Below are 81,460 nucleotides of genomic sequence, written 5' to 3'. Positions count from 1 at the left end.
CCGACAGCCCGCCCTGCAGGCGGCTCTGGATTTCTTCAACGGCCCGGTTGACGGTCATCGTCACCCAGCTGTTCAGGTCGATCTGTTCGACCATCGTGCCTTCGTGGTGCTGGCTGGCGTTCAGGCCCCGGTCGGCGATGTACCAGAACGGGGTCCCCGTCTTCAGTGCCCCCACACCCTCGCCCACGCTCTTGCTCGTCCAGAACTTGGCGTTGGCTTCCTTGCTTTGGCCGTACAGCTTCTGCTGTTCGATCAGCTTCATCACCATGATGTACCAGGTCGACGCCGACATGATCAGCATGATCACCAGCACCGCCCGCGCCACCAGGTCGCCCTGTGCCCACAGTGCCGACAACCCGTACGGGTTGTTCACTTCTTCGGTGTGCGCCGCTTCGGCCAGTGCCGGGTTCTCCGCCGGCGCGCTCGGCAGGGCGTCGGCCGCGCCTGCGTCGGCCGTGGCGGCCGGTGGCGGCGTCGGCGCCTGTGCAAACGCCAGGTTGGACATCACCAGCAGCATCGCACCGGCGAGCACCTGCATCGACTGTTTCAAGACGTACATCGGTTTCTCCTTACCAATACCTGGGGATGCCTGTCGGCTCAGTTCTGTTTGCGGAACGTGTATTTCAGCTCGGCCCACGCCGGCGCCGGCTTGCCTGCAACTTCACCTGGCGTGAACCTGCAGCGCGAGAGCGCCTGCTGAGCGGCCTTGTCGAGACGGTCGTAACCGCTCGAGCGGGAAATCTTGCTGGCGCTCACCTTGCCGTCGACACCGACGAGCAGTTGCAGCAGCACGGTGCCGGTTTCGCCGAGGCGCTCCGAGATCGCCGGGTAATCCGGTTCACGGCAGCCACTCGCCCTGACCACGGGTGGCTTGCTGACACTCGGCGGCGCCTTTGCCACCGGAGCGCGGCTCTGCGCGGTGATCGCATGCGCCGACGGCGCGGTCTGGATGTTGATTTCCGGCGGCGGCACGAACGGCGGCGGTACGTCCAGCGTCGGCGGCGGCGGTGGTGGCGGCGGCTCGTCCGGTGGCTTGATCTCTTCGATCAGCTTGGTCTCGATCGGCGCCGGCAGGATCTCGATCATCTTGTGCGCCAGACCCGCTGCCAGTGCCCAGATCAGCAGCGCGTGGAACGCCACCACGGCGCCGATGCCCATCATGCGCCGGCGCGGATCCTGCCCCTGTTGTCCAAACTCCATTCTCAAACCCTCGCCACTCGGGGAAGTGCTCGATGCCGATTCGATATCCGGCAGGCAATGACAAAATCGGCGGGGAGCGGACCCTCGGCTGGGCCGACGGCCCGCTCCCGCATCCTTACGGCGTACCTTCGGTTTCCGGCGATGCCGGCATCGTGTCGGCGGCAGCTGCCGGATCAGGCGGCGTCGCAGCGTCCGCAGCCGGCGGTGCGGTCATCTCGTCGGCAGGCGCCGACCCGTCTTCGGCCGGCACGGCAGTCGAGTCGTCAGCCGCCGCCGGGCCCTGCGCGTCATCGGGCATCGGCTGCTGATCAGCCGGCGCGGCGTCGCTCGACGCCGGCACCGCGGCTGTGGCCGCGCTCGCCGCGTTGGTGATCTTCAGCTCGACACGACGATTGAGCTCGCGGCCCTCATCGGTATCGTTGTCGGCGACCGGCTGCGTTTCGCCGTAGCCGACCGCCGTCATGCGATCTGCGGCGATGCCGCGCTCGATGAGATACGCCATCACCGACTGCGCACGCGCCTCGGACAGCTTCTGGTTGTAGTCGTCGCTGCCCTTCGAGTCCGTGTGCCCACCGACCTCGACGCGAATGTCGGGCGCGGCGGTCAGTGCATCGGAAACACCGTCCAGCAGCGTCTTCGCGTTTACCGTCAGCGTCGCCTTGTTGAACTCGAAGTTCACGCCGCGCAACACGATGGTGTCGCCCACCGCACAGCCCGACAGGTCGACCCGCTGACCGGCTTCCGGCGGCTTGCACGGCGGGGGCAGCGGACAGCCGACGGCGTTGACCTGGGTGCCGGCCGGCGTGTCCGGGCACTGGTCGCCCGGGTCCATCACCCCGTCGCCATCGGTATCGACCGGCGCCGCCGGCGCCACCATCTGCGTGTCTTCCGCAGGCTTCTCTGGTTTCGGCTGCTTCTTGCGCGTCGGCAGCTGCAGGCCGATGTTCAGGACGATGTCCTTGAACGTGCCAGGGGCATCGATATCGGTCTGGAAATCATTTTCCCGCTCAAGGAAGCGATCGCCGAGCTGGAACAACACTTCGGCGCGCAGCGCCCAGTCGTAGCTGTCGCCGTGCAACGGAAACATGTAGCCGAGTCCGCCCGAAACATCGACGGTGTAGAAGTCCTTGTGCTTGCTGGTTTCGAGCAGGTCCGGCGAGTAGCCGTGCGGGTACTTGAAGAAGCGCGTCATGCCGGTACCGAAGACGCCGTACGCCATCGGCACGGAATCGAACGGAAAGACGAGCAGCTTGATCTTGGCGCTCTGTCGCTGGATGCCGGACTCGACGGTGTCGCCGAATCCGGTTTCGAGCGCGTAGTGCCGGGCCCAGTCGCGATAACCGATCAGCACCGCGCCGCCCAGATTGTTCGACAGCACGTCGTCCTTGAGCGACCGCTGATAGGTCCCCATCACCGACACGTAACCGCCGTCGAGCAACGGCGACAGTGCCTTGCGCTCGTCTTCGACCGACTGCGGCGTATCCTCCGCCGGCCCCATCGACGGCGCGCTGCCACCGCCACCACCACCACCACCACCACCGTACTGCGCCAGCGCGGTGCCCGGCATGAGCGTGGCGGACGCCACGAACCCCACTACCCATAGTCCAATAATCTTTTTCATGAGATCGCCCCTCGCGTGATGTTCTGATGACTTGATACGTGACGCCGTTCCCTTGCTGTCGGCGGTCTTCATCAGAAACTCCAGTCAACACGCATCGACAGCGTGCGACGGGGCCCGAGGGTTGCCATCGCACCCCAGTCGAGGAGCAATTCACCCGCGGTGTAGAACTTGTCGGTGAGGTTGTCGCCCGCCAGCGTCACACGAACCTTCCGCGGTTCGTATAGATAGCTGACGTGCGCGCCGAGCGTTGCGTAGCGCGGTTGCGAGAACAGCGGGTTCTCCGATGCTTCGTAGAAGAAACCGTCGTTGTAGTAGCCGCTGACCGTCGCTTCCAGCGGTCCATTCCATATCTGCCAGGTCTTCGACAGCGCAGCCGAGGCGGTGTACTTCGGTACGCGGGTGATGCGATTGCCCGTGTAATCCTGGCCGCCCGGCAGGAATAGGCCGGTACCGTCCTGATGTCCCTGCGCGTCGGTGTACTTGGTGTACTTCGCGTCGATGTAGGCACCGTTCAGCGTGAACACCAGCGCATCGAACGTCGACGGGAACAGCTCGGAGGTCATGTCGAACTCGACACCCTGCGACCGTGCGCTGCCGGCCGTGGAGATCGAAAGCGCACCGCCGTTGAGCAACGAGATCGCCTGCGTCTGCAGGTTGTTGATATCGTAACGCCAGACCGCGGTGGTGAAGCGGGTCGTACCCTGGAACAGCGTCGTCTTCAAGCCGATCTCGTACGCCGTCATTTCTTCCGGCGGCGTGTAAGCAGGCCGCAGATAGAATGCGAACGCGTTGTAGGAGTGCGCTTTCACCGCCTGCTGATACGAGGCATAGAGCAGCGTGCCATCGTCGAACATGTAGTCGAGAGCAACCTTCGGCTTCCAGCCCTTGGTGACGGCCGACAACGGCAAGGCCTGGCCCTTGTCCTGGGTATCGGAGGCATCGCGCGCCGACGTCCAGTTGAAGACGATCGGGTCGGCGACATTCGCGATGCGAAGCGCGGTCGACGATTCCAGAACACCGCGACGTTCATGCTGATAGCGCTCACCGAGCGTCAGCGACAACTGATCGGTGAACTTGATGACGGCCTGCAGGTAATACGACCACGACTCGGTCCGCGTCATGCCGATATTGCGCAGTGCGTAGGACGGCGTGTACCCGGATATCGTGTTCAGCAGACTGCCGAGACCGACGCTGTCGAGCGCCTGGAACAGATCCGTGTTCTGGATACCAAGTCCGATCGCGTTCAGATTGTTGACGTTGACGCCACCCACCGTGACTTCGACCGGATCGAAACCCTGGGTGTTGCGGAAATAGAACATGCCGGTGGTCAGCGTCAGCCAGTCGGAGAACGGCGTGCCGTTGTTCGACAGCAGCTGGACCTCGCCTTCCTGAATCTTGGCGTAGTGGCGATGCACAATGAACGACGCGCCCGGCAGTTCGGTGCCGTCGTAGTCGTAGTTGTACGGATTGCTCTCGACCTGATCGCTGCCGAGAATCTTCATGTCGAACCACGGCGCGTTGTAGATGCCGGTGGTATTGGCAACGAAGGTCTGCAGATGACCATAGATCGGCAGATCGGGATGAATTTCGTAGTTGCGGGCGTCCGCCACCACATCACGTCCACCAGGCGTTCCCGGGGCGCCGGGGATCACCGCCGCCGTCAGCTCGCCCAGCAAGGTGCGCGTGATCGGCGCCGCCGCCGTCGAGGTTCCGTCACGCTTGGAACCCTGGATGGTCAGGCGCAGATCTGTGCTTTCGGTAGGCAGCCAGCGGAGCTTGACGCGCGCGCTGAACGACTTGTTGTCCGGAATCGGATTGCCGGCCAGCGTGCTGCTGTCGGTCCAGTACGTGTTGTCGGTGGTGAAATACGATGAGACGTTCGCCGCCAGTGTGTCCGTGAGCGGCAGGTTGGCGAACATGCGGACGCGATTGAGCATGAAGTCTTTCGCCTCCTCGTTGTCGTAGGACAGGTCGACGCTGCGGCTCTTGAAATCCGGTTCCTTGACGATGACGTTGATCGCGCCGCCGTTGGCGTTGCGGCCGAACAGGGTGCCCTGCGGACCCTTCAGGATTTCGACGCGTTCGATGCCGCCGAGATCCTGGGACACCGAAGGAGAGAACGGGTAGTAGACGCCGTCGATATAGGTCGCGACGCTGGGATCGGACGTCAGCCAGGCTTCCGAGCCGATGCCGCGGATATAGACACTGGTGAAGTCGCCGGCCTGTTTTCCGTAGTCGAGCGCCGGCGTGATCTTCATCAGATCGGTGGTGGTGGTCACGCCTCGCGCATCGAGAGCTGCGGGCGAAAACGCCTGCACCGACAGCGGCACCGACATCAGCTTTTCTTCGCGCTTCTGCGCCGTCACGATCACTTCTTCGATCATGCGCGATCCAGCCTTCTCGGCGGGGAGCGGCTGGGTTGCGGCCGAAGCATCGGTCGAAGCCGCTGCGTCAGTCGGCGCGGGTGTGTCGGCTTGCGTGTCAGCGGCACTCTGACTCGCAGCGTCCGGCAGCGATTGCGCTGCCGTGTCGTCCGCCGGCGCCGCGGCATCGTCCGATGCGGGCTCGAAAGCAGGCGCGCTGTCGCCACCCGTGGTCGGCGTGGCGTCCTCGGCAGACGGCGCCTGGGCTCTAGCCAGTGGGCCTGAAAGCGCCAATCCGAGCGCCACCGCCAATCCCATTACATTTCTCATCCCGCTACTCCTCTCAGATATCCGTTGTTTCGACGCGCCTTTGCGCCGATGCCCCGCCGCTCAACATGGATCCCGCCGTTACCTGAAAGCGGACAGGCGTCTCCGCCCGGTCCGCCAACCAGCGTTCTGTTACGTCCGCAAGGAACTTCCGGTTGTCACGCGCAGGCCGTTGCGTGCTGCGCCGCAGCACATGCAGTTGCGAGAACCGCTGCTCCTGTCTTGTGACACTTCGACTTCTCCTCCGCATCGGCTGCTTGCCGAATTGCGTTTTATGTGTCGGCTCATTCCGGAGGCCTGCACTGCGTTCCGGCTGCAGTGCAAGTCCTCTGTGTTGCCGACATGTCAATTAACTCGTACAGTGCATCTACTGTATCATGTCGTTTCGACACTATCCTACCGTGACACATATGAAAGTCAACAGCTCAAGGGAAAATATTGTCCTCACGCAGATGGAGATCTCGCCGTTCTGCGACAAGGTCCGTCGAACGCTGCACTACAAGGGTCTTGCGTACAGCACGCGCGAGGTCAAGCTCATCGAACTCAGCTTTCTGAAGCGCCTCGCGCCGACCGGCAAGGTGCCGATTCTCGACTACGGCAGCGAGCGGCTCTGGGATTCCACCGATATCTGTCTGGCGCTCGAAGCGCGCCATCCGGCGCCGGCGCTGCTGCCCGAAGATCCCCGCGATCGCGCGGATGCCCTGTTGCTGGAAGACTGGGCCGACGAGACGCTCTACTTTTTCGAGATGACGATGCGATTCGTCTGGCCGGACGATCAGGGGCGCTGGAGCCGGGAGCTCGCCCGCTTCGACATCCCCGTCGTACGTTCGCTGGCGCCCATGCTGGTTCCGCGGCTGACGAAGACCATCGTCGGCCATCAAGGCACCGGCCGCAAGACACGCGAGCAGATCCTGCTCGAACTGGACCGGCTGTTTGGCGCGCTTGCACTGCGCATCTCGAAGACCGGTTTCTGTGTCGGCTCGGCACTCAGCCTCGCCGACATTTCGGTGGCCTCGCAGATTCACTGCATTCAGGGTTCGTCGCAAGGCGCGCGCAGCGTAGACGCTCATCCGGAGCTCGCCGACTGGAAGCGCCGCATCGACGCCGCGACGCTGCCCTGAGCCCGGCCGTACAAGAACGGCGGCACGGATTCACAACGGTGCCCGACAGATAAAAGGAGAAGACATGAACGCTTCAATGAAGGAAGGCCGCGGTCCAGCCGAGCAATACGGCCTGCCCTTGCAGCAACTGCTGGACCGGCAGCGCGCCGCATTCATGGCAGAACTGCCCGTCACCGCCGCCACCCGAATCGATCGGCTGCGGCGTCTGGGCGAACTGCTGATCGCGGGGCGCGACGCCCTGTGTGACGCGATGCAAACCGATTTCGGAACACGATCGCGACACGTCTCGCTGCTGACCGACATCGTGTTTTCGCTGCGCAACATCAATCACGCTCGCAAGCACGTCGAAACCTGGATGAAGCGCAGCCGCCGCCCGCTCGACTTCCCGCTGCGCCTGCTCGGCTCGGACGCGTGGGTCGAGTTCCAGCCCAAGGGCGTCGTCGGCATTCTCTCGCCGTGGAACTTCCCCGTGTACCTGACCTTGACGCCGCTTGCCGGCGTCCTCGCGGCCGGCAATCGCGCCATGATCAAGCCGAGCGAGCTGACGCCGGCAACCTCCACCTGCATGGCCGCACTGATCAGTCAGCATTTCGACGAGACTGAGGTGGCGGTGACGCTCGGCGACGCCACCGTGGGTGCCGCATTCTCGAGCCTGCCGTTCGACCATCTGGTTTTCACCGGCGGCGGCGCAGTCGGCCGTCACGTCATGCTGGCAGCGGCCGACAAGCTGGTCCCCGTGACGCTGGAACTCGGCGGCAAATCGCCGGTGATCGTCGGGCGCAGCGCCGACATCGAGGCAGCGGCGGAGCGCATCGTGCTCGGCAAGCTGCTCAACGCCGGCCAGATCTGCCTGGCGCCCGACTACGTTCTGGTTGCAAGGGAGCTCGAAGAACCGCTCGTGCAGGCGATGCTCGCACAGGCGCGGCGCCTTTATCCGTGCTACGCCGGCAATCCGGACTACGTGGCGATCGTCAATGCACGTCATCACGCGCGCCTGCAGTCCTATCTCGACGATGCACGCAAGCGTGGCGCGAGCATCGTCAGTGCCGACGTCGACGGCACCGAGGGCCAGGCCAATCCGGCGACACGCATCATGCCGTTCACCATCGTCCGCAATGCACCGCACGACAGCGCCATTCTCGGAAACGAGATCTTCGGCCCGCTGCTGCCGGTCATTCCGTTCGAGCGTATCGAGGATGCGGTACGTCACATCAATGATCGTGATCGACCGCTTGGCCTGTACTACTTCGGTCGCGACAACTCGGAGCAGCAGATCGTGCTGTCACGGACCATCGCCGGTGGCGTGACCCTCAACGACGTCATCTTTCACGTCATGCAGGAGGACCTGCCACTCGGAGGCATCGGCGGATCGGGAATGGGCCGCTACCACGGCCGCGAAGGCTTTCTCGAATTCAGCCACCCCAAAGCGGTCTACAAGCAGACGCGCTTCGACATCGCGGCGCTGCTGGGTTCGAAGCCGCCATACGGCAAGAAACTCGACGCCTATATCCGCAAGGAACTGAAGCTCTAGATGCGGCGGAGTGCCGAGTCCGTCCGGACACCCGCCCCACGCCGTTTCGTCATCCGCAAGCATCCGCGGAACCCCCGCCGTCAGGTACCGATCGAGGAGATCAACATGCACTACAACTTTGGCATCAAGTGGCTCAAGGCATTTCGTGAAAGCTCGGAGGCCGTCTGCAAGCTCTATGGTCCCGGCAATGACTTCGTCTTCGAAGACGTGATGCTCGATCAGCACAACATCGACAACCAGGACGACCTGCACCGCCTGTTCGCCCCATACGCCAACAAGGACCGCAGCAATGGCGTCGGCATCCACAACTTCCGTATCCGTTCCTACATCGGTGACCGGAACTTCGGGCTGCTGCGATGGGAATGGCAGCCGGAAGACGCCGGCGTATTTCTCGGCCTCGACGTGGCCGGCAAGCCTTTCGGAACGCAGGGACATACTTTCCACATCTACAGGGACGGGATGATCAAACGCGAGTCCTCGTGGTGGGACGCCGCCGCGATCCTGCGCGCGGTCGGGCCGGTGAGCCCGACCAAGATTCCGACCGGCGCATACCAGCTGACCGGGTCGACACGCTCCGGCGACGTCAAGCTCAGCGGCGCGCGGGCCGGAACGCTCGCCTTCGCGCAGGACTGGTGCAATGCGCTCGCGCGTGACACCGACGTGCTGCGCGGACTTTACGCCGAGTACTTCACGCAGGAATGGGCGATGGTCGACGACCACGAAAAGGACACGATCACCGACACGCAGATGATGAAGGGCTGGCTGGGCGGGATCGCCGGCGGCAAGAACGGCACCTACACCTTCAAGGCTACCGAGTATCTCGGCGACGAACGCTGCGGCCTGATCCTGTGGGACGTGACGATCGAAGGTGCCAGCACTTACCGCGGCCTGCCGACCAAGGGCAAAACCCTGCAGACCATCGGTTCGACCTTCCAGCAGTACGACAGCGACGGAAAGATCGTGCTCGAGACCACGCGCTTCGAAGACAACCGCGTGTTCGTCGCCCTGGGCCTGCCGATCGTGCGACCACACTACTGGCGGGCGGATTTCGACCCGGCAAGCCTCGCAGCCTGAAAACGAAAGGGCCGTCCATTGGCGGCCCTTTCCACATTTACCTGGCAGGCGGCACGACGACCGCTCAATTCACGGCGCGCTCGCGTCCTTGCCAATGCGGCTTGCGCAACTCCGTCTTCAGGATCTTGCCGGCGCCGGAAGTCGGAAAAGTCTCGTGAATCTCCAGGCCACGCGGCAGCTTGTAGCCGGCGATCAATGCGCGACAGTGCGCCTGCAGCGAGTCCAGCGCCAGCTCGGCGCCGGGCTTGAGAATGACGGCGGCGTGCACCAGCTCTCCCCATTCCGCGTGCGGCACACCGAACACCGCGCAGCTCAGCACGGCCGGATGGCTGCCAATCGCGTTTTCGACTTCCGCCGAATAAACGTTCTCGCCACCGCAGATGATCATGTCCTTGAGGCGGTCGACGATGAACAGATAGCCGCCGTCGTCCATGTAGCCCATGTCGCCCGAGTGCATCCAGCCGTTGCGCAACGCTGCGGCACTGGCGTCCTGCTTGTTGAGATACCCTTTCATCAGGTTGGGACCGCGAAAGGTGATCTCGCCAACCTCGCCGCGTGACAGCTCGCGATCGTCAGCATCGACCACGCGCACCTGCATGTGGTACGCCGCCCTGCCCGCCGAACGCACGCGGCCGCTGCCGCGGTTTTCCGGAAGATGCATGCTCGGCGGCAGCACGGTCATGACGGCGGACATCTCCGTCATGCCATAGACCTGCGTGAACTCGACGCCGGGCAGAGCCAGCATGGCGCGATCCAGCAGTGCCTCGGACACCGGCGCCGCTCCGTACATCACGCGCCGCACGCTTCCGACGTCAGCGTCGCGAATCGCCGGACAGTCGACCAGAGCCTGCAGCATGGTCGGCACCAGCAGCAGGTCCGTGATGCGGTGCCGTGCGATCGCCTGCAGCGCCAGTTCCGGACGGAACATCGGCATCGCGACATGTCGGCCGCCGCGCAGCAGGACACCGGCGATCAGCATCATGTCGCCGAGATGGAACATCGGTGCCGCGTGCAGGCCGATGACGCCTTCCGGGAACGATCCTTCGGCCATCAGCGAAAGCGCCGAACTGCAGATATTGAGATGCGAAAGCATCACGCCCTTGGGTGCGCCCGTCGTTCCGCCGGTGTAGAAGACGCCGAACAGTTCGTCGCCGCCGACTTCCGCATCGTCGATCGGCGCCACACCCGGAAGCGCAGCCTCCACATCGCGCATTCCGGTCGGGCACTCGCCATCGCCGATAAACAGCAATTCACGCAGCGAAGGGGTCTGCGCCTTGATGGCCGCTCCTTGCGAAGCGAATTGGTCGTCCACGAACAGTGCAACCGCCGCCGAATCCTTCAACGAGTAGATCACTTCAGCCGCGCTCCAGCGGAAGTTGACCGGATTGGCAACCGCACCAAGCCATGACGACGCCAGAAAAAATTCGATGTATCGGTCGCTGTTGAGGGCCTGAATCGCGATCACGTCGCCGCGGCGCACGCCAAGCTGCGACAACAGCCCGGCGATTCTGGCGACTCGATCGCGCAGGTCAGAGAAGCGGTGCTGCCGCTCGCCGCATATCGTCGCGATCTCGTCCGGCTTCTGCTGCACCGCGCGGTGCAGACCTTGGGTAAATTGCATGCAGCCCTCCGGGCCGTGGAAGCGGTCCTCGCCGTGACTAGGCCGCGGCAACGCGCAAATGCTTGGGGCCACGCAGATAGAACGAGTCGTTCCACTGCAGGCTCGAAAAGTCGCACGCGATCTGCGGCATGCGGCGCAACAGAATGCGCAGCGCCACGGTCGCCTCGTGACGCCCGAGCGCCTGGCCGACACAGAAGTGGATGCCGTGCCCGAACGCCATGTGCTGACTGATGTCGCCGCGCGTCACGTCGAACTGATCCGCCCGTTCGAAAACCGCCTCGTCGCGGTTCGCGCTCGCGTAAACCGGCATCACGATGGTGTCCTTCGGCAGACTGACGCCGTTGATGACCACGTCCTCGGTGGCACGCCGGAACAGCATCTGAATGGGCGAAATGAAGCGCAGCACTTCCTCGACCAGGGCCGGCGTCAGCGACGGATCCTGCAGCACCAGCTTGCGCTGATCCGGATGCTGAGTGAGCAGCAGGATGGCGTTGCCCAGCGTGCTGGTCGTTGTCTCGTTGCCGGCGATCAGCAGCAGAACGCACATCGCCATCACTTCATCCGGCGTCAGAACCGCACCTTCTTCCTGGCGAACCAGCGCGGAGATGATGTCGCTGCCCGGATTGCGCCGAGCTGCGGCGATGCGGTCGATGAAGTACGCACGGAATTCCCGGGCGTCCTGCTGGATCGCCGCGCGCTCTTCCGTGGAGATCGTCTGATTGACGCCCACCGTCACCTGATTCGACCAGCGCCTGAAAGTCGGCCCCATGCTGGCGTCGATGCCCATGACGTCGGCGATCACGGTCACCGGCAACGGGGATGCGAGCGCGTCCATCAGGTCGAAGCCATCCTTGGGACTGGTCTCGTCGAGCAGCTCGTTGATCATCTTCTCGATCGATGCCGCGATGGAGTCGACGAACTTCTTCGAGAACGCCGTGGCGACAAGCTTGCGAAGTCGCGAATGCTCCGGCGGATCGGAGGACAGCAGGTACGGGGCTCCGGGCGCCGGGTTGAACTCGCCGAAGGCAATCTGGATCAGCGGATCCGACGAGAACAGCTGGTGGTTCTTGAGGACGTGCTTGACGTCCTCGTGTCGTGTCACGGCCCAGGTATTGACGGTCGGACAGAACGAAACCGGATCGTTCACCCGCATATCGGCATAGAAGGGATAGGGGTTCTCGCGAACTTCCGGCGAAAGGGGATCGAACGTCATGATCTTCTCAGTTGAAGAATGGAAGTGCGGCAAGCGCTGGGCAGCCGCCGGAAGTTGGAATGCGCGCCGGGCACCATCGCGCCGCCGCACCGTTGATCGCTGTCACGGACTCTCCTCCACTGCATCGTGCAGTTTCTTTATTGTGTCGCTTCGACACAGTGTAGGCGCACTATTGTTCACGGTCAATAAGGTTGTTGGTATACTCGGCACACAGCGCAAGCAGGGACGGCAGGCGCGACCAAATTCGAAAATCCAGTCGTGGGCGCCCGAGCCGCACAAAGAGACAAGGACCGATGGCCAAAAGTCGTGTCAGCAAACCGAGACAGACAAGGGCAGCGCTGTACGCCGAGTTCCTCGATTTCTTCTACCAGGTGCACTACCGGCTGGGCATGACGCTCGAAGCTGCAATGTGCGACGGCATCGTTTCTCGCACCCAGGCCGCCGTGCTGTGGCTGGTGGAGTCGGAAATCGGCGAAGGCGGCAAGATTCGCCGCAAAGACGTCGAACGCCGGCTCCGCGACTGGTTTGAAACCAGCAATTCGAACGTCTCCAAGCTGCTTCGCGATCTCGCCAAACCGCCGCACCGGTTCATCGTCCAGGAAGAGAATCCGGAATCCGGGCGCGAGAAGCTGATCGCCCTGACCCCCGAAGGAAAGGCCTTTGTCCGCTCGATGAAGGATCGCGGCGGCGAATACTTCGAGGTCGGGCTTGCCCACATGAGCATGGAGCGCATGGTCGAAGGCGCGCGTTTCTTCGAAGATCTGTTCAGCCAGCCGTTACCGCAGCTGCCGCAGCCCAGCGGCGGCGTCGTCCGCCGCAGCGGTTCGGCAATTCGCCGCAAGCGGAGTTAGCCCCTCCGCGATTCGCGGTCAGGCCTGCTCGATGCGCGGGTGCTGCAGCTCCGGCGTAGCGGGCCAACGCCTCCAGCCACTGCCGGCGCCCCGAAACAAGGCCCGCTCCCGTAGCAAGCGCGCTTTCGGTTTCGCGAAGCGGCTCTGCCCGGCCGCGATCGGAATCATGAATCCCTGCGCCCGGGTGGCTCAGGCCTTGCGCCGGCGCTCCGCATCGGCCGGCGATGCCTGCCGGTGCGGGGAAATCCGGCGCTGCTTCAATCCCCCTCGGAGCGGCCTTCTCGCCAAGTAATTGAATGCAGATGCTGCGCGTCCTTTGCGACGCGCGGGGAATCGATCGCAGGCCGGCTGAACGGTTGTGGCCCATTCGTCGAGAGATGTCCCCATCGACGGCAGTTTCGCATTTCAGTGAGCCCGCCGGCGGAACCCCGATCCGCAGCAATTCCGGCCAACGACTCGTCTCCGTCGTCGGCGTATTGTTGTTCTAGTTGATTGTGTCGAAATAGTATCGTTTAATCCAAAGGACGTTCCGCCTGAAGACCGCAGCGCGATCTTCAGGTGGTCCGGCTCTGATCCGTGATTTCCGATGCTGAGTCTGATCGGCGCAAACCGCAGCGCCTTTCTGGGTTCGAGCCATGCCAGCCACGCGATGCAACGAAGAGGACGATCTGCCGTGCACGACAACAGCTGCTACCTGGGCGGCTCCGGCTCGTCGCTGGTCCTGCTGCACGGCGTCGGCGGCACCTGGCACATATGGCGCCCGGTGATCGGCCTGCTCGAAAGCCATCATCGCGTAATCGCGCCCACCTTGCCGGGCCACGACGGTGCAGCACCATTGCCCGCCGGAACCGGTCCGTCGGTCGCCGTGCTCGCCGACGCACTGCTCGCGCAGCTCGCGGCGCTGGGCGTGAAGCAGGCTCATGTAGCCGGGAATTCGCTTGGCGGCTGGCTTGCGCTCGAACTCGCGCGACGTGGCTTTGCATTGTCGGTAACCGCTTTATCGCCGGCGGGCGCGTGGCAGACGCGCGCCGATTTTCAAACGCTTCGTCGCTCGATCCTGCGCGCCTTCGTGGTCCTGCCATTGTTTTTGCGCCTGTTCGGCTGGCTGCTGCGCTTCGCACGAGCGCGCCGCTGGCTGGGGCGAATGGCAATGCAGCGGGCAGACGAGGTGCCGGCCGATGATTTTAAAAAGTCCCTGATGGCAATGGCGAACACCGCCATATTGCCAACGCTGCTCCGCAATATCGAGCGATGCGGGCCGATCGAACCGTTCGACGTCGGCACGACTCCGGTGCGCGTCGTCTGGTCGGAATGTGACCGAACGATCCCTTTCAAGCGTTACGGACAGCCAATGACGCGGGCCATCTGCGGAGCGCAATTCGCGATCCTGCCGGATGCCGGCCATGTGCCCATGTACGACAAACCGCAGGACGTGGCGGCGCACATCCTCGATGTCGCTGCAACCGCCCCTGCCGCCGCGAACGTCGCGAACGTCGCGACATGATTTCCGAACTTGCGATGTATCACCCGGCACTCGCCGCGACACTGGTGGCGCGCAAGCGCGTCGCCAGAACCGTCGCGGGCACCGAACGGTTTGCCGAACAGATCGCGATTCTGTCGAGCCGCATCGGCCGCAGCGAGAAGGAGGTCATGTCGCAGGCAAGCAGGAACCTGATGGAGATCGTCACGGTTCAGAGCCCCGCGTTCGCGACGATGTTCGACTACGGACTCGGCCCGATGCACACGCGGGCATGGACGGTCGATGCCGACACAGAAGGTCTGGCGCGGCTCAAGGAACTCAATCGGGAACATGCGCTGGTGTTCCTGCCGACCCACCGCTCGTACGCCGATCCCTTCATCCTGTCGAGATTGATGCGCGACACAGGCATGAAGCGCAATCACATTCTCGGCGGCAACAATCTCGGCTTCTGGCCAATGGGCGCGATCGTGCGCCGCTGCGGCGGCATCCTGATCCGGCGCAGCTTCCAGGACGACGAAATCTACAAACTGGTTGTTCGCGAATATCTCGGCTACATCGCACGCGCGAAAGCGAACCTCGAGTGGTACATGGAAGGTGGCCGTTCGCGGACGGGCAAGGTGCGCTCGCCACGCTACGGCCTGTTGAGCTATCTGATCTCGGCGATCGAAAGCGGCGGCGTCGATGACATGCTGTTGGTGCCGGTTTCGAATACCTACGACCAGCTGCACGAAGTCAACTTGATGGCGGCCGAGGAGGCAGGTGCCATCAAGGCCAAGGAAGGATTGGCGTGGCTCGCAGGCTATGCCCGCATGCAGCAGAAGTGGATCGGCAAGTGCTATGTCCGTTTCGGCGAGCCGCTGTCGCTGCGTGACGCCCTGGCACGTGCCGACAGCGAAGGCCCGGGGAAATGGACGGTCGCGAAGATCGCCTTTGAGGTTTTCCAGCGTATCAATCGCGTGACGCCGGTGACGGCGCAGGCGCTGGTGACGATGGCACTGCTGGCCGTGCGTGATCGCGCGCTGACGCTCGGCGATGTCCATGAACTTGTTCATCTGCTGCTCGACTATGCGCGCATTCGCGAGTTGCCGACCTCGCAGCTGGAGCACTTGCACGAGCAAGCGGGCGTCGAGATGACCCTGCAAACGCTCGTCGAAAGCGGCGTCGTCAATCTCTACGGCGCCGGACTGCGGCCGGTGTACAAGATCGAGGCCGGTCAGCATTCGGTGGCGGCGTTCTATCGCAACTCGGCGATCCACTGGTTCGTCAATCGCGCGATCCTCGAAGTGGTGATGGTCGAAACTTCGGAGCACGATGATCCGGATACAACCGAGCGTGGCTGGGAATCGATCTTTGCGCTGCGCGATCTTCTCAAGTTCGAATTTTTCTTCAGCGACAAACCTGCTTTTCGCGAGGAGATGAAGAGCGAAGCCTCGGTGCTGTGTGACGCATTTCGTGAACGCATCGGCTCACAGCAAGGGCGCCGTCGCATGCTTTCGGAAGCACCTTTTCTGGTCGCGCACCGCGTCCTCACGCCGTTCCTCGAAGCGTATTTCATCGTCGCCGACCGACTCGCCGAACAGCCGACCGATCGCAAAGTCGACAAGAAAGCCTTGATCGACGAGTGCGTTGCCGTGGGCCGGCAATACGTACTTGAACAGCGCCTGCACAACCCGGAATGCGTTTCGCGCGAAGTATTCGGCAACGCCTTGGCGCTGGCCGCCAACCGTGGCTTGTTGATGCCCGTCGGCGGTGATCTTGCCGAGCGTCGGCGCGCCTTCAAGGACGAGCTCTGGGACGCCGTTCGCCGCGTGGCAGCCGTCGACGAACTCGATCAGTCCCGCCACGCCATCATCGGCAAGGTTCACGCATGAATCGGGAACTCCGGCAGGCGCTGGCGAAGATCGAAGACGCACCGCGCGGCAAGGCCATCGCCGCGTTCTTCGATTTCGACGGGACGCTGATCGACGGCTACTCGGCAGCGGCGTACTTCACGTCCCGCCTGCGCAGCGGCGAGATGGGCGCACGCGAACTGTTCGATACCCTGCGTCTCGCGCGGCGCGGGCCACTGACGGACGCCGAATTCGCCGATCTCATCGGCAAGGGGGTACGCGACTGGGCCGGCGAGTCCGAGGACGAGATGCGGGCGCTGTGGCAACGTTTGTTCGTCGAGAAAATCGGCAGCCTGATGTTCCCGGAAGCCTGGCATCTGGTTCGCGCGCATCAGCGCTGCGGACACACGGTCGTCATCGCGTCGTCGGCGACGCCGTACCAGATCGAGCCGCTCGCCCGTGAATATGACATCGCTCATGTGCTGGCGACCCGACCGCGCGTTCGCAACGGTCGTTTGACCGGCAGCATCGTCGGCGCGCCGCTGTGGGGCGACGGCAAGGCGGCAGCCGTTCGCAGCTTCGCCGAAAAGCACGACATCGCGCTCGACCAGAGCTTTGCGTACGCCAACGGTGACGAGGATCGCGCGTTCCTCGGCGTCACCGGCAGGCCGGCTGCCATCAATCCGAAGCCGCTGCTGCTGCGGCACGCGCAGGACCAGCACTGGCCGGTGCTGCACTTCGATCCACGCCGCCGCGCACCACCACGCGCCGTCGCCCGCACGGTCGGTGCATACGGTGCGATGGGCCTGACATTCCTCGCCGGGCTCGGGCTTGCCAGGTTTACCGGCAACCAGCGCCGCGCGGTCGATTTCATCGCCGCAACCTCCAGTGATGCGGCGCTTGCCATACTCGGCATCGACGTCGAAGTTCGCGGCGAGGAACATCTATGGGCACACCGCCCCTGCGTGTTCATCGTCAATCATCAGAGCAAGTTCGACATGTATCTGATGATGTATCTGGTGCGGCGCGGCTTCACCGGCGTCGCCAAGGCCGAAGCCGCAAACACGCCGGGCTTCAAGACTTTCCTGAAGATGGCCGACATGGCGTTCGTCGAGCGCGGCCATTCGAACCAGGCAATCGAGGCGCTTTCGCAAGCCGTCGAGCGCCTGCAGCGTGGGTTGTGCGTCGCCATCGCTCCGGAAGGCACGCGTTCGTATTCACCGCGCATCGGCGCCTTCAAGAAAGGTGCGTTCCACATGGCCCATCAGGCCCGTGTACCGGTCGTCCCGGTGGTGTTCCGGAATACCGGCGAAGTCATGGGCCGCAACGATCAGATGATGCGCGCGGGCACCGTGCAGGTTGCCGTGCTGCCACCCGTGCAGGTGGTCCACTGGAAGGTCAAGGATTTCGGCGCGAATGTCGAAGCCGTCCGTCAGGACATGATCGCCACGCTCGAAAACTGGCCGACCTGACGACACGCGTCGCTTCCCACAAATTCTCTCCACGCGTAGCGAACAACATGAGTCAGACAGAAGCCCCGATGCAGCAACTGCGAGCCGACCTTCGGGACTGGGGTGGCCCTGCCGAAATGAGTGCTTTCGATGCGGTGATGTGGCGCGCGGAGGCGGACCCACGCCTGCGCTCGACGGTGACCTCGGTAATGGTGCTCGATCGCACACCGGACTGGGCGCAGCTGATGGCGCGACATCGCTGGCTGGTCGATGCGGCGCCGCGCTTTCGTCAGCGTGTCGTCGTGCCGGCGCTCAACACCGGGCATCCGACCTGGGTCGACGATCCGCATTTCGATCTCGCCTACCACGTCCGCCGCATCGGCATCGCCGAACCAGGTTCCCGGCGTCAGCTGTTCGAGCTGGCACAGACCCTGGCGATGACGCCATTCGATCGGTCGCGACCGCCATGGGAAGCGACGCTCATCGAGGGTCTGGAAAATGGCCGCGCCGCCTATGTACTGAAGCTGCATCATGCGGTGTCCGACGGGCTCGGCATCATCCAGTTGTTGACACGCATGCTGTCTCGCACACGCGACGACACCGAGCGTGCGCAGTCCGAACTTCGTGCCCGTTCGCGTCGAGCTGCGCCGTCCGCACTGTCACTGAGCCTGCGACAGTTGAGGAAGAGATTGCGGACACTGCCGCAGGATGGCGCCGAAGGTCTGTCGACCGCACGGCGACATCTGCGCAGCGCGCTGAACGATCCAGCCACACTGACGAGTTATCTGGCGTCCGCGAAACGTACGCTGGGCGTGCGTCCGGTGCCGGGCTCGCCGATCTTTCGTCGTCGCAGTCTGAGCTGGCACTTCGAGGGCATCGAGATTCCGCTGCCACGTCTCAAGGCTGCGGCCAGACAGGCAGGCGCTTCGCTCAACGATGCCCTGCTGGCTGGCCTGATCGGCGGCTTCCGCCGCTATCACGAAGAGATGGGACTCGAACAGTCGCACATGCCGCTCAGCTTTCCGGTCAGCCTGCGCACCGGCGACGACACGCTCGGTACCAACCGTTTTGCCGGCGTCCAATATGCTGCGCCGCTGCTCGAAACCGATGCCTTGAAGCGCATTCATGCCATACAGGAATTCGTTCGCGGTGTGCGTCAGGAGCCGGCACTGGATCTGCTCGTACGGATGATGCCGGCCATTACGCGCTTGCCGCTGCCGGCGATCACGGCAATGATCGCCGGCTTCACGGTCGCGCAGGATGCGCAGATCAGCAATGTGCCCGGCATCCCGCATCAGGTCTTTCTGGCGGGGGCCGAAGTCGTCGAATTCTGGCCGTTCCCGCCGCTGCCTGGTTGCGGAATGATGATTGCGCTGGTCTCCCACAGCGGGCGTTGCTTCCTCGGCATCAACAGCGATTCCGCAGCTGTCACCGAGCCCGATCTGCTCGCCGAGTGCTTCCGCCTTGGCGTCGAGGAGGTTCTGCTGCTCGCGCCGGCTGCGAAGAAATCTGCAAATGCGCGAAAGCGTACGGCCAAGTCCTGACAGGTGAGTCTCATGCGACACCACGAAGGCCGCTTCACTGGCGCTGGCGAGATCGAGATCTACTGGCAAGCTTGGCAGCCCCCGGCGGGGTTCCCCGTGCGTGCGGTGGTGGTGCTCGCACACGGCATGGGCGAGCACAGCGGGCGCTACGTCGAAGTGGCATCACGGCTCGTCGACATTGGTTGTGCGGTTTACGCGATCGATCATCGTGGACATGGCCGCAGCTGCGGCAGCCGGGGCTTGATCGATCGCGTCGCGAATGCTGTCGCGGACCTCGACCGGTTTGTGCAGCTCGCCGGCACCGAGCAGGGAGTCAGCTCGACCGGGCGACCACTGTTCCTGCTCGGCCACAGCATGGGCGGCGCGCTTTCGCTGGGATATGCGCTCGAACACCCGGACAAACTCGACGGTCTTCTGCTGTCCGGCCCCGCCGTGTCGCTGGATGCGGTGCCGCCCCTGTTCGGGCCGATCAGCAAATGGCTTTCGTGCCTCGCACCGCGACTCGGCACTTTTCCGGTCGACCCGTCGCTGGTCACGCGCGATCCGCGCATGGCCGCCGAATACGTCGCAGATCCGCTGAACCTGCACGGCAAGGTGCCGGTGCGTACGCTGGCCGAGATGATCGGCTTTGTCCAAGCCCTGCCACCGCGACTGCCGGCTCTGGAATTGCCGATGCTGATCATGCACGGCAGCGATGACCAGCTGGCCGGCGTCACCGGCAGCGAGATGGTGATCGACCACGTCGCATCCGCCGACAAGACGCTGAAGATCTACGACGGGCTCTATCACGAAGTATTCAACGAACTGGTTCGTGATCGTGCCCGCGTGTATCGCGACATGACGGATTGGCTGTCGGCGCGATTGCCGGGCATCGCGCGCAAACCGTCAATGCGAAGCTAGGAACAGGCCGACGCCCCGCTGTGCACGCCTCCCGCAACTCTGATTGAACATCGGTCTCTTGAGACAGGCCCACAAGAGCCAAATCTTGCGAATCGAGTTGCCAGCAATCGCTATCGCAGGGAATAAACATCGCAAAAACAAAGCCCCCGGAACCTTGCGATTCCGGGGGCCGGGTCTTGAATCTGGTGGACGGTGAGGGTTTCGAACCCCCGACCCCCGCCGTGTGAAGGCGATGCTCTACCGCTGAGCTAACCGTCCGAGGGGGCGGAATGATAGTCAGCGCCCCGGACAGCGTCAAACGCTGCGGGGACGGGCAATTGAGCCGGGGCGCATTCGTCGCTAGGCTGCGCGTCCGTTCCGCCCTGCCGAGGATTTTCGATGAGCGCCGTGCGCCCGCTGATGCTGGCCATCCAGAACCGTGATCTCGCTGCTGCGCAGTCAGCGCTGGAGCGCGACGCCTCGCAGGCGACCGATCCCCTGCCCGGCGGTCTGTCGCCGCTGCTGTTCGCGCTGTACAACGGCGCGCCGGACATCGCGGCGCTGCTCGCGGGATTCCGGCCGCTCGATCTGTTCGAGGCGGCCGCCTCGGACGATGCCCGCCGCGTCGCCGAACTCGCGCTTGCCGATCCGGCGGCGCTGCAGTCGCACAGCGTCGACGGCTGGACGCCGCTGCACCTGGCGGCCTTTCTCGGCGCAAAGCACACGACGCTGATCTTGATCGGCCTCGGCGCATCGCTCGACGCCAGGTCGACCAATCCGATGGCGAATACGCCGATGCACGCGGCGATCGCCGGCGCCGCCGGCGAAAGCCTCGCGCCCTTGCTGATCGCGCTCGGCGCCGACGTCCATCACGTCGGCGGCACGGACGTGACCGCACTGCATCTGGCGGCATCGCGCGGTTTCGACGGCCTGGTCAAATTGCTGATGGCGCGCGGCGTCGATCGCAATGCGCGTACCGAAGACGGCAAGAGTGCCGCCGAGATCGCCCGCGAGCGTGGTCACCTCGGCACCGCCGCGCTGCTCGAACTCGCGGAGCACTGAGCCGCGCGCCATGGTCGATCCGGCCGCACGCGACGAAGTCTTCATGCGCCACGCGCTGCTGCTCGCAAGACGCGCGCAGCAGGCCGGCGAGGTACCGGTCGGCGCCGTCGTCGTGCAGCACGACCGCATCATCGGCGAAGGCTGGAACCGGCCGATCGCGGACCGCGATCCCAGCGCCCACGCCGAAATGCTGGCGATGCGCGACGCCGCGCGCCGGCTCGGCAACTACCGGCTGACGGGTGCGACCCTGTACGTGACGCTGGAACCCTGCGTGATGTGCGCCGGTGCGATCGTGCACGCGCGCATCGGCCGGCTGGTGTTCGGCGCCAGCGATCCGAAAGCCGGCGCCGTGCACTCGCTGTACGACGTGATCGCGACACCGCGTCTCAATCATCGGCCCGACTGGCAGGGTGGCGTCTGCGGCGAGGCCTGCGGCGAGTTGCTGCGCAGCTTCTTCCGCGAACGCCGCGCAGCGGTGCGCAAGGGCAAAACGTCCCACCCGTAGAAGCGGACCACGCCGGCGAGCCGGGCACGCATGATCCCGCGGCGGGCGGGCGCCGGCGGGATGCGCCGGCGCCTTGATCTGATTTTCCTAGCGCACGACCGTCGCCCGAACGGCCTTTCGTCACCGAATTGACGCCTTGCCGCTCTAGCTTGAGTGGTTTGGCCGGTCTGCGTCAGCGGCCCGGCCCGACCGCTACCGGGGATAGCCGAGATGTCGATCACCGCCGGCAGATGTCTGCCGTTTCGCAGCGATGGAACCGCCATCGTCCTGGCCTTGCTGGCAGCGCTCGCGGCCTGCGGACGCTCGCCTTCGGGCACTGATGGCAGCGCCGGATCGGACCCGTACCACCTCGGCGTCACGCTCGACGGCGACGGCGACGTGCACTCGTCGACAGCCGGCATCGACTGTGGACCAAGCTGCTCGGCATCGTTCGCGCCCGGCAGCAGCGTCACGCTGTTCGCGACCGCCGCCGGTGACGCGCAGTTCGATCACTGGAGCGGCGCCTGCAGCGGCCCGGACGACTGCGTGCTGACGATGGACGGCGACCGGCAGGTGGTCGCGCATTTCGTGGCACCGGCGGCGGCGGCGCCCAGCGGCGTCTGGCTGAAAGGCGATCTGCATGTGCACGACGATCACTCCTCGGACGGCAGCCTGCCGCGCCAGCTGATCAGCCAGGCGGCGCCCGGCAACAACCCGGTCAGCGCACAGATCGGCGAGGCCGAGCGCGTCGGCCTGGATTTCATGGCGCTGACCGATCACCGCACTTACGACCAGCAATACGACCCGCTGTGGCAGTCGTCGAAGCTGATCCTGCTGCCCGGCGAGGAAGCCAACGGCAGTCCGCATGCAACCGTGCAGGGCGCGGTCGACAGCATCGTGCAGGGCGCCAACCCGGACGGCGCGCCGGAGTTCTACAACCTGCAGCAATCGATCTGGGATGCGCACAGTCAGGACGCAGTCTGGGTCACGGCGCATCCGGACGACGGCGAGATGAACGACGACGGTACGCCCAATGCACGCGCCAACGCGCAGGGCATGGATCTGGTCGAGGCCTGGAACCGCGCCAGCAGTCCGGACCGCGAACTGGACTATTGCGAGAACCGCTGGAACGCCGGCTTCCGCTTCGGCATCGCCGGTGCCAGCGACGACCACTTCATCGAGCTGTGGGCGATCGGCGGACCGGGCACACCGAATACCCGCGTCTACGCCGCAGCCGCCAGCGCGCGCGGCATCCTCGACGGCCTGCATCGCGGCCACGTCGGCATCGCGCCGGATGCACTGTCGCCGGTCGTCACGCTCGCAGCGGACGCGGACGGCGATGGCATCTACGAGGCGATCGGTGGCGACGAGCTGACGGTGCCGGCCGGCAGCACCGTGCGTCTGCGCCTGCGCGTGCAGCAGGGCATCGGCGACACCGTCACGTTGTACGCAGCACCCGGCCGCAGCGCCGGACCGCTGCAGCGGTTCACGCCGACCAGGATCGACCAAAGCTTCGACATCGACTACAGCGCGCCCGATACGCCGGGCTGGCTGCGCGCCGAAGTGCGTGGTCCCGGCCTGATCGCCGGCATCGACACCAGCGACCTGACCAGCATCGACGGGCTGACCGCACAGCTGAAGCTGCTCGATCAGCTGCGCGCGATCGACTCGCCGATCTTCATCGGTCCGGAGCTGGCGACGCCGCAAGCCGAGCAGGCCTTGCCGGCCGCACTCGGCGACGCCGACGGCGCGCAATGGGTGGCCGGCGCGCGCGACCGCTACGCCGGCTTCGCCGATGTCGCGATCTCGAACGGCATCGCGCATGTCGTGCTGGAGACCCACGACCACACTGCGAGCCGCATCGTCTATCGCGCGCGCGACGCGAAGGGAAACTGGTACGCCGCGCCGCGCGTGATCAGCGGTGATTCGACGACCGCGCGCTTCGCCCGCGTCGCCGCCAGGGGCGACGATGTCGATGTGGTCTGGCAGGACGAGTCGGCCGGCGAAGCGCCGCATCGTCCGCAGATCGTGCTGCGCCACTCCGGCGACGGCGGCGCCAGCTGGCAGCCGCTGCAGACGATCCGCGCGATCGACGGCCGCGCCGAGCACCCGGCGCTGACGCTCGACGGCGACGGCCGGCCGGTGATCGCCTGGCAGGAGATCACGGCCGGCGAGCCGTTCGATGTCTACGTGCAGATTCTCGGCCGCGATGCGACGCCGCAAGACCTTTCGCGCGACGGCAAGACCATCAGCGCCGGCAATCCGCTCGATGCGCGCAGCCCGCGCGATCCGGCCTCGGTCTGGCCAGCGCTGGCAACCGCGCCTGATGGCCGCATCGCCGTCGCCTGGCAGGACAACCGCGATGATCCGGACCCGCTGTGGACCGGCGCCACCGGCAGCGGCGATGGCAGCGATCCGGACAACTGGCAGATCGAGGTGCGCACGCGCGCCGCCGATGCCGATGCCTGGAGCGCCATGCAAACACTGGGCGCCGCCGATCACGCCGATCGCCATCCGAGCCTTGCGTTCGCCGACGACGGCACCCTGGTCGCCGCATGGGACAGCAAGACCCTGCAGTCGTCCGGCGCCAATCTGTCGATCCAGAGCGCGCGCTCGGCCGACGGCGGCGCGAGCTTCGATGCACCGCTCACGGTCGCACCGCAGCCACAGGCGATGAGCCAGTACCCGCGCCTGGGCGTCGACGCGGACGGCCGCGTCCGCGCCGTCTGGTACGACTCGCGCGCCGCCGACTGGCGCTGGCGGGTGATGAGCTCGCGCCTCGATTCAGGCGGCTGGGGCGCCGATCAACTGCTGCTGTCACCCGGCATCAACACCTGGCCGGCGACCAGCGGCGGCCTGCTCGTCTTCAGCAGCACGCGCAACGCGCAGCGCATCCAGCGCGACCGCACACAACAAATCTTCCTCCTGGATCTCGCCCGATGATGGATCGCCTCAGGCCGTACACCGGCACCGCCCTGCTCCTCGTGCTGCTGACGCTCGCCGCCTGCGGAGGCAGCGGCTCCAGCGCGGACAGCGGCAGCAATGGCGGCAACGGCGGCAGCGGTGATGGAGGCGCGGGCAAACTGCTGGGTCTGCAGCAGAGCGACAGCCAGTTCGTCATCAGCGACGGCGAAACCCGGCTCCTGCTTGATCGCAACGACTGGCATGCGCGCTGGGCACTGGCCGACGGCACGACGCTGGTCGAAGACGCACGCGACAACGGCACACGCTCGCAGACCAATCCGGACTACGCGCAGTACAACGACCGCCAGGACGGCATCGACAAGGCCTATCCGGGCCTGCCGACCGTCAGCTACGCACCCTACGCCTACCTGAGTGCCGATCAATGGCACTACGCCACCGGCGCCAGCGCCGTGCAGCTCGACGGCGATACGGCGACGATCGATGTCGCCACCGACGACGGCCTCGGTGCGACGCTGCGCGTGCAGTTCGCCAGCGACGGATCGCTGCGCATGCACTTCGCGCCAGCCGCCGCCGCCAGTGCGGTGTCGACGGCCTGGGCGAGTCCAAGCAGCGAGCACTATTTCGGCGGCGGCCAGCGTTTTTCCAGTGTCGACCTGCGCCGCACGGCGCTGCCGTTGTGGATCAGCCATGGCAGCGGCGCCAATCGCGAGGGCTCGACCAACGAGATCGCCAGCAGCTTTTTCTGGTGCCCCTGCGGCTGGGGCCTGGCATCGGACTCCGACGCCCGCGGCGAGATCGTGTTCGCCAGGATCAACCAGCGCAGCGATGCCGGTCGCGTGACGATCGAAAACAATGCGCTGGAACTATCCTGGTATCGCGGCACGCCGACGCAGATGCTGGCGGCGCGGACCGCCATCACCGGTCGCCCGCAATGGACGCCGCCGGACTGGATGTGGCGGCCGATGGTCTGGCAGGACAGCGACACCAGCACCGATTCCGTGCGCGCGCTGGTCGACGGCATGCAGAGCCGCGGCATTCCGCTGGGCGCGGTCTGGCTCGACAATCCCTGGGACGCCGGCAAGGGCAGTTTCGACTTCGATCCCGCACGCTTCGCCGATCCGGATGCCCTGATCAAGGAGGTGCACGACAAGGGCGTGCGCTTCATGGTCTGGCTGTCACCGTTCGTCAGCGGCCCGTACTTCGACGAAGCCAGCGCCAGGGGCTGGGTCGTGACCGGCACACGCGCCGACGGCAACGACGCCACCTACTACCCGACGCGCGGCATCGATCCGCATCTCGACTTCACGAACCCGGACGCTGCGGCGTGGTGGGAAGACGGTCTGCGCAGGCTGATCCGTCGCGGCGTCGACGGCGTCAAGGTCGACCGCGGCGAGGAGGACCTGTCGGACGACTCGGTCTGGGCCAACGGTCTGCCGAACCGGCTCAATCACAATGCCTACGTCGATCATTATCAGCATGCGATCTTCGACGCGTTCCAGAGCGAACGCCCGAACGGCGACTTCGCGATCTTCTCGCGTGGCGGCTGGAACGGTTCGGCGCGCTGGAGCGCCCATTGGGAAGCCGACAACACCAGCCTGCTCGGCGATCTGGGGCTGACGCAGGTGCTGCGCGGTCTGCTGTCGATGGCCGCGAGCGGCTTCCCGTTCGTCGGTGGCGACATCGGCGGCTATGCCGGCGTGCGCCAGGACCAGGGCGAATCGGCCGGCGGCATTCCGCTGCTGCCGCCGGACGAGCCGACCTACATCCGCTGGCTCGAACTCGGCGCACTGTCGCCGGTCATGCAGACCGACGTGCCGCCGTGGTGGGTCAGCGACAATGCGGTGCGCGTCTACCGTCGTTACGCGACCCTGCACGATCGCCTCGTGCCGTACATCGCCGCTGCCGCGAAACAGGCGGTCGATGCCGGCCTGCCGATCGTGCGGCCGCTGCCGTTTTCCTGCCCGGATGATGCGCAGGCGGTGGCGACCACGGACGAGTACCTGTTCGGCCCCGATCTGCTGGTCGCGCCGGTCACCAGCCTGGCCTCGGAAACCGGCATCACGACGCGCCGCATCTATCTGCCGGCCGGCCGCTGGCACAATTTCTGGAACGGCAACACGATCGACGGCCCGCGCACGTTCCTGGCGCTCGTGCCGCTCGCGCAGCTGCCGCTGTACGTGCGCGACGGCGCCAATCTGCCGGCCGGGGTCAGCGCCGATCAGCTGCCGTAGGCCGCGCGAATGCCGACGCGATCCCGTATCGTCGACACCCTGAACTGGAGCGAACGATGGCAGACCGGATTCTCGTTTTCTACGGCTCGTATCGGTCGGACCGCATGGGCATCCGGCTCGCGGACTTCATCGTCGCCGGGCTGCAGGCGCGTGGCGCGGACGCCGAACTGATTGACGCCAAGGCCGTCGGTCTGCCGATGCTGGATCGCATGTACAAGGAGCACGCGCCGGGCACCGCCCCTGCGGCAATGGCAACGCTCGCTGGCAAGATCAAGGCAGCCGACGCGTTCGTGTTCGTGACCGGCGAATACAACTGGGGCATGCAGCCCGGCCTGAAGAACCTCACCGATCATTTTCTCGAAGAATGGTTCTGGCGTCCGGCCGCGATCGCGAGCTATTCGGCTGGCCGCTTCTCCGGCGTGCGCTCGGGCACTGCGTGGCACGGCACGTTGTCGGAAATGGGCATGGTGGTGATTTCCAGCACGCTCGCGGTCGGACCGATATCGCAGACGCTCGATGAGAACGCCGCGCCGATCGGCAAGCCCGGCGAATCGCTGCAGAAGGCGTTCGGACGTTTCGCCGACGATCTGTCGTGGTGGACCGAAGCAGCCAAGGCGCAGCGCGCACGCAAGGCGCCACCGTACTGAAGCCGATCAGGCTGCCACGAGTTCGACCAGCCACCACAGGCCGATCAGCATCAGCAGCACGCCGGTCGCAAGCTTCAGGCGAACTTCGGGAATGGCCTTGAGCCGTCCGTGCAGCAACACGGCAAGCGCGCCGACCATGAGTACGGCGAGCAGCATGCCGCTCAGCGCCGCTGGCCAGGCGTGCGCGGCCAGTGCCAGCGGCGCAACGACGATCAGGACCTCCAGCGCTTCGACCGCCGAACTCTTGGCCATGACCAGCAGCACGAACGGCGAAATGCGGTCACTCGCCACGGCGGTCACGCCGATCTTGTCCAGCGGCTGCTCGACCCAGCGCGGGCGTTGCCGCGCGCGCAGTCGCCGCCACGACTTCCAGCTCCAGTAGGCGCCGGTGCCCAGCAACAGCAGCGCGGCCAGCGCGCGCAGCCACGGCAGCGGTACGAACGCGGCGGGCCACGGCGACAGCAGCGCGGTCACGACGATCAGCGACTGGCCGAGCAGCGTGCCGAAGATGGCCTCCCGCCGATACCCGGCTCGTGCCAGCGCATAGGCGATCGCCAGCGTCTCGAAGAACTCGATCGCGGTGCACGACAACGCGGTGATGAAGACCTGCAGCATCGGGATCGGCGTGCGCCACGAAACCCGGGTCGGGCGATGTCATCAGATTGCCGCGTCCGGACCGCGGACGCCATCGGCCGATGCGGGTCGAAGCCCGGCGCGGGATCACGCGGCTCGAGGCGCGTCTCCTGATACAGCCCTCGCGACGCTGGACCCCCACTCCGTGGGCCCTCCACGCTGACGGCCGGGCCATTCGTGACGGTCACGGAACCGACCCGCGTCTCCTGATACAGCCCTCACGACGCTGGATCCCCACTCCGTGGGCCCTCCACGCTGACGGCCGGACCATTCGTGACGGTCACGGAACCGACCCGCGTCTCCTGATACAGCCCTCGCGACGCTGGATCCCCACTCCGTGGGGCCCCTCCACGCTGCTCGGGCTGTTACTCCCACTCGATCGTCGCGGGCGGTTTGCCGGAGACGTCGTAGACCACGCGCGAGACGCCGGCGATTTCATTGACGATGCGGCGCGAACAGACGTCGAGCAGCTCGTACGGCAGATGCGCCCAGTGCGCGGTCATGAAGTCGATGGTCTCGACCGCGCGCAGGGCGATGACCGGTTCGTAACGACGGCCGTCGCCGGTCACGCCGACGCTCTTCACCGGCAGGAACACCGCGAAAGCCTGGCTGGTCTTGTCGTACCAGCCGCTTTTGCGCAGTTCCTCGATGAAGATGTGGTCGGCAAGACGCAGCGTGTCGGCGGCCTGCTTGGTCACTTCGCCAAGAATACGCACGCCCAGACCCGGTCCCGGGAACGGATGGCGGTAGACCATCTCGCGCGGCAGGCCGAGCTCGACACCGATGCGGCGCACTTCGTCCTTGAACAGTTCGCGCAGCGGTTCGACCAGCTTGAGCTTCATGTGCGCCGGCAGGCCGCCGACGTTGTGATGGCTCTTGATGACGTGCGCCTTGCCGGTCTTGCTGCCAGCCGATTCGATCACGTCCGGATAGATCGTGCCCTGCGCAAGGAACTGCACGTTGTCGATCTTCGCGGACTCTTCATCGAAGACATCGACGAACAGCTTGCCGATGACCTTGCGCTTGGCTTCCGGATCGCTGACACCCTGGAGCGCCGACAGGAAACGCTGCTCGGCGTTGACGCGAATGACCTTCACGCCGAGATGGTCGGCGAAGATCTTCATGACCTGATCGCCTTCGTGATGGCGCAGCAGGCCGTGGTCGACGAACACGCAGGTCAGCTGCGGGCCGATCGCCTTGTGCAGCAGCGCGGCGACCACCGATGAATCGACGCCGCCCGACAGGCCGAGCAGGACGTGGCCGTCACCGACCTGTTCGCGCACGCGGGCGATCGCGTCGTCGATGATGCTGTCCGGTTTCCAGGCATCGCCGCAGCCGCAGATCTCGTGCACGAAGCGCGAATAGATGCGCGCGCCCTGCCTGGTGTGCGTGACCTCGGCGTGGAACTGCAGGCCGTAATAGCCGCGCGCTTCATCCGCCATGCCGGCCAGCGGCAGGTCCGGCGTGCTCGCGATGCACTTGAAACCGTCCGGCAATCTGACGACGCGATCGCCGTGGCTCATCCAGACGTCGAGCAGGCCGTGACCTTCGTCGTTGACGCGATCCTCGATGTCGCGCAGCAGCTTCGAGTGACCGCGCGCGCGAATTTCGGCATAGCCGAATTCCTTCTGGTCGTGCGGTTCGACGGCGCCGCCGAAGTGATGCGCCATCACCTGCATGCCGTAGCAGATGCCTAGTACCGGCACGCCCAGTTCCCAGACCGCCGCCGGCACACGCGGCGAGCCGGCTTCCGCCACCGACTCGGGGCTGCCGGACAGGATCACGCCCCTGGGCGCGAATTCGCGGATCAGGTCATCGCTGCTGTCCCAGGGATGCAGCTCGCAGTACACGCCGAGCTCGCGGACGCGACGCGCGATCAGCTGCGTCAGCTGCGAACCGAAATCGAGGATGAGGATCTTGTCGGAATGTATGTTCATGGATCGATGCTACGAAAAAGCCCCGGCGAACCGGGGCATCGTTGCGACTACTCGCCGCGGTAATTCGGCGCTTCCTTGGTGATCGTCACATCGTGCACGTGCGACTCCTTGATGCCGGCACCGGTGATCTTCACGAAGCGGGTCTGCGTGCGCATCTCCTCGATGCTGCGGCAGCCGGTGTAGCCCATGCTGGCGCGCAGGCCGCCGATCATCTGGTGCACGATCGCCGCCATCGGTCCCTTGTATGGCACGCGGCCTTCGATGCCTTCCGGCACCAGCTTCTCGACTTCCATGGTCGTGTCCTGGAAGTAGCGGTCCTTGGAGCCGTTGGCACCGCCCATCGCGCCCATCGAACCCATGCCGCGATACGACTTGTACGAGCGGCCCTGGTAGAGCTCGACTTCGCCCGGCGCTTCTTCGGTGCCGGCCAGCATCGAGCCGACCATCACCGCCGACGCGCCGGCGGCGATCGCCTTGGCGAAGTCGCCGGAGTAGCGCACGCCGCCGTCGGAGATCAGCGGCACGCCGGACTTCTTCAGCGCCTCGGCGACGGCCATGACGGCGCCGATCTGCGGCACGCCGACACCGGCGACGATGCGCGTCGTGCAGATCGAACCCGGACCGATGCCGACCTTGACCGCATCGGCACCGGCCTGGACCAGCGCCAGCGCGGCATCGCCGGTGGCAATGTTGCCGCCGACGATCTGCAGACGATCGCCATACTGTTTCTTGATCGCCGCAACACGATCAATCACGCCTTTGGAATGACCGTGCGCGGTATCGACGACGACCAGATCGACGCCGGCTTCGACCAGCGCGGAGACACGCTCGTCGGTATCGGCGCCGGTGCCGACCGCGGCGCCGACGCGCAGACGCCCCGCCTCATCCTTGCAGGCGCGCGGGAAGTCGGCGGTCTTCTGGATGTCCTTGACGGTGATCATGCCGCGCAGGCTGAACTTGTCGTCGACCACCAGCACCTTCTCGATGCGGTGTTCCTGCAGCTTGGCGATGACTTCTTCACGCGACGCGCCTTCACGCACGGTGACAAGCCTGTCCTTCGGCGTCATCACGCGCGACACCGGCTCGCTGAAGCGGGTTTCGAAACGCACGTCGCGGCTGGTGACGATGCCGACCAGTTTCTTGCCGTCGACCACCGGTACGCCGGAGATGCGGTTGGCGCGCGTCAGCTTGATGACCTCGCCGATCGTCATGGTCGGCGGCACGGTGATCGGATCGGTGATGACGCCCGCTTCGTGCTTCTTGACCGCGCGCACTTCGGCGGCCTGGCGTTCGGCGGTCATGTTCTTGTGGACGATGCCCAGGCCGCCTTCCTGCGCCAGCGCGATCGCCAGCTTGGCTTCGGTGACGGTATCCATTGCCGCCGACATCAGCGGGATGTTGAGGCGGATCGCCCGCGTCAATTGCGAGCCGAGGTCGACCTGCCGCGGCAGGACTTCCGAGTAGGCCGGAAGCAGCAGGACATCGTCGAACGTGAGCGCTTCGGACTGGATACGCGTATTGGCTGGCATGGCAGCTGCGGTCGTCTGGGAAGCGCGCCATTCTAGCCGATTGCGGGGCGGCGCGGAGCCCGACCGGACGCTATGCTGGGCGCCATGCCACGCCCGCCCGCCCCCGAACCCGCCGCTGCCGGCGGCGCCCGCACGATCTACCAGGTTTCGGAGCTGTCCGAGACCCTGCGCAGCCTGGTCGAAGGGGCGCTGCCGCGGATCTGGGTGCAGGGCGAGATTTCGAATTTCTCGCGACCGGCTTCCGGGCACTGGTATTTCACGATCAAGGACGCGCGCGCCCAGCTGCGCTGCGCGATGTTCCGCAACGCCAACCTCTACATCCGTCCGCAGCCGAAAGACGGCGATTCGGTGCTGATTCGCGCGCAGCTCAGTTTCTACACGGCGCGCGGCGAGCTGCAGCTGATCTGCGAACACCTGGAACCGGCCGGCGAGGGCGCGTTGCTGCGCGCCTTCGAGGACCTGAAGCGCAGGCTCGCCGGCGAAGGTCTGTTCGACGAACACCTGAAGCGCGAGCTGCCGCGCCTGCCACGCGCGATCGGCATCATCACGTCCGCCACCGGCGCGGCCATCCACGACATGCTGACGACGCTGGCGCGGCGCTATCCGCTGGCGCCGGTCTATCTGTATCCGGTGCCGGTACAGGGCGCGGACGCACCACCGGCGATTGTCCGCGCACTCACGCAGCTGCCCAAGCGCGCGCCGGTCGAGGTCATCCTGCTGGCGCGCGGCGGCGGCTCGCTCGAAGATCTGTGGGCGTTCAACGACGAACGCGTCGCGCGCGCGATCCGCGCCTGCGCGGTGCCGGTGATCTGCGGCGTCGGCCATGAAGTCGACGTGACGATCGCCGACTTCGCCGCCGACCTGCGTGCACCGACACCGACCGCTGCCGCCGAACAGGTCGCACCGGACATCGGCGACTGGCTGAGCGCGCTTCGCCAACACGAGCAGCGCACGGCGGCGGCGATCGAACGCCGCCTGCAGACCGCCGCGCAGCGTTGCGACGACCAGACGCGCCGGCTCGAAGCCCAGCATCCGGGCCGGCGCTTGCAGGAACGGCGCGCACGGCTGAACGAACTGCAGGCGCGCCTGCGCCAGGCGCAGCTCGGCATCCTGCAGCGCCAGCAGCAGAAACTCGCGCATCGGCAGACGCAACTGCAGGCGCAGGCGCCGACGCAAAGGCTGGCCCGCGATCGCCATCGCCTCGAACAGCTGCAGGCGCGTGCCGGCGAGGCCTTGCGGCGTCGCGTCAATGACGCACGCGCGCGGCTGCTGCGCTGCGAGGCCCCGCTGCAGAGTCTGAATCCGCATGCCGTGCTCGAACGCGGCTACGCGATCGCCCTCGATGCCGACGGTCGCGCGCTGACCGACGCGGCGCGGACGCAGGCCGGCGCGCGTTTGTCGCTGCTGCTCGCCCGCGGCCGCATCGACGCCACCGTCGAGCAGGCGCACGGCCCGCGGAAAGCGGATAATTGACGCCCGATCGTGCTGAACCGGCCGCCGTCGACAGCGGTCTTCAGCAGGCACACATCCGATACCGCCCACGACGCCTGATGCGCGCGACCCGCGCCAGCACCGGCGCTTCGAGAGCAAGAGACTTTCATGGCCTGGCTGCAATTGCGCGTGCACACGCGCCACCCCGAATTCGCCGACGAAATCCTGCAGGCGCACGACGCCGCGGCCGTCAGCTTCATCGACGCGGTCGACGATCCCGTCCTGGAGCCGGCGCCCGGTGAAACCCCGCTGTGGGCGAACACGGTCACGCTCGGCCTGTTCACCGAAGGCCGCGATCTGGCGCCGGTGCAGGCCAGCCTGCGCGAACTGCTGCCGGACGGCGCCGACGCACGCTTTGTCACGGAACTGATCGAAGATCAGGACTGGGTGCGCGTCTGGCTCAAGGACTGCCCGCCACTGCAGTTCGGTGAACGCTTCTGGGTCGTGCCGCGCGAGAAGGTCGGCGAGGTGACGCAGGATGATGCGGTGATCCTGCGTCTCGATCCGGGTCTGGCCTTCGGCACCGGCACGCATCCGACCACCGCGCTGTGCCTGCAGTGGCTGACCGAGCAGGATCTGCGCGGCAAGACCGTGCTCGACTACGGCTGCGGCTCCGGCGTGCTGGCGATCGCCGCGCTGCTGCTCGGCGCCGAGCGGGCGATCTGCGTCGATATCGATCCGCAGGCCTTGCTCGCCACGCGCGACAACGCGACCGAGAACGGCGTCGCCGACCGCATCGTCACCTTGCCCGCCGAACACTTCGTGCCGCTGGCCGCGGATGTCGTCGTCGCCAACATCCTTGCCAATCCGCTGATCGCGCTGGCACCGAAGCTGGCGAGCTCGATCCGGCGCGACGGCCGTCTGGTGCTGGCCGGCCTGCTCGATCGCCAGGCCGACGACGTGCGCGCGGCCTATCAGGACTGGTTCGACTTCGATGCCGATCGGTCCCGCGACGGCTGGACGCGGCTGTCGGCGCGCTGCCGCATGCCGGCACTGATCAACCGTCATCGCGTCGATTCAGGCCTGCTGACCGCCGGTCAGCCGTGGCCGGAACAGTTCGCCGCGCTCAAGCAGGCCGGCGTCGAGGCCGTCATCAATCTGGCGGCGACGACCTCGCCGAACCATCTGGCGGACGAAGCCGTGCGCTGGCATGCGCTCGGCATCGACTACGCCGCGCTGCCGATTCCCTGGGAAACGCCGCTGCGCGAACACGCCGAAGCATTCTTCCGGCTGATGGACGCACAGGCGGGCCGCCACGTGCTGGTGCATTGCGCGCTCAACCTGCGTGCGTCGGCTTTTGTCTATCTGTATCGCGTGTTGCGTCGCGGCGAAAGCCCGGCAGCGGCGCTTGCCGATCTGCACGCGGTGTGGCAACCGGACCCGACCTGGCAGGCGCTGATCGACGAGATGTTGTTGACAGAGAAAATTTAAGCCTAATCGGCTGCATTCCGGCTTTTTCCGACACGGCGACGAGGGTATGATTGCCGCCCCCATTTTCAGGTCAGGCTCGCGGCAACCGGTTCGCGGCTTTGGAGTCTCCTCATGTCATCGCTCCGTTCAACGGACATCAAGCCGCTCGGTCATTCCGTCTCGGAATGCCTCGACGATTTTTTCCAGACGCTGAACGGGCACGCGCCGAAGAACCTCTATGACCTGTTTCTCGAACAGGTCGAACCGCCGTTGCTGAAGACGACCTTGCGCTATTGCCACGGCAACCAGTCGCGCGCTGCGGAAATGCTGGGCCTCAATCGCGCCACGCTGCGCAAGAAGCTCAAGATGCACAAGATCAAGCCCGACGCCGCGAACTGATCGCCGCTTTCAACCCTCAAGACGAATCCGCCGATGACCGACTCTCTCCACACGCCGGTCCGCCGCGCGCTGCTGTCCGTTTCCGACAAGTCCGGGATCGTCGAATTCGCGCGCGAACTCGCGCAGCGCGGCGTCGAACTGCTGTCGACCGGCGGCACCTACAAACTGCTGAAGGACGCCGGCCTCGCCGCCGCCGAAGTCTCGGCCCACACCGGCTTTCCTGAAATCATGGACGGCCGCGTCAAGACCCTGCATCCGAAGATCCACGGCGGCCTGCTGGGCCGGCGCGATGTCGATGCCGAGGTCATGGCGCAGCACGGCATCGCCGCGATCGACCTGCTGGTCGTCAATCTCTATCCGTTCGAGGCGACCGTCGCCAAACCCGGCTGCACGCGCGAGGACGCGATCGAGAATATCGACATCGGCGGCCCGGCGATGCTGCGCGCCGCGGCCAAGAACCACGCCTGGGTCGCGGTGCTGACCGATCCCGCCGACTACGCCACGGTGCTCGCCGAGATCGACGCCGGCGGCACCACGCAGGCGACGCGTTTCCGTCTCGCGACCAAGACCTATGCGCTGACCTCGCGCTACGACGCTGCGGTGTCCGCCTATCTTTCGTCGCTGCACGACGACGGCACGCGTGACAGCTTCGCCCCGGTGCTCGGGCTGCAGTTCGACAAGCTGCAGGACCTGCGCTACGGCGAGAATCCGCATCAGCGCGCAGCGTTCTACGGCGAGCGCGACGCGGAAGCCGGCACGGTGGCGGCGAGCACGCAGCTTCAGGGCAAGGAACTGTCGTACAACAACATCGCCGACGCCGATGCGGCGCTCGAATGCGTGAAGGCATTTGCCAAGCCGGCCTGCGTGATCGTCAAGCACGCCAACCCCTGCGGCGTCGCCGTCAACGAATCCGGCATCCGGGAAGCCTACGAGCGTGCGTTCCGCACCGATCCGACCTCGGCGTTCGGCGGCATCATCGCGTTCAACCGCGAACTCGACGCCGCGACCGCGAAGCTGATCGTCGATCGCCAGTTCGTCGAGGTCATCATCGCACCGCGCATCGGCGACGATGCCCGCGCCGTGGTGGCCGCCAAGCAGAACGTGCGCCTGCTCGAATGCGGCGCGTTCCCCGCCGCACGCCGGCCCGCGTTCGACTACAAGCGGGTCGCCGGCGGCCTGCTGGTGCAGGACGTCGATACCCGCATCGTGCGCGACGACGAGCTCAAGGTCGTCAGCAGGCGCGCGCCGACCGAAGCGGAAATCCATGACCTGGTGTTCGCGTACAAGGTCGCGAAGTTCGTCAAGTCGAACGCCATCGTCTACGCGAAGGACCGCATGACCATCGGCGTCGGCGCCGGCCAGATGAGCCGCGTCTATTCGGCGAAGATCGCCGGCATCAAGGCCGGCGACGAGAAACTCGAAGTGCCCGGCTCGGTGATGGCGTCGGACGCGTTCTTCCCGTTCCGCGATGGCATCGATGCGGCCGCGCAGGCCGGCATCACCGCGGTGATCCAGCCGGGCGGCTCGATGCGCGATGCGGAAGTGATCGCCGCCGCCGACGAAGCCGGCATGGCGATGGTGTTCACCGGCATCCGCCACTTCCGGCACTGAGTTTTCACGCACGACAAAAAGGGACGGCGGCGCGATCCGCCGTCCCTTTTTTGTTCAGCGCGAATCGCTGCCGATCTGGATGTCGCCGCTGAAACTGTGCAGCGCGATCTGGCCCTTGCCGCTGCCGAGCGTCGCCGACAGGCTGTGGGCATCGTCGTCCTGCTGCGGCGCGAAACCGTTGTGCAGATCGCCGCTGAAAGTCTTCATCGTCAGCTTTGCGTCCGGCATCTTCGGCAGATGCAGACCGATGTCGCCGGACAGGGTTTCGGCACTGAGCGTACCGCCGTCATCGAGCCCGAGCTTGAGGTTCAGGTCACCCGACACGCTCTGCAGCTTGACCGCGCTGAAGCTGCCGCCGTCGAGCGACAGATCGCCGGACACGGTGTCGGCGTCTAGGCTGCCACGCACGCCGCTCGCACTCAAATCACCGCTCACCGAATTGAGGCTGGTCTTGTAGGCCGGCGCACGCACCGTCAGATCGCCGCTGACCGTGCTCGCCTTGATCTCGCCGCTGCCGACGGTCAGCAGCACATCGCCGCTGACGCTCCTGGCGTCGATGTTGCCGCTGGTGTCGCTGACGCGGACATCGGCACTGACCGCGTCGATCGCCAGCTGCGTCCGCGCCGGCACGCGCAATTCAAGCTCGGTGTCGTCGACATTCCCGTGCACACGGCTCGGATAACGGACGACGACGCTGAGATTGTTGGCATCGCCGCTGATGTCGAGCTTTTCGACGTCGGCACCGAGCGTGCCGGTGATCGCGACTTCGTTGCGATCCCAGCCACGGACGACGATGCTGCCGGCCATGTTGTTGATCGCCAGCTTGCCACTGGCGGCCAGTGCCCGCGTCTCGTTGATCGATGTGCGCTCGCCGGCCCGGCCCGACGGCGCAGTGCAGAGGCCGGCGAGGACCAGCAGCACGCCGGCGGCGTTGCGGAATGTGTAAGCGGTATCCATGGTTCTTGCTCCGGAAAATCAGGTCGCTTGCGCCAGCAGCATGTGATGCAGCTGATCGCTGCGGCTTTCGGTAGTCAGCAACAGATGACGCAGCGATGAGGAATCGGGGTCCTGTTCGAGTGCACGACGAATCTGCGCCTCGGAATTTCGCGACAGTTGCAGATTGGCCTTGACCAGCGCGCGACTGCCGGCGACCACCCGCAGGTCCGGCGCAGCGAAGGCCTGATCGATGCCGGCAAGCTGCGCATGCGGCGCAGCGTCGCCGGACGGCGGCGCCGGCACCACGGCCAGGCCGACGATCGCCACGACGCAGGCGGCGGCGGCCAGACTCATCCAGCCATTGGCACCGAGGCGTCGGCGACGCGGCGCCAGCCGCGTGGCGATGCCCGGCCACAGATCGCGCGACGGCTGCGCACTGAAATCGAGGTCGCGCAGGCCGGCGATCGGCGCTTCGTCTGCCTCGTGTTGCTCCCGGGTGTCGCGGTTCATGACAGCATTTCCCTCATCAGACGGCGCGCACGATGCAGCTGCGCTTTCGACGTGCCGACCGCAATGCCGGTCAGTTCGGCGATTTCCTCGTGCGCATAGCCTTCCACGTCATACAGCATCAGCACGGTGCGCGCTCCTTTCGGCAATTTTGCCAGCGCGCGTTCCAGATCGAGACGTTCGCCCGCGCGCTGCTGCGGGTGCTCGCCCAGTGCGGCGTCACCGCTACCATCATCGGTGTCGCCGGGCGTTTCGTCGAACGTCACCCAGCGTTTCAGCAATCGGTGTTCGCCGAGCACCAGATTGACCGTCAGGCGATGCAGCCAGGTCGAGAACTGCGCGTCGCCGCGAAAGCTCGCGAGTTTCTCCCAGGCCCGCACGAATGCGTCCTGGGTGTGCTGCTCGGCGCGGGCACGGTCACCGTCGACCAGACGCAGGCACAGACCGAACACGCGACCGACATGGCGGCGATAGAGCTGCTCGAACGCGCGCGTGTCGCCACCGACCGCGAGGGCCACGCAATCGGTATCGCTTGCTTCGCTGCCTGCCTGCTCTAGCCGCTGCACATCACGTCCCTTTGTGGCCCCGGCCAACGGTCGCCGCGGCAGACTAGCATCGCCGCACCGGTCGTCCCGCCCCGCCAGCGCATCCCATGTCATCGCGCTCATCGCATCGTTCCTCTGTTGCCGGAATAGATGCACCGGCACGCAAAAGCGTTTAAAAAGGCCCGTTCTCCCGCTTCATGGATGCCTACGCATGCGCGCACTCGCCGTCGGTCGTTCGGTTCTGGTCAGCACCCTCGCCGGCTGGCGCGGCAGCGTTGCCTTTCGCCCGGCACGCCAGCAACCGGCCGAAATGCTGGAGCTGTACGACATCGAGGCCTGCCCGTACTGCCGTCTGGTCCGTGAAACCCTGACCCGGCTCGACCTCGATGTCTTGATCCGGCCGTGTCCGAAAGGCGGCGAACGATTCCGGCCGCAGGCCCGCGAACTCGGCGGCAAGGCCTTGTTCCCGCTGCTGGTCGATCCGAACACGGGCCGCAAGCTCTACGAATCGGCCGACATCGTCGAATACCTGGCTCAGACCTACGAAGGCCGCGTCGGCAGCGCCCGCGGCCTGAACCGAGCACTCAAGGTCGCCAGCTCGACGCTGGCGAGCGCCGCGCAACTGGGACGCGGACTGATGGTGCGGCCTTCGCGCGCCGCGGCCCAGCCGCTGGAGCTGTACAGCTTCGAAACCAGTCCGTATTCGCGTCTGGTGCGTGAGCGCCTGTGCGAGCTGGAGCTGCCGTACCGGCTGCGCAGCACCGGCAAGGGCGCGCCCAGGGACATCGGTCCGCCGACTGTGCGCGACCGCTGGTTCAAGAGCGAAAAGGCGACGTCGCGCAACCGCGCCGCGCTGCTCGCGCGTGCCGGTCATGTGCAGGTGCCGTATCTGATCGACCCGAACACCGGCACCGAAATGTTCGAGTCGGCGAACATCCTCGCCTATCTCGACGCCACCTACGCCGTCTGATGGCCAGCAGCGGACTGGCCGTGTTCGGCGCGGTGGCCGCCGCCCATGCCCTCGGCGTCATCAGCCCGGGACCGGACTTCGCGATCGTCACGCGCCAGTCGCTCGCGCATGGGCGTGCCGCCGGCCTGTGGACGGCGGCCGGTATCGGCACCGGCATCCTGTTCCATGTCAGCTACAGCCTGTTCGGACTGCGCTGGCTGACGCGGACCCTGCCCTGGGCGCTGTGGGTGATTGCCCTGGTCGGCGCCGGCTTTCTGATCTGGATGGGCGTCAAGGCCTTGCGTGCGCGGCCGCTGCCGGAAGTCGCCAGCGATGCGCCGGCGCCCGTGGCCGGCGACTGGAAGCGCAATTACGGAACCGGACTGGCAACCAACCTGCTGAATCCGAAGGTGACGCTGTTCTTCGTCGCGCTGTTCACGGCCGTCGTCAGCGGCCCGATCTCGGCGACCCTGATGTGGGTGCTCGCGATCTGGCTGCCGCTGGCGACCTTCGCCTGGTTCGCCACCCTGGCCCTGCTGTTGTCGCACGACGGCCTGCGCCGCGCGGTGCGTCGTCAGGCGCACCGCATCGATCACGCGATGGGTCTGGTGCTGATCGGCCTCGGCCTGTTCGTCATCGCCCGCACGCTCGGCGCCTGGTTTTATCGCTGAGTCGCCGCCGGCCGCAACGGTCGTGCGCGAAGCGCGCTCCGGCAATCGATCAGGGCGGGTTCGCGAGCAGCCAGGTCAGGCGCTGCTGCCAGCCTTCCCGCTTGTCAGGCGCCAGACCCGGCGTATCGATCAGGCGCTGCAGCGCAGCCGGCTCCGGCCGGTGCGCATGTCGCAGGTCCCAGTATTCGCGCAGGCTGACCGGATGCGCCGGGCGCTCGATCAACGCCAGCGCATCCCCGGCACGGCAATGCCCCGGCGCCAGCACGCGGTAGTACCAGCCGGCGACGCCCTGCTCGGCGACGAACTTCGTCAGGCCGTCGACGCCGTAACGCGCATCGATCTTCCAGCACGGCGAGCGCGGCTGATTGAGCTGGATGCGCGCCGAGCCAAGCGCGTAGACATCGCCGATGCAGACATCCTCCTCGCGCCATTCGCCGGTCGAGAAATTCTCGCCGATCGAACCGGGCACGAACTGCGCCGCGATCTCCGGAAAGCGTGGCACGAACAGCGCATAGTTCAGCGCCGGAAAATGATGCAGCGCCTTCTCCGGCCCACCGTGCACGCGCCTGTCCGCCTGCGCGTCGCAGACGATGCCCTCGTAGCCGATCTCCACCTCGCCATCGACCGCGCGCTTGAAAATCCCCGTCGGCCGCCCGTCGCCCGGCATCGCCTGCACCGCGCCGGCAAAAATCTGCGTAACGATGGTTTTCATCGCAATAGTCTAGAAGCCATGTAGCCGTCGTTGCGAGCAGGCCCGAGTTCGCGCCGGCCACGCGCAGCTGTGCTGAAGCACAGCGAGCATCGCCGGTGCGAACTCGGGCCGCGCAGCAGACGGATTCATGGCTTCTTCGCGATGGCGCGCCAGAGCATCTCGAACATCGGATTCGCCTGTGCCGTCAGCGATTCCTTCATGCCGCGATGCACGTACATCTGCACGATGCGGGCCAGCGTGCCCATGATGAAATCGAGCACGTATTTCTCGTCGACCTCGTCGGTGATGATGCCCTTCCCGCGGCCCTCGTGGAGCACCTTGAGGAAGGTGCCGAACAGCTCGGGATTGTCGAACTGCTCGTGCTTGCGCCAGGTGTTGACGTAGACCGAACTCATCTGCAGCTGCATCAGCTTGGGATTCTTCTCGTAGAAGTCGAGGCTGACCCAGAACACCTTGCGCAGGCGTTCCTTGTAGTCCTCGATGCCCTGCAGGTGATCGATCATGCGCACCGCGAGCTTGCCCAGCCAGACGTCGAGGCTGGAGAACAGCAGCGCCTCCTTGCTGCCGTAGTACTTGTAAATGGTCTGCAGCGAGACGTTCGCCGCCCGCGCGATCTCGATCAGACCGACGCGGTGGAATTCGCGTTCGGAAAAGACATCGAGCACGGCCTGTTCGATGCGCGCCTTGGTAGCGGCATCGAGCTGGCTGCGATCACTGACCACGGCATCACTTCGGCGCATGAAAATATCCTTCGAGTAAGACCTGTTACTGTCGATTCGAGCGAGGCCATACGCTGACGTATTGACCGGCTCCAGCCTGCTGGATAGAGTGGACATCGACATCGACCGCGGCCGATGTCGCGCGTTCACGTTCGCATCCCGGCTCCCGGAATGCGCGAATGGTAATTTTAATTACCGATACTGGCAACCCCCGGAGCGCCATGACCGACGCCTTCATCTACGACACCGTCCGCACCCCGCGCGGCAAGGGCAAAAAGGACGGCAGCCTGCATCAGGTCACGCCGATCGAACTGATCGCGACCTGCCTGCGTGCCATCGAAACGCGCAATCACCTCGACACCTCGCTGGTCGACGACATCGTGCTCGGTTGCGTCACGCCGATCGGCGAACAGGGCGCGGACATCGCGCGCGTCGCCGCGCTGTACGCCGGATGGGCACAAACCGTCGCCGGCGTCACGCAGTCGCGCTTCTGCGCCTCCGGCCTGGAATCGGTGAACCTCGCGGCGATGAAAGTGATGTCCGGCTTCGAGGATCTGGTCGTCGGTGGCGGCGTCGAAAGCATGTCGCGCTGGGCGATGGGCTCGGATGGCGGCGCCTGGGCGATGGACCCGCGCGTCAACCAGCAGACCGGCTTCGCGCCGCAGGGCATCGGCGCCGATCTGATCGCGACGCTCGAAGGCTTTTCGCGTCGCGATGTCGACGCGTTTGCGGTGCGCTCGCAACAGCGCGCGACGGTCGCGCGCGCAGAGAAGCGCTACGCCAAATCGCTGGTGCCGGTGCGTGACCTCAACGGCATGGTGGTGCTCGATCACGACGAATACATACGCCCCGACACCACGGTCGACAGTCTCGCGACACTGAAACCTTCGTTCGCGCAGATGGGACAGATGGGTTTCGACGCGACGGCGCTGCGCAAATACACGACGATCGAACAGGTCGAGCACGTCCATCACGCCGGCAATTCGTCGGGCATCGTCGATGGCGCCGCGGCCGTGCTGATCGGCAGCAAGAAGATCGGTCGCAAGCTCGGCGTCAAGCCACGCGCCCGCATTCGCGCCGCGGCGGTGATCGGCTCCGAACCGACGATCATGCTGACCGGCATCGCGCCGGCATCGCAGAAGGCGCTGAAGAAGGCCGGCATGAACGCGTCCGACATCGACCTGTTCGAGATCAACGAGGCGTTCGCCGCGGTCGTGCTGCGCGCGATCCGCGATCTGCAGATCGATCCGGACAAGGTCAACGTCAACGGCGGGGCGATCGCCCTCGGCCATCCGCTCGGTGCAACCGGCGCGATGATTCTCGGCACCCTGCTCGACGAGCTGGAACGCCAGGACAAGCAGACCGGTCTGGTTTCGCTGTGCGTCGGTGCCGGCATGGGCATCGCCACGATCATCGAGCGCGTGTGAGGAACGACAACATGGATACGACCCATCACAGCGCCGTGAAATTCGAAAAGGATGCCGACGGCATCGTCACGCTGACCCTCGACATGCCGGGCCGTTCGATGAACGTGCTCAATGACGAACTCAGTGCCCCGCTCGCCGACGCGATTGCGAAGATCGAAGCCGATGCGTCGATCAGGGGCGCGATCCTGACCTCCGGCAAGAAGGAATTTCTGGCCGGCGCCGACATCGACAAAGTGTTCGCGATGACGAACGCCGAAGACGCATTCAAGCTCGCTGAAGATTTCAAAGCCTTCCTGCGCCGCCTTGAAACCTGCGGCCGCCCCGTGGTCGCGGCCCTCAACGGCACCGCGCTCGGTGGCGGTCTCGAACTTGCGCTCGGCTGCCATTACCGCATCGCGATCGACAATCCGAAAGCGCAGTTCGGTCTGCCGGAATCCAAACTCGGTCTGCTGCCGGGCGGCGGCGGTACGCAGCGTCTGCCGCGTCTGATCGGCATTCAGGCGGCGCTGCCACTGATGCTCGAAGGCAAGGCGCTCAAACCGGCGCAAGCAAAACAACAAGGCATCATTCACGAGCTCGCCAGCGACGCCGCCGACATGATGGCGAAGGCGCGCGCGTGGATCGCCGCCAACCCGCAGGCGGCGCAGCCCTGGGACGACAAGAAATTCAAATGGCCGGGCGGCGATTCCAAGAGTCCGGCCAACGTGCAGATGTGGGCGATCGCGCCGTCGATGGCCAGCGCCAAGAGCTGGGGCAATTTCCCGGCGATCGGCAACATCATGTCCTGCGTGTTCGAAGGCGGCCTCGTCGACTTCGACACGGCCTGTCGGCTCGAATCACGCTACTTCGCCAACTGCGTGGTCTCGCAGGTGTCGAAGAACATGATCGGCTCGCTGTGGTTCCAGCTCAATGCGATCAACAAGGGCAAATCACGCCCGGAAGGCTTCGAGCGCAGCAAGGTCACGAAGCTCGGCGTGCTCGGCGCCGGCATGATGGGCGCCGGCATCGCGTACGTGTCGGCCCAGGTCGGCATTGACGTGGTGCTGCTCGATACCACGCAGGACGCCGCCGACAAGGGCAAGGCCTATTCCGCCGGCCTGCTCGACAAGGATCTGAAGAAGGGCCGTACCACCGCCGAGGCGCGCGACGCGCTGCTCGCACGTATCAAGGCGACCACGGCGTATGAAGATCTCGACGGCTGCGATCTGATCATCGAAGCGGTGTTCGAGGATCGCGCCCTCAAGGCCGACGTCACCAGGAAGGCCGAAGCGGTGCTCGCGAAGACCGCGGTCTTCGCATCGAACACTTCAACGCTGCCGATCACCGGCCTCGCACAGGCCAGCGAGCGGCCGAAGCATTTCATCGGCCTGCATTTCTTCTCGCCGGTCGACAAGATGCCGCTGGTCGAAATCATCAAGGGCAGGAAGACCTCGCCGGAAACCCTGGCGCGCGCGTTCGACTACGTGCAGCAGATCCGCAAGACGCCGATCGTCGTCAACGACTCGCGCGGCTTCTACACCTCGCGCGTATTCGCGACCTACGTGATGGAAGGCATCGCGCTGCTGCTCGACGGCGTGCATCCGCGGTCGATCGAAGTCGCCGGTCTGCAGGCCGGCATGCCGGTCGGGCCATTGGCTCTGCAGGATGAAGTCTCGCTGTCACTGTCGTTGCATATCCTCGACCAGACACGCAAGGATTTCGCCGCCGAAGGCAGGCCCTACGTCGGGCATCCGGCCAACGCGGTGATCGAGAAGATGGTTCGTGAACTCGACCGCCCCGGCAAGAAGGCCGGCAAGGGTTTCTACGACTATCCCTCCGGTGCGCACAAGCATCTCTGGGACGGTCTTGCCACGCAGTTTCCTGTCGCAAGCGAACAGCCCGCGCAGAGCGAGCTGATCGACCGCCTGATGTTCGCGCAGGCGATCGAGGCCGCGAAGTGTTTCGAGGAAGGCGTCGTCGAAACCGTTGCCGACACCAACATCGGCTCGATCTTCGGCTGGGGCTTCGCGCCACATCAGGGCGGCGCCCTGCAATTCATCAACGCCCATGGCAGCGCCGCGTTCGTGAAACGCGCAAAGGCACTGGAGAAGCGCTACGGCGCGCGCTTCAAGCCGGGCAAGCTGCTGCTCAGGATGGCCAGGGACAATCAGGCCTTCGTCTAGGAAGCACGGCCGTCGGCGTCATGGCCGCGACTGCGGGTACGACCGGGGCGTGAAGGATGCGCGCCTGCGTCGCGATCGGATTCGCATCAGCGCCGCGCCGGGGTCTGCGCTGCGGCCATGGTGAGGCCGCGACGATCGCGCAACAGTTGACGTTCAAACTTCGGAGAGATTCATGTTCAAGGCACTGATGAAGTGGATGCAGGCCGCCAAGATCCTGCCGCAGATTTCCGACACCGAGCGCCAGGCGCTCGAAGCCGGCTCGGTGTGGATCGACGGCCAGTTCTTTTCCGGCAAGGCGGACTTCGCCAAGGTGCTCGCCGAGCCCTACGGCCAACTGACGGCCGAAGAGCAGGCGTTCATCGACGGCCCGTGCAACGAGCTGCTGGCGATGTTCGATCGCTACGACGTGCAGCGCAGCAAGCGGATCCCCGACGAGGTCTTCGAGTTCGTCAAAAAGAAGGGCTTCATGTCCTTCCTGATTCCGAAGCGTTACGGCGGGCTGGAATTCTCGACGCTGGCAATCTCGACGATCATGGCCAAGCTGTCGGCGTACAACGCCGCGGTCGGCACCCTGGTCGTGATTCCGAATTCGCTGGGCGCGGCCGAGCTGATCAAGCACTACGGCACGCAGGCACAAAAGGATGTGTATCTGCCGAAGCTTGCGCGCGGCGAATACATCCCCTGCTTCGGCCTGACGGAGCCAACCGCCGGCTCGGACGCGGCCAGCATCAAGGCAGAGGGCCTGATGTTCCGCGACGGCGACGGCACGCTCAAGCTCAAGCTCAATTTCCGCAAGCGTTACATCACGCTCGCGCCGATCGCCAATCTGGTGACGCTCGCCTGTCGCGTCCATGACCCCGAAAATCTGCTGGGCAAAGGCGAGGACGTCGGCATCACCTGCGTGATGATTCACGAAGGCACGCCGGGCTTCACGCACGGCGATCATCACGATCCGATCGGCGATCCGTTCTACAACGGCCCGCTGCTCGGCAAGGATGTGATCGTGCCGGTCGACAACATCATCGGCGGTGCCGAATACGCCGGCCAGGGCTGGCGCATGCTGATGGAACAGCTCGCTGGTGGCCGCATGGTATCGCTGCCGGCCGGCGCGGTCGGTGCCGCGCGCGTCGCGTCGGCGATGACCGGTGCGTACTCGGTCGTGCGTCAGCAGTTCGGCATTTCGATCGGCCACATGGAAGGCATCGAAGACAAGGTCGGCAAGATCGCGGCGCTGTCGTACATGATGGAAGGCGCGCGCATCTTCGGTTGCACCGCGGTCGACAACGGCATCCAGCCGCCGGTGGTGTCGTCGGTGATGAAGGCGTACACGACGGACATCAGCCGCCAGCTGATCAGCGACGCGATGGACGTGTTCTCCGGCGCCGGCGTCATGCAGGGGCCGAGCAACATCCTCGGCATGATGTACAAGTCGGCGCCGGTATCGATCACCGTCGAGGGCGCCAACATCATGACGCGCACGCTGATGATCTTCGGCCAGGGCGCGACGCGTTGCCATCCCTACGCGCTCAACGTCGTGCACGCGGTCGAGAACAGCGACGTGCCGAAGTTCCGCAAGAACCTGCTCGGCTGGATCGGTCATTTCATCGCCGGCATCTTCCGCGCCGAAGCTCACTTCCTGACGCGCGGCGCCTTCGTGTCGGTGCCGGACGTCGCGCCGGAAACGCGCGGCTACTACCGGCGTCTGGGATGGTCGGCAGCGCGTTTCGGCGTGCTGACCGATCTGGCGATGTTCGCGATCGGCGGCAAGCTCAAGGCGCGCGGCAAGCTCACCGGCCGCTATGCCGATGCGCTCGCGTGGCAGATCCTCGCGCTCGGTGCGCTGCGCCGCTTCGAGGCCGAGGGCCGCAAGGCCGAAGACCTGCCGCTGGTCCATTACGCCTGCCAGTACGCGCTGGCACAGGTGCAGGAGGCGTTCGTCGGCATCTACCAGAACTTCGACGGCCCGCTCGGTGCGTGGATGAAGACCATCGGCGTGTTCGAGGCACGCGCCAATCCGGTCGGCGCGATGCCGAAAGACGAATTGTCGGTGCGCGCCGCGCGCGTGATCCAGCAGTACGGCGCGCAATACGAACGGCTCGCGAGCAATGTCTTCCTGCCTTCGGCCGACAACAGCGGCACCGGCCGTCTGCTCAAGGCATTCAGGCTGGTCAGCCAGACGCAGGGCTTCCACGATCGCATCGCACAGGCACAACGCAGCCGGCAGCTGCCGCGCGGTCCGGCGCCAGCCGAGATCGCCGACGCCGCGGTGCAGGCCGGGATCGTCAACGCACAGGAAGCCCGGCAACTCCATGAGGCGCATGCGGCGCGGCTGGCGGCGATCGAGGTCGATCAGTTCACTGCCGAACAGTACTTCGCCGACATCAAGCGCGACGGCGGCATCGAGTACCGGATGGCCGTCAACAGCTGACGCGCCGAACGCCAAAGTGCCCGCTTCGTGCAGACGAGGCGGGCTTTTTTGTGCGCGCCGCACAGTGGGGTCCGCGACGGCGCCGCGAGCCGGTCGCAAACCGGAAGCATGCCGGTATTAAACCCTGGGCGGCGGTCACGCATCTCAGAGCCGAGACGCACGGCAATGCCGACGCATCGCCACGTCGCCAGGATCACGGAACGCCCGCCGCTGTGCGGAATCGCCGGGATCGCAAGGCAGCGCCTGACCGGGCTGCAGACCACGAGGGGATACGACATGACAACTGCAAACTGGAAGCAACTGACACTCGGCATCGCAAGCGCCGTCATCGCCCTGCCCCTGATCGGCAACGCCGCGACCGGCGAGCCGGCGGCGAGCGCGACGACGGGCTCGATCGTGCTGGACCCGGGCATCGCGCGAGGCGCCAACGATTGCATCCGTCTCGATGCGCGGCACCGCCCGATGCAGGACTCGATGTCGGACGTCACGCCGATGCTCAGCAATCACTGCGACTACGCCGTCACGGTTTCGTACTGCATTGCCGACGACGGCGCCGAGATTCGCGCCTGCGACCGTGTTGCACAGCGCAGGACGCGCGCAGTGCCGGCGCACGGCAGCATTCGCGTGCCAACCGACGATCAGTTGCTCGCCGGCAAGGACAACGACTGGGGCGTCAACTGGATCGCCTGTCGCGCACTGCCCGGCGGCAGCACGCAATTCAATGCCGACGGCACCGGCGGTCAGTGCCTGTCGGCGGGCGACACGCTGCAGGCGAGCGCCGAATCGTCGAAGTAGCGCGCTGCTTCGGTCGCTCAGGCGGCGTCGTGCAGGATGACGCCGAGCGTGTGACGCTGGCCACGGCGGATTTCGCTGACGCCGTGGCGCAGTTGCGCGCGATACCAGCCGCGCGTGCCCGCGACCGGCCGGTGATGGACGGCGATGATCGCCGCCGCACCGGCCGGCAGTGTCACGACGCGGGCGATCGATTGCGCGCGCGGCCGCTGTTCGACCAGCACCAGTTCACCACCGCTGAAATCCTCGCCCGGCGCATTGAGCTGGACGATGATCTGCAGCGGAAACTGCTGCTCGCCGTAGAGATCGCGATGCAGGCAGTTGTAGTCGCCGGCGGCATAGCGCAGCAACAGCGGCGTCGGTTTGCACTGTCCCGCCGCACGACAGGCCGCGAGAAAGCCTTCGAGATCGGCCGGATAAGACCTGTCGACGCCGAGCTGCGCCGCCCACCGCATCGCCAGCGGTACCAGCTGCGCGTAGAACCCGGCCCGCAGCGCCTGCACGATCGGCGGCAGCGGGTAGTCGAAATACCGGTATTCGCCGCGACCGAAGCCGTGCCGCTGCATGACGACGCGCGAACGGAAACGATCGTCCTGTTCGTGGAGTGCGATCAGCCGCCGACGCTGCGCCTCGTCGAGCAGAACCGGTGTCACCGCGTGACCGCGTGCATCGAGCTGCGCATGCAGCGCGGACCAGTCCAGCTGCGCGATGCCGGCGGCGATCCCGGCGCCACTCATGGCGCCACCGCCCACAGCAGAGTCGCGGCGTGGCCGCGATAGGGGCGCCAGGCTTCGGCCAGCTCACGCAGCTCGCGCGGCGTCGCCACGCCGGCAGCGCGCAGCAGGCCGATGTCGGTGTCGGGAAACGCATCGTCGTTGCGACCGAGACGGATCGCCAGATAGGCACGCGTCCAGGGGCCGAAACCGGGTTGACGCGCGAGACGCGCCTCGAGCCGGGTCCAGGGCTGATCGAGTGCAAGGTCGCCGTCGGCGACGGCGGCAGCGAAACCGCGAATCGCCGCGACCCGCTTGCCGGGCATGCCGAGCTGCTCGAGATCGGCCCGCACGACCGCCGCCGGCGTCAGCTCGCCGCAGCGCGCGATCAGGCGTTTCAGCAAGGTGCGTGCGGCGGCCACCGTCACCTGCTGGCCGATCAGCGTGCGGATGCACAGCTCGAAAGCCGACCAGCAGCCGAGCGGGCGAAAGCCGGGACAGGCGGCGATGCGCGCCGCGAGCGCCGGACTGCGCGCGAGCGCGGCTTCGATCACACGACCATCATGCTGCGGACGGAACAGTTGCACGACGCGCGCTTCGGCCTCGGAGCGCGACAGGCCTGCCGCGACGACGTCGAGCCGCCCGTCCGCCGCGTCGTAGCCGACCTGCAGCCGCAGCGCGCGCTCGCAGCGCGTGTAGCCCGCAGCGTCGATCGTCTCGAAGCCTTCGATCAGCCGCGACTCGAAATAGCCGAGCAGCGCCGGCCACGGAAACGGCTGGCGCACGGCCAGCGCGAAGCGCAGGGTGTCCGCCACCTCAGCGACCGCCGCGCGTCGCGCGTTCCTGATCGATCAGCACGCGTTTGCGCTCCAGTCCCCAGCGATAGCCGGACAGCGCGCCGTCGCCGCGAATCACGCGATGGCAGGGCACCAGCAGTGCGACGTGATTGCGCGCGCAGGCGCTGGCCACCGCACGCACCGCGCTCGGCTTGCCGATCGCCGCGGCCACCTCCGAATACGAACGCACTTCGCCGTAGGGGATCGTCTGCAAATACTTCCAGACTTCGAGCTGGAACGCCGTGCCGCGGGTATGCAGCGGCAGTTCGAGCTGCGGCCGGCGCCCGGCAAGATGCTCGCCGAGGCGCTGCATCCAGTCGTGGAACTGCGGCGCCCGGACCGGCGCCATCGCCGCAATGCGCGCTTGCGGATATTCGCTGCGCAATGCCGCGATCAGGCTCGCGTCGTCATCGCCGAATTGCAGGAAGCAGATGCCGCGGTCACTGGCGCCGATCAGGATCTGTCCCAGCGGCGTCTGCCCGCAGGCGTACGAAATCGCGACGCCCTGCCCGCCGGCCCGGTATTCGGCCGGCGTCATGCCGAGCCGCGTGTCGATCCTTTCGTAGACGCGGCTGCCGGAGCCGTAACCGGCCCCGTAGATCGCGTCGCTCAGCGAGGGCGCGGCGCGCAATTCGCGGCGCAGGGTTTTCAGGCGGCAGGCATCGGCGTACTCGCGCGGGCTGAGCCCGACGATCGCCTTGAAGCGCCGCTGGAAATGAAACGGACTCAGGTGTGCACGCTGCGCGAGGGCGGCGAGCGACAACTTCGCGTCGACATGCGTCTCGATGTAGCGGCAGACCTCGGCGATGCGCGCCGCTTCGGCGCCGGCCGCAGGATCGCGCGGCTTGCAGCGCTTGCAGGGCCGCAGGCCGTCGCGCTCGGCGGACGCCGCATCGCGGTAGAAGCGCAGGTTCCTGCGCAGCGGTTGGCGCGATGCACAGGACGGCCGGCAATAGACGCCGGTGGTCATCACGCCATAGAAGAACCGGCCGTCCATCGCGGCGTCGCGCGTTTGCACGGCCTGCCAGCAGACAGCGTCATCGGGGATCTCGGTATTCATGTCACGCGCTTCCGTTTTCACAGTGTGCGGACGAGCTTAGGCGGCTGCCGACGACGGCCCCATCCGGAGCTTGCGCTCTGATTCCGGCACTCAGAGATCCTGCAGCAGCACGCGCGCCGCATTGCGACCGGGCGCACCGCTGACGCCGCCGCCGGGATGCGCGCCGGCACCGCACAGATACAGCCCGGCGAGCGGCGTGCGGTAGTCGCCCCAGCCCGGCACCGGCCGGAAACCGAACAGCTGATGCAGCGACATCGCGCCGTGAAAGATGTTGCCGCCGGTCAGTGCGAAACGTCGTTCGAGTTCCAGCGGCGACAGCAGCTGGCGATGCAGCACCGAGGCGCGGAAATTCGGCGCATAGTCGTTGATGGCGTCGATGCAACGCTCGGCAAAGGCCTCGCCGTGTTCGTCCCAGCTGCCGTCGGCCAGCCGGTACGGCGCGTACTGCACGAACAGCTGCGCGATGTGATGGCCGGCCGGCGCCAGCGTCGTGTCGACCGAGGTCGGCAGGGTCATCTCGATCACCGGCTGCCGCGACGGTTCGCCGCGACGCGCGTCCTCGTAGGCGCGTTCGATGTACTCCAGCGTCGGACTGATGTGAATGGTGCCGCGATGCTGCGGGCCGACCGTCGCGCCCGGCATGCACCTGAAGTCCGGCAGGTCCGACAGCGCGAGATTGATCTTCATCACCGCACTCGAATAGTCGATGCGCGTCACCGCCGCACGAAACGCCGGCGGCAATGCGGCGGCGTCGAGCAGCTGCAGGAAGGTCACCGCGGGCGTCGCGTTCGAGATGATGGCGTGCGCGGCGATGCGTTCACCGGATGCGAGCCGCACCGCCACCGCCCTGCCGCCCTGCGCCTCGATTTGCGCGACCGGCGCATCGACCCGGATCGAGACCCCGGCCGCCTCGGCGCTGCGACGCAAGGCCGTGCTCAGAGCGCCCATGCCGCCTTCGACATAGCCCCAGACGCCGCGCGCGCCACCGGCGACCCCCATCACGTGATGCAGCAGCACGTAGCCGGTGCCGGCAGCCGACGGCGGCGACATCGCGCCGATGATGGCATCGGTCGCCAGCGTCGCTTTCAGCGCGTCGGATTCGAACCAGCGATCGAGGATCGGCGTCGCCGGCCCGGTCAGCAGCTCGAGCGCGGTCGGCAGATCGTCGCCGAGTTTTTTCAGCGCGCGATGAAAACGCAGCGCGCGCCGCAGATTGCGCAGTTGCTCGAATACGCCGCGCCTGCGGACATGCGCCGGCAGCGGCAACAGCTCCGGCGGAATGTCTTCGAGTGCCGGCTCCAGTGCCTCGGCAATGCGCGTCAGCCAGGCTTCGTAGCGTGGGTAGGCCTCGGCGTCGCGGGTCGAGAACTTCGCGATCTCGCGACGGTTCAGCTCGGCGTCCGGCCCCATCAGCAGCGAGCGTCCGTCGGGCAACGGCGTGAACGACGAGGGATTGCGCGGCAGCACTTTGTAACCATGCCGCGCGAGTTCGAGTTCGCGTTCGATGTCCGGCAACAGCAGCGAGATCAGGTAGGAGGCGGTCGACGCGCGATAACCCGGCGCGATCTCCTCGCTGACGGCGGCGCCGCCGACGATGCCGCGGCGTTCGAGCACCAGCACCTTCCTGCCGGCACGCGCGAGGTAGTTTGCGCAGACCAGGCCATTGTGGCCGGCGCCGACGATGACGGCGTCGTAACGCTCGCTCACGGTGTCGCGGCCCCGGCCGGCGTGTCCGGCATCACGAGGCGGCCGATCGCGGTGTCGCTGAGGCTGCCGAAGTACAGGGTGCCGCCGACCTGACGGACGCTGGTGATCGGACCGTATGGGGTCGGCGCCTGCGCATCGGACGGATCGCCGGCGTACTGCAGGTCGTGAACCAGATGGCCGTCCAGGTCGAACGCCAGCACCCAGCTGTGCAGGGCCGGCTTCGGCTGCAGGAAGGCCGGCAGACGGTAGGCGATCTTGCGCAGCAGCGGCGAATCGGCGATCGCATCGAGCGCCGGCTTGCGCGGTGCGTACAGAGCCTGCCAGACGCGGTCGCCATTGATGCTGAGATTGTCCGGAAAACCCGGCAGATTGTCGGCGAAGACATCCTGCTGACCGGCCTTCACGCCTTTCAGCCAGTAGCGCCAGATCCGGTATTCATTGGTTTCCGAGACCAGCAGATAACTCGCGCCGGGACCGATCGCCACGCCATTCGCGAAATGCAGGCCGTGCATCAGGGTCCTGGTCTCGCCGGTGGCCGGGTCGTAGCGCAGCAGGCGGCCAGTGTCGCCGTGTTCGAGCACATCCGCCATCAGCTGGTCGATGCCGAAGCGCGCCGACGCGTCCGTGAAATACAGATAGGGGTCGACCGGCGACTGCGCGACATCGTCGACGAACTTGAACGGCTGCCCGTCGGCGGACGTGCTGAGCACGACGACGCTGCCGTCGTCCCTGATCTGCAGCAGGCCCTTGCGTGCGTCGGCAACGAACAGTCCCTTGTCGCCGACGCTGATGCCGAGCGGACGGCCGCCGGTATTGGCCAGCAGCACGCCGTTCGCACCGTCGCCGTCGAAGCGCATCACGCGGCCGTCGTCGTAACCGGCATAGATCCGGCCCTGGGCGTCGACGGTGATGCCTTCCGGGCCGCGGCCGAGCTTGTCGGCGAGTCTTTCGATATTGCGCAGCCGATCGTTCCGCGGATAGGCGTCGGCCGACGGCGCCGGCGCGGGCTGCCACAGCACCGGCACGAACGGCACCGGCCAGAACAGCAGATAGCCGGCGATCGCAGCGACCACGAGCAGCGATATCGCAATGCGCTTCATCAAATCCTCTCTTCTGCAAATCGTACATCTTGCGAGCGTGATGGCGGTTTGCCAATGGCGCCGACGCGCGGCTCCCCGTCAACGCGGTGCCGCCGCTACAATGCGGCCAACCGAGGTCGTCCGGCGTCGCCCCCAACGCCGCGCAGCCCTGGCAGCAGCCGTACAGTCCGGGGGGAACTGCTGATCCGCGCAATGCCGCGCCGGACGTCCGCCCGCAGCGATACAGGAACCGCACCACGCCGTCGTCGTGCGCGGCAGGTTCCGGCATCGCATGACGGTACGGCGTGCCGTCATGCCGAATCCCGATAACAAGGAGTTCCGATGTCTCTCAAGAATCCGGTCGAAATGCTGCTGCAGTGGGCCAAGGAGCAGCCGAACAAGGCCTGGCTGTATCAACCGGTCGACGGCATCTGGAAGAAATACAGTTTTGCCGAATGCGAAGCCCAGGTCCGCGGCATGGCCACGGCGCTGCGCAAGCTCGGTCTGCCGGCCGGTTCGCGCATCGCAATCTCCGGCCGCAATACCGCACACTGGTTCCTCGCCGATCTGGCGATCGCGATGGCCGGTTACATCAGTGTCGGCCTGTATCCGAAGCAGTCGGGCGACGCCGTCAAGTTCATCCTGACGCATTCCGACACCAAGGCGATCTTCGTCGGGCCGATGCCGGACGCCGACGAGTTCATGGCCGCGGTACCGGAAGGCACGATCAAGATCGGCTTCCCGTACGAAGGCGTCGGCCAGTGCGATCACAAATGGGACGACCTGGTGCGCGCGTCCGAGCCGTTCGCCGGCTACCAGACGCCCGATCCGTCGTCGATCTACACCCTGATCTACACCTCGGGCACCACCGGCAACCCCAAGGGTGTGATCATCACGATCGGCAACATGCTGTTCGCCGGCGAGGGCATGCTCAAGGCGATGCCGGGCAAGGGCCAGGAGCGCTTCTTCTCGTACCTGCCGCTTGCCCATGCCTTCGAACGCGGCGCGGTCGAACTCGGTTCGATCTACTACGGCGCCGAAGTGTTCTTCCTCGAGAACCTCGAGAAGCTCGCCGAGCAGCTGCCGGAAGTCGCGCCGACGCGCTTCTTCGGCGTCCCGCTGGTCTACGGCCGCTTCCAGGCCGGCATCCTCAAGAAGCTGCCGCAGAAGAAACTCGATCGCCTGCTGAAGATCCCGGTGGTGTCGTCGCTGATCAAGAAGAAGATCAAGAAAGGCATGGGCCTGCAGAACGCCCGCTATCTGTTCGTCGGCGCCGCGCCGATGCCGATCCCGCTGATGAAATGGCTGGCCAGGCTCGACATCGACGTGCTGCAGGGCTACGGCATGACCGAAAACAACATCTACGCCACTGCCAACCTGCCGGGCGCCAACCGCTGGGGTTCGGTGGGCCGTGCACAGCCCGGTGCCGACATGCGCATCGCCGAAGACGGCGAAATCCAGTTCAAGCATGCCGCCGTCACGCAGGGCTACTACCACGACGCCGAAAAGACCGCCGAGCTGTTCACCAGCGACGGCTGGTTGCGCACCGGAGACAAGGGCCGCATCGACGAAGACGGCTATCTGTACATCACTGGCCGCACCAAGGACATCTTCAAGACGCTCAAGGGCAAGTACGTTGCGCCGGCGCCGATCGAAGGCGCGCTGTCGCGCGATACCGACATCGACCAGCTCTGCTTCGTCGGCACCGGCCTCAAGCAGCCGATCATGATCGTCACGCTCAGCGCCGACGGCGCCCGCAAGCCCCGCTCCGAAGTCGAAGCCGGCCTGATCGCCGAAATGAATGCCGTCAACGCCACGCTCGAAAACCACGAAGAGATCGCCAAGATCATCGTCGCCAGGGACGCATGGACGATCGACAACAACATCATGACGCCGACCATGAAGGTCAAGCGCAACGAGGTCGAGAAAAAGTACGGCGAGCTGCTCGAGAAGCACGCGCCCAACGTCAAGGAAAAAGTGGTCTGGGAGTGAGCCCGGGCTTTCAAGGATTGCCAGTGGCAATCCTTGCCGGGCGAACCAATGGGGCTGGGGCCCCATTGTCGAGTGCAGGATTTCAGGAAGCGCCAGTGGCGCTTCCTGCCGCACGAACGAGCGGGGTTGAGGCCCCGCTCCGAGCGCACGATTTCAGCGAATGCCAGCGGACTTCAACGTCCGCGTCGCCATTTCCGGCGCAAGGCCGCTCCACTCAATCCTTCCCCAGCCAGCCGCGCAGCCTGAACCACAGCAGCGGCGGCAGCATGCTCAGCAGCAATGCGGTGAGCGCCGCCGGATAGCCCCAGAGCTTGTCGAGTTCCGGCATGTGCCGGAAGTTCATTCCCCAGACGCCAGCGAGGATGACGGGTGGAATGGTGACGACCGACACCACGGTCAGCAGTTTCATCACCGCGTTCTGCGCGGTGCTGATGAAGCCGAGGATGGCGTCGAGCAGGAACTGCAGTTTCTCGGTCAGCTGGTCGTCGAACTCTTCGAGCGTCTTCAGATCGCTGGCGATCACCTTGAGCCGCGAGCGCGCGGCCTTCGACAGCCAGTCCGGTGCGCGGTTGTCGACGAAACCCAGGGTGCGCGCGAAACCGAGCAGCGACGGCCGGAAGCGTGCGAGCCGACCTTCGAGCCGGCCCACCCGAAGCATCATGTCGTGCAGCTCGTCGGTACGCCGCGCACGCTCGACAAACACTTCGTCCGACAGCGTTGCCAGATCGGCAGCGATCTGCTGCATCCGTGCGGCGATCTCGTTGATCGCGGTTTCGAGCAGCATGGCGAACGCCGAGGCCGGCGTCTGCTCGCGCGCCTGTCGCCACTGGCTGCCGGCGTGTTCGACGATCGACGAGGGCGTATAGGCGAGGCTGATCATGAACCGCTCGTCGAGGGCGATACCAAGCGGTGTGTCCACGGCGCCGGCTTCGTCCGCGAACAAGGTGAGCTGCATGTGCAGGGTGTGCTCGTCGTCGCGATTGCGTTGTGCGAGTCCCAACGCGCTGAGCTGCTCGGGTCTCGGCACGGCGGACCCGGTCATCGCTTCGATGCGTCGCAGCTCGTCGCTGTCCGGCGCCGACAGATCGAACCAGACGGCACCAGCGGGAAAATCCTCGCCGGCATGCCAGACGACGGGCTCGCGATGATCATTGCGGTGGATGCTCAACATGGCTCTGATATCCCTTCGAAGGCGTGATCGGGCACGGCCGCGCAGATCCCGGCCGCTGCCGCGGTATCGCGCATCGCTGCACAATGGCGGCTGAACGACCCGCCCGGCCGGAGGCTGCGATGAAGTACACCCTGCGTGTCGCGACGCCCGACGACGCGCCGACGATCTCCCGCCTGTCGGCGATGTTCGGCTACCGCGACGACGCCGATGCGCATCGCAGACGCCTGCATATCCTGCTCGCAAAGGCCGATCACGCTGTGCTGGTGGCCGTCAGCGATGACGCCGTCACCGGCTGGCTGCACGTGATGCTGCGACATTCGCTGGAAAGCGAAAGCTTCGCGGAAATCGCCGGACTGGTCGTCGACGAGCAGCTGCGCAGCACCGGCATCGGTGCGGCGCTGGTCGCGGCGGCGGAGAACTGGGCACGGCAGCGCGGCCATCACGAAGTGCGCGTGCGCTCCAATCTGAGCCGCGAGCGCGCCCACGCGTTCTATCGCCGTCAGGGCTATGCTGCGACCAAGCACCAGCAGGTGTTCGCCAAGCGGATCTCGTGATCCGCTTGGCGAGCGAGGCGCCCCGGCGCGAGCGGCGCCCGCCCGATGCGGTTTCCGACGGCACGACGCGCCCTGCCCGCAGCGCTCAGTCCAGCTGCTTGCGGAACGCGATCGCGAAGCGGTTCCAGGCATTGATCGCCGAGATCAGCAGCGTCAGATCGACCATCTCTTCCGGTGTGAACTGCGGCTTGACGCGGGCCCAGACCTCGTCCGGCACGTGGCCGTCCGCCACCTGCGTCACCACCTCGGTCCATTCCAGGGCCGCGCGTTCGCGGTCGCTGAACAACGGCGCTTCCTGCCAGACCGCAAGCGTCGCCAGACGCCGATCGGTTTCGCCAGCCTTGCGCGCGTCCGTCGTGTGCATGTCGACGCAGTAGGCACAGCCATTGATCAGCGAGGCGCGCAGACGGACCAGTTCGACGAGCGGCTTTTCGAGCCCGCTGGCCGCGACGTGCGCTTCGAGACCCATCATCGCTTTCATCGCGTTCGGGCTGGCTTTGTAGAAATTGAGGCGAGGTTCCATCGTGCTGCTCCTTGGAAGTTGCCCCATCGGGGCGTGTTTGACGGGAACAGACGATACGGATGTTGCAAATAGACCGTAATCCGGTAATTTTGCAACTCATTGTTCTGAAAATAGGACGATCAGAATGGACCTCAATGATCTGCGCTATTTCGCCCTGATCGTCGAACACGGCGGCTTCAGCGCCGCCGAGCGGCATGCGCACATCAGCAAATCCAAGCTCAGCCGTCGCATCGCGCTGCTCGAGGATCGCCTCGGCACGCGGCTGCTCCGGCGCAGTACGCGCCGTCTCGCACTGACCGAGGCCGGCCGCGCATTCCACGAGCATTGCGCGGCGATGCTGGTCGAGGCCGATGCGGCGAGGCTGGCGGTCGAACAGTTGCGCAGCGAGCCGGCTGGCACCGTGCGCATGACCTGCCCCTCGGCAATGGCGCAGTTCTACGTCACGCGCCTGATCGCCGACTTCATGCGCCAGTATCCGAAGGTGCGCGTCGAACTCGACTCCACCGACCGCGTGATCAACCTGCTTGAAGAGCGCATCGACATCGCGCTGCGCACTGGCGGCGCCGGTCTCGGCGATCCGGGCCTCGTCGCGCGCCGCATCGCGTCCGGGCGCATGGTGCTGGTCGCCAGCCCGGACTACGTCGCCACGCATCGGCCCGGCGACGATCCGGCGCACTTCGCCGCGCAGGCGACGATCAGCGGTCTGCGCGAAGGCCCGGAGCAGAGCTGGTCATTGCTGAGCCGCGACGGCGACAGCTTCCGCCTGGCGCACCGGCCCCGCATGCTGTGCTCGGATTTCACCGTGCAGATGCAGGCCGCGCTCGGCGGTGTCGGGATCGCACTGCTGCCCTTGCGCGTGGTCTGGCCCAGCCTCGAAGACGGTTCGCTGCTGCGCGTCGCCAGGCACTGGAGCTCGGCGGAACGCGACATCCATCTGGTGTTCGCCAGCCGTCGCGAGACCCTGCCCTCGGTGCGCGCGCTGATCGATCATCTCGTCCAGCACGTCCCGAGCGCCCTCAGCGTCGACGACGCCCTGCCGCCGGTCGCGCCTGGCAGGCGCCGCGCGCACCGCTCATGAACCGCGGTCGCGACCGCCGTTCGGTGCAGCGTCCGTCGGCATGATCTCCGGTCCCGCGGCCCCACGCAGCGGCTGCCAGAGCAGGGCCGGCAGGGACTGCGCGTCTGCATCGCGAAACACCGGCAGGCCGAGCTGCATGCCATCGTGGCCGTCCAGCGGCCGGCCGCAGTGGCTGGCGAAAACGCGATCCCAGAGCGTGAGAATCGTGCCGAAGTTGCGATTGCCTTCGTCGATGCGCACGGAGTGATGGACGCGGTGCAGATCGGGCGTCACCAGCAGCATGCGCAGACGGCGATCCCAGCGCTCGGGCAGATGCAGGTTGGAGTGGATGAACAGCGAGTAGATGCCGGTCAGCGTTTCGAAGACCAGCACCGCAAGCGGTGACGCGCCGAGCAGCACGATCGCGGCGAGCTTCCAGGTCCAGGCCGCCAGCAACTCGGCGGGATGAAAACGCAGCGCCGTGGTCACGTCGAATTCCAGGTCGCTGTGATGCACACGATGCAGACGCCACAGCCAGTCCGGCCCGTGCATGCAGCGATGCTGCCAGTACATCGCGGCGTCGAGTGCAATCACCGCGACCACGATCGCGGCCGGCGGCGGCAGCGACAGGATCGCGAGCAAACCGAGCCGATGCGCCTGCGCCCAGGCGGCAACACCGATCGCGGCGATCGGCAGGACACTGAGCAGCAGACCGGCCAGCAAGACCAGCACGACGTTCACCAGCCAGCGCCGGCGACGCTGTGCGACACGTCGCGGCCACAAGGCTTCCAGCGCCATCGCCACGCCGAGCGCGAGCGCCGTCAACAACATGCGCGCCTGCTGCGGATCCTGCTTCAGCGAGTGCCAGAGCGTCGCCATCGCACCATTGAAGGCGCGTCACGGTGAATCCGTCGTGAACGACGCCGCGGCCGCCGCGCTCAGGCAAAGACGATGGTCTTGTTGCCGTCGACGATGACGCGATCCTCGACATGCCAGCGCACGGCGCGCGCGAGCACCTGACGTTCGAGATCGCGACCGAGGCGACGCAGGTCCGGGACTTCGTGGCGGTGCGACACGCGGCCGGTGTCCTGATCGATGATCGGCCCCTGATCGAGATCCGAGGTCACGTAATGCGCGGTCGCGCCGATCAGCTTGACGCCGCGCGTGTACGCCTGCTGGTAGGGATCGGCGCCGACGAACGCCGGCAGGAAGCTGTGATGGATGTTGATGATGCGATGCGGATAGTGCGCGACGAAATCTGCCGAAAGGATTCGCATGTAGCGGGCGAGCACGATGAAGTCGGTGCGGTCGGCGAGCAGCGCCCGCATCCTCGCCTCGGCATCGGCGTGGGTGGCGGCATCGATCGCAACGTGTTCGAAGCGCACGCCGAAACGTTCCACCGACTCGCGCAGATCGGCGTGATTGGAAATCACCACGGGAATGTCGACCCGCAGTTCGCCGCGTTGCCAGCGCCACAGCAGTTCGAGCAGGGCGTGATCATGCTTCGACACCAGCACTGCCATACGCGGCTTGTCGGCGGCGTAGCTGATGCGCCAGTCCATCGTGAAACGGCTGGCGACCGCTTCGCGGAACGCGGTTTCGAGCACGGCACGCGGCACGTCGAGATGCGGCGTCTGGAATTCGAGCCGCAGGAAGAAGCGGCCACCTTCCGGATCGGTCGAATGCTGATCGAGCTCGGTGATGTTGACGCCGTGCTGGAACAGGAACGTGGTCACCGCCGCGACGATGCCGGGCTGGTCCGGACAGGTGATCAGCAGGCGGGCGGTGGTATCGGGTTCGGTCGTCATGGCGGCGCTGGGCCTGCGGCAGCGCCGCGGGAGGCGCGTTTATACCGGAAGCCGGCGCGCTTGGCGACGCGCGCCGGCCGGATTCAGGCCTTGATCAGTGCCTTCAGCCTGGCCGCTTCATCCGGGAACCAGGGACCGTTGGCCTTCAGGGCGTCGGCGACGACGCGTCTGGCGTCGGCGTCGCGATCCAGCGCCTGCAGGGCCTTGACGCGTTGTTCGGCGACCTGCAGACGATTGATGCCGTAGGCCTGTTCGGCGGCCTTCTCGAACTGCGGCAGGGCCTGCGCGGCGTCGCCGCGTGCGAGCAGGCTCTTGCCCCAGCGCGCGGCGTAGACGTAGTCATCCGGCCAGGCGTCGATCAGGCGCGGCATCAGCGCGTCGTAGGCCGCGTAGTTGCCGGTCAGCGCCGCAAGCTGGTCGTTGTAGATGCGCAGGTTGTCGTCGAGATTGCGATCCTTCTTCAGGTCGCCGCCGAGGTCCTTTTCGACGTCGGCGATCGCCCGCTCGAGCAAGGCCTTTTTGGCGGTCTGGTCGCCGAGTGCGTCGTCGATGTCGGCCAGCGAGAGCACCGCGGAACGCTTGTCGGCGCAGGGGCGGTCGCCGAACACGCCGGTCGCCACCAGCTTCTCCGCCGCCGGCTGCTGTGCTGCAATCAGCGCGTGCGCATCAGGCCGCTTCGACGCGAACTCGAAATAACGGTCGAGTTCGTAAGGCCGTTCACACCCGAGATCGCCGGCCAGCACGGTCGCACCGATGCGCAGTACCGCATCGCCATCGTTCTGCTGGCTGGCCTGCAGAAACTGCAGACGCGCGATCGTCAGCGCCGCGGCGGTGTCGTCGTGCAGCGCCTTGCTCGCGTCGGCCGACAGCGTGGTCAGCCACTGCAGGCCACCAGCGGCGTCATAGCGCGCGAGATAGGACTTCAGCACGCTGCGGCCGGCGACGACCGACGTCGGGGCACCGTCCGTGACCGTCGCACGCAGGGCATCGAGTGTTTCGCCGCTGTCGACCAGTTTGTTGATCTGCGGATAGAACTCGGCGCGGGTCTTCTCGCCGAGGATGCGCCCCAGTTCGTCGCCGCCGGCGTTCAGCACCAGATAGCTCGGCAGGAACTTGATGCCGTACTTCTGCATCAGCGCCGCGCCGTCGGGCGAGTCGGCGTCGACTTCGACGACCACGGCCTTCTTCTCGACTGCCGCCCAGTCGGCGCCGGTCAGGATATTGGTTGCCATGAAGTAGCAGGAGTAGCACCAGGGCGCGTGGAAATCGACGATCAGCGGCGACTGATGCGACCTGGCCTGGGCGAGACCTTCGTCGAAGCTCAAGGCCGGTTTCGCCGCCGCCGGTGCAGCCGGTTCCGGTGCCGCGGGCCTGCGATTGCAGGCAGCGAACAGGGGCAGGCTGAGGCAGAGGACAACGGCGAAGCGCGACAATGGCGACATTACGGATCCAGCGGTGGAAGTTCGGGAGCGTCCTTCGGTGGCTGGGAATAGTACGCGATGCGCGCAACGTAGGGCTTGCCGCTCGCCGGATCCGGAACATTGGCGAGCCCGCGGTATTCGAGCAGTTTTTCCTGCTTCGGGTCGTAGGTCACTTCAAGAGGATCGACGAACCAGCGCAGCAGCGAATCGGGTTCGACGCGGAAACGCACTGCCGGCCGACCCTCGAACGTCGTGTCGGCGATGCGTCTGGCGCGGAAGTGGTAGGCGTCGAGATTGCCGGCGACTGCCAGCGTGAAGCTCACGGTCTTGCCGCTCATCAGCTCGGCGAAGTGTGCGCGCAGGAACGAATGGAAGCCGGAGTCCGCCGTCATCGGCATCACGTGATCGATGGTCTTGCGTTCGAGCTTGTCCTTCGTCGAACTGCGCTTTTCCATCATCACGTGATCGGCATCGACCGCCGTGATCGCCTCGTGATAGCCGTCGGTCTTCATGTCGAAGCGATAGACCGGAATGAATGGATCGGCGCTGAAGTCCAGGGTCTTGTCACCGATCAGTCGGCCGTCCGGCGCGTAGTAGCGGATCGTGCCGCCCAGCCAGTGCTCGCCCACGATGTTCTGATGATGGACTTCCGTGTACAGGTAGCGGCCGGTCTTCAGATCGTAGGCATAACCGTAGAACGCAAAGGTCTCCGCCGATGCGACACCGCTCCAGGCCAGGCCTGCGAACATCAGCGCGAAGACAAGAGACTTCATGACGTGCCGCCAGACCGGCGCGGCGAAAAAAGAAAATGCGCGACGCCCCATTCTTCACCTCGCGCATAACCGAACAGCTCCGCGACGGCCATGTAGAACATGCGCCAGCGCTGGAACCAGATTCTGGCGTCCGCATCGCCGTATGCCCTGCGGAACACCGGCATGATCTCGTCGCGCCGGGCGTCCATGCCGGCGAGCCAGTGATTCGAGGTCTTCTCGTAGTGCCGGCCATTGACCCACCACTGCGCTTCGAGCTTCAGATCATCCTGGAAGTGCGCGAACAGATGCTCGCTGGGCATCGTCCCGCCGGTGAAGAAATAGCGGCTCATCCAGTCGCTCTCGTCCTGCGACTCGAAGTGATAGGCCAGCAGCTTGTGCGCGAACACGTGCACGAACAGACGGCCTTCCGGCCTGAGCCAGCGCGCGACCTTGGCAAACAGCAGGGCGTAGTTCTTCATGTGCTCGAACATTTCGATCGACAGCACGCGATCGAAACCGCCCGCAAGCTGCGTTGTCGGCATCTCGAAGTCGACGATGTTGCCGGTCAGGATCGTCAGGTTGCGCAAGCCGCGCTCCGCGGCGCGCGCCATGATGTAGTCGCGCTGGCCATGCGAGTTCGACAGGCCGACGACGCGCGAGTTCGGGTAGCGCTCGGCCAGCCACAGCGACAGCGAACCCCAGCCACAGCCGAGATCGAGCAGGGACTGACCATCGACCAGCCCGGCGCGCACGGCGTACAGGCGGAACATCTGCTCCTCGGCTTCCGCCAGGGTCTCGTGGCCGCCGGGGTACAGGCAGCACGAATATTTGAGGCGCGGGCCGAGATGCAGATGGAAGAATTCGGCCGGCACCTCGTAGTGCTGCTCGTTGGCCGCGCCGGTTTCGATCGCGATCGGGCTGGCGCGCAGCTCGGCAAGAAAGCGGTCGAAACGTTCGGCGCGACGTTCGCCATTGCCGGCCGCCTCGTCGACCAGCCGCCTGGCCATCAGCCTGCGCATGCCGAAACGTGCCGCCACGTCGGGAATCAAACCGCGCTCACACCAATCGATGACACTCATGCAGGGCCGGACTCAGTCTTGAACAGCGGTGGAAGAACGCCTGGCCGGCAGCGGCAACAGCGCGCTGGTGGTGCGCACGTAGTCGGCGTAGCCAGGCTTGCGGCGAATCATCTCGGCTTCGAGCAGCGGCACGCCCGACAGCTTCATCAGCAGGAACGCCATCACCAGCGGCGCAACCAGGCTGAGCCCACCCCAGGCCGCGCCGATCGCCAGCGGCACATAGGCGAGCCAGTGCACGCATTCGAAGAAATAGTTCGGATGGCGCGACCAGCCCCAGAGCCCATCGCGGCAGACCTTGCCGCGGTTGGCCGGATCGGCGCGAAAGGCCTTCATCTGCCGATCGGCAAGGCTTTCGCCGCCGACCGAAACCAGCCAGATCGCGAGGGCCGCGACGAGCGCCGGCACGGACGGCAGGTCATCCCGGTACGCCACCGGCAGGAAAGCCGAGGCCGACAGCGCCAGCGTGAAAATGTTCTGGAACTGGAAGAACCAGAACATGTTGACGTTGGCCCTGCCGCCCCACGCTTCGCGGAATTTCCGGTAGCGGAAGTCCTCCGGTCGGCCGGCGTTGCGCCGCCAGATGTAGCTTCCCAGGCGCAGGCCCCAGAGTCCGCCCATCATCGCGAGCAGGCCACGCAGCGCGGCGGGTGCGTCGCCGGCCAGCGCGTAGACGACGGCGAGCCCGCCCAGCGTCCACGACCAGATCGCATCGACGACGCCGGCATTGCCGCTGCGCCATTGCAGCAGCCAGGCCACCGTTTTGGCGGCGATCACGATCACGACGGTCAGCAGAAAGGCGTCAAGGACATTCATCGTCTGCTCCTATACGCAGCAGCCGCCGATGCGGATGCCAACGGCCCGGAATCCCGTTTCGGCCGGACGGCGCGACCGTGGTCGTGCTCAGCCCAGCAGTTCGAGCAGCTGCCGACTGCTGCCGGCCAGCGCCTCGCGCCACGGCAGACCGACAATCTCGCGCCCGCTCACGCTGTCGGCGAACGGCATGCGCTCGCCGTCACCGATCACGTGACGATAGTCCATCGTCACTTCGTCGCCGGCCGTCAGATCGTGCAAGGCGAAGATGAAGCCGAGATGCCACAGCGCGGTCGGCGCGAAGCTGTGATTGACGTAGCACTCGTCGCTCCACTCCGGCGTCAGCGAGAACCGGTCCTCGAACCAGCGCACGCTGGACTCGACCTCGATCGAATCGTCCGGATACTGGCGCAGCTGCGCCTCGGTCCACACGGTATGGACCTTGTCCGGCGCAACGATCACCGCGCCGCGCCGCACCGGCTCCTCGACGAACAAGCCCCTGCCGGACTGCGGAATGCGGGAGACGTCGACACGATAGCGGGGAATGATCATGGAACGGCGTGGCGCAACGGCGGGTGGCAGGGCCGGCCAGCTTAGCCCGGATCAGCCGCCACCGACCAAGTCTCGCGGCGGCGCATGTGGCACGATGCCGATCGGTCGCCGCCGTCAGGCGCACCTCGCCGGACGTATCGCAGGCGCCGTGGCGCCCACCCTCAGCGGGGCGCCGCCTGGGGCCTGCGGCGAAGACGGGCGAGGATTCGCCGCACCGCGAAGTGACGTTGCCACTTCTCGAATTTGCGGGCGATCCGGTTCCGGCGGTGATTGCGCGAGCGCTCGCCGATGGTGCTGGCAATACCGGACCGCTCGCGTACCGCCGGCGGGTCGAGCAGAAACACGCGAAGGCCGTATCGCCAGTATCGATCGAGCGCGCAGTCGATCGCGATGCGCGGTCTCGACAGGCAATCGAGGAACTTTCGTGCGCCGTCCCGCGTCAGCCAGTATCCCTGGCAACCGCTGGGATGCTCGGTCGGCAGCAGGACGCGGCGGCCGGACGCCAGCTTGCGGATCTCGATGCCGGCCGGCTGCTTGACGCTGGAAATCCGCACCATGTCCGGTCGCTCGGGCAAACCGGAAAATTCCGCGCATTGCGCGGCCAGATCGGGCGCGACAACGGCGTCGTCCTCGAGCACGATCGCGCAATCCCGGCCGGAAGCGATCAGGCGCCGCCAGACCGCGAGGTGACTCAGGTAACAACCGAGTTCCGCATCGAGCAGACCGGATGCGGTCGGATGCTCACGGCGATCCAGCCGTCGACCGTCCAGCGCGTCGACAAACTCGACCTCGAGCCCGAGTCCGGCCAGCTGCCGGTCCATCGTCGCGCGGCGTTCGACACTTCCCGGCAGATTGATGACGAATGTCAGCATCGCTTGAAGTCCGCCTGCCGGTCCTTGCCGCCACGCGCCCGGCGCCGTGCGCACACGCCGCGCCGACGCCCTGGCGCGGTGCCGCTCAATGCCGGGTGTCGTTCGACGGCTGGCTGTTGGCCGGTACGAACAGCTGGCGGGCGTCGCTGGCGCTGAACGAATACTCGCGGCCGCAGAACTCGCAGGTGACGTCGAACTTGCCGTGTTCCTGCAGGTGATCCTCGACTTCCGCTTCGCCCAGCGACCGCAGCATCGCGCCGATGCCCTCGCGCGAGCAGCGGCAGGCCAGATGTACCGGTTGCGGATCGAAGACGCGGACATCGTCCTCGTGGAACAGGCGCCGCAGGATCGTCAGCCCCGGCGTCTCGGCCAGCTCGGCTTCCTGCAAGGTGTTGAACAGTACGCTGACGTGTTGCCAGTGATCTTCGCTGCTGTTCTTCTCGCCGAGCGGCAGGCGCTGCAGCATCAGGCCGCGGATATGCGTACCGTCGTAGGCCAGTCGCAGCAGCGACGGCAGCTGCTCGGACTGCGCGAAATAGAATTCCATCGCATCGGCCAGATGCTGGCCTTCGATCGCGACAATCGCCTGATAGTTCTGGCCGCCGCGTTCCGGCTCGATCAGCAGGCCGAACTGGCCGCCCTGCATCAGCGCAGCAAAATCACCCTGCGCATCGGCTTCGGCCTTGGCCATGCCGCGCACGCGCATGCCGGCATCGACACCTTGCGCGCTCTCGACCTGCGCGATCAGCAGCTGCACCGGCCCTTCGCTGTGCTGGAACTGCAGGCTGATGCGTCCCTCGAGTTTGGTGTGCGCGGCGAGCAGCGGCATCGCCGCGACCGCCTGCGCGAGCAGCTTGCGCACGTCGGCCGGGTACGGCCGCGAACCGAGCATCGTATCGACGCCGGCTTCGTACTCGACGATCGCGCCGCGCACGCCGAGATCGGGCAACAGGAATTCGGTCAGTCGGTTGTTCATCGGCTCAATATCGTGTCGGCATCAGACAATTCAATATTCTGGAATGTCGGAGAAGCGTAGCGAGCGAAGGCAGTCCACGCGAGGACGGAGCACGGCAATGTTCGGCCCTCGGGGCTGACTGACTCAATGCCAGTCCGGCTTGAGCCGAACATCAGCGTACTTCCGTACGCGAGCATTGCGAGCACCGCCTGCACGCGGGATGCCGAGCGCAGTCGCTTGTCCGGCGTTTCAGCCTGCCAGCTTCTCTTTCAGCAGCCGGTTCAGGGCATCCGGATTGGCCTTGCCCTGCGTCGCGCGCATGGTCTGGCCGACAAAGAAACCGAACAGCTTGTCCTTGCCGGCCCGGTACTCTGCGAGCTGGCCGGGGTTCTTTGCCATCACGTCCTCGATCGCTTTGATGATCGCCGACTCGTCGGTGATCTGCACCAGGCCCCTGGCCTTGATGATTTCGTCGGCATTGCCCTCGCCGGCCATCATCGCCTCGAACACGTCCTTCGCGATCTTGCCGGAGATGGTCTTGTCGGCGATGCGCGCGATCAGACCGGCCAGCTGCACGGCATCGACCGGCGACTCGGCGATGGTCTTGCCGGCCTTGTTGAGACCGCCGAGCAGATCGCCGATCACCCAGTTCGCGGCGATCTTCGGATCGCCCTTCGATTCGGCAACGACCGATTCATAGAAATCGGCAAGCGCCTGCTCGGCGGTCAGCACGCCGGCGTCGTAGACCGGCAGCTTGTACTGCTCGACGAAGCGCGCCTTCTTGGCTTCCGGCAGCTCCGGCATCGTGCCGCGGATGCGCTCGATCTCGTCACTCGTGACCACCACCGGCAGCAGGTCCGGATCCGGGAAGTAGCGATAGTCGTTGGCGTCTTCCTTGGTGCGCATCGAGCGCGTCTCGCCGGTGCCCGGATCGAACAGACGCGTTTCCTGGACGATCTTGCCGCCGGCTTCGATGACGTCGATCTGCCGCTCGATCTCGAATTCGATCGCTTTTTCGACATAGCGGAACGAATTGACGTTCTTGGTTTCGGTCCGCGTGCCGAACTTCTCGGCGCCGTGCTTGCGCACGGACACGTTGGCGTCGCAGCGGAAGCTGCCTTCCTGCATGTTGCCGTCACAGACGCCGAGGTAGACGACGAGCTGGTGCAGCTTCTTCAGGTACGCGACCGCCTCGGCCGCCGAGCGGATGTCGGGCTCGGAGACGATCTCGATCAGCGGCGTGCCGGCGCGATTGAGGTCGATCCCGGACTGGCCGACATGACCTTCGTGCATGGACTTGCCGGCGTCCTCTTCCATGTGCGCACGCGTGATGCCGATGCGCTTGACCTTGCCATCGACTTCGATATCGAGATGGCCTTCGTAGACGATCGGCAGTTCGTACTGCGAGATCTGATAACCCTTCGGCAGATCGGGATAAAAGTAGTGCTTGCGTGCAAACACGCAGCGCTCGGCGATCTTGGCGTCGACCGACAGGCCGAACTTGACCGCGTATTCGAGCGCGGTCTGGTTCAGCACCGGCAATACGCCAGGCATGCCGAGCGTGACGCCATCGGCCTGCGTGTTCGGCGCAGCGCCGTACGCGGTCGCGGCGCCGGAAAAGATCTTGGACTGCGTGCGGAGCTGGCAATGGACTTCGAGTCCGATCACCACTTCCCAGGTTGAGCTGTCGTATGCCATGTCGTTGCGCCCTTACGAGAATGCCTTGGGCATCTGCTTGTGGAAATCGGTGACCTGCTGGAACTGATGCGCGACGTTCAGCAGCTTCGCCTCGCTGAAGAAGTTGCCCATCAGCTGCAGGCCGACCGGCAGGCCTGTCCCGAGCTGCGTCGAGGGGCCTGTCCCGAGCTGCGTCGAGGGGCCGTCGACGAAGCCGCAGTTCAGCGACATCGCCGGAATGCCGGCGAGGTTGGCGGCGATCGTGTAGATGTCGTTCAGATACATCGCGACCGGATCGTCGGTCTTGCTGCCGAGCGGGAACGCGACGTCGGTCGCGGTCGGCCCGAGCACGAGATCGACGCTGTCGAACGCGCGCCGGAAATCCTCGTAGATCAGCTTGCGGACCTTCTGCGCCTGCAGGTAGTACGCATCGTAGTAGCCGTGGCTGAGCACGTAGGTGCCGATCATGATGCGCCGCTGCACTTCCGCGCCGAAGCCTTCGCCGCGGCTTTTCTTGTAGAGCTGTTCCAGCGTCTTCACACCTTCGGCGCGATGGCCGTAACGCACGCCGTCGAAGCGTGCGAGATTGGAACTGGCCTCGGCCGGCGCGACGACGTAGTAGGTCGGCACCGACAGCGGCGAATTCGGCAGCGAGATCTCGCTGATGATCGCGCCCAGTCCTTCCAGTGTCTTGATCGCCGCTTCGATCTTCTCGCGCGAACTCGGCGCCAGGCCCTCGGCGAAATATTCCTTCGGCAGGCCGATCTTCAGGCCCTTGATCGAGTCGTTCAGGCCGCCGACCAGATCATCGACCGGCCGTTCGACGCTGGTCGAGTCCAGCGGATCGAAGCCGGACATCGCCTGCAGCACGTGTGCCGCGTCTTCCGCCGAGCGCGCGACCACGCCGGCCTGGTCGAGACTGGACGCGAAGGCGATCATGCCGTAGCGCGACACCCGCCCGTAGGTCGGCTTGATGCCGGTCAGGCCGCACAGCGCGGCCGGCTGGCGGATCGAGCCGCCGGTATCGGTCGCCGTGGCGATCGGCGCCAGACCGGCGGCGACCGCGGCGACCGAGCCACCGCTGGAGCCGCCCGGTACGCGCGCCGTGTCCCAGGGGTTCTTGACCGCACCGTACCAGCTGGTCTCGTTCGAAGAACCCATCGCGAACTCGTCCATGTTGCACTTGCCGAGCATGACCATGCCGGCATCGAGATGCAGCTTCTGGACGATGGTGGCGTCGTAAGGCGAGATGAACGAATCGAGCATCTTCGACGCACAGCTGGTCTTCACGCCCAGGGTGCAGAAGATGTCCTTCTGCGCGAGCGGGATGCCGGTCAGCAGCTGGGCGTCACCGCGCGCCAGACGCGCATCGGCGGCGTCGGCCTGCTTGAGCGCGCGTTCGTCGGTGACCGTGATGAAGCTGTTGAGCGCGCCATCGTGCGCCTTGATGCGGCCGAGGAAATGCGCGGTCAGCTCGCGAGACGAGAATTTCTTCGCTCGCAGGCCTTCGGAAAGTTCTTTGATCGACAGAGTGTGCATTGGGGTTCCAGCTCTTGTTTCGGCGAACGGCGCGAACGACCGCGCCTGATCTGCTCTTGCCGGCGGCCGCCGCAAGCCGCGAACGGCCGTCGGGCTTATTCGATGACTTTGGGCACCAGATAGACGCCCTCGTCGACCTCCGGCGCGATCGCCTGGAAGGCCTCGCGGCGGTCGGACTCGGTGACCGCGTCCGGACGCAGGCGCTGGTGCATGGCCAGCGGATGCGCCATCGGCGTCACGCCTTGCGTGTCGGCGTTCGACAGCTGGTCCACCAGCTGCATGATGTTCGACAGCTGCTCGGCATAGGGGCCGATCCGGTCGGCCGGCAATTCGAGGCGCGCCAGATGCGCGACCTGCTTGATATTTTCTGGACTCAGACTCATCGCTTGCGGCGTTTCCGACGTGGTGGGCATGGCCGACGGGCCAAGCTGAAAAGGCCATTCCCGCAGCCTTGCGGCGCCGGGAATCGTTTATGATGTGCGGATGCACAATTCTACTGGAATGTGAGAATGTGCACCGCCGCCATCGCAGCGGCAAATCGCGTTCCCGAGGCCAGAAGGCCAACGGGATAAAACCAGAATTCAGTCATACCGAGCAGGCCACCCGAGATGTTCGACGCCGTACGCCGTTTGTTTGTCAACGACCTGTCCATCGATCTGGGCACGGCCAATACCCTCGTCTACGTGCGCGACGAAGGCATCGTCCTCAATGAACCGTCCGTGGTCGCGATCCGCATGGACGCGCGCGGCGCCAAGAAAGTCGAGGCCGTCGGCATCGAGGCCAAGCAGATGCTCGGCCGCACGCCGACCAACATCAGCACGGTGCGCCCGCTGCGTGACGGCGTGATTGCCGACTACACCGTCACGGAGAAGATGCTGCAGCACTTCATCCGCAAGGTGCAGAAGGGCCGGATGACCCGGCCGATGACCCGCGTCGTGGTCTGCGTGCCCTACGGCTCGACGCAGGTCGAGCGCCGCGCCATCCGCGAATCGGTCGAAAACGCCGGCGCGCGCAAGGTCTGGGTCATCGAAGAACCGATCGCCGCGGCGCTGGGCGCCGGCATCCCGATCGGCGAGGCGCGCGGCTCGATGGTGGTCGACATCGGCGGCGGCACCTCGGAAGTGGCGGTGATCTCGCTGAACGGCATCGTCTACGCCGAGTCGGTCCGCATCGGCGGCGACAAGTTCGATGAAAGCATCGTCTCCTACGTGCGCCGCCAGTACAACATGCTGATCGGCGAGGCCACCGCCGAGCGCATCAAGATCCAGATCGGCACCGCCTTCCCGGGCCACGAAGTGCAGGAAATCGACGTCGTCGGCCGCCATCTGGCCGCCGGCGTGCCGCGCAACTTCACGATGAACTCGAACGAGATCCTCGACGCGCTGCAGGAGCCGCTGTCGGGCATCGTCAAGGCGGTCAAGCAGGCGCTCGAGCGCACGCCGCCGGAGCTCGGCTCGGACGTCGCCGAACGCGGCATCGTGCTGACCGGCGGTGGCGCCCTGCTGCGCGACCTCGACAAGCTGATCTCCGAGGAAACCGGCCTGCCGGTGATCATCGCCGACGATCCGCTGACCTGCGTGGCGCGCGGCGGCGGCATGGTGCTCGACATGCTCGATCGGCAGTCGGACTTCTACTCCCTCGACTGATCGCAGCGACTGGCCTGCTGCGCGCGCCGATCTCGCGCCTGTGATGCTCGCCGTACTCATGTACGGCTGCGCTTCTCGGTGCGACCTCGGCGCTGCTCACAACGGCCATTCGCCGCGATCCGCCAGACAGTAACGGACGCATTGCCGATACAGGCTTGCGCCTCTATGCTTTCGGCCACTTATTAAGCAGCCCTGCCCGACGGCACGCCATTGAATTCGCTGCACGATTCCTATCACCGACCGCTGTTTCCGCGCGGGCCCGGGCTCGGCCTGCGGACGCTGCTGCTGATCGCCGTCTCGCTGACCCTGATATTCAACGACATGCGTGGCGACAGCCTGAAAGCCGCGCGCGCCTGGACCGCGTGGTCGCTGACGCCGGTGATCTGGCTGGCGTCGCTGCCGGTCCGCTTCGTCGACATGGCGCGCGGCATCGACACCAGCAGTCACATCGAACAGCAGAACGCAGAGCTCAAGCAGCAGCAGTTCGTGCTGTCGGCGCGCCTGTCGAAGATGGACGCGCTGGAGGCGGAGAACCGGCGCCTGCGCGAACTGCTGGCCTCTTCGGCGCAGCTCACCGATCAGGTGCTGGTGGCCGAGATCATCGCCGTCAATCAGGACCCGTACCGTCACCAGATCACGCTCAATCGCGGCTCCCGCGACGGCATCTACCGTGGCCAGGCCCTGGTCGATGCGTACGGGGTCATGGGTCAGGTCATCGATGTCGCACCGAATACCTGCAAGGCGCTGCTGGTAACCGACCCCGATCACGGCATTCCGGTCGAGATCAACCGCACCGGCCTGCAGACGATCGCCGTCGGTCTTGGCGACGAACGCGGCCTGCGCCTGCCGTTCCTGCCCAGCAACGCCGACATCAAGAACGGCGACCTGCTGGTGTCCTCTTCGCTGGGCGGCCGCTTCCCGGCCGGCTATCCGGTCGGCAAGGTCTACGACGTCAAACCGGTTGCCGGCGAGCACTTCATGGAAGCCTACGCCTATCCGGCGGCGCGCCTGAATCAGGGCCGCCAGGCGCTGCTGGTCTGGAATCGCGGCGTCGAATCCGACGCCGACGCCGCGGTCGCCGCCGAAACCGCCGCCGATCAGGACCAGCCGCAGGCTGCCAGACCGGCTCCCGTCGCCACCGGCAAGCCGCCCGCGGCCAGCAAGCCCGAACCGGCGAAACCGGCGGCTGCCCCGGCCGCAACGCCGGCCAGGACACCAGCCAGAACGCCGCATGAGTCGGCGCCGACGCCGGCGACACCCGCTGTCGGCAAACCGAAGCCATGAGCCGGCCCAGCCCTCAGGCCGTGTGGCTTGCGTTCCTGCTGAGCCTGCTCAGCGGGCTGGTCCTGCAGATGATCGAACTGCCGGATTCGCTGTCTGCCGCCCGGCCGCTGTGGATGCCCTTGATGCTCGCCTACTGGGCGCTGCGCGAACCGCAGCTGCCGGCCCTGCTGCCGGCGTTCGTCGTCGGCCTGATGCTCGATGTGCTGTACGCCTCGCCGCTCGGCCAGCATGCACTCGGACTGGTCGTCGTCGTCTATCTGGTCGTGCGATTGCGCAGTTTCTTCATCATCTTCCCGCTCTGGCAGGCGACCGTCGCGCTGATTCCGGCCTGGGTGTTGTACTGCTTCCTGATGTTCTGGATCGACGGCGCCACCCAGCACGAGGCCGAGCCCTGGCTGCGCTGGCTGCCGGCGATTTCGACGACGCTGTTCTGGCCGCTGCTGTGGAGCGTGATGGAACTGATCCGCCAGCCCGGCGGAGATGAGGACTGATGGCGCTGTTCGGCCGGCATCGTCGCGATGCGCTCAAGAACATCCACGCCGAACGTGATGCGTTCCTGCGCCGCGCCGGCATCGCCGTGCTGTTCTGTGCGGCCGGTGTGGTGCTGCTGATCGTGCGCCTGTCGGACCTGCAGATCGTCGAGCACGATCACTACCAGACCCGCGCCGATGAAAACCGCATGCGCGTGGTGCCGGTCGCGCCGGTGCGCGGCCTGATCTACGACCGCAACGGCACCCTGCTGGCCCAGAACCAGCCGGCCTTCGTGCTGGAAGTGACGCCGGAACAGATCGGCAATCACGAGGCGATGGACGCGCTGCTGGCGCGGCTGTCGCATGTCGTGACGCTGACCGATGCCGACATCGCACGCTTCAAGGATCGCGTCCGCAAATCGCCGCGCTACCGCGGCGTACCCTTGCGCTCCAACCTGACGATGGAGGAGGTCGCCCGCTACGAGGTCGACCGTCACCAGTTTCCGGGCGTCGACATCAACGCCGGCCTGACCCGCAACTACCCGCTCGGTGCGTCCGCCTCGCATCTGGTCGGCTATGTCGGCGGCATCAGCGAGGAAGAGCTGCGCGCCGCCAACGAAAGCGAATTTCTCGGCCTGACGCAGATCGGCAAGACCGGCGTCGAGAAAAGCGAGGAAGACCTGCTGCGCGGAGAGCCCGGCGCCAAGATCATCGAAGCCAATGCCTACGGCCGGCCGCTGCGCGAACTCGACTACCAGCGTGGCTACCCGGGTCGCAATCTGTATCTGTCGATCGACACCAAGGTGCAGCTGGTTGCCGAAGAAGCGATGGGCAATTTCCAGGGCTCGGTGGTCGCGCTCGATCCGCGCAATGGCGAGATCATCGCCATGGTCAGCGAGCCGGGCTTCGATCCGCAGGCCTTCGTCAGCGGCATCGACAACCAGACCTATCAGGCGCTGCTCAACGATCCGTCGCGGCCGCTGTTCAATCGCTCCTTGCAGGGTCTGTATCCGCCGGGTTCGACCGTGAAGCCGGCGATGGCGCTGGCCGGCCTCGAATACGGTGTCGTGACGCCGGAGCACACCGAATACTGTCGCGGTGAAATGACCCTGCCCGGCTCCTCCCGCAAGTATCACTGCTGGAAGCGCACCGGCCACGGCCCGGTCGACATGGCCGAAGGCGTGAAGCGCTCCTGCGACATCTATTTCTACAATCTGGCGATGAATCTCGGCATCGACCGCATGTACGAAGCGATGACCGGCTTCGGGCTCGGCCACGCCACCGGCGTCGATCTGCCGCTGGAGAAGGACGGGCTTTACCCGTCGCGCGAATGGAAGCGCAAGACGCGGCACGAGAACTGGTATCCGGGCGAGACCCTGAACGTCGGCATCGGCCAGGGCTATGTGCTGGTAACGCCGATGCAGCTCGCGCAAATGGTCGCGCGCATCGCCATGCGCGGCGGCGGGTTCAAACCGCATGTCCTGCACGCCACCGAAGACCCGATCACGCGCAAGGTCACCGCTGTCGAGCCGCAGGCCCTGCCGAAGATCAAGCTCAAGGACGAGAACGACTGGTCGACGGTGATCGCGGCGATGGAATCGGTCGCGCAGGAACAGGGCGGCACGGCCTGGATGGTGGGCCACGGCGCGCCGTACCGGATCGCCGCCAAGACCGGATCGGCGCAGGTCGCCGGCCTGCGTCAGGACGAGGCAAGGCCGACCGCGCAGGAAGACCTGCCGCTGAAGCTGCGCGATCACGCCCTGTTCATCGCCTTCGCGCCGGCCGATGATCCGAAGATCGCGGTTGCGGTCATCGCCGAACACGGCGGCCACGGCGCCTCGTTCGCCGGCCCGATCGCGCGCCAGGTGATGGACCAGTACCTGCTCGGCTATGTGTTGTACGGTAACGAGAACGCGACCGAGCAGAGCAGCCACGTGACGCCGTCGATGGTGCCGGGGCTGGCCGTGCCCAATCCCGCAAAACCGGCGAGCGCGACGGAGAACGACGACGATGATCGCTGAAATCCTGCACAGCGCAGGCCACAGCCGCAGCAACAAGCCGGAACCGGGCATCGCCGACTGGCTCGAGAGCTGGCACATCGACATCTGGCTGCTGGTGCTGCTGCTCGCGGTCGCTGGCGTCGGCATCTTCATCCAGTACTCGGCGTCCGGGCATTCGATCGACGGCGTCATCAGCCAGACCCAGCGCGTCGTGCTCGGCCTGGTCGTGATGGCGGCGATCGCGCAGGCGCCGCCGGCGATGTATCGCACCGTCACGCCATGGCTGTACGGCTTCACGCTCCTGCTGCTGGTGGCGACTTTGCTGCTCGGCGACGCCGCCAAGGGCGCGACACGCTGGCTCGACTTCGGCGTCATCCGTTTCCAGCCTTCCGAGCTGATGAAGCTGGCGATGCCGACGACGATCGCCGCCTACCTGCACACCCGCCGCCTGCCGCCGAACATCATCACCATCATCGCGACGCTGGCGCTGATCGGCATGCCGGCGGCGCTGATCGCCAAGCAGCCGGATCTCGGCACGGCACTGCTGATCGTCGCCGCCGGCGGCTTCGCGCTGTTTCTCGGCGGTCTGCGCTGGCGCTGGATCATCGGCGCGTTCGCGCTGGCCGGCGCCGCCGCGCCCCTGCTGTGGACGCACATGCAGGACTACCAGCGGCAGCGCATCCTGACCTTGCTCAACCCGGAAAGCGATCCGCTCGGCGCCGGCTATCACATCACGCAGTCGATGATCGCGATCGGCTCCGGCGGCGTGTTCGGCAAGGGCTGGTTGCACGGCACGCAGGCCAAGCTGGATTTCCTGCCGGAAGCGCATACCGACTTCATCTTCGCGGTCTATTCCGAGGAAATGGGCTTCATCGGCGTGATCGTGCTGCTGATCCTGTATCTGGCGATCGTCGGTCGCTGCCTGTGGATCGCGGCACGCGCCCAGGACACCTTCCAGCGCCTGCTCGCCGGCTCGCTGGCGATGACCTTCTTCGTCTACGTGTTCATCAACATCGGCATGGTCATCGGCCTGCTGCCGGTGGTCGGTGTGCCACTGCCGCTCGTGAGTTACGGCGGCACGTCCGCAGTATCGCTGCTGGCCTGCTTCGGCATGCTGATGTCGGTCCACACCCATCGCAAGCTGCTGGCGAACTGATGCGCCGGACCCCATTGATCCCCGCCCTGTGCTGCGCCGTGCTGATCTCGTCGGTGGCGATCGCCGACGGCATCGACTACAGCACCGAACCGCAGGTCCCGGCACTGCTGCAGCGCCTGCGCATCGATGATCACTTTTCCGAAGCGGAACTGCAGCAGGTGACGCTCGCGCTTGCCGACGCCAGACGTCTGCCGCAGCTGATCGTGCAGGAACAGAAGGCGCCGGAACGCACCGAAACCTGGACGCAGTATTCACGGCGCATCGACGACTCGCGCATCCGCGACGGCGTCGCCCTCCTGCATGAGCAGCGCGACGTGCTGGAACGTGCGGAGAACGAGTTCGGCGTGCCGCCGTCGCTGATCCTCGGCATTCTCGGCATCGAGACGCGCTACGGCCGCATCACCGGTGGCGTGCGCGTGCTCGATGCGCTGGCGACCCAGGGTTTCGAGCATCCGACCCGCAACGTGTTCTTCTTCGGCGAGCTCGCCGATTTCTTCGCGCTGTGCCGCGATCGCGGCTTCGACCCGCGCACACCGACCGGCTCCTACGCCGGCGCCATGGGCGATGCGCAGTTCATGCCGAGCAACTACCGCAAGCTCGCGCTCGACTACGACGGCGACGGCAAGACCGACCTCTGGTCGCTGCCCGACGCGATCGGCTCGATCGCCAACTACTTCACGCACTACGCGCCGGACTGGGCGTGGCGACGCGGCGAGCCGATCGCGATTCCGGCGACGCTGACGAACGGTGTGCTGCCGGCCGGCGCCGTCGTCAACTCGCGTGACAATTTCTATCTCGCCGGCGATCTGCGTCGCGCCGGCGTGCAGCCGTCGGTACCGCTGCCGGACGACACGCAACTCGGCATCATCGACCTCGCGCTCGACGACGGCAGCCACGAGTACTGGCTGGCGTTTCCGAATTTCTATTCGGTGATGACCTACAACCCGCGCATCTACTACGCGATGGCGGTGACGCAACTGGCGCAGCGCATCGAAGCTGCCGCGGCGCTGTCGCCATGATGCGCGCGCGCGCGGCGCTGTCCGGCTGCCTCGCGCTGGCGTTGTCGGCCTGTGCAGTCGGCCCGCCGATCCAGTCGACGCCGACGCGCACCGTGCCGGTCGATGGCGGCACGCCCGCACCGCGCAGCGGTACGCGCCCGCGCGTGACGATCACGCAACCCGACATCAGCGACAGCGCCCCGGACCGCGGCGACATTCCTGCCGATGTTGCGAACACGCCGGATGCCGTGCCCAGGGTCGAGCCGCGCAGCGCCTCAGGCAATCCCGAGGAATACGAGGCCTTCGGCACGATCTATCACGTGCTCGACGACACCGCCGGGTTCAAGGAGCGCGGCCGCGCTTCCTGGTACGGCAAGAAATTCCAGGGCCGCAAGACCGCCAGCGGCGAACCCTACGACATGTTCGCAATGACGGCTGCGCACAAGACGCTGCCGATACCCAGCTACGTGCGCGTCACCAACCTGGAAAACGGCAAGACCGCCGTCGTGCGCATCAATGACCGCGGCCCGTTCCATTCCGGCCGCATCATCGATCTGTCGTACGCGGCGGCGGCGCGGCTCGGGGTCATCGCCAACGGCCATGCCGAGGTCGAGATCGTGGCGCTGCAGCCGAATGACGACAGTCAAAGTCTGGCCAGCGCAACGCCGCCGAGTCCACCGCCGGCACCGACCGCGTCCGATGTGCCGCTGCCGTCGACGCCGGCCGTGGTGCCGACACCGACACCGGGACGCTGGCTGCAGGTCGCGGCCTATACCGACCCGATCAACGCACTGGCGATGCGTGACGAATTGCTTCATCGCGGACTCGCCGGCGTCATCGTCAGCGAAAGCCCGGGCGGCCAGCTGCATCGTGTGATGGTCGGCCCGTTCGGCAGCGACAAGGACGCGCAGGACATGCGCCAGCGTCTGCACGACGCCGGCTATCCGGCGTTCTGGGTCAAGAATTGAGTTTTCACCGGCGCCGCCGTCGGCGACGTCCTTTAGAATGACGACTTCTCGCCGTAATCCCCTGAGCTTTGATGATGAAAAATCTGCTGCTGTCCTTCGCCGCTTCCGTTCTCCTGCTGCCCGGTCTCGCCCTCGCTGCGGCCATTCCGGATCCGCCGGCGATCGACGCGAAGTCGTACGCGCTGATGGACTACGACAGCGGCGAACTGATCGCGGCCTCGAATCCCGACGAGAAGGTCGCGCCGGCCAGCATCACCAAGGTGCTGACCACCTACATCGTGTTCGACGAGATCAAGCAGAAGCGCCTGTCGCCGAACGACGACGTGCTGATCAGCGAAAAGGCCTGGCGTCAGGGCATCGACTCCAGCGAATCGCGCATGTTCGTGCGCGTCGGCACGCAGGTGAAGCTGATCGACCTGCTGCGCGGCATCATCATCCAGTCGGGCAACGACGCCACGGTGGCAGTCGCCGAACACGTTGCCGGCAGCGAGTCCGTGTTCGCCGACCTGATGAATCAGTACGCGAAGCGCCTCGGCATGACCAACTCGCACTTCGCCGATGCGTCCGGCCTGCCCGACCCCGAGCACTACACGACGGCGCGCGACCTGACGACGCTCGCGCGCGCGCTGATCCATGATTTTCCGGAGTGGTACAAGATCTTCGCCGAGCGCGAATTCACCTACAACAAGATCCGCCAGCCCAACCGCAACGGCCTGCTCGAGAAAGATCCGAGCGTCGACGGCATCAAGACCGGTCACACCTCGGAAGCCGGCTATTGCCTGCTGAGTTCGGCAGTGCGCGACGGTCATCGCCTGATCGCGGCGGTGATGGGCACCACCAGCTGGGCGGCGCGCGAACAATCGAGCCTGGAACTGCTGAACTACGGTTTCCGCTTCTTCGACACGACCTCGCTGTTCGGCCCCGGCAAGCCGGCGCAGACCGCGCGCGTCTACAAGGGCAATGTCGACGGCATCGCGATCGGCACGCTGGAGCCGGTCGCGCTGTCGCTGCCGCGCGGCAGCGCCGACAAGCTGCAGGTCAGCGCGCAGATCAACTCGCCGATCATCGCACCGCTGAGCAAGGGCCAGGCGCTGGGCACCGCCACCATCGTGCTCGATGGCAAGACCCTTAAGACCGTGCCGCTGGTGGCCATGGACGACGTCCCGCTCGGCGGTTTCTTCCATCGCCTGATCGACACGATCCGCCTCTGGCTCGGCTGGTAGGAAACGCGGCATGGGCTCGCGGCGCCCGGCAGCGCGAGCGCGGCCGGCGCATTCCGGCCAGACCCGGCCGTTCGTCGTCCGGGGCGGCGCCGGCCACTCGCGCGCTGCCGTCGGTCGCATTTGCCTGGCTGCCTCTTCGCCCGGACTGCCGTCGCTGGCGACCGCCACCCGACGTTTCGCAACGGACCTCGCTCAGCGAAAGTCCGCGCTCAGGCCGAGATAGAGCGCGCGCGGAGCGCCGAGGAAATAGGAACCGTGGTTGTCGTTGTCGACGAATTCCGCAGGCGTGATGTAGCCGACGTAACGCTTGTCGAACAGGTTGTAGACCTGCAACTGCAACTGCAGGCTGTCGAGATGCGCGGTCGGTTCGAGCAGTTCGCACGCGGCAGCGACATCGACCGTCGTGTAGGCGGCGACGTGTTCGTCGTTGACCGCTGTCGAATAGCGCCGGCCGGTGTACTTGGCATCGCCCTGCAGTGACCAGCGCCCGTGGCGATAGCGGGCGTTGACCGTCGCCATCAGGTTCGGCGTGTCGGGCACCGTCTTGCCGGCGACCGCCACCAGCGCGGCGCTCTGCGCGCTCTCGTCGTAGCGCAGGTAATTGTCGCGAAACGTCGAGCGATTGAAGGACAGCGTCGCGCCGAGGCGCAGCGCCGGCTGCGGTTTCCACAGACTCGCCAGTTCGAACCCGTAGGTACGCACCGAGCCGACGTTGCGGTAGACCTCGTCGCTGATCGTGTAGGGGTCGGCAACCGTCAGTTCGAGGATCCGGTGGTCGTAGTCGATGTAGTAGAACGACGCCGACGCATTGACGCGGTCGCCCAGCCGGCGGATTCCGAGATCGACGTTGCGCGAGGTTTCCGGCGCCAGTTGCGGCTCGTAGGTCACCGAACCAAGGGCGTTGCGCGGCGCGGCGCTGAAGTTCTCGGCATAGTTGGCAAACAGCTCGTGCGCGATCGTCAGCTTGTAGCTCAGGCCGATCTGCGGCTGGAACAGGTCGCGGTCGACGCGCCGGAGATGTTCGCTGGCATCGCGCTCGAAGGCATCCAGGTTCGGAATGCCGTCGAAGCTGCGGTCGACATGGAGCCCCTTGAAGCCGAGATCGATCAGCAGGCGGTCGTCGAGCCAGCGACTGCCGTCCTTGACGTAGAACTGCACGACATCGGAATCGAAATGTCGATCGTAGTAGTCGACGATGGGCAGATCAGCGGTCTCGATACGGCCCTGATCGTCGACGTTGTACAGC

Annotated in this window: 68 protein-coding genes, 1 tRNA gene and 1 pseudogene (1 of these 70 only partly in view); 35 read left to right on the top strand and 35 right to left on the bottom strand. The window is 65.9% G+C overall.

All coding sequences use genetic code 11. The features are described from left to right. From G7Y85_RS18605 to G7Y85_RS18590, 4 genes and pseudogenes are all read right to left on the bottom strand, one after another. Positions 1-559 (bottom strand): annotated as a pseudogene (locus G7Y85_RS18605) (MotA/TolQ/ExbB proton channel family protein); the annotation flags it as partial. 38 nt (positions 560-597) lie between these two features. Then, complete coding sequence (locus tag G7Y85_RS18600; protein ID WP_166261031.1) at positions 598-1,200, bottom strand: energy transducer TonB; 603 nt, start codon at positions 1,198-1,200, stop codon at positions 598-600. Positions 1,201-1,315: 115 nt separating this feature from the next. Further along, entirely contained in the window at positions 1,316-2,821 is a 1,506-nt protein-coding gene (locus G7Y85_RS18595) for an OmpA family protein (RefSeq protein ID WP_166261028.1), read from the bottom strand. 71 nt (positions 2,822-2,892) lie between these two features. After that, positions 2,893-5,205 carry a TonB-dependent receptor gene (locus G7Y85_RS18590; RefSeq protein WP_166261025.1) on the bottom strand — a complete coding sequence of 771 codons (2,313 nt, stop codon included), beginning with the start codon at positions 5,203-5,205 and terminating at the stop codon, positions 2,893-2,895. 716 nt (positions 5,206-5,921) lie between these two features. Here G7Y85_RS18590 and G7Y85_RS18585 point away from each other — a divergent pair. The 3 genes from G7Y85_RS18585 to G7Y85_RS18575 all read left to right on the top strand — a co-directional run bounded on the left by G7Y85_RS18585 (position 5,922) and on the right by G7Y85_RS18575 (position 9,237). Continuing rightward, positions 5,922-6,632, top strand: coding sequence for a glutathione S-transferase family protein (locus G7Y85_RS18585; RefSeq protein WP_166261022.1), 711 nt, complete (start codon positions 5,922-5,924; stop codon positions 6,630-6,632). A gap of 64 nt (positions 6,633-6,696) precedes the next feature. Then, positions 6,697-8,163 (top strand): coniferyl aldehyde dehydrogenase, encoded by a 1,467-nt coding sequence (locus tag G7Y85_RS18580; RefSeq protein WP_166261019.1) that lies wholly within the window; start codon positions 6,697-6,699, stop codon positions 8,161-8,163. Positions 8,164-8,268: 105 nt separating this feature from the next. Next, on the top strand, positions 8,269-9,237 hold the full coding sequence (locus G7Y85_RS18575) for an ester cyclase (protein WP_166261016.1): 969 nt from the start codon (positions 8,269-8,271) through the stop codon (positions 9,235-9,237). 64 nt (positions 9,238-9,301) lie between these two features. On the opposite strand, the gene G7Y85_RS18570 is transcribed toward G7Y85_RS18575, so the two are convergent. Both G7Y85_RS18570 and G7Y85_RS18565 read right to left on the bottom strand, forming a co-directional pair. Further along, positions 9,302-10,858, bottom strand: a complete 1,557-nt coding sequence (locus G7Y85_RS18570; RefSeq protein ID WP_166261013.1) for an AMP-binding protein — start codon at positions 10,856-10,858, stop codon at positions 9,302-9,304. A 37-nt stretch (positions 10,859-10,895) separates the two neighbouring features. Next, positions 10,896-12,071 carry a cytochrome P450 gene (locus G7Y85_RS18565; protein ID WP_166261010.1) on the bottom strand — a complete coding sequence of 392 codons (1,176 nt, stop codon included), beginning with the start codon at positions 12,069-12,071 and terminating at the stop codon, positions 10,896-10,898. A 194-nt stretch (positions 12,072-12,265) separates the two neighbouring features. Here G7Y85_RS18565 and G7Y85_RS18560 point away from each other — a divergent pair, with 194 nt between their 5' ends. The 6 genes from G7Y85_RS18560 to G7Y85_RS18535 all read left to right on the top strand — a co-directional run bounded on the left by G7Y85_RS18560 (position 12,266) and on the right by G7Y85_RS18535 (position 20,126). Next, positions 12,266-12,922, top strand: coding sequence for a winged helix DNA-binding protein (locus G7Y85_RS18560; RefSeq protein ID WP_166261007.1), 657 nt, complete (start codon positions 12,266-12,268; stop codon positions 12,920-12,922). 586 nt (positions 12,923-13,508) lie between these two features. Continuing rightward, on the top strand, positions 13,509-14,426 hold the full coding sequence (locus G7Y85_RS18555) for an alpha/beta fold hydrolase (protein WP_166261005.1): 918 nt from the start codon (positions 13,509-13,511) through the stop codon (positions 14,424-14,426). After that, positions 14,423-16,273, top strand: a complete 1,851-nt coding sequence (locus G7Y85_RS18550) for a 1-acyl-sn-glycerol-3-phosphate acyltransferase (protein WP_166261003.1) — start codon at positions 14,423-14,425, stop codon at positions 16,271-16,273. Before G7Y85_RS18555 ends, G7Y85_RS18550 begins: the two co-directional genes overlap by 4 nt. After that, positions 16,270-17,703, top strand: coding sequence for an HAD-IB family hydrolase (locus G7Y85_RS18545; RefSeq protein WP_166261001.1), 1,434 nt, complete (start codon positions 16,270-16,272; stop codon positions 17,701-17,703). The genes G7Y85_RS18550 and G7Y85_RS18545 overlap by 4 nt, the downstream gene beginning before the upstream one ends. 47 nt (positions 17,704-17,750) lie before the next feature. Further along, positions 17,751-19,226, top strand: coding sequence for a wax ester/triacylglycerol synthase family O-acyltransferase (locus tag G7Y85_RS18540; RefSeq protein ID WP_166260999.1), 1,476 nt, complete (start codon positions 17,751-17,753; stop codon positions 19,224-19,226). A 12-nt stretch (positions 19,227-19,238) separates the two neighbouring features. Further along, positions 19,239-20,126 carry an alpha/beta hydrolase gene (locus tag G7Y85_RS18535; protein WP_166260997.1) on the top strand — a complete coding sequence of 296 codons (888 nt, stop codon included), beginning with the start codon at positions 19,239-19,241 and terminating at the stop codon, positions 20,124-20,126. 183 nt (positions 20,127-20,309) lie between these two features. Here G7Y85_RS18535 and G7Y85_RS18530 read toward each other — a convergent pair. Next, positions 20,310-20,384: transfer RNA gene (locus G7Y85_RS18530), tRNA-Val, on the bottom strand. A gap of 120 nt (positions 20,385-20,504) precedes the next feature. Here G7Y85_RS18530 and G7Y85_RS18525 point away from each other — a divergent pair. The 5 genes from G7Y85_RS18525 to G7Y85_RS18505 all read left to right on the top strand — a co-directional run bounded on the left by G7Y85_RS18525 (position 20,505) and on the right by G7Y85_RS18505 (position 27,454). Next, complete coding sequence (locus G7Y85_RS18525) at positions 20,505-21,167, top strand: ankyrin repeat domain-containing protein (RefSeq protein WP_166260994.1); 663 nt, start codon at positions 20,505-20,507, stop codon at positions 21,165-21,167. Beyond that, complete coding sequence (gene tadA, locus G7Y85_RS18520; protein ID WP_166260992.1) at positions 21,073-21,672, top strand: tRNA adenosine(34) deaminase TadA; 600 nt, start codon at positions 21,073-21,075, stop codon at positions 21,670-21,672. The genes G7Y85_RS18525 and tadA overlap by 95 nt, the downstream gene beginning before the upstream one ends. Positions 21,673-21,882: 210 nt before the next feature. Next, positions 21,883-24,594, top strand: a complete 2,712-nt coding sequence (locus G7Y85_RS18515) for a CehA/McbA family metallohydrolase (protein WP_166260990.1) — start codon at positions 21,883-21,885, stop codon at positions 24,592-24,594. Continuing rightward, positions 24,591-26,807 carry a glycoside hydrolase family 31 protein gene (locus G7Y85_RS18510; protein WP_166260988.1) on the top strand — a complete coding sequence of 739 codons (2,217 nt, stop codon included), beginning with the start codon at positions 24,591-24,593 and terminating at the stop codon, positions 26,805-26,807. The genes G7Y85_RS18515 and G7Y85_RS18510 overlap by 4 nt, the downstream gene beginning before the upstream one ends. 56 nt (positions 26,808-26,863) lie before the next feature. Then, on the top strand, positions 26,864-27,454 hold the full coding sequence (locus G7Y85_RS18505; protein ID WP_166260986.1) for an NADPH-dependent FMN reductase: 591 nt from the start codon (positions 26,864-26,866) through the stop codon (positions 27,452-27,454). 6 nt (positions 27,455-27,460) lie between these two features. On the opposite strand, the gene G7Y85_RS18500 is transcribed toward G7Y85_RS18505, so the two are convergent. The 3 genes from G7Y85_RS18500 to guaB all read right to left on the bottom strand — a co-directional run bounded on the left by G7Y85_RS18500 (position 27,461) and on the right by guaB (position 31,553). Continuing rightward, a complete protein-coding gene (locus G7Y85_RS18500; protein ID WP_166260984.1) occupies positions 27,461-28,069 on the bottom strand; it encodes a hypothetical protein in 609 nt (202 codons plus the stop codon). A gap of 383 nt (positions 28,070-28,452) precedes the next feature. Next, the gene (guaA, locus tag G7Y85_RS18495) at positions 28,453-30,024 is read right to left on the bottom strand and encodes a glutamine-hydrolyzing GMP synthase (protein WP_166260981.1); all 1,572 of its coding nucleotides are present in this window, start codon (positions 30,022-30,024) and stop codon (positions 28,453-28,455) included. 47 nt (positions 30,025-30,071) lie between these two features. After that, entirely contained in the window at positions 30,072-31,553 is a 1,482-nt protein-coding gene (gene guaB / locus G7Y85_RS18490; RefSeq protein WP_166260979.1) for an IMP dehydrogenase, read from the bottom strand. Between the two features lie 84 nt (positions 31,554-31,637). Here guaB and xseA point away from each other — a divergent pair, with 84 nt between their 5' ends. From xseA to purH, 4 genes are all read left to right on the top strand, one after another. Then, positions 31,638-33,026, top strand: a complete 1,389-nt coding sequence (xseA, locus tag G7Y85_RS18485; RefSeq protein ID WP_166260977.1) for an exodeoxyribonuclease VII large subunit — start codon at positions 31,638-31,640, stop codon at positions 33,024-33,026. Positions 33,027-33,152: 126 nt separating this feature from the next. Next, positions 33,153-34,475 (top strand): 50S ribosomal protein L11 methyltransferase, encoded by a 1,323-nt coding sequence (gene prmA, locus G7Y85_RS18480; protein ID WP_166260975.1) that lies wholly within the window; start codon positions 33,153-33,155, stop codon positions 34,473-34,475. Between the two features lie 111 nt (positions 34,476-34,586). Next, the gene (locus G7Y85_RS18475) at positions 34,587-34,853 is read left to right on the top strand and encodes a helix-turn-helix domain-containing protein (RefSeq protein WP_166260974.1); all 267 of its coding nucleotides are present in this window, start codon (positions 34,587-34,589) and stop codon (positions 34,851-34,853) included. Positions 34,854-34,886: 33 nt separating this feature from the next. Beyond that, a complete protein-coding gene (purH, locus tag G7Y85_RS18470; RefSeq protein ID WP_166260972.1) occupies positions 34,887-36,464 on the top strand; it encodes a bifunctional phosphoribosylaminoimidazolecarboxamide formyltransferase/IMP cyclohydrolase in 1,578 nt (525 codons plus the stop codon). 54 nt (positions 36,465-36,518) lie between these two features. Here purH and G7Y85_RS18465 read toward each other — a convergent pair whose 3' ends face one another. The 3 genes from G7Y85_RS18465 to G7Y85_RS18455 are packed head-to-tail and all read right to left on the bottom strand — an operon-like array spanning position 36,519 to position 38,425. Then, a complete protein-coding gene (locus G7Y85_RS18465; RefSeq protein WP_166260970.1) occupies positions 36,519-37,421 on the bottom strand; it encodes a DUF4097 family beta strand repeat-containing protein in 903 nt (300 codons plus the stop codon). Positions 37,422-37,439: 18 nt separating this feature from the next. Beyond that, a complete protein-coding gene (locus G7Y85_RS18460) occupies positions 37,440-37,910 on the bottom strand; it encodes a hypothetical protein (RefSeq protein WP_166260968.1) in 471 nt (156 codons plus the stop codon). Then, positions 37,907-38,425: an RNA polymerase sigma factor gene (locus G7Y85_RS18455; protein ID WP_366515003.1), complete on the bottom strand. Its 519-nt coding sequence runs from the start codon at positions 38,423-38,425 to the stop codon at positions 37,907-37,909. The genes G7Y85_RS18460 and G7Y85_RS18455 overlap by 4 nt, the downstream gene beginning before the upstream one ends. 238 nt (positions 38,426-38,663) lie before the next feature. Here G7Y85_RS18455 and G7Y85_RS18450 point away from each other — a divergent pair, with 238 nt between their 5' ends. Further along, positions 38,664-39,422 (top strand): glutathione S-transferase N-terminal domain-containing protein, encoded by a 759-nt coding sequence (locus G7Y85_RS18450; RefSeq protein ID WP_166260966.1) that lies wholly within the window; start codon positions 38,664-38,666, stop codon positions 39,420-39,422. Further along, positions 39,422-40,072, top strand: a complete 651-nt coding sequence (locus G7Y85_RS18445) for a LysE family translocator (protein WP_166260964.1) — start codon at positions 39,422-39,424, stop codon at positions 40,070-40,072. The genes G7Y85_RS18450 and G7Y85_RS18445 overlap by 1 nt, the downstream gene beginning before the upstream one ends. Positions 40,073-40,121: 49 nt before the next feature. Here G7Y85_RS18445 and G7Y85_RS18440 read toward each other — a convergent pair whose 3' ends face one another. Then, positions 40,122-40,784: an MOSC domain-containing protein gene (locus G7Y85_RS18440; RefSeq protein ID WP_166260962.1), complete on the bottom strand. Its 663-nt coding sequence runs from the start codon at positions 40,782-40,784 to the stop codon at positions 40,122-40,124. A gap of 125 nt (positions 40,785-40,909) precedes the next feature. Continuing rightward, complete coding sequence (locus G7Y85_RS18435) at positions 40,910-41,524, bottom strand: TetR/AcrR family transcriptional regulator (protein ID WP_194241242.1); 615 nt, start codon at positions 41,522-41,524, stop codon at positions 40,910-40,912. Positions 41,525-41,724: 200 nt separating this feature from the next. Here G7Y85_RS18435 and G7Y85_RS18430 point away from each other — a divergent pair, with 200 nt between their 5' ends. The 4 genes from G7Y85_RS18430 to G7Y85_RS18415 all read left to right on the top strand — a co-directional run bounded on the left by G7Y85_RS18430 (position 41,725) and on the right by G7Y85_RS18415 (position 48,315). Then, positions 41,725-42,930 (top strand): acetyl-CoA C-acetyltransferase, encoded by a 1,206-nt coding sequence (locus G7Y85_RS18430; protein ID WP_166260960.1) that lies wholly within the window; start codon positions 41,725-41,727, stop codon positions 42,928-42,930. A gap of 11 nt (positions 42,931-42,941) precedes the next feature. After that, positions 42,942-45,092, top strand: coding sequence for a 3-hydroxyacyl-CoA dehydrogenase NAD-binding domain-containing protein (locus G7Y85_RS18425; RefSeq protein WP_166260958.1), 2,151 nt, complete (start codon positions 42,942-42,944; stop codon positions 45,090-45,092). 172 nt (positions 45,093-45,264) lie between these two features. Further along, positions 45,265-47,520, top strand: a complete 2,256-nt coding sequence (locus G7Y85_RS18420) for an acyl-CoA dehydrogenase (protein WP_166260956.1) — start codon at positions 45,265-45,267, stop codon at positions 47,518-47,520. Between the two features lie 276 nt (positions 47,521-47,796). Continuing rightward, a complete protein-coding gene (locus G7Y85_RS18415; RefSeq protein ID WP_166260953.1) occupies positions 47,797-48,315 on the top strand; it encodes a hypothetical protein in 519 nt (172 codons plus the stop codon). A gap of 17 nt (positions 48,316-48,332) precedes the next feature. On the opposite strand, the gene G7Y85_RS18410 is transcribed toward G7Y85_RS18415, so the two are convergent. The 5 genes from G7Y85_RS18410 to G7Y85_RS18390 form a co-directional block, all read right to left on the bottom strand. Beyond that, complete coding sequence (locus tag G7Y85_RS18410; RefSeq protein ID WP_166260950.1) at positions 48,333-49,049, bottom strand: 2OG-Fe(II) oxygenase; 717 nt, start codon at positions 49,047-49,049, stop codon at positions 48,333-48,335. Then, complete coding sequence (locus G7Y85_RS18405) at positions 49,046-49,840, bottom strand: DNA-3-methyladenine glycosylase 2 (protein WP_166260947.1); 795 nt, start codon at positions 49,838-49,840, stop codon at positions 49,046-49,048. Before G7Y85_RS18405 ends, G7Y85_RS18410 begins: the two co-directional genes overlap by 4 nt. Before the next feature lies 1 nt (position 49,841). Then, on the bottom strand, positions 49,842-50,921 hold the full coding sequence (gene ada / locus G7Y85_RS18400; RefSeq protein WP_166260943.1) for a bifunctional DNA-binding transcriptional regulator/O6-methylguanine-DNA methyltransferase Ada: 1,080 nt from the start codon (positions 50,919-50,921) through the stop codon (positions 49,842-49,844). Positions 50,922-51,011: 90 nt separating this feature from the next. Further along, on the bottom strand, positions 51,012-52,628 hold the full coding sequence (locus G7Y85_RS18395; RefSeq protein WP_166260940.1) for a phytoene desaturase family protein: 1,617 nt from the start codon (positions 52,626-52,628) through the stop codon (positions 51,012-51,014). Further along, on the bottom strand, positions 52,625-53,728 hold the full coding sequence (locus G7Y85_RS18390) for an SMP-30/gluconolactonase/LRE family protein (protein WP_166260937.1): 1,104 nt from the start codon (positions 53,726-53,728) through the stop codon (positions 52,625-52,627). Before G7Y85_RS18390 ends, G7Y85_RS18395 begins: the two co-directional genes overlap by 4 nt. A 321-nt stretch (positions 53,729-54,049) precedes the next feature. On the opposite strand from G7Y85_RS18390, the gene G7Y85_RS18385 reads away from it, so the two are divergent. Further along, positions 54,050-55,699 carry an AMP-binding protein gene (locus G7Y85_RS18385; RefSeq protein ID WP_166260934.1) on the top strand — a complete coding sequence of 550 codons (1,650 nt, stop codon included), beginning with the start codon at positions 54,050-54,052 and terminating at the stop codon, positions 55,697-55,699. Positions 55,700-55,913: 214 nt separating this feature from the next. On the opposite strand, the gene G7Y85_RS18380 is transcribed toward G7Y85_RS18385, so the two are convergent. Next, the gene (locus tag G7Y85_RS18380) at positions 55,914-56,870 is read right to left on the bottom strand and encodes a CorA family divalent cation transporter (protein WP_166260931.1); all 957 of its coding nucleotides are present in this window, start codon (positions 56,868-56,870) and stop codon (positions 55,914-55,916) included. A 119-nt stretch (positions 56,871-56,989) separates the two neighbouring features. Between G7Y85_RS18380 and G7Y85_RS18375 the strand changes: the two genes are divergently transcribed. After that, positions 56,990-57,424, top strand: a complete 435-nt coding sequence (locus G7Y85_RS18375; protein WP_166260928.1) for a GNAT family N-acetyltransferase — start codon at positions 56,990-56,992, stop codon at positions 57,422-57,424. 85 nt (positions 57,425-57,509) lie between these two features. Here G7Y85_RS18375 and G7Y85_RS18370 read toward each other — a convergent pair whose 3' ends face one another. Continuing rightward, on the bottom strand, positions 57,510-57,947 hold the full coding sequence (locus G7Y85_RS18370; RefSeq protein WP_166260925.1) for a carboxymuconolactone decarboxylase family protein: 438 nt from the start codon (positions 57,945-57,947) through the stop codon (positions 57,510-57,512). A 124-nt stretch (positions 57,948-58,071) separates the two neighbouring features. On the opposite strand from G7Y85_RS18370, the gene G7Y85_RS18365 reads away from it, so the two are divergent. Beyond that, entirely contained in the window at positions 58,072-59,025 is a 954-nt protein-coding gene (locus G7Y85_RS18365; protein ID WP_166260922.1) for a LysR substrate-binding domain-containing protein, read from the top strand. Here G7Y85_RS18365 and G7Y85_RS18360 read toward each other — a convergent pair. The 12 genes from G7Y85_RS18360 to gatC all read right to left on the bottom strand — a co-directional run bounded on the left by G7Y85_RS18360 (position 59,020) and on the right by gatC (position 70,852). Then, positions 59,020-59,883, bottom strand: coding sequence for a sterol desaturase family protein (locus G7Y85_RS18360; RefSeq protein ID WP_166260919.1), 864 nt, complete (start codon positions 59,881-59,883; stop codon positions 59,020-59,022). The two genes, G7Y85_RS18365 and G7Y85_RS18360, sit on opposite strands and share 6 nt — an antisense overlap. Before the next feature lie 59 nt (positions 59,884-59,942). Continuing rightward, positions 59,943-60,812 (bottom strand): formyltetrahydrofolate deformylase, encoded by an 870-nt coding sequence (gene purU / locus G7Y85_RS18355; protein ID WP_166260916.1) that lies wholly within the window; start codon positions 60,810-60,812, stop codon positions 59,943-59,945. Positions 60,813-60,895: 83 nt separating this feature from the next. Next, complete coding sequence (locus tag G7Y85_RS18350) at positions 60,896-62,254, bottom strand: thioredoxin family protein (RefSeq protein ID WP_166260913.1); 1,359 nt, start codon at positions 62,252-62,254, stop codon at positions 60,896-60,898. Then, a complete protein-coding gene (locus G7Y85_RS18345; RefSeq protein WP_166260910.1) occupies positions 62,254-63,006 on the bottom strand; it encodes a hypothetical protein in 753 nt (250 codons plus the stop codon). The genes G7Y85_RS18350 and G7Y85_RS18345 overlap by 1 nt, the downstream gene beginning before the upstream one ends. Continuing rightward, positions 63,003-64,064 (bottom strand): SAM-dependent methyltransferase, encoded by a 1,062-nt coding sequence (locus G7Y85_RS18340; RefSeq protein WP_166260907.1) that lies wholly within the window; start codon positions 64,062-64,064, stop codon positions 63,003-63,005. Before G7Y85_RS18340 ends, G7Y85_RS18345 begins: the two co-directional genes overlap by 4 nt. A gap of 12 nt (positions 64,065-64,076) precedes the next feature. Continuing rightward, positions 64,077-64,877: a DUF1295 domain-containing protein gene (locus G7Y85_RS18335; protein ID WP_166260904.1), complete on the bottom strand. Its 801-nt coding sequence runs from the start codon at positions 64,875-64,877 to the stop codon at positions 64,077-64,079. Between the two features lie 87 nt (positions 64,878-64,964). Beyond that, positions 64,965-65,426: an SET domain-containing protein-lysine N-methyltransferase gene (locus tag G7Y85_RS18330; RefSeq protein WP_166260901.1), complete on the bottom strand. Its 462-nt coding sequence runs from the start codon at positions 65,424-65,426 to the stop codon at positions 64,965-64,967. A 161-nt stretch (positions 65,427-65,587) separates the two neighbouring features. Beyond that, positions 65,588-66,298, bottom strand: a complete 711-nt coding sequence (locus G7Y85_RS18325; RefSeq protein ID WP_166260898.1) for a glycosyltransferase family 25 protein — start codon at positions 66,296-66,298, stop codon at positions 65,588-65,590. An 85-nt stretch (positions 66,299-66,383) separates the two neighbouring features. Further along, the gene (gene hslO / locus G7Y85_RS18320; protein WP_166260895.1) at positions 66,384-67,274 is read right to left on the bottom strand and encodes an Hsp33 family molecular chaperone HslO; all 891 of its coding nucleotides are present in this window, start codon (positions 67,272-67,274) and stop codon (positions 66,384-66,386) included. Positions 67,275-67,502: 228 nt separating this feature from the next. Then, entirely contained in the window at positions 67,503-68,951 is a 1,449-nt protein-coding gene (gene gatB, locus G7Y85_RS18315) for an Asp-tRNA(Asn)/Glu-tRNA(Gln) amidotransferase subunit GatB (protein WP_166260892.1), read from the bottom strand. Positions 68,952-68,963: 12 nt separating this feature from the next. Further along, complete coding sequence (gene gatA, locus G7Y85_RS18310) at positions 68,964-70,469, bottom strand: Asp-tRNA(Asn)/Glu-tRNA(Gln) amidotransferase subunit GatA (RefSeq protein WP_166260889.1); 1,506 nt, start codon at positions 70,467-70,469, stop codon at positions 68,964-68,966. 95 nt (positions 70,470-70,564) lie between these two features. Further along, complete coding sequence (gatC, locus tag G7Y85_RS18305) at positions 70,565-70,852, bottom strand: Asp-tRNA(Asn)/Glu-tRNA(Gln) amidotransferase subunit GatC (RefSeq protein WP_166260886.1); 288 nt, start codon at positions 70,850-70,852, stop codon at positions 70,565-70,567. Positions 70,853-71,077: 225 nt separating this feature from the next. Between gatC and G7Y85_RS18300 the strand changes: the two genes are divergently transcribed. From G7Y85_RS18300 to G7Y85_RS18265, 8 genes are all read left to right on the top strand, one after another. Then, positions 71,078-72,115, top strand: a complete 1,038-nt coding sequence (locus tag G7Y85_RS18300; RefSeq protein WP_166260883.1) for a rod shape-determining protein — start codon at positions 71,078-71,080, stop codon at positions 72,113-72,115. 210 nt (positions 72,116-72,325) lie between these two features. After that, the gene (gene mreC, locus G7Y85_RS18295) at positions 72,326-73,399 is read left to right on the top strand and encodes a rod shape-determining protein MreC (RefSeq protein WP_166260880.1); all 1,074 of its coding nucleotides are present in this window, start codon (positions 72,326-72,328) and stop codon (positions 73,397-73,399) included. Beyond that, the gene (mreD, locus tag G7Y85_RS18290) at positions 73,396-73,890 is read left to right on the top strand and encodes a rod shape-determining protein MreD (protein ID WP_166260877.1); all 495 of its coding nucleotides are present in this window, start codon (positions 73,396-73,398) and stop codon (positions 73,888-73,890) included. The genes mreC and mreD overlap by 4 nt, the downstream gene beginning before the upstream one ends. Next, positions 73,890-75,890, top strand: coding sequence for a penicillin-binding protein 2 (mrdA, locus tag G7Y85_RS18285; protein ID WP_166260874.1), 2,001 nt, complete (start codon positions 73,890-73,892; stop codon positions 75,888-75,890). Before mreD ends, mrdA begins: the two co-directional genes overlap by 1 nt. Next, a complete protein-coding gene (gene rodA, locus G7Y85_RS18280; protein ID WP_166260871.1) occupies positions 75,880-77,025 on the top strand; it encodes a rod shape-determining protein RodA in 1,146 nt (381 codons plus the stop codon). Before mrdA ends, rodA begins: the two co-directional genes overlap by 11 nt. Next, entirely contained in the window at positions 77,025-78,044 is a 1,020-nt protein-coding gene (locus G7Y85_RS18275; protein WP_166260868.1) for a lytic murein transglycosylase, read from the top strand. Before rodA ends, G7Y85_RS18275 begins: the two co-directional genes overlap by 1 nt. Next, positions 78,041-78,991 (top strand): septal ring lytic transglycosylase RlpA family protein, encoded by a 951-nt coding sequence (locus G7Y85_RS18270; RefSeq protein WP_166260865.1) that lies wholly within the window; start codon positions 78,041-78,043, stop codon positions 78,989-78,991. Before G7Y85_RS18275 ends, G7Y85_RS18270 begins: the two co-directional genes overlap by 4 nt. A gap of 74 nt (positions 78,992-79,065) precedes the next feature. Further along, positions 79,066-80,214: a D-alanyl-D-alanine carboxypeptidase family protein gene (locus G7Y85_RS18265; RefSeq protein ID WP_166260862.1), complete on the top strand. Its 1,149-nt coding sequence runs from the start codon at positions 79,066-79,068 to the stop codon at positions 80,212-80,214. 192 nt (positions 80,215-80,406) lie between these two features. Here the strand turns inward: G7Y85_RS18265 and G7Y85_RS18260 are convergent, their stop codons facing one another. Further along, positions 80,407-81,460 carry the 3' end of a TonB-dependent receptor gene (locus G7Y85_RS18260; RefSeq protein WP_166260859.1) on the bottom strand. The gene runs 1,517 nt beyond the window's last position, so the window shows 1,054 of its 2,571 coding nt (coding positions 1,518-2,571); its start codon lies off the right edge, out of view; its stop codon occupies positions 80,407-80,409.

This window comes from Solimonas terrae, from assembly GCF_011067135.1.
GTDB classification, from domain to species: domain Bacteria; phylum Pseudomonadota; class Gammaproteobacteria; order Nevskiales; family Nevskiaceae; genus Solimonas; species Solimonas terrae.
Note: the sequence above shows the minus strand (reverse complement) of the source record. Positions and strands in the feature narration are given on the sequence as shown.

What these genes read in the sequence shown, in the direction of transcription:
- gatC (WP_166260886.1), bottom strand. Translation starts at nt 70,852, where the DNA reads ATGAGTCTGAGTCCAGAAAATATCAAGCAGGTCGCGCATCTGGCGCGC.
- G7Y85_RS18330 (WP_166260901.1), bottom strand. Translation starts at nt 65,426, where the DNA reads ATGATCATTCCCCGCTATCGTGTCGACGTCTCCCGCATTCCGCAGTCC.
- G7Y85_RS18365 (WP_166260922.1), top strand. Translation starts at nt 58,072, where the DNA reads ATGGACCTCAATGATCTGCGCTATTTCGCCCTGATCGTCGAACACGGC.
- G7Y85_RS18525 (WP_166260994.1), top strand. Translation starts at nt 20,505, where the DNA reads ATGAGCGCCGTGCGCCCGCTGATGCTGGCCATCCAGAACCGTGATCTC.
- mreD (WP_166260877.1), top strand. Translation starts at nt 73,396, where the DNA reads ATGAGCCGGCCCAGCCCTCAGGCCGTGTGGCTTGCGTTCCTGCTGAGC.
- G7Y85_RS18595 (WP_166261028.1), bottom strand. Translation starts at nt 2,821, where the DNA reads ATGAAAAAGATTATTGGACTATGGGTAGTGGGGTTCGTGGCGTCCGCC.
- G7Y85_RS18550 (WP_166261003.1), top strand. Translation starts at nt 14,423, where the DNA reads ATGATTTCCGAACTTGCGATGTATCACCCGGCACTCGCCGCGACACTG.
- G7Y85_RS18265 (WP_166260862.1), top strand. Translation starts at nt 79,066, where the DNA reads ATGAAAAATCTGCTGCTGTCCTTCGCCGCTTCCGTTCTCCTGCTGCCC.
- rodA (WP_166260871.1), top strand. Translation starts at nt 75,880, where the DNA reads ATGATCGCTGAAATCCTGCACAGCGCAGGCCACAGCCGCAGCAACAAG.
- G7Y85_RS18410 (WP_166260950.1), bottom strand. Translation starts at nt 49,049, where the DNA reads ATGAGTGGCGCCGGGATCGCCGCCGGCATCGCGCAGCTGGACTGGTCC.
- G7Y85_RS18460 (WP_166260968.1), bottom strand. Translation starts at nt 37,910, where the DNA reads ATGAACCGCGACACCCGGGAGCAACACGAGGCAGACGAAGCGCCGATC.
- mrdA (WP_166260874.1), top strand. Translation starts at nt 73,890, where the DNA reads ATGGCGCTGTTCGGCCGGCATCGTCGCGATGCGCTCAAGAACATCCAC.
- G7Y85_RS18380 (WP_166260931.1), bottom strand. Translation starts at nt 56,870, where the DNA reads ATGTTGAGCATCCACCGCAATGATCATCGCGAGCCCGTCGTCTGGCAT.
- G7Y85_RS18515 (WP_166260990.1), top strand. Translation starts at nt 21,883, where the DNA reads ATGTCGATCACCGCCGGCAGATGTCTGCCGTTTCGCAGCGATGGAACC.
- prmA (WP_166260975.1), top strand. Translation starts at nt 33,153, where the DNA reads ATGGCCTGGCTGCAATTGCGCGTGCACACGCGCCACCCCGAATTCGCC.
- guaB (WP_166260979.1), bottom strand. Translation starts at nt 31,553, where the DNA reads ATGCCAGCCAATACGCGTATCCAGTCCGAAGCGCTCACGTTCGACGAT.
- G7Y85_RS18370 (WP_166260925.1), bottom strand. Translation starts at nt 57,947, where the DNA reads ATGGAACCTCGCCTCAATTTCTACAAAGCCAGCCCGAACGCGATGAAA.
- G7Y85_RS18500 (WP_166260984.1), bottom strand. Translation starts at nt 28,069, where the DNA reads ATGCTGCAGGTCTTCATCACCGCGTTGTCGTGCACCGCGATCGAGTTC.
- G7Y85_RS18590 (WP_166261025.1), bottom strand. Translation starts at nt 5,205, where the DNA reads ATGATCGAAGAAGTGATCGTGACGGCGCAGAAGCGCGAAGAAAAGCTG.
- G7Y85_RS18465 (WP_166260970.1), bottom strand. Translation starts at nt 37,421, where the DNA reads ATGGATACCGCTTACACATTCCGCAACGCCGCCGGCGTGCTGCTGGTC.
- G7Y85_RS18545 (WP_166261001.1), top strand. Translation starts at nt 16,270, where the DNA reads ATGAATCGGGAACTCCGGCAGGCGCTGGCGAAGATCGAAGACGCACCG.
- G7Y85_RS18375 (WP_166260928.1), top strand. Translation starts at nt 56,990, where the DNA reads ATGAAGTACACCCTGCGTGTCGCGACGCCCGACGACGCGCCGACGATC.
- G7Y85_RS18440 (WP_166260962.1), bottom strand. Translation starts at nt 40,784, where the DNA reads ATGAAAACCATCGTTACGCAGATTTTTGCCGGCGCGGTGCAGGCGATG.
- G7Y85_RS18570 (WP_166261013.1), bottom strand. Translation starts at nt 10,858, where the DNA reads ATGCAATTTACCCAAGGTCTGCACCGCGCGGTGCAGCAGAAGCCGGAC.
- G7Y85_RS18555 (WP_166261005.1), top strand. Translation starts at nt 13,509, where the DNA reads ATGCTGAGTCTGATCGGCGCAAACCGCAGCGCCTTTCTGGGTTCGAGC.
- G7Y85_RS18575 (WP_166261016.1), top strand. Translation starts at nt 8,269, where the DNA reads ATGCACTACAACTTTGGCATCAAGTGGCTCAAGGCATTTCGTGAAAGC.
- G7Y85_RS18385 (WP_166260934.1), top strand. Translation starts at nt 54,050, where the DNA reads ATGTCTCTCAAGAATCCGGTCGAAATGCTGCTGCAGTGGGCCAAGGAG.
- G7Y85_RS18535 (WP_166260997.1), top strand. Translation starts at nt 19,239, where the DNA reads ATGCGACACCACGAAGGCCGCTTCACTGGCGCTGGCGAGATCGAGATC.
- G7Y85_RS18430 (WP_166260960.1), top strand. Translation starts at nt 41,725, where the DNA reads ATGACCGACGCCTTCATCTACGACACCGTCCGCACCCCGCGCGGCAAG.
- ada (WP_166260943.1), bottom strand. Translation starts at nt 50,921, where the DNA reads ATGAATACCGAGATCCCCGATGACGCTGTCTGCTGGCAGGCCGTGCAA.
- xseA (WP_166260977.1), top strand. Translation starts at nt 31,638, where the DNA reads ATGCCACGCCCGCCCGCCCCCGAACCCGCCGCTGCCGGCGGCGCCCGC.
- G7Y85_RS18270 (WP_166260865.1), top strand. Translation starts at nt 78,041, where the DNA reads ATGATGCGCGCGCGCGCGGCGCTGTCCGGCTGCCTCGCGCTGGCGTTG.
- G7Y85_RS18390 (WP_166260937.1), bottom strand. Translation starts at nt 53,728, where the DNA reads ATGAAGCGCATTGCGATATCGCTGCTCGTGGTCGCTGCGATCGCCGGC.
- G7Y85_RS18335 (WP_166260904.1), bottom strand. Translation starts at nt 64,877, where the DNA reads ATGAATGTCCTTGACGCCTTTCTGCTGACCGTCGTGATCGTGATCGCC.
- G7Y85_RS18345 (WP_166260910.1), bottom strand. Translation starts at nt 63,006, where the DNA reads ATGAAGTCTCTTGTCTTCGCGCTGATGTTCGCAGGCCTGGCCTGGAGC.
- gatB (WP_166260892.1), bottom strand. Translation starts at nt 68,951, where the DNA reads ATGGCATACGACAGCTCAACCTGGGAAGTGGTGATCGGACTCGAAGTC.
- G7Y85_RS18340 (WP_166260907.1), bottom strand. Translation starts at nt 64,064, where the DNA reads ATGAGTGTCATCGATTGGTGTGAGCGCGGTTTGATTCCCGACGTGGCG.
- hslO (WP_166260895.1), bottom strand. Translation starts at nt 67,274, where the DNA reads ATGAACAACCGACTGACCGAATTCCTGTTGCCCGATCTCGGCGTGCGC.
- purU (WP_166260916.1), bottom strand. Translation starts at nt 60,812, where the DNA reads ATGACGACCGAACCCGATACCACCGCCCGCCTGCTGATCACCTGTCCG.
- G7Y85_RS18585 (WP_166261022.1), top strand. Translation starts at nt 5,922, where the DNA reads ATGAAAGTCAACAGCTCAAGGGAAAATATTGTCCTCACGCAGATGGAG.
- G7Y85_RS18565 (WP_166261010.1), bottom strand. Translation starts at nt 12,071, where the DNA reads ATGACGTTCGATCCCCTTTCGCCGGAAGTTCGCGAGAACCCCTATCCC.
- guaA (WP_166260981.1), bottom strand. Translation starts at nt 30,024, where the DNA reads ATGAACATACATTCCGACAAGATCCTCATCCTCGATTTCGGTTCGCAG.
- G7Y85_RS18445 (WP_166260964.1), top strand. Translation starts at nt 39,422, where the DNA reads ATGGCCAGCAGCGGACTGGCCGTGTTCGGCGCGGTGGCCGCCGCCCAT.
- G7Y85_RS18600 (WP_166261031.1), bottom strand. Translation starts at nt 1,200, where the DNA reads ATGGAGTTTGGACAACAGGGGCAGGATCCGCGCCGGCGCATGATGGGC.
- G7Y85_RS18475 (WP_166260974.1), top strand. Translation starts at nt 34,587, where the DNA reads ATGTCATCGCTCCGTTCAACGGACATCAAGCCGCTCGGTCATTCCGTC.
- G7Y85_RS18505 (WP_166260986.1), top strand. Translation starts at nt 26,864, where the DNA reads ATGGCAGACCGGATTCTCGTTTTCTACGGCTCGTATCGGTCGGACCGC.
- G7Y85_RS18580 (WP_166261019.1), top strand. Translation starts at nt 6,697, where the DNA reads ATGAACGCTTCAATGAAGGAAGGCCGCGGTCCAGCCGAGCAATACGGC.
- gatA (WP_166260889.1), bottom strand. Translation starts at nt 70,469, where the DNA reads ATGCACACTCTGTCGATCAAAGAACTTTCCGAAGGCCTGCGAGCGAAG.
- G7Y85_RS18360 (WP_166260919.1), bottom strand. Translation starts at nt 59,883, where the DNA reads ATGGCGACGCTCTGGCACTCGCTGAAGCAGGATCCGCAGCAGGCGCGC.
- G7Y85_RS18450 (WP_166260966.1), top strand. Translation starts at nt 38,664, where the DNA reads ATGCGCGCACTCGCCGTCGGTCGTTCGGTTCTGGTCAGCACCCTCGCC.
- G7Y85_RS18435 (WP_194241242.1), bottom strand. Translation starts at nt 41,524, where the DNA reads ATGCGCCGAAGTGATGCCGTGGTCAGTGATCGCAGCCAGCTCGATGCC.
- G7Y85_RS18415 (WP_166260953.1), top strand. Translation starts at nt 47,797, where the DNA reads ATGACAACTGCAAACTGGAAGCAACTGACACTCGGCATCGCAAGCGCC.
- tadA (WP_166260992.1), top strand. Translation starts at nt 21,073, where the DNA reads ATGCGCGTACCGAAGACGGCAAGAGTGCCGCCGAGATCGCCCGCGAGC.
- G7Y85_RS18540 (WP_166260999.1), top strand. Translation starts at nt 17,751, where the DNA reads ATGAGTCAGACAGAAGCCCCGATGCAGCAACTGCGAGCCGACCTTCGG.
- G7Y85_RS18350 (WP_166260913.1), bottom strand. Translation starts at nt 62,254, where the DNA reads ATGTCGCCATTGTCGCGCTTCGCCGTTGTCCTCTGCCTCAGCCTGCCC.
- G7Y85_RS18275 (WP_166260868.1), top strand. Translation starts at nt 77,025, where the DNA reads ATGCGCCGGACCCCATTGATCCCCGCCCTGTGCTGCGCCGTGCTGATC.
- G7Y85_RS18425 (WP_166260958.1), top strand. Translation starts at nt 42,942, where the DNA reads ATGGATACGACCCATCACAGCGCCGTGAAATTCGAAAAGGATGCCGAC.
- G7Y85_RS18420 (WP_166260956.1), top strand. Translation starts at nt 45,265, where the DNA reads ATGTTCAAGGCACTGATGAAGTGGATGCAGGCCGCCAAGATCCTGCCG.
- G7Y85_RS18300 (WP_166260883.1), top strand. Translation starts at nt 71,078, where the DNA reads ATGTTCGACGCCGTACGCCGTTTGTTTGTCAACGACCTGTCCATCGAT.
- G7Y85_RS18325 (WP_166260898.1), bottom strand. Translation starts at nt 66,298, where the DNA reads ATGCTGACATTCGTCATCAATCTGCCGGGAAGTGTCGAACGCCGCGCG.
- G7Y85_RS18510 (WP_166260988.1), top strand. Translation starts at nt 24,591, where the DNA reads ATGATGGATCGCCTCAGGCCGTACACCGGCACCGCCCTGCTCCTCGTG.
- purH (WP_166260972.1), top strand. Translation starts at nt 34,887, where the DNA reads ATGACCGACTCTCTCCACACGCCGGTCCGCCGCGCGCTGCTGTCCGTT.